Origin of the sequence: Pseudoxanthomonas sp. (genome assembly GCF_002863005.1) — a bacterium.
Classification (GTDB): Bacteria; Pseudomonadota; Gammaproteobacteria; order Xanthomonadales; family Xanthomonadaceae; genus Pseudoxanthomonas_A.
In genome coordinates, this window is record NZ_PKDG01000015.1 from 173,015 (window position 1) to 288,357 (window position 115,343).

97 protein-coding genes, 1 tRNA gene, 2 pseudogenes and 1 riboswitch (2 of these 101 running past the window's edge) are annotated in these 115,343 nt (G+C 67.7%); of the genes and pseudogenes, 64 read left to right on the forward strand and 36 right to left on the reverse strand.

Annotated elements, in window-relative coordinates; all coding sequences use genetic code 11:
- A protein-coding gene (locus CYU89_RS05760; RefSeq protein WP_296279285.1) for a TetR/AcrR family transcriptional regulator crosses the window boundary here: on the reverse strand, positions 1–464 show its 5' portion. The gene continues 208 nt to the left of window position 1, outside the view; 464 of the gene's 672 nt are visible here — the first part of the coding sequence; it begins with the start codon at positions 462–464; its stop codon lies off the left edge, out of view.
- A gap of 78 nt (positions 465–542) precedes the next feature.
- On the opposite strand from CYU89_RS05760, the gene CYU89_RS05765 reads away from it, so the two are divergent.
- From CYU89_RS05765 to CYU89_RS05775, 3 genes are all read left to right on the forward strand, one after another.
- Complete coding sequence (locus CYU89_RS05765; RefSeq protein WP_296279286.1) at positions 543–1,682, forward strand: efflux RND transporter periplasmic adaptor subunit; 1,140 nt, start codon at positions 543–545, stop codon at positions 1,680–1,682.
- A 4-nt stretch (positions 1,683–1,686) separates the two neighbouring features.
- Positions 1,687–4,857, forward strand: coding sequence for an efflux RND transporter permease subunit (locus CYU89_RS05770; protein WP_296279288.1), 3,171 nt, complete (start codon positions 1,687–1,689; stop codon positions 4,855–4,857).
- Positions 4,858–4,943: 86 nt separating this feature from the next.
- Positions 4,944–7,910, forward strand: coding sequence for a ligand-binding sensor domain-containing diguanylate cyclase (locus CYU89_RS05775; RefSeq protein WP_296279290.1), 2,967 nt, complete (start codon positions 4,944–4,946; stop codon positions 7,908–7,910).
- On the opposite strand, the gene CYU89_RS05780 is transcribed toward CYU89_RS05775, so the two are convergent.
- The 9 genes from CYU89_RS05780 to ilvC form a co-directional block, all read right to left on the reverse strand.
- Positions 7,911–8,243, reverse strand: a complete 333-nt coding sequence (locus CYU89_RS05780) for a hypothetical protein (RefSeq protein WP_296279291.1) — start codon at positions 8,241–8,243, stop codon at positions 7,911–7,913.
- 71 nt (positions 8,244–8,314) lie between these two features.
- Positions 8,315–9,403: a 3-isopropylmalate dehydrogenase gene (gene leuB / locus CYU89_RS05785; protein ID WP_296279292.1), complete on the reverse strand. Its 1,089-nt coding sequence runs from the start codon at positions 9,401–9,403 to the stop codon at positions 8,315–8,317.
- On the reverse strand, positions 9,393–9,974 hold the full coding sequence (gene leuD / locus CYU89_RS05790; RefSeq protein ID WP_296279294.1) for a 3-isopropylmalate dehydratase small subunit: 582 nt from the start codon (positions 9,972–9,974) through the stop codon (positions 9,393–9,395). The genes leuB and leuD overlap by 11 nt, the downstream gene beginning before the upstream one ends.
- Positions 9,974–11,395 carry a 3-isopropylmalate dehydratase large subunit gene (gene leuC, locus CYU89_RS05795; RefSeq protein ID WP_296279295.1) on the reverse strand — a complete coding sequence of 474 codons (1,422 nt, stop codon included), beginning with the start codon at positions 11,393–11,395 and terminating at the stop codon, positions 9,974–9,976. The genes leuD and leuC overlap by 1 nt, the downstream gene beginning before the upstream one ends.
- 46 nt (positions 11,396–11,441) lie before the next feature.
- On the reverse strand, positions 11,442–12,992 hold the full coding sequence (locus tag CYU89_RS05800) for a 2-isopropylmalate synthase (protein WP_296279298.1): 1,551 nt from the start codon (positions 12,990–12,992) through the stop codon (positions 11,442–11,444).
- Complete coding sequence (locus CYU89_RS05805; RefSeq protein WP_296279300.1) at positions 12,989–14,122, reverse strand: threonine dehydratase; 1,134 nt, start codon at positions 14,120–14,122, stop codon at positions 12,989–12,991. The genes CYU89_RS05800 and CYU89_RS05805 overlap by 4 nt, the downstream gene beginning before the upstream one ends.
- 72 nt (positions 14,123–14,194) lie before the next feature.
- Positions 14,195–14,467 carry an ACT domain-containing protein gene (locus tag CYU89_RS05810; RefSeq protein WP_185895073.1) on the reverse strand — a complete coding sequence of 91 codons (273 nt, stop codon included), beginning with the start codon at positions 14,465–14,467 and terminating at the stop codon, positions 14,195–14,197.
- On the reverse strand, positions 14,451–16,199 hold the full coding sequence (gene ilvG, locus CYU89_RS05815; RefSeq protein ID WP_296279306.1) for an acetolactate synthase 2 catalytic subunit: 1,749 nt from the start codon (positions 16,197–16,199) through the stop codon (positions 14,451–14,453). Before ilvG ends, CYU89_RS05810 begins: the two co-directional genes overlap by 17 nt.
- On the reverse strand, positions 16,196–17,203 hold the full coding sequence (gene ilvC, locus CYU89_RS05820) for a ketol-acid reductoisomerase (protein ID WP_296279308.1): 1,008 nt from the start codon (positions 17,201–17,203) through the stop codon (positions 16,196–16,198). The genes ilvG and ilvC overlap by 4 nt, the downstream gene beginning before the upstream one ends.
- Before the next feature lie 366 nt (positions 17,204–17,569).
- Between ilvC and ilvD the strand changes: the two genes are divergently transcribed.
- On the forward strand, positions 17,570–19,411 hold the full coding sequence (ilvD, locus tag CYU89_RS05825) for a dihydroxy-acid dehydratase (protein WP_296279309.1): 1,842 nt from the start codon (positions 17,570–17,572) through the stop codon (positions 19,409–19,411).
- Between the two features lie 7 nt (positions 19,412–19,418).
- Positions 19,419–20,270, forward strand: a complete 852-nt coding sequence (locus tag CYU89_RS05830; protein WP_296279311.1) for a PhnD/SsuA/transferrin family substrate-binding protein — start codon at positions 19,419–19,421, stop codon at positions 20,268–20,270.
- Between the two features lie 25 nt (positions 20,271–20,295).
- On the opposite strand, the gene CYU89_RS05835 is transcribed toward CYU89_RS05830, so the two are convergent.
- On the reverse strand, positions 20,296–22,242 hold the full coding sequence (locus CYU89_RS05835) for a S9 family peptidase (protein WP_296279312.1): 1,947 nt from the start codon (positions 22,240–22,242) through the stop codon (positions 20,296–20,298).
- A 103-nt stretch (positions 22,243–22,345) separates the two neighbouring features.
- Positions 22,346–22,446: riboswitch (TPP riboswitch) on the forward strand.
- A gap of 126 nt (positions 22,447–22,572) precedes the next feature.
- On the opposite strand from CYU89_RS05835, the gene thiC reads away from it, so the two are divergent.
- The 4 genes from thiC (at position 22,573) to CYU89_RS05855 (ending at position 26,024) form a co-directional block, all read left to right on the forward strand.
- Positions 22,573–24,459 carry a phosphomethylpyrimidine synthase ThiC gene (thiC, locus tag CYU89_RS05840; RefSeq protein WP_296279314.1) on the forward strand — a complete coding sequence of 629 codons (1,887 nt, stop codon included), beginning with the start codon at positions 22,573–22,575 and terminating at the stop codon, positions 24,457–24,459.
- A gap of 95 nt (positions 24,460–24,554) precedes the next feature.
- Positions 24,555–25,157, forward strand: a complete 603-nt coding sequence (locus CYU89_RS05845; protein ID WP_296279316.1) for a DUF4136 domain-containing protein — start codon at positions 24,555–24,557, stop codon at positions 25,155–25,157.
- Positions 25,154–25,321: a hypothetical protein gene (locus tag CYU89_RS05850; RefSeq protein WP_296279317.1), complete on the forward strand. Its 168-nt coding sequence runs from the start codon at positions 25,154–25,156 to the stop codon at positions 25,319–25,321. Before CYU89_RS05845 ends, CYU89_RS05850 begins: the two co-directional genes overlap by 4 nt.
- A 10-nt stretch (positions 25,322–25,331) precedes the next feature.
- On the forward strand, positions 25,332–26,024 hold the full coding sequence (locus CYU89_RS05855; protein ID WP_296279318.1) for an ion channel: 693 nt from the start codon (positions 25,332–25,334) through the stop codon (positions 26,022–26,024).
- A gap of 96 nt (positions 26,025–26,120) precedes the next feature.
- On the opposite strand, the gene ppa is transcribed toward CYU89_RS05855, so the two are convergent.
- Positions 26,121–26,675 carry an inorganic diphosphatase gene (ppa, locus tag CYU89_RS05860; protein ID WP_093295280.1) on the reverse strand — a complete coding sequence of 185 codons (555 nt, stop codon included), beginning with the start codon at positions 26,673–26,675 and terminating at the stop codon, positions 26,121–26,123.
- A 156-nt stretch (positions 26,676–26,831) separates the two neighbouring features.
- On the opposite strand from ppa, the gene CYU89_RS05865 reads away from it, so the two are divergent.
- The 3 genes from CYU89_RS05865 (at position 26,832) to CYU89_RS05875 (ending at position 28,735) form a co-directional block, all read left to right on the forward strand.
- A complete protein-coding gene (locus CYU89_RS05865) occupies positions 26,832–27,617 on the forward strand; it encodes a lytic transglycosylase domain-containing protein (protein WP_296279325.1) in 786 nt (261 codons plus the stop codon).
- A 115-nt stretch (positions 27,618–27,732) separates the two neighbouring features.
- Positions 27,733–28,239 (forward strand): hypothetical protein, encoded by a 507-nt coding sequence (locus CYU89_RS05870; protein ID WP_296279327.1) that lies wholly within the window; start codon positions 27,733–27,735, stop codon positions 28,237–28,239.
- 49 nt (positions 28,240–28,288) lie between these two features.
- Positions 28,289–28,735 (forward strand): DUF4920 domain-containing protein, encoded by a 447-nt coding sequence (locus tag CYU89_RS05875; protein ID WP_296279328.1) that lies wholly within the window; start codon positions 28,289–28,291, stop codon positions 28,733–28,735.
- Positions 28,736–28,743: 8 nt separating this feature from the next.
- Here CYU89_RS05875 and CYU89_RS05880 read toward each other — a convergent pair whose 3' ends face one another.
- Positions 28,744–29,379: an NAD-dependent dehydratase gene (locus CYU89_RS05880; protein WP_296279330.1), complete on the reverse strand. Its 636-nt coding sequence runs from the start codon at positions 29,377–29,379 to the stop codon at positions 28,744–28,746.
- A 151-nt stretch (positions 29,380–29,530) separates the two neighbouring features.
- On the opposite strand from CYU89_RS05880, the gene CYU89_RS05885 reads away from it, so the two are divergent.
- From CYU89_RS05885 to CYU89_RS05910, 6 genes and pseudogenes are all read left to right on the forward strand, one after another.
- Positions 29,531–29,926, forward strand: coding sequence for a hypothetical protein (locus tag CYU89_RS05885; protein ID WP_296279332.1), 396 nt, complete (start codon positions 29,531–29,533; stop codon positions 29,924–29,926).
- A gap of 204 nt (positions 29,927–30,130) precedes the next feature.
- Positions 30,131–30,502: an EF-hand domain-containing protein gene (locus tag CYU89_RS05890; RefSeq protein WP_296279333.1), complete on the forward strand. Its 372-nt coding sequence runs from the start codon at positions 30,131–30,133 to the stop codon at positions 30,500–30,502.
- A 229-nt stretch (positions 30,503–30,731) separates the two neighbouring features.
- Positions 30,732–30,890 (forward strand): annotated as a pseudogene (locus CYU89_RS05895) (calcium-binding protein); the annotation flags it as partial.
- A gap of 69 nt (positions 30,891–30,959) precedes the next feature.
- Positions 30,960–31,253 (forward strand): hypothetical protein, encoded by a 294-nt coding sequence (locus tag CYU89_RS05900; RefSeq protein ID WP_296279335.1) that lies wholly within the window; start codon positions 30,960–30,962, stop codon positions 31,251–31,253.
- 128 nt (positions 31,254–31,381) lie between these two features.
- Positions 31,382–32,104: an HAD family hydrolase gene (locus CYU89_RS05905; protein WP_296279336.1), complete on the forward strand. Its 723-nt coding sequence runs from the start codon at positions 31,382–31,384 to the stop codon at positions 32,102–32,104.
- 44 nt (positions 32,105–32,148) lie between these two features.
- Positions 32,149–32,619, forward strand: coding sequence for a hypothetical protein (locus tag CYU89_RS05910; RefSeq protein WP_296279337.1), 471 nt, complete (start codon positions 32,149–32,151; stop codon positions 32,617–32,619).
- 58 nt (positions 32,620–32,677) lie between these two features.
- Here CYU89_RS05910 and CYU89_RS05915 read toward each other — a convergent pair whose 3' ends face one another.
- The 10 genes and pseudogenes from CYU89_RS05915 to CYU89_RS05960 all read right to left on the reverse strand — a co-directional run bounded on the left by CYU89_RS05915 (position 32,678) and on the right by CYU89_RS05960 (position 43,379).
- Positions 32,678–33,787, reverse strand: a complete 1,110-nt coding sequence (locus CYU89_RS05915) for a cupin domain-containing protein (protein WP_296279820.1) — start codon at positions 33,785–33,787, stop codon at positions 32,678–32,680.
- A gap of 234 nt (positions 33,788–34,021) precedes the next feature.
- A complete protein-coding gene (kduD, locus tag CYU89_RS05920) occupies positions 34,022–34,780 on the reverse strand; it encodes a 2-dehydro-3-deoxy-D-gluconate 5-dehydrogenase KduD (RefSeq protein ID WP_296279338.1) in 759 nt (252 codons plus the stop codon).
- A 116-nt stretch (positions 34,781–34,896) separates the two neighbouring features.
- Entirely contained in the window at positions 34,897–35,745 is an 849-nt protein-coding gene (kduI, locus tag CYU89_RS05925) for a 5-dehydro-4-deoxy-D-glucuronate isomerase (RefSeq protein WP_296279339.1), read from the reverse strand.
- A gap of 129 nt (positions 35,746–35,874) precedes the next feature.
- Positions 35,875–36,930, reverse strand: a complete 1,056-nt coding sequence (locus tag CYU89_RS05930) for a LacI family DNA-binding transcriptional regulator (RefSeq protein ID WP_296279341.1) — start codon at positions 36,928–36,930, stop codon at positions 35,875–35,877.
- Between the two features lie 50 nt (positions 36,931–36,980).
- Positions 36,981–38,486, reverse strand: a pseudogene (locus CYU89_RS05935) (family 43 glycosylhydrolase); the annotation flags it as partial.
- Between the two features lie 95 nt (positions 38,487–38,581).
- A complete protein-coding gene (pelA, locus tag CYU89_RS05940) occupies positions 38,582–39,718 on the reverse strand; it encodes a pectate lyase (protein ID WP_296279342.1) in 1,137 nt (378 codons plus the stop codon).
- Positions 39,715–40,998, reverse strand: a complete 1,284-nt coding sequence (locus tag CYU89_RS05945; RefSeq protein ID WP_296279343.1) for a TRAP transporter large permease — start codon at positions 40,996–40,998, stop codon at positions 39,715–39,717. Before CYU89_RS05945 ends, pelA begins: the two co-directional genes overlap by 4 nt.
- A gap of 3 nt (positions 40,999–41,001) precedes the next feature.
- Positions 41,002–41,520 carry a TRAP transporter small permease gene (locus tag CYU89_RS05950; protein WP_296279344.1) on the reverse strand — a complete coding sequence of 173 codons (519 nt, stop codon included), beginning with the start codon at positions 41,518–41,520 and terminating at the stop codon, positions 41,002–41,004.
- A 9-nt stretch (positions 41,521–41,529) separates the two neighbouring features.
- Positions 41,530–42,525, reverse strand: a complete 996-nt coding sequence (locus CYU89_RS05955) for a TRAP transporter substrate-binding protein (protein WP_296279345.1) — start codon at positions 42,523–42,525, stop codon at positions 41,530–41,532.
- A complete protein-coding gene (locus tag CYU89_RS05960; RefSeq protein ID WP_296279346.1) occupies positions 42,522–43,379 on the reverse strand; it encodes a 2-keto-4-pentenoate hydratase in 858 nt (285 codons plus the stop codon). The genes CYU89_RS05955 and CYU89_RS05960 overlap by 4 nt, the downstream gene beginning before the upstream one ends.
- Positions 43,380–43,531: 152 nt before the next feature.
- Between CYU89_RS05960 and CYU89_RS05965 the strand changes: the two genes are divergently transcribed.
- Positions 43,532–44,881 (forward strand): hypothetical protein, encoded by a 1,350-nt coding sequence (locus CYU89_RS05965; RefSeq protein ID WP_296279347.1) that lies wholly within the window; start codon positions 43,532–43,534, stop codon positions 44,879–44,881.
- Between the two features lie 224 nt (positions 44,882–45,105).
- Here the strand turns inward: CYU89_RS05965 and CYU89_RS05970 are convergent, their stop codons facing one another.
- On the reverse strand, positions 45,106–48,024 hold the full coding sequence (locus tag CYU89_RS05970) for a TonB-dependent receptor (RefSeq protein WP_296279348.1): 2,919 nt from the start codon (positions 48,022–48,024) through the stop codon (positions 45,106–45,108).
- A gap of 305 nt (positions 48,025–48,329) precedes the next feature.
- A complete protein-coding gene (locus CYU89_RS05975) occupies positions 48,330–51,107 on the reverse strand; it encodes a TonB-dependent receptor (protein ID WP_296279349.1) in 2,778 nt (925 codons plus the stop codon).
- A 239-nt stretch (positions 51,108–51,346) separates the two neighbouring features.
- Here CYU89_RS05975 and CYU89_RS05980 point away from each other — a divergent pair, with 239 nt between their 5' ends.
- The 17 genes from CYU89_RS05980 (at position 51,347) to CYU89_RS06060 (ending at position 76,383) form a co-directional block, all read left to right on the forward strand.
- Positions 51,347–52,363 carry a sugar kinase gene (locus CYU89_RS05980; protein ID WP_296279351.1) on the forward strand — a complete coding sequence of 339 codons (1,017 nt, stop codon included), beginning with the start codon at positions 51,347–51,349 and terminating at the stop codon, positions 52,361–52,363.
- 133 nt (positions 52,364–52,496) lie between these two features.
- The gene (locus tag CYU89_RS05985) at positions 52,497–53,345 is read left to right on the forward strand and encodes a CoA ester lyase (protein WP_296279353.1); all 849 of its coding nucleotides are present in this window, start codon (positions 52,497–52,499) and stop codon (positions 53,343–53,345) included.
- Positions 53,342–55,789, forward strand: a complete 2,448-nt coding sequence (locus CYU89_RS05990; protein WP_296279354.1) for a sodium:solute symporter — start codon at positions 53,342–53,344, stop codon at positions 55,787–55,789. The genes CYU89_RS05985 and CYU89_RS05990 overlap by 4 nt, the downstream gene beginning before the upstream one ends.
- A 71-nt stretch (positions 55,790–55,860) precedes the next feature.
- Positions 55,861–56,736, forward strand: a complete 876-nt coding sequence (locus CYU89_RS05995; RefSeq protein ID WP_296279356.1) for a LysR family transcriptional regulator — start codon at positions 55,861–55,863, stop codon at positions 56,734–56,736.
- Positions 56,737–56,965: 229 nt separating this feature from the next.
- The gene (locus CYU89_RS06000) at positions 56,966–59,197 is read left to right on the forward strand and encodes a TonB-dependent receptor (RefSeq protein WP_296279357.1); all 2,232 of its coding nucleotides are present in this window, start codon (positions 56,966–56,968) and stop codon (positions 59,195–59,197) included.
- Between the two features lie 89 nt (positions 59,198–59,286).
- Positions 59,287–60,495, forward strand: coding sequence for a serine hydrolase domain-containing protein (locus tag CYU89_RS06005; RefSeq protein WP_296279359.1), 1,209 nt, complete (start codon positions 59,287–59,289; stop codon positions 60,493–60,495).
- A complete protein-coding gene (locus tag CYU89_RS06010) occupies positions 60,492–61,442 on the forward strand; it encodes a ribokinase (protein ID WP_296279361.1) in 951 nt (316 codons plus the stop codon). Before CYU89_RS06005 ends, CYU89_RS06010 begins: the two co-directional genes overlap by 4 nt.
- Positions 61,443–61,469: 27 nt before the next feature.
- A complete protein-coding gene (locus tag CYU89_RS06015; protein WP_296279363.1) occupies positions 61,470–63,656 on the forward strand; it encodes an SUMF1/EgtB/PvdO family nonheme iron enzyme in 2,187 nt (728 codons plus the stop codon).
- Positions 63,653–65,497: a beta-L-arabinofuranosidase domain-containing protein gene (locus tag CYU89_RS06020; RefSeq protein ID WP_296279365.1), complete on the forward strand. Its 1,845-nt coding sequence runs from the start codon at positions 63,653–63,655 to the stop codon at positions 65,495–65,497. Before CYU89_RS06015 ends, CYU89_RS06020 begins: the two co-directional genes overlap by 4 nt.
- A 121-nt stretch (positions 65,498–65,618) precedes the next feature.
- A complete protein-coding gene (locus CYU89_RS06025) occupies positions 65,619–66,806 on the forward strand; it encodes a CoA transferase (RefSeq protein ID WP_296279367.1) in 1,188 nt (395 codons plus the stop codon).
- 120 nt (positions 66,807–66,926) lie between these two features.
- Entirely contained in the window at positions 66,927–67,649 is a 723-nt protein-coding gene (locus CYU89_RS06030; RefSeq protein ID WP_296279368.1) for a TorF family putative porin, read from the forward strand.
- 120 nt (positions 67,650–67,769) lie between these two features.
- Positions 67,770–69,479: a potassium-transporting ATPase subunit KdpA gene (gene kdpA, locus CYU89_RS06035; protein WP_296279370.1), complete on the forward strand. Its 1,710-nt coding sequence runs from the start codon at positions 67,770–67,772 to the stop codon at positions 69,477–69,479.
- Positions 69,480–69,489: 10 nt separating this feature from the next.
- Complete coding sequence (gene kdpB / locus CYU89_RS06040; RefSeq protein ID WP_296279372.1) at positions 69,490–71,550, forward strand: potassium-transporting ATPase subunit KdpB; 2,061 nt, start codon at positions 69,490–69,492, stop codon at positions 71,548–71,550.
- A gap of 9 nt (positions 71,551–71,559) precedes the next feature.
- Positions 71,560–72,162 carry a potassium-transporting ATPase subunit KdpC gene (kdpC, locus tag CYU89_RS06045; RefSeq protein ID WP_296279373.1) on the forward strand — a complete coding sequence of 201 codons (603 nt, stop codon included), beginning with the start codon at positions 71,560–71,562 and terminating at the stop codon, positions 72,160–72,162.
- A 5-nt stretch (positions 72,163–72,167) separates the two neighbouring features.
- Positions 72,168–72,323, forward strand: coding sequence for a hypothetical protein (locus CYU89_RS06050; protein ID WP_296279375.1), 156 nt, complete (start codon positions 72,168–72,170; stop codon positions 72,321–72,323).
- Positions 72,324–73,018: 695 nt separating this feature from the next.
- Entirely contained in the window at positions 73,019–75,664 is a 2,646-nt protein-coding gene (locus CYU89_RS06055; protein WP_296279377.1) for a sensor histidine kinase KdpD, read from the forward strand.
- Positions 75,661–76,383, forward strand: coding sequence for a response regulator transcription factor (locus CYU89_RS06060; RefSeq protein ID WP_296279379.1), 723 nt, complete (start codon positions 75,661–75,663; stop codon positions 76,381–76,383). Before CYU89_RS06055 ends, CYU89_RS06060 begins: the two co-directional genes overlap by 4 nt.
- 31 nt (positions 76,384–76,414) lie before the next feature.
- Here the strand turns inward: CYU89_RS06060 and CYU89_RS06065 are convergent, their stop codons facing one another.
- Positions 76,415–78,010 (reverse strand): VCBS repeat-containing protein, encoded by a 1,596-nt coding sequence (locus CYU89_RS06065; protein WP_296279381.1) that lies wholly within the window; start codon positions 78,008–78,010, stop codon positions 76,415–76,417.
- A 209-nt stretch (positions 78,011–78,219) separates the two neighbouring features.
- On the opposite strand from CYU89_RS06065, the gene dusA reads away from it, so the two are divergent.
- From dusA to CYU89_RS06090, 5 genes are all read left to right on the forward strand, one after another.
- The gene (gene dusA, locus CYU89_RS06070) at positions 78,220–79,212 is read left to right on the forward strand and encodes a tRNA dihydrouridine(20/20a) synthase DusA (protein WP_296279382.1); all 993 of its coding nucleotides are present in this window, start codon (positions 78,220–78,222) and stop codon (positions 79,210–79,212) included.
- A gap of 2 nt (positions 79,213–79,214) precedes the next feature.
- Complete coding sequence (locus tag CYU89_RS06075) at positions 79,215–80,138, forward strand: arginine deiminase-related protein (protein ID WP_296279383.1); 924 nt, start codon at positions 79,215–79,217, stop codon at positions 80,136–80,138.
- A gap of 147 nt (positions 80,139–80,285) precedes the next feature.
- The gene (locus CYU89_RS06080) at positions 80,286–80,696 is read left to right on the forward strand and encodes a hypothetical protein (RefSeq protein ID WP_296279384.1); all 411 of its coding nucleotides are present in this window, start codon (positions 80,286–80,288) and stop codon (positions 80,694–80,696) included.
- A gap of 75 nt (positions 80,697–80,771) precedes the next feature.
- Positions 80,772–81,458 carry a response regulator transcription factor gene (locus CYU89_RS06085; protein WP_055937106.1) on the forward strand — a complete coding sequence of 229 codons (687 nt, stop codon included), beginning with the start codon at positions 80,772–80,774 and terminating at the stop codon, positions 81,456–81,458.
- Between the two features lie 28 nt (positions 81,459–81,486).
- Positions 81,487–82,941, forward strand: a complete 1,455-nt coding sequence (locus CYU89_RS06090) for a sensor histidine kinase (RefSeq protein ID WP_296279389.1) — start codon at positions 81,487–81,489, stop codon at positions 82,939–82,941.
- Between the two features lies 1 nt (position 82,942).
- On the opposite strand, the gene CYU89_RS06095 is transcribed toward CYU89_RS06090, so the two are convergent.
- The gene (locus CYU89_RS06095) at positions 82,943–83,662 is read right to left on the reverse strand and encodes a M90 family metallopeptidase (RefSeq protein ID WP_296279824.1); all 720 of its coding nucleotides are present in this window, start codon (positions 83,660–83,662) and stop codon (positions 82,943–82,945) included.
- A gap of 60 nt (positions 83,663–83,722) precedes the next feature.
- Positions 83,723–84,043 carry a hypothetical protein gene (locus tag CYU89_RS06100; protein ID WP_296279391.1) on the reverse strand — a complete coding sequence of 107 codons (321 nt, stop codon included), beginning with the start codon at positions 84,041–84,043 and terminating at the stop codon, positions 83,723–83,725.
- 192 nt (positions 84,044–84,235) lie between these two features.
- On the opposite strand from CYU89_RS06100, the gene CYU89_RS06105 reads away from it, so the two are divergent.
- From CYU89_RS06105 to CYU89_RS06150, 10 genes are all read left to right on the forward strand, one after another.
- Entirely contained in the window at positions 84,236–86,050 is a 1,815-nt protein-coding gene (locus tag CYU89_RS06105; RefSeq protein WP_296279392.1) for a DegV family protein, read from the forward strand.
- 32 nt (positions 86,051–86,082) lie between these two features.
- The gene (gene plsY / locus CYU89_RS06110) at positions 86,083–86,709 is read left to right on the forward strand and encodes a glycerol-3-phosphate 1-O-acyltransferase PlsY (RefSeq protein ID WP_296279393.1); all 627 of its coding nucleotides are present in this window, start codon (positions 86,083–86,085) and stop codon (positions 86,707–86,709) included.
- The gene (gene birA, locus CYU89_RS06115) at positions 86,706–87,668 is read left to right on the forward strand and encodes a bifunctional biotin--[acetyl-CoA-carboxylase] ligase/biotin operon repressor BirA (protein WP_296279396.1); all 963 of its coding nucleotides are present in this window, start codon (positions 86,706–86,708) and stop codon (positions 87,666–87,668) included. Before plsY ends, birA begins: the two co-directional genes overlap by 4 nt.
- Complete coding sequence (locus CYU89_RS06120; protein WP_296279398.1) at positions 87,665–88,402, forward strand: type III pantothenate kinase; 738 nt, start codon at positions 87,665–87,667, stop codon at positions 88,400–88,402. The genes birA and CYU89_RS06120 overlap by 4 nt, the downstream gene beginning before the upstream one ends.
- 19 nt (positions 88,403–88,421) lie before the next feature.
- The gene (locus tag CYU89_RS06125) at positions 88,422–89,078 is read left to right on the forward strand and encodes an SPOR domain-containing protein (protein WP_296279399.1); all 657 of its coding nucleotides are present in this window, start codon (positions 88,422–88,424) and stop codon (positions 89,076–89,078) included.
- Between the two features lie 12 nt (positions 89,079–89,090).
- A tRNA-Thr gene (locus CYU89_RS06130) sits at positions 89,091–89,166 on the forward strand.
- Between the two features lie 97 nt (positions 89,167–89,263).
- A complete protein-coding gene (gene rocF, locus CYU89_RS06135) occupies positions 89,264–90,187 on the forward strand; it encodes an arginase (RefSeq protein ID WP_296279401.1) in 924 nt (307 codons plus the stop codon).
- Positions 90,188–90,334: 147 nt separating this feature from the next.
- Positions 90,335–90,487 carry an entericidin A/B family lipoprotein gene (locus tag CYU89_RS06140; RefSeq protein ID WP_055937078.1) on the forward strand — a complete coding sequence of 51 codons (153 nt, stop codon included), beginning with the start codon at positions 90,335–90,337 and terminating at the stop codon, positions 90,485–90,487.
- 202 nt (positions 90,488–90,689) lie between these two features.
- Positions 90,690–90,824, forward strand: coding sequence for an entericidin A/B family lipoprotein (locus tag CYU89_RS06145; protein WP_055937075.1), 135 nt, complete (start codon positions 90,690–90,692; stop codon positions 90,822–90,824).
- A 214-nt stretch (positions 90,825–91,038) separates the two neighbouring features.
- Positions 91,039–91,260 carry a CsbD family protein gene (locus CYU89_RS06150; RefSeq protein WP_296279403.1) on the forward strand — a complete coding sequence of 74 codons (222 nt, stop codon included), beginning with the start codon at positions 91,039–91,041 and terminating at the stop codon, positions 91,258–91,260.
- A 63-nt stretch (positions 91,261–91,323) separates the two neighbouring features.
- On the opposite strand, the gene CYU89_RS06155 is transcribed toward CYU89_RS06150, so the two are convergent.
- Complete coding sequence (locus tag CYU89_RS06155; protein WP_296279405.1) at positions 91,324–92,127, reverse strand: hypothetical protein; 804 nt, start codon at positions 92,125–92,127, stop codon at positions 91,324–91,326.
- Between the two features lie 191 nt (positions 92,128–92,318).
- On the opposite strand from CYU89_RS06155, the gene CYU89_RS06160 reads away from it, so the two are divergent.
- The 5 genes from CYU89_RS06160 (at position 92,319) to CYU89_RS06180 (ending at position 97,289) form a co-directional block, all read left to right on the forward strand.
- On the forward strand, positions 92,319–93,614 hold the full coding sequence (locus tag CYU89_RS06160) for a tryptophan--tRNA ligase (RefSeq protein ID WP_296279407.1): 1,296 nt from the start codon (positions 92,319–92,321) through the stop codon (positions 93,612–93,614).
- Between the two features lie 3 nt (positions 93,615–93,617).
- Positions 93,618–93,917 carry a hypothetical protein gene (locus CYU89_RS06165; RefSeq protein WP_093488059.1) on the forward strand — a complete coding sequence of 100 codons (300 nt, stop codon included), beginning with the start codon at positions 93,618–93,620 and terminating at the stop codon, positions 93,915–93,917.
- Positions 93,918–94,011: 94 nt separating this feature from the next.
- On the forward strand, positions 94,012–94,941 hold the full coding sequence (locus tag CYU89_RS06170) for an MBL fold metallo-hydrolase (protein ID WP_296279409.1): 930 nt from the start codon (positions 94,012–94,014) through the stop codon (positions 94,939–94,941).
- Between the two features lie 194 nt (positions 94,942–95,135).
- Positions 95,136–96,782, forward strand: a complete 1,647-nt coding sequence (locus CYU89_RS06175) for a M28 family metallopeptidase (RefSeq protein ID WP_296279411.1) — start codon at positions 95,136–95,138, stop codon at positions 96,780–96,782.
- A 72-nt stretch (positions 96,783–96,854) separates the two neighbouring features.
- Positions 96,855–97,289 (forward strand): BLUF domain-containing protein, encoded by a 435-nt coding sequence (locus CYU89_RS06180; RefSeq protein ID WP_296279413.1) that lies wholly within the window; start codon positions 96,855–96,857, stop codon positions 97,287–97,289.
- Between the two features lie 7 nt (positions 97,290–97,296).
- Here CYU89_RS06180 and CYU89_RS06185 read toward each other — a convergent pair whose 3' ends face one another.
- From CYU89_RS06185 to CYU89_RS06205, 5 genes are all read right to left on the reverse strand, one after another.
- The gene (locus CYU89_RS06185) at positions 97,297–97,683 is read right to left on the reverse strand and encodes a VOC family protein (protein WP_296279414.1); all 387 of its coding nucleotides are present in this window, start codon (positions 97,681–97,683) and stop codon (positions 97,297–97,299) included.
- Positions 97,684–97,818: 135 nt separating this feature from the next.
- Positions 97,819–99,192 (reverse strand): dihydrolipoamide acetyltransferase family protein, encoded by a 1,374-nt coding sequence (locus CYU89_RS06190; RefSeq protein ID WP_296279416.1) that lies wholly within the window; start codon positions 99,190–99,192, stop codon positions 97,819–97,821.
- Positions 99,193–99,233: 41 nt separating this feature from the next.
- On the reverse strand, positions 99,234–100,277 hold the full coding sequence (locus CYU89_RS06195; protein WP_296279826.1) for an alpha-ketoacid dehydrogenase subunit beta: 1,044 nt from the start codon (positions 100,275–100,277) through the stop codon (positions 99,234–99,236).
- 8 nt (positions 100,278–100,285) lie between these two features.
- Complete coding sequence (pdhA, locus tag CYU89_RS06200) at positions 100,286–101,371, reverse strand: pyruvate dehydrogenase (acetyl-transferring) E1 component subunit alpha (protein WP_296279418.1); 1,086 nt, start codon at positions 101,369–101,371, stop codon at positions 100,286–100,288.
- 274 nt (positions 101,372–101,645) lie between these two features.
- Positions 101,646–104,891, reverse strand: coding sequence for a lamin tail domain-containing protein (locus CYU89_RS06205; RefSeq protein ID WP_296279419.1), 3,246 nt, complete (start codon positions 104,889–104,891; stop codon positions 101,646–101,648).
- A gap of 211 nt (positions 104,892–105,102) precedes the next feature.
- Here CYU89_RS06205 and CYU89_RS06210 point away from each other — a divergent pair, with 211 nt between their 5' ends.
- Together CYU89_RS06210 and CYU89_RS06215 are read left to right on the forward strand one after the other, a co-directional pair.
- Entirely contained in the window at positions 105,103–105,963 is an 861-nt protein-coding gene (locus CYU89_RS06210; protein WP_296279421.1) for a tryptophan 2,3-dioxygenase family protein, read from the forward strand.
- A gap of 196 nt (positions 105,964–106,159) precedes the next feature.
- Positions 106,160–107,656 carry an oligopeptide:H+ symporter gene (locus CYU89_RS06215; protein ID WP_296279423.1) on the forward strand — a complete coding sequence of 499 codons (1,497 nt, stop codon included), beginning with the start codon at positions 106,160–106,162 and terminating at the stop codon, positions 107,654–107,656.
- A gap of 185 nt (positions 107,657–107,841) precedes the next feature.
- Here CYU89_RS06215 and CYU89_RS06220 read toward each other — a convergent pair whose 3' ends face one another.
- Complete coding sequence (locus tag CYU89_RS06220; RefSeq protein WP_296279425.1) at positions 107,842–108,318, reverse strand: MarR family transcriptional regulator; 477 nt, start codon at positions 108,316–108,318, stop codon at positions 107,842–107,844.
- A gap of 77 nt (positions 108,319–108,395) precedes the next feature.
- Here CYU89_RS06220 and hppD point away from each other — a divergent pair, with 77 nt between their 5' ends.
- The 3 genes from hppD (at position 108,396) to hmgA (ending at position 111,270) form a co-directional block, all read left to right on the forward strand.
- Complete coding sequence (hppD, locus tag CYU89_RS06225; protein ID WP_296279426.1) at positions 108,396–109,493, forward strand: 4-hydroxyphenylpyruvate dioxygenase; 1,098 nt, start codon at positions 108,396–108,398, stop codon at positions 109,491–109,493.
- Between the two features lie 63 nt (positions 109,494–109,556).
- Positions 109,557–109,955: a DUF559 domain-containing protein gene (locus CYU89_RS06230; protein WP_296279428.1), complete on the forward strand. Its 399-nt coding sequence runs from the start codon at positions 109,557–109,559 to the stop codon at positions 109,953–109,955.
- A 10-nt stretch (positions 109,956–109,965) separates the two neighbouring features.
- The gene (hmgA, locus tag CYU89_RS06235; RefSeq protein WP_296279430.1) at positions 109,966–111,270 is read left to right on the forward strand and encodes a homogentisate 1,2-dioxygenase; all 1,305 of its coding nucleotides are present in this window, start codon (positions 109,966–109,968) and stop codon (positions 111,268–111,270) included.
- Positions 111,271–111,277: 7 nt separating this feature from the next.
- Here the strand turns inward: hmgA and CYU89_RS06240 are convergent, their stop codons facing one another.
- Positions 111,278–111,808, reverse strand: a complete 531-nt coding sequence (locus CYU89_RS06240; RefSeq protein ID WP_296279432.1) for a hypothetical protein — start codon at positions 111,806–111,808, stop codon at positions 111,278–111,280.
- Between the two features lie 126 nt (positions 111,809–111,934).
- On the opposite strand from CYU89_RS06240, the gene CYU89_RS06245 reads away from it, so the two are divergent.
- The 3 genes from CYU89_RS06245 to CYU89_RS06255 form a co-directional block, all read left to right on the forward strand.
- Positions 111,935–112,555 carry a lectin gene (locus CYU89_RS06245; protein ID WP_296279433.1) on the forward strand — a complete coding sequence of 207 codons (621 nt, stop codon included), beginning with the start codon at positions 111,935–111,937 and terminating at the stop codon, positions 112,553–112,555.
- 90 nt (positions 112,556–112,645) lie between these two features.
- Positions 112,646–113,596: a sodium:calcium antiporter gene (locus CYU89_RS06250; protein ID WP_296279435.1), complete on the forward strand. Its 951-nt coding sequence runs from the start codon at positions 112,646–112,648 to the stop codon at positions 113,594–113,596.
- 93 nt (positions 113,597–113,689) lie between these two features.
- Positions 113,690–115,343: the 5' portion of a monovalent cation/H+ antiporter subunit A gene (locus CYU89_RS06255; RefSeq protein WP_296279436.1), read on the forward strand. The gene runs 1,178 nt beyond the window's last position; only the first 1,654 of its 2,832 coding nucleotides appear in the window; it begins with the start codon at positions 113,690–113,692; its stop codon lies off the right edge, out of view.

Sequence of the window (115,343 nt, forward strand, 5' to 3'; positions counted from 1 at the left end):
AACGCCTCGTGCGTGCGCTGCGGGCCGGCTTCCCAGAACGTCTTCTTGAGTTTGTCGTCGATGTTGCCGGGGACCATCATCATGCGATGCGTGCTGATGGCCTCCTCGCTGGTGATCAGCGCGAAGAAGGCTTGCGCGATGGCCTTCAGCTGGTCGCGCAGGCTGCCGGTCAGTTCGATCTCGAACAGGGCATCCGGCAGCATCTCCTCGCACTTGGCCTGGACCGCGGCAGCGAACAACGCGTCCTTGTCGCCGAAGTGGCTGTACACGGTGAGCTTGGAGACGCCCGCTTCGGCGGCGATCTGGTCCATGCTCACGCCGTTGAATCCCTCGCGCGCGAACAACTGCTTGGCCGCCTCCAGGATGGCGGCGCGCTTGCCGAGGTCCTTCGGCCGGCCGGGGCCGCTCGCGGCGGGCTTGACGGGGGGCTTGGCGCGGCGGGATGCGGGGCGTGGACTGACCATGACGTAATACTAGACTACCCGGTTCGATATTTATACTATACCGCCAAGTCCACTAATTGAAATCGCAACGGAGCGGTCATGCGCCAGACGCGCTGGAACGGAGTGTTCGGAATCCTCCTGCTGGGCTTGGCTGCCTGCAGCGCGGAACAGCCCGCGGAAACACCGCGGCCGGCGTTGGTGGTGCAGCCCGGCGGCGGTGCCGATGCCGCATTGTCGGCGTATGCCGGCGAGGTGCGCGCCCGCGAGGAGAGTCCGCTGTCGTTCCGCGTCGGCGGCAACCTGGTCCGCCGCAACGTGGACGCCGGTGCACGCGTGCAGAAGGGCGAAGTGCTGGCGGTACTGGATGCGGGCGATTTCGCCTTGCAGGCGCAGGCGGCACAGGCGCAACTGGCCGCTGCCGAAGCCGACCTGGTCCGCGCCCGTGGCGATCGCGACCGCTACGCCAAGCTGGTCGGCGACAAGTTGATCAGCCAGTCCGCCTACGATGCGCAGGTGGCCGCCTGGAAAGCCGCCGAGGGCCAGGCGCGTGCGGCGCGTGCGCAAATGGACGTGATGCGCAACCAGGAAGGCTATTCGCAACTGCGCGCGCCGCGCGATGGCGTGATCGCCAGCCGCCAGGCGGAAGCGGGCCAGGTCGTGGCCGCGGGCCAGACGGTCTTCACGCTCGCAGCCGATGGGGGGCGCGAAGTCGCCATCGGACTGCCGGAGAACCGCATCCGTGCCTTCAGCGTCGGGCAGCCTGTGATGATCGAACTCTGGAATGCGCCTGGCCAGCGCCTGCCCGGTACCATCCGCGAAATCGCGCCGGCCGCCGACGCGCAGACACGGACGTACGCGGCGCGCGTGAGCCTGGTCGGCGATGCGCAGCAGCAGGTCGAACTGGGCCAGAGCGCCCGAGTCTATGTGCAGGAGAACGGCACGAAGGCGGCACTGAAACTGCCGCTGTCGGCCATCCAGCGCGGCGACGACGGCGCGACCACGGTGTGGGTGGTCGATCCCGCCAGCGGCAAGGTGCAGGCACGCCCGGTGCAGCTCGGACCCTATGGAGACGTTTCCGTGCCCGTGCTGGGGGGCGTGAAGGCGAGCGACTGGGTCGTCGCCGCGGGTGGCCACCTGCTGCGCGAGGGCCAGGTCGTCACTCCGGTGGACCGAAGCAACCGGCCGCTGAAGCCCGTTGGCGCCGGTGGCGCGGCGGCGATCGCCACGCGTTCGGAGTAACGGCATGCGCCGCTTCAATCTCTCCGAGTGGGCGCTGACCAACCGCAGCCTGGTGCTGTTCACCATGATCCTGCTCGGCATCATCGGTGCGTGGTCGTACAAGCACCTGGGGCAATCGGAGGATCCGCCGTTCACGTTCAAGGCGATGGTGGTGCGCACCGTATGGCCGGGCGCGACGGCCGAAGAGGTTTCGCAGCAGGTCACCGAGCGCATCGAGAAGGCGCTGATGACCACCGGCAACTACGAATACATCCGTTCGTATTCGCGGCCGGGCGAATCGCAGGTGATCTTCGCTGCGCGCGACAGCCTGAAGTCGCGCGACATGCCGCAACTCTGGTACCAGGTCCGCAAGAAGGTCGGCGACATCCGCGCCACGCTGCCCAGCGGCGTCATCGGCCCCTTCTTCAACGACGAGTTCGGCGACACCTTCGGCAACATCTATGCGTTGACCGGCGAAGGTTTCGACTACGCGGTGATGAAGGATTACGCCGACCGCATCCAGCTGGAGCTGCAGCGGGTGGACGATGTCGGCAAGGTCGAACTGGTGGGCCTGCAGGACGAGAAGATCTGGATCGAGCTGTCGAACACCAAGCTGGCCACGCTGGGCATACCGCTCAACGCGGTGCAGCAGGCGCTGGAAGAACAGAACGCGGTGACGCCGGCGGGGTTCTTCGAGACGCCGACCGATCGGGTGCAACTGCGCATCAGCGGCGAGTTCACGTCGGTCGACGAGATCCGCGAATTCCCGATCCGCGCCGGCGGACGTACCGTCAAGCTGGGCGACATCGCCGAGATCAAGCGCGGCTTCGCCGACCCGGCCGCGCCACGCATGCGTTTCATGGGGCAGCCGGGCATCGGCATCGCGGTGGCGATGAAGGACGGCGGCGACATCCTGACGCTGGGCGAAACGCTCGAGGCCGAGTTCCAGCGCCTGCAGAAGACCCTGCCGCTGGGCATGGAACTGCGCAAGGTGTCCGACCAGCCGGCGGCCGTGGAAGCCTCGGTGGGCGAGTTCGTCCGCGTGCTGGCGGAAGCGGTGATCATCGTGCTGCTGGTCAGCTTCTTCTCGCTGGGCATGCGCACGGGGCTGGTGGTGGCGGTTTCGATCCCGCTGGTGCTGGCGATGACGTTCGCGGTGATGCACTACTTCGGCATCGGTCTGCACAAGATTTCGCTCGGTGCGCTCGTGCTCGCGCTGGGCCTGCTGGTCGACGACGCGATCATCGCGGTCGAGATGATGGCCATCAAGATGGAGCAGGGCTTCGACCGGCTGAAGGCGGCCAGCTTCGCCTACGAATCGACCGCCTTCCCCATGCTCACCGGCACGCTGGTCACGGCGGCCGGCTTCCTGCCCATCGCGACGGCCGCATCCAGCACCGGCGAGTACACGCGTTCGCTGTTCCAGGTGGTGACGATCGCCCTGGTCGTTTCGTGGATCGCTGCGGTGCTCTTCATTCCTTACCTGGGCGACAAGATGCTGCCCGACCTGGGCAACCCGCAGCCGCCGAAAGCAGGCTCGCCTGCGGCACGCTGGCATGCGTTCCGCGCGCGGCTGGCGGATCGCTGGCCGCAGTATGCCGGCATGCTCGCACCCAAGGCGCACGATGCGCACGACCACAATCCGTACCACACGCCGTTCTACCAGCGCTTCCGCGGCTGGCTGGCGTTCTGCCTGCGCCATCGGTGGCTGGTGATCGGTGTGACCGCGGCCGCGTTCGTCGCGTCCATCGCGCTGTTCCGCTTCGTGCCGCAGCAGTTCTTCCCCGACTCGGTGCGTCCCGAACTGATGGTGGACCTGGAGCTGGCCGAAGGCAGCTCGCTGAAGTCCACCGATGCCCAGGCGCGCAAGCTCGAGAAGCTGCTCGCCACGCGGGAAGGCGTGATCAACTACGTGGCCTACATCGGCACCGGTTCGCCCCGCTTCTACCTGCCGCTGGACCAGCAGCTGCCGCAGGCGCATTTCTCGCAGTTCGTGGTGCTGACGCAGGACACCCGGGCGCGCGAGTCGACCCGTCGCTGGCTGGTCGACGACGTCGCGCCGCAATTCCCCGAACTGCAGTTCCGCGTGACCCGCCTCGAGAACGGCCCCCCGGTCGGATATCCGATCCAGTTCCGCGTGTCCGGCGAGCATGTCGATCGCGTGCAGGCGATCGCGCGGCAGATGGCGGAGAAGGTGCGCGCCAATCCGCACGTCTCCAACGTCAACCTGGACTGGAGCGAGCCGAGCAAGATCGTGCGGCTGCAGATCGACCAGGATCGCGCGCGCGCCCTGGGCGTCAGTACGGCGCAGGTGTCGCACTTCCTGTCCGGATCGCTGTCGGGCCTGAGCGTCAGTACCTATCGCGAAGGCAACGAGCTGGTCGAGATCCTGTTGCGGGGTCCCGAGGAAGAGCGTACGCGGCTCGACCTGCTGGGCAGCCTGGCGGTACCGACGAGCAGCGGCGGCAGCGTGCCGTTGTCGCAGATCGCCAATCTCGAATACGCGTTCGAGGACGGCATCATCTGGCACCGCGACCGCCTGCCCACGGTGACCGTGCGCGCCGACCTCAACAGCGACGATGTGACGGCACCGACGGTGGTGGCGCAGATTTCGCCGACGCTGGATGGCATCCGCTCCGCGCTTCCGCAGGGTTACCTGCTGGAAACCGGCGGCACCGTCGAGGATTCGGCGCGCGGGCAGAAGTCCATCGCGGCCGGCATGCCGCTGTTCCTGCTCGCCGTGACCACGTTGCTGATGCTGCAGCTGCGCAGCTTCTCGCGCATGGCGCTCGTGCTGCTGACGGCGCCGCTGGGCCTGATCGGCGTGACGCTGGCGCTGCTGGTGTTCCGCGTGCCGTTCGGTTTCGTGGCGATGCTGGGCACGATTGCGCTGGCCGGCATGATCATGCGCAACTCGGTGATCCTGGTGGACCAGATCGACCAGGACATCCAGGCCGGCCACGACCGCTGGCACGCGATCATCGACGCCACCGTGCGCCGGTTCAGGCCGATCGTGCTGACCGCGCTGGCGGCGGTGCTGGCGATGATCCCGCTGTCGCGCAGCGCCTTCTTCGGGCCGATGGCGGTGGCCATCATGGGCGGCCTGACCGTGGCCACCGTGCTGACGCTGTTCTTCCTGCCGGCGCTGTATGCGGCCTGGTTCAAGGTGCGGCCGGAAGAGGGCGCCGCGCGCTGAGCGACTCGGCGCGGCGGGGGTTCAAGAACCCCCCCGCCGCAGCCGATACTGTGGAGGTCGAAGCCCCTCCGGACCCTGTGCCCGCCGTGCGCCGCCTGCTGATCCAAGGCCTGTGTCTGCTGGTCCTGCTCGTCGGCGCCCCCGCGTGGGCGCTGGACCCTGCGCGCAAGGTCGACGAGTACACGATCGCGCGCTGGACCATGGAGGACGGGCTGCCGCATAACCTGATACACGCCATCCACCAGGATGCCGACGGGTACGTGTGGACCGGGACATGGGAGGGCGCGGCGCGCTTCGACGGCCGCCGCTTTACCGCTTACGACGCAGGCACGGTCGAGGGGCTGGAAATCGAGGGCGTGCGCGCGATCACGCCGCACCCGCAGGGGGGCATGGTGCTGAGCCTGGGCCGCGTGGGGCCGGGTGTACTGCGCTTCCACCAGGGGCGCTGGCAGCGACTGCCGGGCCGCGCAGGCACGCTGGCGGATGTTTCCGTGCTGCGCTACGGACCGGACGGTGCCCTGTGGATCGGGACCGACCATGCCCTGTTCCGCATGGAGGCGGACGGCCGCCTGCTGGAAATCGAGAGCGATCACGCGCGTCTCGCCAACGAGCGGGTGCTGACGATCCTGCCGTTGCAGGACGGGCGGGCGCTGGTGGGCAACCGCCACGGCCTGTTCCGGATCGACCAGGGAAAAGCCAGCGAATGGGGCAGCGGTGTCGGCCTGCCGGAAACATCGGTGCTGGCGGTGCAACCGTCGCGCTGGGGCGGGCTGCTGGTCGGCGGCAGCGCAGGCGTCTGGCGGCTGGAGCACGGCCGGGCCCGGCAGATCACCGGCGAACGCGTCGAAGCCATGCTGGAGGACCGCAACGGCAACCTGTGGGTCTCCACCCTCGACGGCCTGCGTCGCTACGCGCAGGGGCGCTATGAAACCCTGGGCGAGCGCGAGGGCCTGATGGGTCGGCTGGCGCCCGCCCTGTTCGAGGACCGCGATGGCCTGTTGTGGGTGGGCACCACCAACGGGCTGTACCGCATCTCCGACGGGCCGGTGTTCGGACTGGGCCGCAGCAGCGGCCTGCGCGACATCTACGTGCGCGCGATCATCGAGCGGCCCGGGCAGGGCGTGTGGATCGGCCATCCGATGGGTGTGGACGCCTGGCAGGCGGGGCGGAGCCGCGCCGTGCCGCTCGCCTTTGATGGCAAGTCCGATCCATCCGTGCTGTCGCTGGCCAATGCGCGCGACGGCGGACTGTGGATCGGGACCTACGACCAGGGCGTGATCCATCTGCCCGCCGCCGGCGAAGGCGCGCAGGGTTCACCCTGGCGCCTGGACGAAGCGGATGGCCTGCCGTCCAACCATGTGCGCGCACTGCTCGAACGTGCGGACGGCTCCTTGTGGATCGGCAGCAACGAAGGCGTGACCGTCTATCGCGAGGGCCGCATCGTGCGCCATTACGACGCCGACGACGGACTGCCCGACGGCAACGTCTACGTGCTCTACGAAACCGCGCAGGGCGTGCTGTGGATCGGCACCAGCAACGGCATGGCGATGATGCAGCGCGATGGCACGCTGCGCCGCTGGACGCCGATGTCCGATTTCCCGGCCGTCGCCGCATTCGACTTCCTCGCCGACCCCGACGGCAGCCTGTGGGTCGCCACCGACCGCGGCCTGCTGCACTGGCGCGACGGCACGTTCATGCAGTTCGACCATCGCCAGGGACTGCCGAACAATCGCCTGTTCCGGCTGCTGGAGGACGACAACGGGGATTTCTGGGTATCGAGCAATCGTGGCGTCTTCCGCATCTCGCGCCCGGCGCTGACGGCCGTGGAGAACCGCCACCTGACGCGCCTGCCGGTGGAAGCGTTCACCCATGCGGACGGACTGCCGAGCAGCCAGGCCAACGGTGCCTCCGCGCCGGCGGGCTGGCCGATGCGCGACGGCAAGCTGTGGTTCGCGACGGCGAACGGCGTTGGCGTGATCGATCCGGACGACGCCCGTCGCCAACGCAGCCAGGGCGTCACGCTGGTCATCGAGTCGGTGGAAGCCGACGGCCGCGTGCTGCCCTTGCAGGCGCGCTACGCCCTGGCGGCGGACACGCGCCGCGTGGTGATCCGCTTCACCGGGCTGAACCAGCGCGCTCCCGAGCGCCTCCGCTATCGCTATCGGATGGTCGGCTTCGACCGTGGCTGGATCGAGACCGACAACGGCGTCGCGCACGATGCGGTGTACACCAACCTGCCCGCGGGCAGACTGCGCTTCGAAGTACAGGTGATGAACGCGCCCGCGGACTGGAGCAGGCCGGAAGGCCTGGTGATGCGCACGGCGGACCTGGACAAGGCGGCGCCGTGGTGGCTGCAGACATGGGCGATGGTCGCCTATGTCGTGCTGGCCGGTGTGCTGGGCTGGGGCGTCCTGCTGCTGGCGATGCGGGGCCAGCGGCATCGCCAGCATCGCCTGCAGGTACAGATCGATGCGCGCACCTCGGAGCTGAGCGACAAGAACGCGCAGCTCGAACAGGCCGGCGAGGCGAATGCGCGGTTGCTGGAGCAGTTGGCCTACCAGGCCCGCCACGATCCCCTGACCCGGCTTGCCAATCGTCGTGCCGGCGACGCGTTCCTCGCCGAGGCACTCGACACCAGCCGCCGCGAAGGGCGGCCGCTGTCCGTCGCCTTGCTGGACATCGACCACTTCAAGACCGTCAACGACCGTTACGGCCATGCATTCGGCGATGACGTCCTGTCTCAGGTCGCGGCGCTGGCAGGGCAGGCGATCGGCGATCACGACGACGTGCTGATCGCACGGTGGGGCGGGGAAGAGTTCCTGGTCTGCCAGCAGTTGCCCTGGTCGACTGCGCGTGCGCGCCTGGACGCCCTGCGCGAAGGCATCGCCCAGGCCGGCATCGACACGCCCGACGGCGGCACGTTGCGATGCACGGTGAGCATCGGCGTCGCGGAACTGGAGGCCGGGCAGGACCTGCGCGACCTGCTACGGGTCGCCGACGAGCGCCTCTACCGCGCGAAACAGCAGGGGCGCAATCGCCTGGTGTCGGGCTGATCAGCGACCGACGAACCGCAGCCCGCCCGCTTCGCCTTCGCCGACGGTTTCAGGATCGGTCACCAGCGCATTCTCGAAGCCGCCGCCGCTGCCGCTGTAGAGCAGGTAGACCGGCTTCTCGTTGCGCAGCAGGTCGATCGCATTCTGGAAATCGTCCAGGTGATAGTGCAGCTGCGGCTGCGTTCCGTTCAGCCCGTCCTGGGGCAACGCGGCACCGTTGGCATGGAACACCAACTGGCCGATGTATGCGCCGCCGGCCATCAGGCCGATGCGGCGGCGGAAGGTGTTGGCGGAATAGATGACGTGGTACTTCTCGATCTGAGTCGTGGGCATCGTGCCTGTCCTGTGCGTGCATCCCCTGCCTGTCCTTCAACGCAGGGGATGCCGCCCTCAGGCCAAGCGCCTCAGTCGCGCAGTTCGGCCACGTAGCACTGCGCCTGCATCTGTTCGAGCACGGCCTGCGCCGCCACCTGCGTGGACACGCCGCGGCCGCCGGTAGCCAGGTCGTTGGTGAACACCTGCGCGTTGAGCGCGCCATCCACGGACCGTTCGATGCAGTCCGCTTCCTCATGCAGGCCCAGCGAGTGGCGCAGCAGCAGCGCGCAGCTCAGGATGGTGGCGTAGGGATTGGCGATGCCCTTGCCCGCGATGTCCGGCGCGGAGCCATGGATCGGTTCGTACAGGCCGACCTTGCCGTCGCCCAGCGACGCCGAGGGCAGCAGGCCGAGCGAACCGGCCAGCATCGAGGCTTCGTCGGTCAGGATGTCGCCGAACATGTTCTCGGTGACGATGACGTCGTACTCGCGTGGCTTGGCGAGCAGGTGCATGGCCATCGAGTCCACCAGCTGGTGTTCCAGCTTCACGTCGGGGAATTCCTCGTGGCCGATGCGCGTGGCGACGTCGCGCCACAGACGCGAGGTCTCCAGCACATTGGCCTTGTCGACCGAGACCAGGTAACCACGCCGTTGCCGGGCCAGCTTGAATGCGCTGCGCACCACGCGCTCGATCTCGGTGACCGAATAGCTGCACAGGTCGCTGGCGCCGCGCGCATCGCGGGTCTTCTCGCCGAAGTAGATGCCGCCGGTCAACTCGCGCACCACCACGATGTCCACGCCGGTGAGCAGGTGCGGCTTGATCGGGGAGGCGTTCAGTGCGGCCGGGTGCGGGCGGACCGGACGCAGGTTGGCGAACAGGCCCAGCCCCTTGCGCAGTGCCAGCAGTCCCTGCTCCGGGCGGACCTTGGCGTTCGGGTCCGACCACTTCGGGCCGCCCACGGCGCCGAGCAGCACCGCGTTCGCCTGCTGGCAGCCCTGCAGCGTCGCCTGCGGCAATGGTTCGCCGTGCCTGTCGATGGCGATGCCACCGATGTCGTACTCGTGGAAGTCGAAGGTATGGCCGTGGCGGCGCGCGAGCGCGCGCAGCACGGTGACGGCGGCGGCGGTGACTTCCGGACCGATGCCGTCACCGGGAAGGAGGGCGATGTCAGCGTGCATGGCGGGTGGCCTCGTAGCGTTCGATGTCGGTGTGGCGGGCCAGCAGGTAGCCCAGTTCGTCGACGCCCTGCAGCAGGCAGGTCTGCGCGAAGGCATCGAGCGGGAAGGAAAAGACGTCACCCTGCGGCGTGCGGAGTTCCTTCGCGGCGACATCGACGACGAGTTCGTCGTCGGGGCGCTGCATCAGGGCCTGCACGACCTCTTCCGGCAACACGACCGGCACCAGACCGTTCTTCAGGCTGTTGTTGCGGAAGATGTCGGCGATCTCGCTGCTGACGATCGCGCGCAGGCCCAGGTCGGTCAGCGCCCAGGGCGCGTGCTCGCGCGAGGAACCGCAGCCGAAGTTGCGGCCGGCCAGCAGGATCTCCCGCCCGGCGTTCGCGGACTGGTTGAAGGGAAACGACGGGTTCGGCGAGCCATCGGCCTGCCAGCGCCAGTCGTTGAAGGCGTTCTTGCCCAGGCCGGCACGGTCGGTCGTCGACAGGAAGCGCGCGGGGATGATCTGGTCGGTGTCGATGTTGGTCTGCGCCAGCACCACGCTCTGCGAGCGGATTTCGCGGAAGCCGGCCATCACGCCACCGCCTTCTGGTGGTCGAACAGATCGCGTGGATCGCTGACCCGTCCGTTCACCGCCGCCCACGCTGCGGTCAGCGGCGATGCCAGCAACGTGCGCGCGCCCGGACCCTGGCGACCTTCGAAGTTGCGGTTGCTGGTGCTGACGGCCAACTGGCCCGGCGCCACCAGGTCGCCATTCATGGCGATGCACATCGAGCAGCCGGGCTCGCGCCACTCGGCTCCGGCGTCGCGGACCACCTGGTCGATGCCCTCGGCTTCGGCTTCGCGCTTGACGATTTCCGAGCCCGGCACGACCAGCATGCGCACGCCGGCCGCCACCTTGCGACCACGCAGCACCTGCGCCACGTCGCGCATGTCGCGCAGGCGTCCGTTGGTGCAGGAACCGACGAACACCACGTCCACCGGCGTGCCTTCCAGCGCATGGCCGGCACTCAGCTGCATGTAGTCCAGGCCCTTCTTCGCGGCGGCGTCGGCAGGTTCGGGAATCGGCACATCGATCCCGATCGCGGTGCCCGGATGCGTACCCCAGGTCAGGGTCGGCCGGATGTCGGCGGCATCGATGCGGACCTCGGCATCGAACGTGGCGCCGTCTTCGCTGCGCAGCGTCTTCCAGTACGCGACCGCGTCGTCGAACGCCTCGCCCTTCGGTCCGCGAGGCGTGCGCGCGACCCAGTCGAACGTGGTCTGGTCCGGCGCCACCATGCCGGCACGCGCTCCGGCCTCGATCGACATGTTGCACAGGGTCATGCGCTGCTCCATGTCCAGCGCCTCGATGGCGCTGCCGCGGAACTCGATGACATGGCCGGTGCCGCCGTTGACGCCGATCACGCCGATCACGTGCAGGACGATGTCCTTGGCGCCGACGCCGGGCGCGAGGGCACCGTCGACGGTGATGGCCATCGTTTTCGGCTTGCGCTGCAGCAGGCACTGGGTGGCCAGCACGTGGCCGACTTCACTGGTGCCGATGCCGAACGCCAGCGCGCCGAACGCGCCATGCGTGCTGGTGTGGCTGTCGCCGCAGACGATGGTCATACCCGGCAGGGTGAAGCCCTGCTCAGGGGCGATGACATGGACGATGCCGCGGTTCGGCGACGCCATGTCGAACAGTTCGATGCCGTGCTCGGCGCAGTTGCGCGCCAGCGTTTCCACCTGCGTTTCGGCCGCCTTGGTGTAGTACGGCAGCTTGCCATCGGCACCGGCGGGCAGGGTGGGCGTAGAGTGGTCCATCGTCGCCTTCGTGCGATCCGGGCGGCGCGGCGACAGGCCACGTGCCTTGAGCTCCGTGAAGGCTTGTGGCGACGTGACCTCGTGGATCAGGTGCAGGTCGATGTAGAGCACGGCGGGAGCGGCGTCGGTCTCGGGGACGACGACGTGGGCTTCCCACAGTTTGTCGAACAAGGTGCGTGGCGCGGTCATGCGGGTTCCGGTGGTGCGTTGGACGGGGTGAAAATAGGCTGGCGCCTCAGGCGGCCGCTGCTTCTTGCTTCTCGGCGCGGCGCTGACGCAGCAGCCGGTTGGCGACATCCAGCCAGGCCAACGCGCTGGCCTCGATGATGTCCTTGCTGGTGCCGGTGCCTTCGTACTCCTCGCCGTCGCAGCGCACCGACAGGCTGGCTTCGCCGCGCGCATCGGCACCGATGCCCACGCTGTGCACCTGGTAGCTCTCCAACTGCAGTTGCACGCCGGTGGCGGCGGCCAGTGCGCTGAACAGCGCATCGACCGGGCCATTGCCCTGTGCGGTTTCCGAAATGCGGTTGCCGTCCGGATCCGACAGTTCGACCAGCGCGTTGGCGCGGCTCCCGACGTCGCTGATCGTCATCGACGACAGCCGGTAACCATCGCTGACCGGTGCGTCCTGCATCAGCGCCTGCAGGTCGGCGTCGCCGATCACGCGCTGCTTCTCGCACAGGGTCTTGAACTGCTCGAACACCAGCTTCAGCTCGTCCTCTTCCAGCCAGTAGCCCAGCGCACGCAGGCGCTGTTCGACCGCCGCGCGCCCGCTGTGGCGGCCCAGCACCATCTGCGACGACGGCCAGCCCACATCCTGAGGCTGCATGATCTCGTAGGTGCCGCGGTGGCGCAGCATGCCGTGCTGGTGGATGCCGGATTCGTGCGCGAACGCGTTGGCGCCGACGATGGCCTTGTTGCGCTGGACGGGCATGCCGACCAGGCGCGACAGCAGTTGCGAGGTCGGCACGATGCGGCGGGTGTCGATGCGCGTATCCAGGGTGTAGAACGCGCTGCGGACCTTCAGCGCCATCACCAGTTCCTCGATCGCGCAGTTGCCCGCACGCTCGCCGATGCCGTTGATCGATCCTTCCACCTGGCGCGCACCGCCTTCGATGGCGGCCAGCGAGTTCGCGACCGCCAGGCCCAGGTCGTTGTGGCAGTGGGCGCTGAACACCACCTTGTCGGCGCCGGGTACCTCGGCGATCGCGCGCTCGAACATGCGGCGGATCTCCTCCGGCGTGGTGAAGCCGACCGTGTCCGGCAGGTTGATGGTGGTCGCGCCGGCGGAAATCGCAGCGGCGATCGCTTCGTGCAGGAAGTCCTCCTCGGTGCGGGTCGCGTCTTCGGCGGAGAACTCGATGTCGTCGACATGGCCGCGCGCCATGCGCACATGCTTGTCGATGGATTCCAGTACCTGGTCGCGGCTCATCCGCAGCTTGTGCTCGCGGTGCAGTGGGCTGGTGGACAGGAACAGGTGCAGGCGCGGCTTCGCGCCCGACGCCAGCGTGCGCAGCGAGGTCTCGATGTCGCCCGGCAGGCAACGGGAGAGCACCGCCAGCGTAGTCTCGCGCAGCTCGCGTGCGATCAACGCATGCGCTTCGCGGTCGGACTGCGAGCTGGCGGGAAAGCCGGTCTCGATGATGTCCACGCCCAGGTCGGCCAGGCCGCGGGCCATCACCACTTTCTGCTGCGGCGTCATGCTGCAACCCGGGGATTGCTCGCCGTCGCGCAGCGTGGTGTCGAAAATTCGGATCTGTGCGGGGGTGGGAATGGTCGTGTTCACCAGATGGATTCCTCGTGTACTTCTGTTTCCGTGGCGGCGACCGCGATGCGGCGCGTGCCTGTCTTGATGGGGAGTCTGGCCGCGGCGCGGGCGGGCGCGCGGGGGCTGGGAAGCGAGGGCTCGCCCTCGGCGTTGCGCCGGCGCGGCTTGCGCGGAGGACGCGGTCGCACGTCGGACAGCAGCTGCGCCAGCACGGTCGCGTCGATATTGCCACCCGAAACCACCGCGCACTTGCGCTTGCCGGCGACGCGACGACCGGCGGCCAAGGCCAGCGCGCCGGCGCCCTCGGCGATCAGGTGCTCTTCCAGCGCCAAGCGCACCAGCGTCTCGCGCAGTTCGGCTTCGCGCACGGTCACCACGTCGTCCAGCAACTGCGTGCACAGGCGACGGGTGATGAAGCCGGGCACCTTCACCCGCACGCCATCGGCCAGCGAGGCGACCGGATCCTTCGGTGCGGTGTCGCCCTTCATCGCGCGGATCATCGAATCCACGCCCTCGACCTGCGCGCCGACCACGCGCACGCCCTGCGACTTCAGCGCCAGGGCGACGCCCGATGCCAGTCCACCACCGCCGATCGGCACGATGACGACATCCGGGCTGTAGGGTGCGATCTCGATGCCGACCGTGCCCTGGCCGGCGATCACGTCGGGGTCGTCGAAGGCGGACAGGAAGCGGTAGCCATTCTGCTCGGCCAGTTCCTTCGCAAAGGCGAAGGCTTCGTCATAGCTGTCGCCATGCTGGCGCACGGTGGCACCCCAGTGGGCGACGCCGGCGATCTTGGTCTGCGGCGCGCCGTGCGGCATCACCGTGATCGCCTGCACGCCCAGCCGGTACGCCGCCCAGGCCAGCCCTTGCGCGTGGTTGCCTGCGGAGGCGGCGATCACCGGCCTTCGGTCGCCACGCTCGCGGGCGGCCAGCAAGGCGTTCAACGCACCACGGACCTTGTAGGAGCCGGTGCGCTGCAGGTTCTCCAGCTTCAGCATCACGCCGAAACGTTCCGCATGATGCAGCGGGGTGGGAGGCAGGTAACGCCGCAGCCGCGCCTGCGCCGCCAGCACATCGGCCACGGTGACGACGACGTCGCCTACGTCCGGTTCGCTGCTGGCGGGGGCGCGGCCGGCATCAGGCATCGCGGCACGCGAACGGCTGATGTCGAAGAAGACGCCTCCGGACCACGGCGCCTGCGTTGGCGGGCGTGGCGTTCAAGCAGCGCGCTCCTGGCGGCGATGGTCGCGGCTCAGTTCCTGCACGGCACTGAAGGACAGTTCCTCCACGTCGTAGATCTTCAACAGCTGCTGGCGCAGGGTCTCCGGTGCGCGGGTGCTGTCGATCACCAGCGCCAGCGCCCAGTAGCCCTCGCCGTCGTGGGTGGCGTGCACCGCATGGGGCGGAAAGCCGCGGCGCTCGATCATGCCCAGCACGCGCACCAGGGCGCCCTCGGCAGGTTTGAGCTTCAGTTCAAGCCGGTAACGCATTCTTCTTCTCCGGTCCGTCGGCCGCGATGGCAGTCTCGGCGGCGACCTTGGCGGGATTGGCGTCCAGCATCGAGCTGTTGGCGTGGTTCGGCGGCACCAGCGGCCACACGTTGGCCTTGATGTCGATGGTGACGTGCAGCAGCGCCGGACCCGGCGCGGCCAGCAGGTTGGCCAGCGCGCCTTCGACCTCGTCGCGCAGGCTGATGTGGTGCGCCGGAATGCCGAACACGCGGGCCAGCGCGGCGAAGTCCGGGTTGTCGGACAGGTCGATCTCGCTGTAGCGCTCGGCGAAGAACAGTTCCTGCCATTGCCGCACCATGCCCAGCGCGCTGTTGTCGATCAGCACGATCTTCACCGGCAGCTTGCAGCGGGCGATGGTCGCCAGCTCCTGCACGTTCATCATGAAGCCGCCATCGCCATTGACCAGGATGACGGAGCGGTCCGGACAGGCGAACTGCGCGCCCATCGCCGCCGGCAGGCCGAAGCCCATCGTGCCCAGTGCGCCGCTGGTCAGGTGGTTGCGCGGGTGGGTGAACTTGCAGTGCTGCGCCACCCACATCTGGTGCTGGCCGACGTCGCACGCGATGATCGCGTCCGCCGGCGCCACTTCGCTCAACCGCTTCAGCAGGCCGGGCGCATAGATGTCGGTGCCGGGCGCGTCATAGCGGAAGCCGAACCGTTCGCGATTGCCCAGGCAGTGCCTGCGCCATTCATCGCAGGTGCTGCGCGCGGCCGTCAGCGCCTTCAGGCTGGTGGCGACATCGCCGGGCACCGCGATGTCGGCGGTCCGCAGCTTGCCGATCTCGTAGGCGTCGGCATCCACGTGCAGCACGCGGGCGAACGGGGCGAACTCGGCCAGCTTGCCGGTGGCCCGGTCGTCGAAGCGCGCACCCACCACGATCAGCAGGTCGCACTCCTGGGTGGCCATGTTGGCCGCGCGCGTCCCGTGCATGCCCAGCATGCCCAGGTAGTGCGGATGGTTCGCGGGCAGGGCGCCCAGGCCGCGCAGGGTCAGCACGGTGGGAATCTTCGTGGCGTCGACGAACTGGCGGAACGCCTCCACCGCATCCGCGATGCCGATCCCGCCACCGCCGTAGATCAGCGGTTTCTCGGCACCGGCGATGGCGGCCAGCGCATCGGCCAGCTTCGCGTCGTCCGGCGCCGGCAGCGGATCGACGCTGGCCGGCACGTGGTCGGGCAGGTGCGAGGCGTCGGACATCTGCACGTCCTTGGGCAGATCGATCAACACCGGGCCGGGACGCCCTTCGCGCGCGATGCGGAAGGCTTCGCGCACCATCTCCGGCAGGTCGTCCACGCGCCGGGCGACAAAGCTGTGCTTCACGATCGGCAGGGTCAGGCCGAACACGTCCAGTTCCTGGAACGCGTCGGTGCCCATCAGCGTGGTCGCGACCTGGCCGGTCAGGCAGACCATCGGCACAGAGTCCAGCATCGCATCGGCGATGCCGGTCACCAGGTTGGATGCGCCGGGGCCGGAGGTGGCCACGCACACGCCGACCTTGCCGCTGGCGCGCGCATAGCCATTCGCCGCCAGCGCCGCGCCCTGCTCATGGCGCACCAGGATGTGCTTGAGGTTGGAATCCACCAGCGCGTCGTAGAACGGCATGATGGTGCCGCCCGGATAGCCGAACAGCGTGTCCACGCCCTCGGCTTCCAGGGCGTGGGCCAGCCAGCGGGCGCCATTGCGTGGGGCAGTGGCCGCGGCGGCGTTCATGCGGCGGCCTGCTCGTCTGTATCGGGTTGGCTGGCATTGGCCTGCAGCCACACCATCTTCGCGCGCAGTTCCTTGCCGACCTTCTCGATCGGATGATCCTTGTCGGCCTGCTGGAATTTCTTGTAGTTCGGCAGCCCGGCGTCGTACTCGGCCTGCCAGTTGCGGGTGAAGGTGCCGTTCTGGATGTCGGTCAGCACGTCCTTCATGCGCGCCTTCACCGAAGCGTCGATGACGCGCGGGCCACTGACGAAATCGCCGTACTGCGCGGTTTCGGAGATGAATTCCAGCATGCGGGTGATGCCGCCTTCGTAGAACAGGTCGACGATCAGCTTCAGCTCGTGCAGCACTTCGTAGTAGGCGATTTCCGGCTGGTAGCCGGCTTCCACCAGCGTCTCGAAGCCGGCCTGCACCAGCGACGAGGCGCCGCCGCACAGCACGGCCTGTTCGCCGAACAGGTCGGTCTCGGTCTCTTCCTTGAAGGTGGTCTTGATGATGTTGGCGCGCGCGCCGCCCAGGCCGCCGGCGTAGGCCAGCGCGAACTGCTCGGCCTGGCCGCTCTTGTCCTGGTACACGGCGTAGATGCACGGCACGCCGCGACCGATCTCGTATTCGCGGCGCACCAGCGCGCCAGGACCCTTCGGCGCGACCAGCACCACGTCCAGGTCGGCGCGCGGTTCGATCATGCCGAAGTGCACGTTGAGGCCGTGCGCGAACAGCAGCACCGCGCCCTGCTTCATGTTCGGCGCCAGCACGTCAGCGTAGAGCTTCTTCTGCACCATGTCCGGCGTCAGCACCGCGACCAGGTCGGCGTCCTTCACCGCATCGGCCACCGCCTTCACCGCGAAGCCGTCGGCCTGCGCCTTGGCCTCCGTCGGGCCGCCCGGACGCAGGCCGACGGTGACGTCGAAGCCGGAATCGCGCAGGTTCAGCGCATGCGCGCGGCCCTGGCTGCCGTAGCCGACGACAGTGATCTTGGGTTGCGGGAGAGCATTGGCGGTGGTCATGGAGCGTGGTTCCTGGAGAGTTGAGGTAAGGACAGGCGCTTAAACAAAAAACCCCGCACTTCTCAGTGCGGGGTTTTGCGAATCTGGCGTTGCTTGCTGCTTACACGCCGGTTCGTCCCGCAGTTGTGGGCGAGGTAATAAGGACGAGTACGAGGAGCGAGCCCGCAACGGGTGCGGTGATGTCGATCATCGTGGGCGTGTGGCGTTGCAACATGCGGCAAGAGAAACATGCCGCTCCAAACCGTGTCAAGCGCTTTTCCGTCGTTTGCGACGATCGGATGATTTCAATCGAGATGGTTGCAACTGAAACCGTGGAAAGCCAGCAGAATCAAGGCTTCCCACGTCATCGCCGCACCGCTGGTTTTCATGCCCGAGTACCGTTCCAAGACCTCCACCCACGGCCGCAACATGGCCGGCGCCCGCGCGCTGTGGCGCGCCACCGGCATGCGGGACGAGGACTTCCACAAACCCATCGTGGCCATCGCCAACTCGTTCACGCAGTTCGTGCCCGGACACGTGCACCTCAAGGATCTTGGTCAGCTGGTCGCCCGCGAGATCGAGCGTGTCGGCGGCGTGGCGAAGGAGTTCGACACCATCGCCGTCGACGACGGCATCGCGATGGGCCACGACGGCATGCTGTACTCGCTGCCGTCGCGCGAAGTGATCGCCGACTCGGTCGAGTACATGGTCAACGCGCACTGCGCCGATGCGCTGGTATGCATCTCCAACTGCGACAAGATCACCCCGGGCATGTTGATGGCCGCGCTTCGGTTGAACATCCCGACAGTGTTCGTGTCCGGTGGCCCGATGGAAGCCGGCAAGACACGCCTGGCCGACCACAAGCTCGACCTCGTCGATGCGATGGTGATGGCGGCCGACCCGAACGTGTCCGACGAGGAGGTCGCTGCCGTCGAGCGCAGCGCCTGTCCGACCTGCGGGTCGTGCAGCGGCATGTTCACCGCCAACTCGATGAACTGCCTGACCGAGGCGCTCGGCCTGTCGCTGCCGGGCAACGGCACCGTGGTGGCCACGCATGCGGACCGCGAGCAGCTGTTCAAGCGTGCCGGCGTCACCGCCGTGGAGTTGTGCCATCGCTGGTACGGTGGCGAGGACGCGACCGCGTTGCCGCGCGGCATCGCCACGTTCGAGGCGTTCGAGAATGCGATGACGCTGGACATCGCGATGGGCGGTTCCACCAACACCATCCTGCACCTGCTTGCCGCGGCGCAGGAGGGCGAAGTCCCGTTCGACATGCGCGACATCGATCGCCTGTCGCGGCGCGTGCCGCAGCTGTGCAAGGTGGCGCCGAACACGCAGAAATACCACATCGAGGACGTGCACCGAGCCGGCGGCATCATGGCGATCCTCGGCGAACTGGCGCGCGGTGGATTGCTGCATGTCGACGTTCCTACCGTGCACGCGAAGACGCTGGGCGAGGCGATCGCGAAGTGGGACGTCACGACCAACGACGATGACGCCGTCACGGCCTTCTACAAGGCGGGTCCGGCCGGCATTCCCACCCAGGTCGCCTTCAGCCAGGCCACGCGCTGGCCTTCACTGGACATCGACCGTGCCGAAGGCTGCATCCGCAGTGTCGAGCATGCGTTCTCGCAGGAGGGCGGCCTGGCCGTGCTCTACGGCAACATCGCCCGCGATGGCTGCGTAGTGAAGACCGCGGGCGTGGACGAGTCCATCCATGTCTTCGAAGGCACGGCGCGCGTGTTCGAAAGCCAGGATGCGGCGGTGGCCGGCATCCTCGGCGACGAGGTGACGGCGGGCGACGTGGTCGTCATCCGCTACGAAGGCCCCAAGGGCGGGCCCGGCATGCAGGAAATGCTGTACCCGACCAGCTACCTGAAATCGAAGGGACTCGGGAAACAGTGCGCACTGCTGACCGATGGCCGCTTCTCGGGCGGCACCTCCGGTCTGTCGATCGGTCATGCATCGCCGGAAGCCGCCGCGGGCGGCTCAATCGGCCTGGTGCGCGATGGCGACCGCATCCGCATCGATATCCCTCAGCGCTCGATCGCCTTGCTGGTCTCGGACGAGGAACTCGCCGCACGCCGCGCGGCCCAGGATGCGAGGGGCTGGAAGCCCGCGCAGCCGCGTGCGCGCAAGGTCAGCACCGCGTTGAAAGCGTACGCCCTGCTCGCGACCAGCGCCGACAAGGGCGCGGTACGCGACAAGCAACTGCTGGATGGGGTCTGATAGCGGGATGCCCCACGTCTTCCTGTTCGTCGTCCTGTCGCTGCTGTCGGTCCTGCCCGCGTGGGCGCAGGAGACGCCGCCGCGGCCCTGGGTGATTGCGACCTACGCGTATCCGCAACGCGACCGGGCGGCGGCCATCCAGCCGTTGGCCGACTACTTGGGGTTACGCGCGCGGCATCCGGTGCAGGTGCGCCTGTTCGATTCGCCGACTGCGCTCGTCGATGCACTGCGGCGTGGTGAGGTCGACGTGGCCGTCCCCAACCTGCATGGGTACCTGCAGGCGCGGCGCGCTAGCGAAACGCTGACGACCCTGCCCGTGCCGCAGGTGCCGGCGCTGCAGGCGGACCGCTACCGCGCCGTGCTGATCGCTCGGCAGGGACTCGAAGCGCCGGGCGAACTGGAGCGGCAGGCGAAGACTCTGCGACTGATACTCGTCGGCCGCGATTCGGCCTCCGGTGGTTTCGTGCCGGTGCGCGAACTGCGCCGCCGCGGTCTGGAGCCTGCAAAAGCCTTCGGTCATCTTGCCTACGCCGGTTCCCATGCGGCCGCCTTGGAGGCCGTGGCGACGGGAGGGGCAGACGTCGCTGGACTCGCAGCCGATGTCTACGACGCCGACCGGCCAGCCGGTGTGGTCGAGCTGTGGCGATCGCAGCCCATTCCGCCCGGCCCGCTGCTGTGCCGCCCCGCGGCCGACGTGCCGTGCCAGCAGTTCGCGGCGTGGTTGCTCGAGGCCCACGAGGCCGCCCCGGCAGTGATGGCCGCGCTGCGGGCGGGGTGGCCGGAGTTCGGCGATGCGCAGCGATTCACGGTGCCGGATCGGCAGCCCACTGATGGATTGGAACTGCTGAGCCAACCCTAGGTACGGCTCGCGAGCCTTCCACGAATCATGGTGCGGCCGCTCCGATGTGCTGCGCCAGGAATGCCTCGAGTTTTTGATAGAAGGCGATGTTGTTGTCGTCGCTGTAGAAGCCGTGCCCTTCCTTGGGCACCGCCATCCACTGCGGGGCATTGCCGGCCTTCTCCAAGGCTGCCTTCATGGCCTTGGCTTGTGCGAACGGCGTGCGTTCGTCGAGTTCGCCATGGGCCAGCAGCACCGGCATGCGGATCTGCGAGGCGAGCGTGATGGGGGAATGGGTGCGCAAAAGCTCCGGATCGGATCCGATCACGCGATCGAGGTAATTGCGGCCCCACCGGGTATCCCCGATATCGCCCTTGCTCAGCACCATCTTCAGGTCGTATGCGCCCGAAGCGCCGGCCGCGCACTTGAAGAGTTCCGGCGCCTTGGCCGCCGTCATCATGGCCGAGTACGCGCCAAAGCTGGCGCCGTAGACGCAGATGCGCGAGGCGTCCGCGAACCCCTGGCCTATCGCCCAGCGCACGCCGTCGAGCAGGTCGTCCTGCATGCGCGTTCCCCAGTGCCGGTAACCTGCGTGTTCGAAGCGGTAGCCCCTCCCCCCGGAGCCGCGGAAGTTCACCTGCAGGACCAGGTAACCGCGGCTGGCCAGAAATTGTGCGTCGGTGTCGAACGTCCATCCGTCGCTGACGCCGTGCGGTCCTCCATGCGGCAGCAGCACCATGGGCAGACCCCGAGGATCCTCGACACCCGCCGGCAGGGTCAGGAATCCCGCCAACTCCAGGCCATCGCTGGCCTTGAAGCGGATCGCGCGACGCTCGCCCATCTGTTCGGCCTGCAAGCCCTCGCGGCTCAGCAGCAGCGAGGTGACGCGGCGCTCGCCACGTTCGAAGAGGTACCAGACCCCCGGATTACGATCGCTGTAGACGTAGGCGAGCGTCTTGTCGCCGTCGCTGCTGTGGTTGATGTAGCTCACCAACTGACCCGGAAAGCTCCCGGCCAATGCCTGGTGGAACTGCGCTTCCAGGGAGTCCGGATTCAGGTAGACGGTGCGCGGTGTCCCGGCGCCAATGACGGCGGCAAAGGGCTGGAACGGCGGGGGTGTCCATTCGATATCCAGGATGCTGGCGAACGCATCCCGGGCCAACACCTGTCGATTCCCACCATCGAGGTCGGCCTTGACCAGCATCGTCGGACCGCCGTCCGCGCTGAGCAACGCGTAGGCTTGTCGGCCATCCGGCGTGAGGCTGATCGGCACGAACTCACCTCCCATGCGCTCAGGAGGGACGGGCTGCCAGTTCTGGCCCTGCGCATCGGCGAGATAGAGCAGGTAGTTGTCGTGGTCGTCCGTGCCGTGCGCGTAGCGAGGGACACCGTGGTCGTCGAGGGTGAAGGACAGATCGCGGACCGGGATGTCGGCGACCCTGCGTGCGGTCCCCTTCTCGGTATCGACGTCGTACAGCTGCGAGCGTCGCGTACTCATAGAGAGTCTGCGCAGATAGAAGCGGCCGTTGGGCTGAGCCGGCAGGCCTTCGATGGCGCCGAAGCCAGGTTCCAGGCCGGTGAGGCGCAGGCTGCGCTGGTAGCCGAAGATGTAGTCCTGGTTCTTGCCGTCCGCGTCGGTGGCGATGATCTCGCCGGTGGGAAGCGGCGCTTCGCGGCTGCCGTACTTGCGACCCTTGGCAATGATCAGTCGGCGCTCGCTGACCCAGCGCACCTGGGTGGGCAGTTCGAACCGCGGCAAGTTCAGCGTCGCTGTCAGACTGAAGTCCGAGAGCCGGTAGATGCGCAACGCATACCGGCCCTCACCCAGTTCCGCCGAGACGGCCAGATGCTTGCCATCCGGTGACAGTTGGGGCGAGTGCATCGCGTTGCTGGTGGCGAACGCTGCGACGGGTACCCGCGTCTCAGTGGCGGCCGTCGTTGCGGTGCACAGCCACGCCCACGCCGCCAACGCGGCCAGTCCGCCCCTGATCATTGCCACTCCGTGTAGGCACGTTCCCCTTACGGCAGCGTAACCGCGGGCTCCGCCGTCGCCAAGTGCGGTGGCATGACAGCGCGCGGAAATACGGGTTTAATAGCCAGAGAAGCGGGGGTATCGCCGGCCTGGCCGGTGATTGAGACAGACCCTTCGAACCTGATCCGGTTGAGACCGGCGTAGGGAAGCTTCGCAGGCTGCGCCGCGTTGCCGTGTCGCCCTTCGTGGGCTCGCCATCCGTCCGCCGCCGCGCCGCCGCTTCGTCCCGTGATGCGAATCCCTCGCAAGAGCCCGCACATCCACGTGCGGGGATTCAAAAGGACGATGCCGATGAACGCCATTCCCAAGCCCGCCGCCGACCTGCTCCAGCAGACCGGGCAACTTTCCGAATCCGTTACCCGTCCCATTCCCGGGTCCCGGAAGATCTTCGTCGCGGGCTCGCGGCCGGACCTGCAGGTCCCCATGCGGGAGATCGCGCTGACGCAGACGCCGACCATTTTCGGCGGCGAGGACAATCCGCCGGTCACCGTCTACGACACCTCGGGTCCGTACACCGATCCGGCCGCGACCATCGATCTGGCGGCGGGACTGCCTGCGCTGCGTGCGAAGTGGATCGAGGAGCGCGGCGATACCGAGCAGCTGCCGGCGCTCAGCTCGGAGTTCGGCCGCTCGCGCGAAACCAACGCCAAGCTCGACGGCGTGCGCTTCCCAGGGCGCATCCTGCCGCGCCGTGCCAAGGCAGGCGCCAACGTCAGCCAGATGCATTACGCCCGCCGCGGCATCGTCACGCCCGAGATGGAGTACGTCGCCATCCGCGAGAACCAGCGGCTGGACGCGGTGCGCGACGCGATGCTGCTGAAGCAGCATCCCGGCGAGTCCTTCGGCGCCAGCATCCAGACGTTCATCACGCCCGAATTCGTCCGCGACGAGATCGCGCGCGGACGCGCGATCCTGCCGAACAACATCAACCATCCGGAAAGCGAGCCGATGATCATCGGCCGCAACTTCCTGACCAAGATCAACGCCAACATCGGCAACTCCGCGGTGTCCTCTGGCATCGCCGAGGAAGTGGAGAAGCTGGTGTGGTCGATCCGCTGGGGCGGCGACACGGTGATGGACCTGTCCACCGGCAAGCACATCCACGAGACGCGCGAGTGGATCATCCGCAACTCGCCGGTGCCGATCGGCACGGTACCGATCTACCAGGCGCTGGAGAAGGTCGACGGCCGTGCCGAAGCCCTGACCTGGGAGATCTTCCGCGACACGCTGATCGAGCAGGCCGAGCAGGGCGTGGACTACTTCACCATCCACGCCGGCGTGCTGCTGCGCCACGTCCCGCTGACCGCCAAGCGCGTGACCGGCATCGTCTCGCGCGGTGGCTCGATCATGGCCAAGTGGTGCCTGGCGCACCACAAGGAAAATTTCCTCCACACGCACTTCGAAGACATCTGCGAGATCATGAAGGCCTACGACGTGGCCTTCTCGCTGGGTGACGGCCTGCGCCCCGGCTGCATCGCCGACGCCAACGACGCCGCGCAGTTCGGCGAGCTGGAAGCACTGGGTGAGCTGACCAAGATCGCGTGGAAGCACGACGTGCAGTGCATGATCGAAGGCCCCGGCCACGTGCCGATGCAGCTGATCAAGGAGAACATGGACAAGCAGCTGCGCGAGTGCGGCGAGGCGCCGTTCTACACGCTGGGCCCGCTGACCACCGACATCGCGCCGGGCTACGACCACATCACCAGCGCGATCGGCGCGGCGATGATCGGCTGGTACGGCACGGCGATGCTCTGCTACGTCACGCCGAAGGAGCACCTGGGCCTGCCGAATCGCGAAGACGTGCGCGACGGCATCATGGCCTACAAGATTGCCGCGCATGCGGCCGATCTGGCCAAGGGCCATCCGGGTGCGCAGGTGCGCGACAACGCCTTGAGCAAGGCCCGATTCGAGTTCCGCTGGGAAGACCAGTTCCACCTGGGCCTGGATCCGGAGAAGGCGAAGGAGTTCCACGACGAAACCCTGCCCAAGGATGCGCACAAGCTGGCGCACTTCTGCTCGATGTGCGGACCGCACTTCTGCAGCATGAAGATCACCCAGGACGTGCGCGACTATGCGGCCGAGCATGGCGTGGAGGAGCAGGCGGCGCTGGAAGCCGGCATGGCGGAGAAGTCGGCGGAATTCCTGGCGCAGGGCGCCCAGGTGTATCGTCAGGGCTGAGCCGGCAGCGCAGGGTGCATCCGCACCCGGGCCGAACGCGTAGTGTTCACGGGACGCCCGCCATCATGGCGGCGTCCCCCGCCAGGAGAACGATCATGATCCGATTCGCCCGCCATGCCGGCCGCTGGATGATCGCCGCCGGCGTCCTGTTGCTCGCCGCGTGCGCCACGGGCCCGCGGATCACCAGCGAGGTCGATCCGTCCGCCAACTTCGGCCAGTACCGCACCTTTGCCTTCTATTCGCCGCTGGCGATCGAGAGCCAGGGCTACGCCACGCTGACCAGCGGGCGCACCAAGGATGCCGCCCGCGCCCAGATGGAAGCGCGCGGCTACGTGTACGACGAAACCTCGCCCGACCTGTGGGTGAACCTCAACGCCTACATGCAGGAAAAGACCGGCGTGGTCAGCACGCCGGAAGTCGACTACGACTATTACTACAGCTACCGCGCGCGTCGTTACGTGGCGGTGCCGTACTGGCGCGACCGCACCGATGTCTACAAGTACACCGAAGGCACCTTGAACGTCGATCTGGTGGACGCGAAGCAGAACCGACTGGTCTGGACCGGCGTGGCCGTCGGACGCGTCGGGCGCACCAAGCCGGAAGAGCGCGGCGCGAAGATCGACGCCGCCATCACGGAAATATTCCTCCGCTATCCCTATCGCGCCGGGTCCGGCGCGCCGGCGGCGGTGTCGAAGTGAAAGCGGGTGGCAGCGGCATCGCCAAGGCCGGCATCGGCTTCGGCACGGCCCTGGCGATCACCATTTCCTGGAGCGCGAACAAGTCGCTGCTTTGGGCCATCGTCCACGGCCTGCTGTCGTGGATCTACGTGATCTACTACGCGCTGGTCCATCACTTCAAATGAGGCACGCGGCGTGACGACCCCCTGGAGCTGGCTGCGCTGGCTGGTACGCGCGCGTCGTCATCCGTGCGCGTTCCTGCTGATCGTCCAGCTGGCCGGCATCCTGCTGTACCCGGTGATGGAAGACACCCAGGCGGGCCGGGCTCTGTTCGGTGCATTCGGCATCCTGGTGCTCGCTTTGGCGCTGTGGGTGGTCAATCGCAGTGCGGCGGTCAACTGGTTGGCCTGGTCGCTGGCGGTACCTGCGGTGTTGCTGTCGGTCTCGTCCGCGTTGCTCGACCAGCCATCGCTCGGCATCTATGCGCACCTTCTGGAAAGCGCACTGTACTTCTACACGGCCGGCAGTCTGATCGCGTACATGCTGCAGGACCACTCGGTCACCAGCGACGAGCTTTTCGCCGCCGGCGCCACGTTCACGCTGCTGGCGTGGGCCTTCGCGTTCGCCTTCTCGGTCTGCCAGCAGTGGTACCCGGGCAGCTTCACCGCCGCCGTCGATCCCACCTCGGCGCGCAGCTGGATGGAACTGCTGTTCCTGAGCTTCAGCCTGCTTTCCGGGGTCGGCCTGAGCGACGTGGTGCCGATCCTGCCGCAGGCCCGCGCGCTGGTGATGCTGGAGCAATTCGCGGGGGTGATGTACATCGCCGTGGTGGTGTCGCGGCTCATCGGGCTGACCATCCTGAAGGCGCCCGCACGCAGGGCAGAGTGAACCGCCCTACGTTCGCGACGCTACACTCCCTGAACGAAGAAGGCCGCCCCGGGGGCGGCCTTCCAGTTCTCATGCGCGGATCCGTTCGCGCGGCGCTCAGAACTTGTGCTTCTCGTCTTCCGGCTGGGCGGCCTGGCGGGCGATGGCGTCGACCAGCACGGCCTTGGCTTCGGCGGCGTTGCCCCAGCCGTCCAGCTTGACCCACTTGCCTTTCTCCAGATCCTTGTAGTGCTCGAAGAAGTGGCCGATGCGCTCCAGCCAGTGCGGACTGACCTGGTCGATGTCGCTGATGTGGCTGTAGCCGGCGAACACCTTGTCCACCGGCACGGCCAGCAGCTTCTCGTCGCTGCCGGCTTCGTCGCTCATGCGCAGCACGCCAACCGGGCGGCAGCGGATCACCGAGCCGGGGATCAGCGGCAGCGGCAGCACGACCAGCACGTCGGCCGGATCGCCGTCGCCGCACAGGGTGTGCGGGACGTAGCCGTAGTTGCAGGGGTAGCGCATGGGAGTGGAGAGGATGCGGTCGACGAAGATGGCGCCGCTGGCCTTGTCCACCTCGTACTTCACCGGCTCGGCGTCCTTCGGGATCTCGATGATGACGTTGATTTCGTCCGGCGGGTTCTTGCCGGCGGTGACCAGATCCAGGCCCATTGCGTGCTCCGAAGGGGGTGCGGTGAGTGAGGGCCGGCATTTTACGCGCTTGGCTGCTGCGGCGCAGCAGGGAGGGCGCCGGGTCTGGCCGACCATCGGCGTCACGTGCGTGATTCAGGCTGTCCTTCAGCTTCCCGGCCCTAGAATCCGCCGCCCATGCCCTTCCTGCGCTCCTCCGCCGGCGTACTGCTGACGGTACTGGCCCTGGCCAGTGCCGGCGCCGAGGCGCGCACGGTGTATCGCTGCGTGCAGGGCGGGACGGTCAGCCTGGCCACGGCGCCGGAGCCCGGCTCGAAGTGCACGGCCAAGGAAATCGACGACAATGCCGTCAGCACGCCGAACCTGTGGGGCTCGATGGGTGTGTTCAGCGGCACGCTGTACGAGCGCGACCAGGACGGCCAGAAGGTCTATTCCACCCGCAACCTGCCGGGCTCCACGCCGTACCTGAAGTTCACCGTGCAGACGCCGCCCGGCGAGCCCGCGCACCCGGGACTGGGCAAGGTGGGCAAGCCCCGGCTGGACCGCTACCCGTCCGAGTTCAAGGCCGCCGCGCGGCAGACCGGCGTCGATGATGCGTGGCTGCGCGCGGTGGCCCACGCCGAAAGCGACTTCGATGCGAAGGCGCTCTCGCCGAAGGGTGCCATGGGGGTGATGCAGCTGATGCCGGAGGTGGCGAAGGAATACGGTGTCGCCGATCCGTATTCCTCCGCGGAATCGATCAATGCCGGCGCGCGACACCTGCGCGCGCTGATGCGCCGCTACAAGGGCGACCTGACGCTGGTGGCCGCTGCCTACAACGCGGGTATCGGTACGGTCTCGCGGTACGGAGGCGTCCCGCCGTATGCGGAGACGCAGGAGTACGTGTCCAAGGTGACCGCCCTGTACGAACTGTACCTGCGCGCGCTGGGCCGCAAAGCGGCGCCGGAGCGTCCGGCGCTGTAGCGCGCCCGTCGTGCGGAGATTCGGTCTCCGCCGCTGGATCTTCACCCGATGTGCGCGCGCACGCGCCTAGCGTGTCGCCCGGGCCCGGTCGTTCCGCGCCGGGCAGGAGAACGCCATGAAGCATCGTCGCGTATTCAGTGCACCGTCCGTTGCGGTGGCCGAAGCGGCCCTTCGCCGCGCCGTCGACGCCGGCATCCATCCTGACCACGCTGCGCTCGTGGGTCGCTCCGACATCGAAGTCCAGCACGTGCCCGACCGCGAGAAGGAAGCCGCGCCCATCGATTTCAAGGCGGCCGCCCTGCGAGGACTGGTGGGAGGCGGCGTGCTCGGCCTGCTGCTGGGGGGCGCGGCCATGCTCGTCCCCGCCGTCGGTATCCACCCTGCCGGCGTGGCCGTGTGCGTGGTGATCGGCGGCTGTGTCGGCATGTGGGCCGCCTCGCTTGCCGGATCGGCGGTGCCCAGCGAAGTCCGTCGCGACTACGAGGCGCAGATCGACGCGGGCCAGATACTGCTGGTGATCGACGACCCCGACGAGGCGACGCTGGACCGCGCTGCCGCCGCTGTCCTGGCCATCGCCGGCCTGCATCCCCTGCAGGTGCTGCCGCACGGCCTGCTGCAGTAGCGTGCGGCCACGACGTATCATCGCGTCGACACGGGCGGAGGACAGGCACATGCGTCGTTGGGCGATCGCGGGACTGTGGATGGTGGCAGGCACGGCCATGGCGTCGGGTGTTCCGCAGTGGGAAAAGTTCGGTGCCGACCTCCCCGCCGGCCCGGTCGTGCCGCTCGCCGCTGCCCTGGCCGACCCCGGTTCGCATGCCGGGCAGGCCAAGGTGTTCAGTGGGCGCGTGGTCGACGTCTGCCAGAAGAAGGGGTGCTGGGTGATGCTGGAAGACGAAGGGCAGGGCGCGCGCGTGCTGCTGGGCGACCACGACTTCTATGTACCGAAGGATGTCCGCGGCCAGGCGCAGGTGCATGGCGTACTGTCCCGAGTGGAATTGTCGCCCGATGCGCAGGGGCATACCGCGCAGGAAACGTCCGGGGCCGCGGTACCGGCCGTGGAGTACCGCATCCTCGCCGATGGCGTGCAGGTGCTGGCCGATGATCCCGGCGCCTGACGGCGGCGTCAGGCGAGGAGTTCCTCGGAACGAATGACCCGGGTGCCCGGCGACGCTTCCAGCGCCGCGCCCAGCAAGGCGTCGGCGACGCGGCTGGCGGGCACGACGCGGTAACGGGCCGGCAGCACGCCATCCAGCGCGCCCATGACGCGCAGCGCCAGGCGCTCACCGCCGCGATGCTGCCTGCGCTCGCCACCCAGCAAGCCGGGGCGTAGCAGTGTCAGCGAGGTGAAACCGATACCGGCGAGCGCCTCTTCCACCTCGCCCTTGGTGCGCGAATAGAAAATGCGCGAACGCGCGTCCGCGCCCATCGCCGATACCAAGGCGAATGCCATGGCCCCTTGGGCATGCGCACGGCGTGCGATCGCCAGCGGATAGTCGTGGTCCACCCGCCGGAATGCCTCCTGCGAACCGGCATCGCGAATCGTCGTGCCCAGCGCGCATGCCACTGCGTCCACGCGCCACCAGTCCGCATCGGCGGGCAGTGCGTCGAAGTCCACGACCGGGTTCACCAGTTTCGGATGCGGAGGGAGCGGTCGGCGCGTCGGCGCGACGACCTGCTCCACGCGAGCCGAGGCCAGTGCACGCTGCAGCGCGGCCTCACCGACGAGGCCGGTCGCCCCGGCCAGCAAGATGCGTGTCATGGAGATACCCGGCAGTTGGAAAGCCGCCATCTTGCCAGCCGTGCACTGGCGATGCCCGGGCTTCGGTTACGCTTCTCCGGCGGGCGCTGCCCGCTTATCGGGAATCCTCCATGCGTGCCGTCGTACTGCCTGCCATCCCCGGTCGCCCCGGATGAACCTGCCGCTCCACTACGGCGTCCTGGGCGCAGTCGAAGCGGGGGCGATCGCGCTGCTCATCGGCGTGCTGTGCTTCCTGTTCTGGAATGCGCTCTGTGCCCGCCTGCGCGGGTCGATGGGTCATGCGATCGGCTGGTCGTGCCTGTCGGCCGTGGTGATCGGCGCAGGCGTGGACGTCTGGAACATGTTCTACCTCGGCATCGCGCGGCTCGAGTCGCCGCTGTATGCGCGCATTGCGCTGCAGGGCATCCACGATCCCGACGGGCTCGGCACGCGCGTGGTACTGGAAATCGCGGGTGCGCTGACGGGTGTCGTGCTGGGTTGGCATTGGTTCAGCAAGAAAATCGAAAGCGCGAGCGCGCAGGCTGCCGACGAAAAAACGGATGCGTAACGCCAAACAGGGTGCCGCATCACGGATTGGATGCCGCCCTGACATCGCGCTCACGTGTGCCTAACACCGGTTTAGTCGAAGCCGCCGCCGGCGTGGTTAAGCACGCGTGCACGTTCATTTCGCGACGCAAATTTCGTTCAGAACAACGGCGGCAAGGTGGGGCCGTGCGCAATCGGACGCACTCCCACAGAACGGAGCACTGACATGACGAATAACAACCGCAAGCCGCTGATCGCCCTGGTCGCCCTGAGCGCCGCGCTGGCCATGCCGCTGGCATTCGCGCAGGAAAAGACCGACGACGCCGCACAGGCGCAGCAGACCGAGCAGAGCGCAGAGCAGGCCGCGGGTTCGGCGACCACCCCGACCCAGAGCACCGAGGCGGGCGCCACGCAGGCCAAGCAGGGTTGGGCTGACGTCGACACCAATGGCGACGGCAACATCAGCAAGGAAGAAGCTGGCGCGAATCCGGGCCTGAGTCAGGTGTTCGACCAGGCCGACGCCAACACGGACGGCTCGCTGACCGCCGATGAGTACAAGGCGTTCGTGAGCAAGAACTACGGCGACCAGCAGAAGTAAGTCATCGCAACAGCCGGGTAATGCCGCGCAGCGCACCGGCGCAACCTCATCGAGGGGCGGCCTTCGGGCCGTCCTTCGCTTTTCCGGAGCCACGCTCCGCAAGGAGGAAAGCATGAAATCGACTGCAGGCGTCGCCGGAGTGGCGATGGCGTTGACACTGCTGTTGTCGGCCGCCGCGTCGGTGCACGCACAGGACGCGTCGGACCGTGCCGACAAGACCCCGACGCAGGCTGCTTCGACCCCTGCGCCCGCACCCCGACCCTTCGACGAACTCGACCAGAATGCCGACGGCGCCATCAGCAAGGACGAGGCTGCGGTCGATCCACCGCTCGCCCAGGCCTTCGGCACCCTCGACAAGGATGCGGATGGCCGTTTGAGCCCCGACGAATACGCGATACATGTCCAAGGCACGCCCTGAGGTACCCCTCTCCCAGAACCACCGCATGGAGGAAACGCCATGAAACTGAATTCCCCGCGACGATTGACCCTGGGTCTCGGCTTGGCACTGGCCAGCGCCGGCCTGATGACCGCCTGTGGTCCCAAACCGGAAGACACGCCGCCACCCAGTGCTCCCGAGCCTGTGGAAACGGCGCCGCCGACGGACAACATGACGCCGCCCGCGCCGGCGCCGACCGACCCCGCTACTCCGCCGACCGATCCGACCCTGCCGCCCCCCGCCAATCCGAACGCGCCGGAAACCACCCCGCCGCCGGCCGATGGCACTGCTCCGCCCGCGACGTCCGGCGGCTGAGTGCGGCATCCGCCAGTACTTCATCGATGACACGACGGCCGCCTCCTGCAGGCGGCCGTTTTCATGGGCTTACGCGGCGCGACTGCTATCCTTCGCGGCCTTCGTGGAAGGTGAAGGACGGGCAGACGATGGCACGCATCCGCTGGGTCGGTTTCGATGGTGACGACACGCTGTGGAGGAGCGAGGACTACTACCGGCAGGCCGAAGCCGATTTCGAAGCGATCCTCGGACATTACGTCGACCTGGCCGATGCCGGCATGCACCGGCAATTGCTGGAGGTCGAGCGCCGCAACCTGAAGATTTTCGGCTACGGCGTAAAGGGCATGACGCTGTCGATGCTGGAGACCGCCATCCAGGTCACAGGAGAACGCATCAGCGCGCGCGACCTGCATCGCGTCATCGAGATCGGACGCGCCACGCTGCAGCATCCCGTGGACCTCTTGCCGGGCATCCGCGACGCGGTCGAGCGGATCGCGGCCGACCACGAGATCGTCCTGATCACCAAGGGCGACCTGTTCCACCAGGAAGCCAAGATCGCGCAGTCGGGCCTGGCCGACCTGTTCCACCGCATCGAGGTGGTCTCGGAGAAGGACGAAGCGACCTACGCGCGCGTCCTCCGCGAACTCGATGTCATGCCGTCCGGCTTCGCGATGGTCGGCAATTCGCTGCGATCGGACATCGAACCGGTCCTGGGCCTCGGGGGGTGGGGCATCCACATGCCCTACCACGTCACCTGGGCGCTGGAGGCCGAGCATGGGGTCGCTGCGGACGCGCCGCGCCTGCACGTGGTGGAGGATGCCAGCGGGCTGGCGGCGGCCGTGGCCCGGATCGAAGCGACGCCGGAGGCATGATCCGGCGGGTGGCCAGCCGTAGGGTGGGGCACAATGGTGTGGTGATGAAACGCATGCTGCTGACCCCGGTTCTGCTGTGCTCGCTCGCATGGGCATCCGTCGCGCCGACGGTCGCGCAGGATGCGGCGCCCGACGCTTACACGCCTGCCAGTGGCGATGCGTCGGTCGACCGTCACCTGGCAGACATCAACGAGTACGCCAGCCGCTATCCGGCAGCGTTCGCGGACGAGATGGCGCGCTACTACGCTGTCCCGCGCGCCTATGTCGAAGCGATGCAACAACAGCCCGATTGGACAGCCGGGGACATCTTCATGGCCTGCGCGCTGGCGCAGATCGTGGGGCAACCCTGTCGTGCCGTCGTGCGCGAGTGGTCGCGCGACCATGAAGGCGGCTGGAAGGCCGTCGCGGCCCGCCTGCAGGCAGAACCCGGCAGCGCGCCGTATCGCCGGTTGCGCAGCGCCCTGGATGCGACCTACCGCCGCTGGGATCGTCCGGCGCCCGCGAGCGAGAAGTGAGTGGAGAGAAGTGAGGCGTGAGCGGGAGCCCGCCTTTACCCACGCCTCATTTCTCTCCTCACTCCTGCTTCTTCCCGTACATGATCAGAAGCACCAGGTCTTCCCCGCCGTCCTGGCGGATCGCGTGGGTGCTGCCAGGTCGGGTCAGCATCGCGTCGCCGGCCTCCACCGCCCGCGCGACGCCATCCAGCTCGTACACGCCGCGCCCGCTGAGCACGTAATAGATCTCGTCCTTGTGGTGCTGGTGCAGGCCGATGCCGGCACCCTTGTGCAGCACGCGCCTGCGGAACTCGAAGCCAAGCGCGGGCGCGTCGCGGAAGAAGGGATACGCCGTGGTGGTGCCCGCGCCGCCGTGCGGTCCCGGCTGCTCCACGGCGATGTCGCGCGCGTGCACGATGAGCGACGGGTTCGGCTGCGCCTTGCGGTCGGCCAGCGCGGTCGCGGGCGCGCCGCAGTCCGTATCGCGGGTCACGTGCGCAACGAGCGCGGGATCGACCTGCTTCCAGCCTCCCACCACCAGGCACGCCACCATCACTGCGCCGCGCTGCTGGAAGTGGGTGTCGTCCTGCTGGTCCTGCGCCGGCACGTGCATGAAGTAGGCCTTGCTCGCTTCGTCGCCGGCCGCTCGAAGCCAATCCATGCTCAGGGTGGTCAGGTCGATGAGGCCGATGCGCTCCCGCTGCGCCAGGTCGCGCACGGCCTGTGCGTACAGGCCATGCGTATCGAGCAGTTGGCCGCGATCGAATTTCCTGCGCGCCACCGGCGTCACCAGGATGGGCGTGGCGCCTTTCGCACGCGCGAGGTCGACGTAGCGCATCAGCCACTCCGGGAACGCGCGCTGCGGCTCGTTGTAGCGGGTGGGGTCTTCGATCTTCTCGTCGTTGTGGCCGAACTGGATCAGCAGCACGTCTCCCTTGCGCACGTCCTTCGCCATGCCGTCGAACCAGCCTTCGGCGATGAAGCTGCGCGCGCTGCGCCCGCTCTGCGCATGGTTGCGCACGACGAATGCCTTCGGGTCGAGGAAGCCCTGCAACTGCTGTCCCCACCCCTCGCGCGGCGCGCGTTCCGGGCCATAGGCGCTGGCCGTGGAGTCGCCTGCGATGAAGACCTGGCGTGGGCGCTGCGCCTGCGCGCTGGCCTGCGCAGCGCAGGCACAGAGCGCGATCATCAGAAAATAGCGAATCATTGCCAGTCTCCGGTATTCGCCAACACGTGTGCAGAAGCCCGTGTAGGAGCGACGTAAGTCGCGACCGCGAAGCCGGAAGACGCTCCGGCAAGGATCGAAGCCGCTCAAGGCGAAGGCGCCCTCCGCCTTTTCCGTATCAATCCGCGTCCACTGCTCTCCTGGTTCTGCGGTCGCGACTTACGTCGCTCCTACAGAGAGGCACAGCAACTGCGCGCGTTAGCGCGCCAGCCAACCGCCATCGACGGGGATGACCGCGCCGTTGACGTAGTCCGATGCACGCGAGGACAGGAACACCGCCGTGCCCCCCAGGTCGGAGGGTTCGCCCCAACGCCCGGCCGGGATGCGGTCGAGGATCGCCTTGTTGCGGTCTTCGTCCGCACGCAGCTGCGCGGTGTTGTCGGTCGCCATGTAGCCCGGCGCGATGGCGTTGATGTTGATGCCCTTGGCGCCCCACTCGTTGGCGAGCAGGCGTGTGATGCCGGCGATGCCCGACTTGCTGGCCGTGTACGACGGCACTCGGATGCCGCCCTGGAACGACAGCATCGAGGCGATGTTGATGATCTTGCCGCTGCCCTGTGCGATGAAGTGGCGACCGGCGGCCTGCGACATGAAGAACGCGGACTTGATGTTGACGTTCATCACATCGTCCCAGTCCTTCTCGCTGAAGTCCACCGCGTCGGCGCGGCGGATCAGGCCAGCGTTGTTGACGAGGATATCGAGGCCGCCGAGGCCCTCGACGGTTTCCCTCACCAGGCGTTCCACCGGATCGATGCTGATCAGGTTCGCCTCCAGGTTGAGGAAACGACGGCCCAGGGCGCGCACCTTCTCGCCGGTCTCGGCGGCTTCGACGATGCCGGCAGCGGCGATGTCGGCACCGGCTTCGGCCAATGCCACGGCGATGCCCTGGCCCAGGCCGGTGTTGGCGCCGGTGACCAGCGCGATCTTGCCTTCGAGACTGAACGGATTGCTTGCCATCGTGGATTCCCTCGGTGTGGTGCGCTTCTGGTTGAGCGGAGCTTGCTCCGCTGCGCTTGATGCATCGGCTTCGGATGGTGGTTCAGCCGAGCAAGCTCGGCTCTACGGCACGCCCGTCACTTCAGCTGGCAGATGTCCAGCACGTGCATGTCGGTGTAGTCCAGGTTCTCGCCGCCCATCGCCCAGATGAAGGCGTAGTTGCTGGTGCCCGAGCCCATGTGGATCGACCACGGCGGCGAGACCACGGCTTCGTCGTTCTGCACGACGATGTGGCGCTGCGCGTCCGGTTCGCCCATGAAGTGGTAGACGCGGTCGTTGTCGGCCAGGTCGAAGTAGAAATAGACCTCGCTGCGGCGGTCGTGCAGGTGCGGCGGCATGGTGTTCCACACGCTGCCGGTCTTCAGCACGGTCAGGCCCAGCAGCAGCTGCGACGACTGGCAGGTCGCCGGCACGATGAACTGGTAGATCGTGCGCTCGTTGCTCGTCTCCAGCGCTCCGCGCTCGAGCGCGACGGCATCCTCGATCGAGAGCTGCTTGGTCTCGAAGCGCGCGTGCGCCGGCGTCGAGGTCAGGTAGAACTTGGCGGGATTCGACGCGTCGTCGGATTCGAATGCCACGTCGGTGCTGCCCATGGCCACGTACAGGCCATCCTTCGGGCCCAGCGCGTAGGTCGTGCCGTCGACGGTGACCTTGCCGGCGCCGCCCCCAACGTTGATGACGCCCAGCTCGCGGCGCTCAAGGAACGGCTTGCCGGCCGCCGACGCGGGCTCGGTCTGGCGCGGCAGGTCGACCTTCTGCGACACCGGTGCGGCGCCACCGATCACGAAGCGCTCGTTGTGCGAGTAGTTCAGCTGCACCGTGTCGGCGACGAACAGGTTGCCGATCAGGTAGCGGTCGCGCAGCTGATCGTTGCTCGCGCCGTCCATCATGTCCGGGTGGGTGGCGTGGTAGGTCTTGCAGAACATGGGCGGAACTCCGTGGATGCGGACGCGTTTGGAACAGGGCGTCGGGTAGGTCGTGGGCCGATTCTACGGACTTTGGTAACCGGTGTCATTTTGCGGTGCGGCAGGGGTGTCGCAGCCGCACCGGGCAGATTATTCGGGGGGCTGGGACGAGTCCCGGATGATCAGGTGCGGGCGGATGCTGGCGGCGGCGAGCACGGGCGTGCCTTCCGGCTGGATCAGCATGGCGGCCGCGGTGCGGCCGGTGTCCCGGGTGTTGCGGCGCACCGACGTCAGCGAGGGCCACAGACGCGAGGCCAGCGGGCTGTCGTCGAAGCCGACCACCGACAGCTGGCGCGGGATGCTGATGCCGGCGCGCATGGCGACCTTGTACACGCCGGCCGCCATTTCGTCGTTGCCGGTGAAGATGGCGGTGGGCCGGTTCTTGCCGGACAGCAGCTTTTCGGCCGCGACCACGCCGGATTCGAATGTGTAGCCCGCCTCGATGATGCGCGACTTCGGCAGATCCAGGCCGCGCTTCGCGAGCGCCTGCACGAAGCCATCCGTGCGTTCGATCGAGGAGCGATAGGCACTTGGGCCGGTGATCAGCGCGATGTCGGTATGGCCCAGCGACAACAGGTACTCGGCGGCTTCGGCGGCGCCGTCGCGGTCATGGGTGACCACCATGCGCGACGGCTCGTCCATCGAGACCGAGGCGATGCGCGAATAGCGGCAGCCGATTTCCGCCAGCATGTCGGCCAGCGCCTGGTCTTCGGACGCGCGCGGCACCAGCATCACGCCGTGCAGCTTCTGCTGCTGCACGAAACGGCGCACGCCGTCGATGTAGCCGGGGCTGCGGCTGTCGCAGGGATGCACGACAAGCTCGAAGCCCGAATCTCGCAAGGCGTCCAGCGCGCCGTACTGCATGTTCACGATGTACTGCGCCGTCGGATTGTCGTAGACCATGCCGATCAGGAACGAGCGCCGGAACGCCAGCCCGCGTGCCATCGGATCCGGCGAGTAGCCGACCTCGCGCATCAGCGCTTCGACCTTTTCGCGCGTGTCCTTACGCACCAGCGGCGAGTGGTTGATGATCCGCGACACGGTTTTCTTGGAGACGCCGGACAGACGCGCGATGTCGTTGATGGTGGCGGCCTTGCCACCGGTGGGCAGGGCGGCGGGGCTTTCGGGCTTCTTGCGCGCGGGCATGGGGCGGTGCGGGTCCGGTCGTCGGTCGAGGGGATTCTAGCGGCTGGGGGTCAGTCCAGCGCGCGATAGCGGAAATTACGGAAATGCACCTTGCCCTGGCCAGCGGCGTACAGCGATGGCTTTAGGGCGAGGAAGCCCCCGGCCACGTTGTGGTGGTAGCCGGAGACCTCCATCTGCACGGGGTACTTGGTCCAAGTCTTGCCGTTCGTGCTGGTATGGAGGGTGAGGACATGGCGGTTGTGGGTGACCCGTAGCCAGAGCTTGCCGCCCTTGGTGCTCGGGGCCAGCTTGCCGGGGCGCTCCAACCCGTAACGGTGCATCACGAACTGTTCCCCGTTGCTGCCCACGCCGGCGTACAGGCGGTCGTTGTAGAACAGCACCGCGCCACCCTGCGCGCCGGGCTCGACGTCCATCTCGACCTCGAACTGGTAGGCAAGGTCGCCTGCGATGATGCCCAGCGGTGAGCTGTCGCGCGGCGCGGTACCCTTGCCCTCCAGCGTCATCACGCCATCGCCGAAAGTGAGTCGACGGGACTCGTCCGGCGCCGGGTCGTAGAAGGCCCACTGCGGGCCGAGCTTGCCGCTGCGGAAGTCGTCCGACAGCGCCATCCCGTGCGGTGACAGCGCCTGGCCCGCGGGTTTGCGCAGCGGCTGGCTCAAGTCGCCGCCCTTGGCGACGAACCAGCCGTCCTCCGTCCACTCGATCGGATCGAGCAGTGCCTGCCGGCCCAGCGTCCAGAAGTCGTGTTCGTAACCGTGGTAGATCATCCACCACTGGCCTGCGGCATCCTCGACCAGCGTCGCATGGCCGCGCGACCACCAGTACTGGTCGCGCGAGGTCGTGCGCACCACGGGGTTGTTGGGGGCGTTCACCCACGGGCCGTGGATCGAGCGCGAACGCGCGACGATCACCATGTGGCCGGTGGGCGGCCCCGCCGTTCCGCCGACGGCCGTGACCATGTAGTACCAGCCGTTGCGGAAGGTGATCTTCGGGCCTTCCTGCGCATAGCCTTCGACATCCCAGGATTCGGGATACCGCCAACCGTCGTAGACATGCTTCACCGCGCTGACGGTGCTCAGACCATCATCGGCCAACTGCACATAGTCGCCGCCGCTGAGGAACAGGTAGCGCTTGCCGTCTTCGCCCACCGCGTGGCCGGGGTCGATATGGCCAGGCAGGCCGATGTCGATCGGTTCGCTCCACGGCCCGCGGATGTCGTCGGCCCACACGACGAAGTTGCTGCGCCGGGGTGACTCGGTACCGCCCACGCGCGCGGGAAAGTAGATGTAGTAGCGGCCCTGGTGCTTGACCAGGTCCGGCGCCCAGATCGAGCCGACGTTCTTCGTGATCGCATGGCCGATGGGCTGCCAGTTGATCAGGTCGCGCGAATGCCACACCGGCAGGCCCGGATACGCCGTGAACGACGACAGGGTGAGGTAGTAGTCGTCGCCGTCCTTGAGCACCGAGGGATCGGGTCGATCGCCCGCCAGCACCGGATTGAGGAACGTGCCATCGCCGAGGTCGGCCTGGCGCTGATGCTCGATACCGCGCTTCCAGGCGGGAGGTGTGGTGTCCGCGGCCATTGCCTCGAAGGCGAAACAAAAGGACAGCGCGACGGCGATGAGCCTGATCAACGGCATGCGGAGCTTCCTCAGGGCGTCGCCGGGTGCGACGCCTTCCATTGCGGGTATTCCTTCGACAGCAGACGCTTCGGCCAGCTGCCGTACCACTCGTAACCGGTGCGCCGCTCGCGCGGGATGTCCTCGTAGCGCGCGACGCGTTGGCTGTCACGTGTCGCGAGGACGGCGCTGTTGTCCTTCACGTCGTAGAAGCGTGCCCACAGGCCGGAAGCCGTCTGATCGGCCACCAGCCGGCGGTCCTTCGTACTGCTGTGGTACTGGAACTGCTCGGCGGGCGCCTCGAATGTCTCGATGCGCCACCCCGTGATTTCCACCCGGCGCAGCCACGCGACCGCACCGTCGACCGCCTTCACCACGTCGGGCGACGGGTCGGGAATCGACATCAGGTAGCGCACCACGCCGACGGTTTCCTGCCCGGTGATCGAAGGCAGTTCGAACTTGCGTCCCTGCGCGGGCGCCAGCGTCTGCGCGTCGTACTGGCCCGCCCAGCCCGCAAGGGTGTCGCCCTGCCTGATCTGCAGCCGGAGCAGGCAGGCGTCGCCCGCGTCGACGGCGGACTGGACGCGGGCGCGCAGCGCGGCATCGACGAAGGCGTAGCGGCGCGTGTCCGACACCACCTTGCGTAGCGTGCCGAGCACACCGGCGGTGACGTCGTCGGCGATGGTGATGTGGGGGTGGTAGGACTGCGTGGCCGGCACCGTATGCGGCCAGCCCCCGCACGAGGGGATCTGTTGCGCCAGGGTGAACTGCAAGCCCTTCAGGCTGCCGTCGCGATACCGCATGTCGCCGGTGATCGCGTACGCCGTGGCGAGGTAGTCCACCTGCGTGTAGATGTTGCGGTTATCGAAACTGCCGCCGGACTTGCGGGCTTCGGCATCGAAACGCGCTTTCTCGGCATCGTCCAGGATCCTCGCCGGATCCTGGTTTTCGATCCAGCCGCCGTCCACGCGCTGGTAGCGCAGGATGTTGTCGGCGATCTTCGCAACGTCCTCCGGCAGATAGCGCGGGTACGCATCGCCATGCACGTTGCGCCAGTGATGGATGGCGTCCTCGAAGCCGGCGAGCGAAGGCGCGTCATCCGACGGCGTGGCCATCGCGGACGAGGATGCGATCAGCAACGCGATGGCCAGGGCACGCACCGCGATCATCCCTTCAACACCCGCGGCAACCACAGCGAGAGGTCGGGGAACAGCGCCACCACCAGCAGCACCGCCAAGCCGGCCAGCCAGAACGGCCAGATCGTGCGCATGCTCTGCGCGATGGTGATCTTGCCGATGGCCGTACCGATGAACAGCACGGATCCCACCGGCGGCGTCACCAGGCCGATGCCGCCCGTCAGCACCAGCACCAGTCCGAAGTGGATCGGATCGATGCCGTACGCGCGTGCGACGGGCAGGAAGATCGGCGTGCAGATGAGGATCATGGGAGCCAGGTCCATGAACGTGCCCAGCACCAGCAGCACCAGCACGATCAGCAGCAACACGGTGTACTTGCTGTGTGCGATCGACTGCAGCGCATCGACCGCAGCGGCCGGGACCTGCAGATAGGCGAGCAGCCAGCCGAAGACGGCGGCCGTCGCGATCACGAACAGGATCACGCCGGTGGTGCGTGCCGCATGCGTCACCGTGGCGAAGAATTCCTTCATCGACAGCTGGCGGTACAGCACGCTGGTCACGAGCAGTGCGTAGACGACCGCGATCGCGGCGCTCTCCACCGCCGTGAAAATGCCGGCGCGGATGCCGAAAAAGATCAGTCCCACCAGGCCGAGACCGGGCAGCGCGGCCACCAGCCGCAGCATCACTGCGCGCATGCCGGGGAAGGGCTCGGTGCCATAGCCGCGCCTGCAGGCGACCGCCCAGCCGGTGAACATCAGCACGACCGTCATCAGCAATGCCGGCACGATGCCCGCGGCGAACAGGTCGGCGATCGACAGGCCACCGCCCGCGGCCGCCGAGAACAGGATGAGGTTGTGCGACGGCGGCACCAGCAGCGCTACCAAGGCAGCGGTGATGCTGACGTTGACGGCGAAATCGCGGTCATAGCCCCGCTTGACCATCTGCGGAATCATCGTGCCGCCGACGGCCGATACGTCGGCAATCGCCGAGCCGGATACGCCGCCGAAGAACAGCGACGACAGGATGCTGACCTGGCCAAGGCCACCACGCAGACGTCCCACCAGTGAGGCGGCCAGGCTGATGAGGCGTTCGGAAATGCCGCCGCGAAGCATGATCTCGCCGGCGAAGATGAAAAGCGGAATGGCGATCAGCGATGCGGAGCCCGTGCCCGACGAGATCTGCTGCACCAGCACGATGCTGGGCAGGTCGAGGTAGAGCAGGGTGGCCAGCGACGCAGCGGCCAGCGCGTACGCGACCGGCACGCCGATCAGCAGCAGGATCGCGAAGAGGGAAAACAGCAGGGTGATCGCCATCGGTCAGCGGGCCTCGTCGGTCAGCGGCGCACGCAGCACCAGGAACAGGCGGTACAGGGCGAACACCACCATCAACGTCCCGCCGACCGACAGCGGCAGGTAGCCGATGCTCTGCGGCATCGGCGCGCCGGCGATGCGGATGTCCAGGCCGTCGAACAGCAGCACCGCGCCCCAGTACGCCATCACGCCACCAATGGCCGCGATCACCAGGGGCGAAATGGCATGCAGCACCTTCTTCAGGCGCGGACCGACCGCATCGGCCAACAGGAAGAAACCGAAATGTCGCTGGGTGTGCACGCCAGCCGCGGCTCCCAGGCTCATGGCGGTGGTCAGCAGCAGCACGGTGACCGGTTCGGTCCAGCTGGGCGAATCGTTGATGACGTAACGCGCGATGACCTGCCAGCCTTGCACGACCACCAGCCCCAGCAGGGCGGCGACGGCGATGGCGATGGCGGCATCGGACAGCAGGTCCATGCCGCGCTGTACCGGAGTGGCGGGAAGGAGCGTGGTTTCTTCTGACATGGTCGATCCTCAGGCCAGGTCGCGGATGCGGCGGTAGAGCGTGTCGATCGCCGGATCCCTGCGGTATTCGGAGAGCAGGGGCTGCGATGCCCGTGCGAAAGCGGACAGGTCCGCGTCGTTGCGCTCGACCCCGGCCGCGAAGACGGCGCCGCGCGCTTCCGCTTCCGATGCGTCCCAAAGCGTGCGCATCACGCCGACGGACTGGCGCGCGGTGTCGATCAGGAGGTCGCGGTCGCGCCGCTGGAGGCTGTCCAGCGTCCGCTGCGAGACCAGCAGCACGTCGGGCGCGTACGAGTGGTTGGTCTGCGACCAGTAGCGCGCGGCTTCGAAATGCCGGCTGGAGTGGAAGCTGCGGATGTTGTTTTCCGCGCCGTCGATCATGCGCGTCTCCAGCCCCGAGAACACTTCGCCCAGCGACAGCGGAGTGGGATTGGCGCCGAACAGGCGCAGCATGCGGATGAAGATGTCGGACACCGGCACGCGGATCTTCAGGCCATGCAGGTCGGCCGGCGCGCGGATGGCATGTTGGGTGTTGTAGAAGCACCGCGCGCCCGAATCGTAGATCGCCAGGCCAACCAGGCCGCGCCGTGCGAAACCGTCCAGCACCGCCTGGCCCACGCCCTCGTCCATCGCCCGCCGCATGTGCGGGACCGAATCGAAGACGTACGGCAGGCAGAGCGCCTGGGTCAACGGGAAGGCATTGTTCAGCGCGCCGGCATACACGCGCGTCATGTCGATGGCGCCGAACCGCGCCATGTCGATGGCTTCGGATTCGCGGCCCAGCTGGCCTGAGTGGTACTGGCGCAGGGTCACCCGGCCACCGGTCTCCCTCGCGAGGGTCTCGCCGATCCAGCGCACGGCCTGGACGGTGGGATAGTCCTTCACGTGCACGTCGGTAGCGGTGAGCACGCGCCGTCCCTCGTCGGCGAATGCCCGGCCGCCTGCCATCGGCAGCGCGGCCGCCACGCCCAGGCCGGCGCCCAGGAAACGACGACGGTTCATCATGCGCGCCAGTCTCCCTCGTCCTTCGCGGTCGCAGCCGTGGCCACGCCGTCGATGCTGCCATGACCGTCGAACGCGATGCACGCCCGCTGGCCCGGCAGGATGTCGTGGATGCCGGTGGCGTTGCCGGTGGCGATCAGGTCGCCGGCTTTCAGCGGGCGGCCGCGGCGCGCCGAACGCGAGAGCGCGAACGCGAAGGCGGCACGCAGCCCGCCGGGCAGCGTGGTCGCGCCTCCCTGTCCGACCTGCCGGCCGTCGATCGAGGTGGTGCACGCCAGCGAGGCATCGCTGCGATGGGCCCAGTCCGGGATCTCGACGCCCATCACCAGGCCATTGTTGTTGCCGAAGTCGGACACGACGACACGCGGACCCAGCTGATTGATCGTCGCCAGCGGACTGCTGGCGACTTCCATGCCGGTGAACAGCGTCGATGGCACGGCGGCGGTCTCTTCAGGCGTCCAGTCGAGCTTGCCGGCTGGCGCATCCGCGTCCAGTCGCAGCACGTATTCGGCTTCCACCGCGCCGAAGCCGCCCTCGAACACTTCGAAGACCGATTGACTACCGGTGGTCATCTGCAGCTGCTTTGCGAAGATCGGCCCCAGCAGGCGCTCGTCGCCGGACGCATCGCGGCGCTCGGGCGCGATGAATCCGACCTTCCATCCGACCACCCGGTCCGGCCATTGCGCGATCGCCAGATCCTGTACGCGGTAGGCGGTAACGAGGTCGTCGGGGATATCGCCGGGAAAGCCCGGCAAAGCCCTGCCCTGGCGGCGCGCGCCGACGAAACTGTCCGCGATGGCGGCCAGTGCGGGCGCCGCGGCGCGCGCGTCGGCGAGGGCATTCTGGTCGTTGCTCAAGTGGGTTCTCCCCGCTGCGTTTTGTTGCACTGCCGAGTGACAGTGCAGGTTGATGGCCTGTATATGGTAAACCGGTGTCATTGACAATGTGCACTGCCGCAAAAACCCATCCCGATGCCACGATGCGTCGATCCACTCCTGGGAGGGAGCCAATGCTTCATATCCGTTTCCCCGCGCGGGCCCGCGGACTGACCTGCGGTCTGGCCGCGATGCTGATGCTGCTGGCCGCGCCACCGCTGCTGGCGGCCGACGCCACGAGCGTCGCCTTTCCCGGCGCACAGGGCGCGGCGGCACACACGCCGGGAGGGCGCGGTGGCAGGATCGTCCGGGTCACCACGCTGGCCGCGGACGGCCCCGGCTCGTTCAAGGAAGCGGTGACCGGGAAGGGGCCGCGCATCGTGGTGTTCGAGGTCGGCGGCGTGATCGATCTCGGCATGAAGGAACTGCGCATCGACGAGCCGTTCCTGACCATTGCCGGCCAGACCGCGCCGCACCCCGGCGTGACCCTCATCAAGGGTGGCCTGACCATCGCCGCCCATGACGTGGTGATCCGCCATCTGCGCATCCGGCCGGGCGACGGCGGCAAGCCGAAGCGTTCCGGCGACATCGACGCCATCACCACGGTGCGTGGGGCGCACGACGTGATCGTCGACCATTGTTCGCTGACCTGGGCCACGGACGAGAACCTCAGCGCTTCCAGCACCCGCTTCCACGGCGAGAACGAGGCGGAGTGGATGGCCAATGCGTCGCGCCGCATCACCTACAGCAACAACATCATCGGTGAGGGACTCGCACACGCCACCCATCCGAAGGGCGAGCACTCGAAGGGGTCGCTGATCCACGACCACGTGAACGACGTGCTGATCGTCGGCAACCTGTACGCGCACAACTACGAACGCAGCCCGCTGTTCAAGGGCGGTGCGCGCGGCCAGGTGATCAACAACCTCATCTACAACCCGGGCCAGCGAGCGATCCACTACAACCTGATCGCCGAAGAATGGCTGGGTCATCCGTACTCGAAGGGCGAGATGGTGGTGCGCGGCAACGTCATGCGCGCCGGCAGGTCGACCGAACCGCTGGCCTTCCTGATGATCGGCGGTTCCGGCGACCTCGACCTGTATGCGCAGGACAACCTCATCGTCGACCGCGTGGGCAACACGAGCATCCAGGAGACCGGCAGCTATACCACCGCGCCGGTCAAGCTCAACCGCCTGAAGAGCACACCGGCGCTGCCGTTCGGCGTCGCGCTGCTGCCATCCGCCAAGGTGCAGGATGCGGTGATCGAAACGGTGGGCGCCACGCCCTGGAACCGCGACCTGATCGACCGTCGCATCGTGGCCGATGTCATCGAGGGGCGCGGCGAGATCATCGACAGCCAAGAGCAGGTGGGCGGCTATCCCCAGTACAAGGAAGCGCGCAAGCCCTTCGTCGAGAGCGAATGGAATCTCGACACGATGGAGCCGGTGTCCGGCCGTTATCCACGCGGAGAGCCGCTGCGCTGAGGCGCACGCTGCCGGCGCAGGCCGGCAACGTTCGGACAGGCCCGCCCATCGGCGGGCCTTCTGCTTTCCGGCTGCCATGCATGGCGGGCGTGAGGTCAAGAGAGGATCGTCGGCGGATGCGCGGCCGCGGCACCGGTCCGCTCGCGCGTTCCCGCATGAGCGAGCCCGTGGCGGGGCTGCTGGACCGTGCAGCGGACGTCCTGCGGGACGCCCGCCGCCGGGGCTCAGAAGTTGAACCGTGCGCCCACGTAGTACTGCCGGCCCGTATGGTGGTAGACCGAGGCGCGATCGCCCACCGAATCCACGTACTGGTCGTTGAACTCGTCCGTCAGGTTGAGCCCTTCGAAGGTGAGCGTGAACTGCTTGTTCCACTTGTACGACATCGACACGTCCACGCTGCGCGCGCTGCGCTTGCCTTCCACGTCGTTGTTGTTCTGGCCCGGCACGCGCTGCAGGTAGTCGTCCCGGAACGAGGTCGACACGCGGGCACTGAACGTGTCGTTGTCGTAGTACAGCGTCGCGTTGTACGAATCGGGCGACAGGTTGACCAGGTCGTTGGCGATGTAGGTCACCGGGAACGATCCGGGCACCGCGTAGTCGATGTCCGATTCGACGTGCGTATAGTTGAGTAGCACGCCGAAGTGACGGAAGCCGCCCGGCAGGAAGGTGAACGGCTGCTGGTAGTTCAGTTCGAAGCCTTTCAACGGACCGCCAGGCGTGTTGATCGGCGTGCGCACGTCGAACTGGACGTCCCAGAACGTCGAGGGCACCCATTCCAGCGGCAGGCCGGTATCGCGATAGGCGATGTTCTCACGCAGCTCCTGGATGTAGGTCTCGATGTCCTTGTAGAACAGCGCCAGCGAAAGCACCGAGTCTTCGGCGAAGTACCATTCCGCGCTGAAGTCGTAGGTCTTGGCGCGGAACGGGTCCAGGTACGGATTGCCCACGCGGATGTTCGGCGTGCCGGTCGTGGTGACGCCGGCGCCGGGCGACAGGTTGCCCAGTTGCGGACGCGCCATCACCTTGGCGGCGCCGAAACGCAGCACGAGCTCGTCGGTGACGTCCCAGGCGACGTTGAACGAGGGCAGCCAGTCCTTGTAGTCGTTGCTGACGGTGACCGGGCTACCGCCGCCGACCGACGTATAGCCGCTGGCATCGATGTCCGTGGTGGCATAGCGAAGACCGGCGTTGCCGCGCAGCGGACGCCCGGCAAGATCGGTGTTGAAGTCCAGTTGCAGGTAGCTGCCCCAATCCTCCTCGCCGATGCTGCGGTTGTTGCCGCGCGCGTTGCCGTTGGTGATGCTGCTGAGGGTGAAGTCGCCGCCGGGCAGGCCGGTGTTGCAGTTGCAGTAGATGTCGAACAGGCTGGCGATCGCGCCGAGATCCGGAATGAGCCACGCGCTCGGCCCGCGGCCGTCGAGTCCGCGGCCGAAGCCGGTGACCAGGGTGGACAGGTCCGCCAGGGTGGTGCCGGCCGGCAGTGCGGGCACCGACGTCTCGCTCGCGCGGCGGAACTCCCAAGTGTCCATCTGGAACTTCTTGTACGACACGCCGCCCCGCAGCGTGAAGGTCTCGTTGATCGCGAAATCCAGGTCCAGCTTGCCGGTGTCGAAGGTGTTGTCGACCCCCTGCGGCCGGATGCGGATTTCCGAGCCGGTGGTATTGGCGGCGGGGCTGCTGATCCAGCGCCAGGCCGACGGGCTGGTCACGTCCAGGCTGCCGTACGTGATCACCGGCAGGCGGCTGTTGCCCCGGTAGTCCCAGCTGTAGCCATCGAGGTTCTGGATGTCGAAGGTCACCGTGGTCTGCACGGGATTCCGGAACTCGGACGTCGAGGTGCCGACCATCGCATTCAGCGTCAGCCGGTCGGTGACGTCCTGTTCCAGGCTCAGGCTGTACTGGCTGAATTCGGTGGAGAGCTCATCGAACCGCGACTCTGACCGGACGTCGACATTGTCGAACACGCCATAGACCAGGTTGCCGCGATCATCGACCTCGGCCTGCAGCACGTGCGTTTCGTACTTGCCGCCCTGCGAGTTCGAGCGGCTGAAGGAGATCGTTTCCAGGAAATCCTCCTGGCGCGTGGCATCCAGCTTCGAGTACAGCGCGTCGAAGCTCAGCAGGGTACGGTCGCTGGGCTTGAACTGCAGCGCGGCCGTGACGCCGAGACGTTCCTGCTCGTGCGTCAGCCGACCATACCGGGGCAGGCGCGGATGGAAGGTAGTGGTCGCCGAGGCCAGGCGGTATGCATCGTTGTTGGCCTGTGTATTGGCCGGGCGTGGATTGCCGGTGGAGCAATTCAGGGCCGTGGTACCGCGCCCGCTGTTGTTGGTGTTGTTCTGCGGAGCGTAGCCGACCGGGCTGCAGAAGCCGTTGGACGAGGCACCGTTGTCCCAGCGTACCGCGCTGTAGCCTTCCTCCAACAGGTTGCGCTCGCTGTACGCGGCGGAGAGCAGCGCGCCGAACCTACCGTCGGCCCACGTGTTGCTGATCAGCGCGGAGAAGCGCGGATCCCACCGTTTCGACAGGTCGTTGTAGCCCATCTGGGTGGTCACGGTACTGGTGAAACCGTCGTAGTCGAACGGACGCGCGCCGCGCAGGTCGACGGTGGCGCCGAGCGAGCCTTCGTCCACCTGCGCCGACTGCGTCTTGCGTACCGTCAGTTTGCTGAAGAGCTCCGATGCGAACACATTGAAGTCGAAGCCGCGGCCGCGGTTGGCGCCACCCGAGCTGTCGGTGCCGCCGGTGGTCGCCAGCGCCTCCAGTCCGTTGATGCGCACGCGGGTGAAATCCTGGCCCAGGCCGCGCACGGTGATCGAGCGGCCTTCACCGGCGTCGCGGTCGATCGCCACGCCGGGAATGCGCTGCAGCGCTTCGGCGAGGTTGAGATCCGGGAACTTGCCGATGTCTTCGGCGACCACGGCGTCGATCTGTTCGGCGCTGTAGCGCTTTTCCTCCAGCGCCTTCTCCAGGCTGGCGCGGAACGTGCCCACCACCTCGATGCGGTCGAGTTCGGTAGGGGCAGGCGCGGCCGTGGCCGACGTGTCCTGCGACTGCGCGAAGGCAGGCGCGTGCAGGGCGACGGCGATCGCGAACGCGAGTGCGGTAACCGGTGTCTTCCGGCGATTCTGATAGTGATTCATGACATCCCCCTCCCAAGGGCGGCCCGTGGCGTATCGATAGGTCGCCGGGCTGCGGCGACGTGGAATTCCCCAATCATTCCAGTGCGGCGCATGCAGAATGACACCGCTGGTCAAGGACGCTATCAGAGAGTGCGCCGCAACAACAAGTAGTTGATTCGAATGGGAAAATGTCCCGAGACAATGGTGTCGTCAACGGGCGGCCCCCTCATCGGAAGCGCCCGGTCACGGACACAAAAAAGCCCGGCCGGGAGAGGCGGCCGGGCTTCAGGTGCACCCCGTGGGGGAGGTGCGGGACCGTCAATGCATCAGAACTTGTATCGCAGGCCCAGCAGGTACTGGCGGCCGGTTTCGCTGTAGTCCAGCGGGAGCTGGCCACCCGAGTTCGCCACCCACGACTCCTGCGGTTCGTCGGTCAGGTTGATGCCTTCCAGGCTCAGTTCCAGCTTGTCGTTGATCTTCCAGCGCACGGACGCGTCGACCGTGGTGGTGCCGGTCTGCCCGTGCACGTCGAAGCCGGCTTCGGTGGCCGGGACCTGCAGCAGGAAGTCGTCGCGATTGGTCGCCGAGACACGACCGGAGAAGCGTTCGCCTTCGTAGTAGAGCGTCGCGTTCCACGCGTGCTTGGACAGGCCGGTCAGATCGGTCTTGAACGAGTTGGCACCGGTCGACGTCAGGTACTGGATCTGCGAATCGACGTAGGTGTAGTTCAACTGCACGCCGAGATTGCCGAACTTGCCCGGCAGGAAAGTGAAGGGCTGCGTGTAGTTGGCTTCGAAACCGGTCAGTTCGCCGCCCGGGGTGTTGAGCGGAACACTGAAGACGAAGTCGTCGTTGACACCGGCGCCGGTGCCGTCCAACAGGCTGGCGGGCAGGCCGCTCGACGAGTACGGCTGCACGACGCGCGTGGTCTGGATGAAACTCTCGATGTCCTTGTAGAACAGCCCCAGGCCCAGCATCGCGCCTTCGTTGAAATACCACTCGAAACCGAGATCGACCGTCTTGGCGCGGATGGGATCCAGGTTCGGATTGCCGCCGCTGACGGTGCGCGCACCGCCGCTGACGTTGACGGTCACGCCCGGCGTCAGGCTGCCCAGGCCGGGACGCGTCATCACCTTGGCGGCACCCAGCCGGATCAGGAAGTCAGGCGTGATCTCGGCCACCAGGTTCATCGACGGCAGGGTGTCGCTGTATTCGCGGGACACCGTCGTGGCGACCGGCGTGCCGCTGGCCGTCGCGATGCCCGTGGAAGACTGCTTCGTACGCACGTAACGCACGCCGACGTTGCCGGACACCGGAATCGCGCCAAGATCGGCGGAGAATTCGCCCATCAGGTAGACACCACGATCTTTCTCCTCGACGCTGCGCGTGTTCACCGCGCGCTCGTTGAGGGTGAACGGACCGGTATTGCTGTAGATGTCGTAGAAGTCGGCGATGCCCTGGTAGTCGGGGATCACCCACGTGCCCGGCGATCCGCTCACGCCGCTCAGGCTGGCCTGTTCGGTCAGGTCGGCCGGCACGATGCGGGTGCCGTCGGTGAACATCGGCACGCCGGTCAGTGCTTCCGTCGAACGACGCAGTTCGCGCGTGGAGAAGCTGTAGTCCTTGGCCTGCACGCCGCCCTTCAGGCGGAAGCCCGCGCTGATGTTCCAGTTGAAATCCAGCTGGGCGACGTCGAAATCGTTCTCGACGTACTGCGGACGGATGCGGATCTCGGCCAGGGTCCAGCCGTTGGGGTCGGTCGGGCTGATGCCGTAGTCGATCACCGGCTTGTACGGATTGCCACGATAGTCGTAGCTGTAATTGTCGACGTTCAACTTGTCCATGATGACCGTCGTCTGGATCGGATTCTCGTGTTCCGATTTCGACGTGCCCAGCTTCCCGGAGATCTTGAAGTTGTCCGTGAACTCGTGCTCGCCTTCCAGTCCCAGCTGCGTGAAGACCGTGTTCCACTCGTCGTGGCGGCTCTCGGAGCGGATGTCCACGTCGTCGAACAGGCCGTAGACCAGTGCGCCGTTCTCGATCGCGCCTTCGCGCACGATGGTCTGCGGCTTGCCGCCCTGCGAGGCGCCGCGGCTGAACGAGATGGCTTCGATGTATTTCTCGTCGCGCACCGCATCGATCTTCGAATACAGCGCATCGAAGGCGAACTGGGTGCGGTCGGTCGGCTTGAACTGCAGCGATGCCGTCACGCCGGTGCGCTTCTGGTCGTGCTCCATCAGCGTGTAGCGGGGAAAGCGCGGATGGTAGGTGTTGGCGGCAAGGGCCGGCGTGTAGGGCGAGGCGGGATTGAAGCCGTTGTTGCTGGTGCCGCCGGCCCAGCGTCCGCTGCCGCTGCCCTCCTCCAGTGCCTGCCGCTCGGAGTAGGCGACCGACAGCAGTGCGCCGAACTTGCCGTCGGCCCAGGTATTGGCGATCAGGCCCGCCAGGCGCGGGTCGGTCGTGCTGCCCATGTCGGCATAGCTGGCCTGGCCGCTGGCGACCAGGGTGAACCCGTCGTAGTCGAACGGGCGCGCGGTGCGCAGGTCGACGGTGGCGCCGAGCGAGCCTTCTTCCACATCCGCCTGTGCGGTCTTGCGCACGATCAGCTGCGAAAACAGGTCGGAGGCGAACACGTTGAAGTCGAAACCGCGTCCGCGGTTGGAGCCGCCGTTCTGGTCGGTGGAACCGACCGTGGTCAATGCCTCCATGCCGTTGATGCGCACGCGGGTGAAGTCGGGGCCCAGGCCGCGTACCGAGATGTTGCGGCCCTCGCCGGCATCGCGGGTGATGACCACGCCGGGGATGCGCTGCAGCGATTCGGCCAGGTTGAGATCCGGGAACTTGCCGATGTCCTCGGCGACGATGGCATCGACCACGCCGGCTTCGCCGCGCTTGATGTCGAGGGCTTTCTCGACGCTGGCGCGATACCCGGTGACGCTGACGGTGTCGAGGGTGTCGACGCTCTCGGCAGGCGCGGACTGACCGGAGTCGGCCGATTGCGCGGTCTCCTGGGCATGCGCCGCCGCACTCATCTGCAGCGCCAGGCCGATCGAGACGGCAAGCAAGGTAACCGGTGTCTTCCGGTTCTGGTGACTAACTGGCATGTTCTCCCCTCCTCAAGGGACCATGGCCGCGTGGAGCGACTGTTTTGATGGCAAAAACTGCGGTTTATTCCCTTACGAATCCTGCCAGCTGGTAAAATGACACCGCTGGTCAAAAACAACGCTAACAGAGTGTGCGCTGCAACAACAACTGCCGTCTCCACGCGTTTTTCCTTGTCCCGTGGACAAGTCGCGGATGACAGGCGAGGCTGGTGCGCCACCATCACGGGAGGAGTGGGGTCATGGGCAAGATCGTCTGTTTCGGGGAGCTGTTGCTGCGACTGGGCGCGCCTGGCCGCCAGGCATTGCTGCAGTCGCCGGTGCTCGACGTGCACATCGGTGGCGCAGAGGCGAACGTCGCGGTCTCGCTTGCGCGCTTCGGCCACGAGGCGCGCATGGTCGGCCTGGTCGCGGACAACGCACTGGGTGAGGCCGCGCTGGGCGAGCTGCGCCGGCACCGCGTCGACACGCGCGCCGTGCAGCAGGTCGCAGGACGCATGGGCCTGTATTTCCTGACGACGGGTGCGATCCAGCGACCGAGCGAAGTGCTCTACGACCGCGCCGATTCGGCCTTCGCGCGCGCAGGTGGCGGCACGCACGACTGGCCTGCGCTGCTGTCGGGTGCGGACTGGCTGCATGTCTCCGGCGTCACGCCTGCGCTTGGCCAGCAGGCGGCGGACGGCGTCCGCGTGGCGATCGACGCCGCGCGCGCCGCGGGTGTGAACGTGTCGTTCGACGGCAACTTCCGGCCCAAGCTCTGGGACGCGTGGGGGGGCGATGCACCGACGATCCTGCGCGGCCTGATGTCCGGGGCCGACATCCTGTTCGCCAGTCATCGCGACCTGGAGGTCATCCTCGGCCTGGACTTCCCGCAGGCGACGCCGCAGGAGCGCTTCGCGGCCGGAGCCGCTGCGGCCTTCAAGGCGTTCCCGCACCTCCGGCAGATGGCGGCGACGATCCGCGTGCAACGCAGCGTGGACCATCACGCGCTGTCCGGCATCACGGCCCTGCGCGACGGCAGCCTGCTGACGACGCCGTCCTACGAAGTGACTCCCATCGTGGATCGCATCGGCACCGGCGATGCGTTCGCGGCCGGCGTCCTGCACGGCGGCCTTGCCGGCATGGCGCCCGCCGACGCATTGCACTTCGGCGTGGCGGCGGCATGCCTGAAGCACTCGCTGCCGGGCGATTTCAATCTCGTCGCCGCGAACGACGTACAGGCATTCCTCGGCGAGAACAGCCTGGACGTCAAACGCTGAGCGCGTCCGGCCGCAAGGGAATGTTGCGTTGCCGCATTCCCGGACGCAGCAAAAACTATCGTTTGAAGATGCTGGCGCGGGCTTTGCCGGTGGCGCGATTCCAGCAGACTGCGCGCCATGATGAGCGCCGTCCATGCGTAGCAAACTGTTCGTGCCCGGCAGTCGCCCGATGCTGTTCGCCAAGGCGTTGGCCGGCGACGCAGACCTCCTGTCCTTCGACCTCGAGGATGCCGTCGCGGGCGAAGACAAGGCGGCGGCGCGCACGCAGGTCGCTGCCTTCCTGCAGCCGGCACCGCACCGTGCCGCGCGCAAGCAGGTGGTCGTACGCGTGAACGCCTGGAGTTCGTCGGCGTGGGAGGACGACCTGCGCGCGATCCTGCCGCTGGACATCGACCTGCTCAACCTGCCGAAGATCGAGTCGGTGGAACAGCTCCGCCAAGCGATCAGCGAAGTCGAGTCGGTCGAAGCGCGCCTCGGCGTCCGCAGGGCCGTCGGGCTGCTGGTGAACATCGAAACCCCCCGCGCGCTGCGCCATGCGGTCAAGATCGCGCAGGCCCATCCGCGCGTCCGCGGCCTGCAACTGGGGCTTGGCGATCTGTTCGAGCCCTACGGCATCCGCCGCAGCGACCTTCGCAACGTGCACGCCGCGCAGTACGCCCTGCGCATGGCCGCGGCGGAAGCGGGCGCGTTCGCTTACGACGCCGCGTTCCCTGGCCTGGAAGACGAAGCCGGCTTCCGCGCCGAAGCCGACGCGGCGCGCGCACTCGGATTCGCGGGCAAGAGTTGCGTGCATCCGCGCCAGGTGGCGTGGGCCAACGCGGCGTTCGCGCCGTCCGTCGAGGAAGTCGACGCGGCGCGTCGCACGGTTGCCGCCGCAGAGGGGAGTGCGGGTGTCTACGCGGTGGACGGCCGCATGGTGGATGCCCCGTTCCTCGCGCGCGCGCGCGCCGTCCTCGCCGCTGCCGAACGGGAGCGCGCATGACGGTCGTTTCGCGGGTCCGCGGCCGTTTCGGTCTGGCGTCGCTACACAGGTATCTGGCGATGGTGGGCATTGCCGTGCTGGTCGCATGCGGCGTGTTGCCGGGCCATGCACGCGGCGAGAGCCTCACGCGTCTTTCCGAGGGGTCGCTTCCCGTACCGCCCGCGAGTGCGCGTGCCCTGCACAGCGCCGGTGACGACCTGCTGGCCTTCGGCGACACCGCTGCGTGGCGGTGGGAGAAGACCGGAGCACGCTGGCAGGTGATCGGACTGAAGGCGCCGGCCCCGGTCGATCATTGGCGGAATGCGGCGCCGGGGCGTCTCTACCTGCTTCAATCGGACATCACCGGCTCGCGGATCGCCGGGATCGCAACAGCGAACCTCGTGCGCGGACAGCTGTCCGTGCAGCCATTGCCGGCGTTCCCGCAACCCCTCGAGCAGGTCCAGCTTGCGGCGGATTCCGCGAATGTCTATGCGGCCGGTCGCGACGACGCGGGCACGGCGCGCGTATGGCGGCGCGCGGTCGATGCCTCGGCCGCCACCGCGTGGCAGGCGCTGCCTGCGCTTCCGTCGGGCGCGCCCCTCAACTCGCTTGTCGCGCAACGCGGCGAACTGATCGCCACCACGCGCGGCGCAGGCGAGGATGCCCAGTGGCGCTGGTCGTCCGAAAACGGCTGGCAATCATTGCCGCCCGTTCCCGGTGCGCTTGCCGGCGAAGGCACGGCGCGCGCGCTCGGACAGGCCCACGTGCTGTATCTGCTCAAGCCATTCGCCGGTTCCACCGCCTCGCGGCTCGCGACCTTCCATACCATCACCCGCGCCTGGACCGACATTCCCGGGTCCACGGCCGCGCTCTCGCCCCGTGTCACGGCCTGGGGCGACGGACTGGTCGGCTGGGACGCCGGCGCCAGCGCGCTGCGGACGACCTCGATCACCGGCGGCACCTACCTGCTCAAGTGGCTGGACTGGCTGGTCATCGTCGTGTATCTCGCAGCGATGGTCGGCATCGGCCTGTACTTCTACCTGCAGGAGAAACGCGCATCCACGGCGGATTTCTTCGTCGGCGGCCGCAGCATCCCGTTCTGGGCGGCCGGCGTCAGCCTGTACGCCACCAACACCAGTTCCATCAGTTTCATCGCGATTCCGGCGAAGGCGTTCGAAACGAACTGGCAGTACCTGACCAACAACCTGATCGCGGTCGTCGGCCTGATGTTCGTCGCCATCTGGATCGTGCCGCTGCTGCGCCGCCTCGACCTGATGTCCGTGTTCTCCTACCTGGAGAAGCGTTTCCATCCCGCCATCCGGATGCTCGCCAGCGCCCTGTGCATCGCGATGCAGATCGGCAGCCGCATGAGCGTGATCCTGTTCCTGCCCGCGCTCGCGATCGCCACGATCACCGGCCTGGACGTGGTGTGGAGCATCCTCATCATGGGCGTGTTCACCATCATCTACACCACGCTGGGCGGCATGAAGGCGGTCATCTGGACCGACTTCGTGCAGGTGTTCGTGATGTTCGGCGGCGCGATCTTCGCCATCGGATTCATCATCTACCACCTCAACGGCGGCGTGCCCGAGTTCCTCCAGGTGGCGATGGCGGAGAACAAGACGCAGCTGTTCGATTTCAGTTTCGACCTCACCAAGGCGACCGTCTGGGGCTTCATCTTCCTGGTGGTGTTCGACGTGGTGCTGACGTTCCCGAAAGACCAGGTGCTGATGCAGCGCGTGCTGTCCACGAAGTCCGACAAGGAGGCGGGGCGTTCGATATGGACGTTCGCCGCCATCATGATTCCCGGCGGCTTCTTCTTCTATGCGATCGGCACGGCGCTGTACGTGTACTACCAGTCCCATCCCGAGCGCATGAATCCGCTGCTGCCCATCGACGCGACATTCCCGCTGTTCATCGCGGCAGAACTGCCGATGGGCGTCACCGGCCTGATCATCGCCGGCATCTTCGCCGCCGCCATGTCCACGCTGTCCAGCATCATCAACAGCGTCTCGACGCTGGCCTCCGTGGATTTCTACGAGAAGCTGGCGAAGAACCCGACTCCGAAGAAGAGCGTGCTGTTCGCGGAGATCATGGGCGTGCTGGTGGGCCTGGTGGGCATCGGCATAGCGCTGGTGCTCTCGCGCTACGACATCCACTCCCTGTTCGACGTCTCGATCGAACTGGCAGGTCTGCTCGGGGGTGGCTTCGCCGGGGCGTACACGCTGGGGATGTTCACGCGGCGCGCCAACGCACAGGGCGTTGCCATCGGCATCGCCGGGGCCATCGTGCTGACCCTGCTTATCTGGTCGATGGATCTCGTGCATCCGTACTTCTACCTGGGCATCTCGATCCTGCTGTGCATCGTCATCGGCTACGCGGCCAGCTGGCTGTTCCCGCCACCGGCGCAATCGCTGCAGGGCCTGACGATCCACCGGCAGGATGCCGTGAACACGGCCGGCTGAGCGCATGGGCCATAGGTCCCATCGTCGGCGCGCCACGCCTCGTGTAGCCTGACGGCAGCAGGGGGAGGCGCGTGGATACCCAGTTCCTGAACACGTTCGTGGTGGTCGCCGACCGCGGCTCGATGGCGGCCGCGGCGCGCGTGCTGAACATCACCCCCGCCGCGGTGGCGCAGCAGATCCGCACGCTCGAGCGGGAACTGGGCGCGCCTTTGATCGCGCGCGCGGGGCGCACCGTCAGCCTGACCGAAGAGGGCGCGCGCATCCTGCAGCGGGCACGCGACCTGCTCCGCGACGTATCGGACATGCGCAGTGTGGCCAACGACAGCGACGTGTCGGGCGAACTGCGCCTGGGCGCGTGCCCGACCGCGCTGGCCGGCATGCTGCCCGACATCCTGGCGCGCATGGTCGATGCATTCCCGCAGATCAACGTCTACATCCGGCCGGCGTACTCGGCCGAGCTCTATCGCGCGGTGGAGGCGGGCGAACTGGACGCGGCGCTGGTGCTGCAGGCGCCGTACAGCCTGCCCAAAACCTGCGACTGGCAGCTGCTGCGCGAAGAGCCGCTGGTGATGATCGCGCCGGCGCGGATGGCGGGACGCGACCCGCACGACCTGCTGCGCAGCGAACCGCTGATCCGCTACGACCGCAACCAGTGGGGCGGGCGCGTGGCGGACGAGTACCTGCATGCCGCCGGGATCGTGCCGCGCGAGCGGTTCGAACTGAACGGGCTCAACGCCATTGCGGTGATGGTGGACCGCGGCCTGGGCGTGTCGCTGGTACCCGACTGGGCACGTCCGTGGCCGGAGGGGCTGGACCTGGTGCGCATTCCGCTGCCGCTGCCCAGCGAGCCACGCCGGATCGGCATGGTGTGGTCGCGCTCCTCGGTGCGCATCCGCCTGGTCACCGTACTGCTGCAGGAGAGTCGTGCCGCCACCGGCCATGCCTGAGCCGCGATGTTGCAGTGCACGCTACAAAAACTAGCCTGTGAACATATCGGCGGACGATTCTTCCGTGACCGGTGTCGCCTTACGCTGCGGCCATCGTCGGGTTCACGCGTCTGGGAGGAACGCGGGGCACGCCGGCCGCCAACGCGGTCTTCGCACACACATCTCTAGTCCGGAACGTGCCGCCCGCTGCGCGACCGTGCCGTCCACCGAAGCATTCCGAGAGCACACCATGAAACAGGTACCCGCCGCGTTCGGCGTTTTCCTGCTGGCCGCCGCCGTCAGCGCCAGCGTCAAGGCCCAACAGAACACTCCGCTGCCGCCGCAGGACGCGACGACCGAAGAACGGGCGAAGGATGCCGTCGACCTGGATCAGGTGATCGTGACCGGCGTGCGTGCGCCGAAGTCGATCGACCGCATCCCCGGTGCGGTGTCGCTGGTGTCCAAGGAAGAGGTCAAGCACACGCTTGCGCTGACCGAAGACGCGACGGCGGTGCTGGCACGCACGGTGCCCGGCTATGCGGAATCGTCCCAGGCCATGAGCAATACCGGTGAAACCCTGCGCGGCCGCATCGCGCTGCGCCTATTCGATGGCGTGCCGCAAGGCTCGCCGTTGCGCGAGGGTGGCCGCAACGCGACGTTCACCGACATGGGCATCGTGGACCGCATCGAGGTCATCAACGGTCCGTCGGCGTCGGAGGGCATCGGTGCCGCGGGTGGCATCATCAACTACATCTCCACCGTGCCGACCAAGGAAGGCAGCGAATTCCGCTTCCTGTCGCGCTATTCCACCCAGTTCAAGGACGACAGCGCCGGCTGGAAACTCGGCCTGAACTATGCGTTCAAGCAGGAGAACCGCGACCTGGTGGTGGGCGTGTCGCGCATCGATCGCGGCATGGCGTACGACGCGGATGGTCGTCGTGTCGGCATGAACACGAGCGGCTCGGTATCGGACTCGGTGGCCCGCAACCTGTTCCTGAAGGGTGGCATCAACTTCGGTGAAGACGGCGTGCAGCGGCTGCAGCTGAGTTACAGCAATTTCAAGATCGAGGGCAACGGCGACTACATCCAGGTCGAGGGCTGCCGCCCCGGCACCTGCCCCAATCCGGTGACCAACACGTCCGAGCGCGGGCAGATCTTCGGCAGCAAGGCGGAGTTCAACGACTTCGAGCAGTTGAATGCGCTGTACACGCACGGAGACTTCCTTGGCGGCAATCTGGTGCTGAATGCGTACTGGGCTGACCAGGCCATGCGTTATCTCCCGGAGAACGGAGACGATCGCCAGTTGGTGTGGCCGCTGCCGGTGGGCGCGGAGCGCATCTTCGACCAGTCGGAAATCACCAGCAAGAAGTGGGGTCTCCGTCCGTCGTGGACCCGCTCGTCGCTGTTCGGCGTCGATGGCCTGGAACTCCGCACCGGTGTCGACTATGTCTACGACGAGGCGCAGCAGCGCCTCGCATTGACCAACCGCCTGTGGGTGCCGCCCATGGAATACACCAGCGTGGCGCCCTACGTCCAGCTCAGCTACGACATCGGCCCGGTGACCGTGAGCGGTGGCTTCCGTCGCGAGGACGGTGAGCTGCACGTCGACAGCTACACGACTACGCCCTTCCGCAACAGCGTGTTCGTCGAGGGCGGCGGCGTGGAGTACACCGAGAACCTGGTGAACTTCGGCGCCATCTGGCGTATCGCCGGCGGCTGGTCGGTGTTCGCCTCGTACGGCGAAGGCTTCAGTCTGCCCAACATCGGCATCCCGCTCCGCAACATCAACGTGCCGGGCCAGTCGGTGGACCGGATCCGCGACCTGCAGGCGATCGTCGTCGACAACCGCGAGTACGGTTTCAACTGGCGTGGCGACCGCGGTTCGCTCGGCGGTTCGTACTACGACTCGCGCTCCCCGTTCGGCACCTCGCTGGCGGTCGACCCGGCGACCAACGACTACGTGCTCAACCGCGCCCCGACCCGCATCAAGGGCGTCGAACTGAGCGGCGAATGGCGCTTCAATCCGCAGTGGAAGGTCAACGGTCTTTACTCGCGTATCCGGGGCGAGACCGCGTTCTGGAATGCCGACCTGCTGGGTCGCTATCCCGCAGGCGGGCTCAACAAGCCGATCGGTGTCTCGGACATCAATCCGGACAAGATCGGCGCGTCGGTCAACTGGCGTTTCAACGAACAGGGTGACGTCACCCTCAACGCCACGAAGCTGCTGGATCGCGACCTTACGGGTTCCGATACGCGTGCGTTCGACGGACAGACCTACTCGTTCCAGGAACACACGCAGGGTTACACGCTGTTCGATCTCAGCGCCAACTACAATTTCGAGAACTATGGTCGCGTGACGCTGGGCATCGAGAACCTGACCAACAAGCAGTACGTGCTCAGCTGGTCGCAGGTGGACTTCTTCAAGAACTATTTCGCCGGTCGCGGTCGCATGTACTCCGTTACCTACGAGTACACGTTCTGATCCACCATCCGCGGATGCCGGTCTTGTCCCTCGCCGCATCCACCCGCGCCGCCCCCTCTCCTGGGCGGCGCGGGCTCTGGATGGTCCTCATGCTCTCGCTCGCCGCCTGCGCGACGGCCGCTCCGCCGCCGCTGCCCCGTGCGCCCATGGATGCGCTGCTTACCCGCGACACCGGCGATGCCGGATACCTGGGCGCCGTCGCCGTGGTCGCCGATCACGGCACGGTGGTCTACCGAGGTGCGTTTGGCCATGCCGACCTGCAAGGCCTGCAACCGCTGCGCGATGACGCGATCTTCCGTATCTATTCCATGACCAAGCCCGTCACCTCGGTGGCGGCATTGATGCTGGTCGAACAGGGCAGGCTGCACCTCGATGCCCCGGTGGCGACCTATCTGCCCGAATTCGCGGGTCTGCAGCGGGTCGCGGGCGGCAGCGTGGAGGCGCCCGCGCTCGTGCCGGTGCAGCGCCCGCTGACCGTGCGGCACCTGCTCACGCACACCGCCGGTTTTGCCACGGGCGGTGACGACATCCGCGTGGCATCCGCCCTGCTGCAGGCGCAGGCGCCGGAAGAAGCCACGGACCTCGCCGGCTATGCCGACCGCGTCGCACGCGCGCCGCTCGCCACCGAGCCGGGCACGCGTTTCCGCTACGACGGCGTCAACACCGAAGTGCTGGCGCGTGTGATCGAAGTCGCCAGCGGTCAATCGTTCGAGACCTTCCTGCGAACGCGCATCTTCGTGCCGCTCGCCCTGCACGACACCGGCTTCGAAGTGCCTGCGGCGCAGCGTGGTCGCATCATGGCGCTGACCACGCGCAATGCCGAAGGCCAGCGCGTGTTGGCCGACACACCGTCTGCGCGCAAACCCGGCGTCCGCCTGCGCCCCTACACGAGCGGTGCCGGTGGCCTCTATTCCACCGCCGCCGACTACCTGCGCTTCGCGCGGATGCTGGCCGACGGCGGCACGCTCGAGGGCGTGCGCCTGCTACGCGAAGACACCGTGGCGATGATGATGTCCGACCAGCTCGCCGGCTTCGATCCTCCGGTGCCCGCACCCGAGCCGGGTGAAGGCTTCGGCCTGGGCGGGTATGTCGTCACCGATCCGGCGATCAGTACGCGTCCCGGATCGCGCGGACAGTTCGGCTGGTCCGGCGCCGCTTCCACGTACTTCACCATCGACCGCGAGCGCGGGCTGGTGATCCTGCTGCTGTCGCAGCACCTGCCCACCGACGGGGCGCCTCCGTTGCCCAAGCTGGCCACGCCGTTCTATCGCGCGGTCTATTCGGCGGTGTCGCCATGAGTCGCGGTCATGGCGGCGTGCTGGTGGCGGGATCGGCCAATCTCGATTTCGTCGTGCGTGCGGCGCATGTGCCGGCGCCGGGCGAGACCGTATTGGGTCGTGAGTTCGCGACGTTTCCGGGCGGCAAGGGCGCCAACCAGGCCGTCGCCAGTGCGCGTGCCGGCGGTGTGCCGACCCGCATGCTGCTCGCGCTCGGTGACGATCCGTACGCGGTGGTGCTCGAAGCCGCCCTTGCCGACGCCGACGTGTCCACGCACATCGTGCGCGTGCCGGATACCGCCAGCGGCACCGCCTTCATCTGCCTGTCCGACGACGCGGAGAACGCGATCACCGTCGCGCCGGGCGCCAACGCGGGATTGAGGCCGCACCATCTTCCTTCGCTGCGCGGCATCAGCCATCTGCTCCTGCAGCTGGAAACACCGCTGGACAGCGTGGCCAGCTACGCCCGGCTTGCCCGCGAGGCCGGCGTTCGGGTGGTGTTGAATGCCGCACCCGCCACCCCGTTGCCCGCGGGCCTGCTCGACAGCGTCGACGTACTGGTCGTCAACGAAGGCGAACTGGCCACGCTGGCCGGCGAAGGTTCCGTGGCCGCGCAGGCGGCGCGCCTGCCGGTGCCCTGCGTGATCGTGACCCTTGGCGCCCGCGGTTGTTTCGCGCGGCGCGGCGGTGAAATCTTCCTGCAACCCGCGTTCCCGATCGACGCCGTGGATACGACCGCGGCCGGCGATACGTTCTGCGGCGCATTGGCCGCCCGCTTGGCCGAGCATGCCGGGCTGGCGGACGCGCTACGCTTCGCCAGCGCGGCCTCCGCGCTCGCCTGCACCCGGCTGGGCGCGCAGACCAGCATCCCGGCGCGCCCGGAAGTCGAAGCCTGGCTCGCCGGGCATGTCGACGCACCCTCGCAGCAGGCCGCCCTGGCGGCTTACTGCGGCCTTCCCCGCGACTGATCCATCGTCCCGATCCAAGATCTCCCCATGAGCACGCCCACGTCCCCCGATTCCCATGATGCCGCTGGTCACGACGACACGTACGTGGTGAAGACCGAATACAAGTTTTCCCACGTCACCACGCAGCGCTACCTGCCCACGCCGGGCAAGGCGCCGGGCTGGCCGTTCGCCGACATCGGCCAGTGGAAGATCGATGCCAACGCCTCGGCCGACGACTGGGTCGCCGAGCTGAAGGACTGGCGGCACGAGCACCTCACGCGCATCGGTTACGACGACGCCAACTACCGCCGGCCGGAACTGCAATGGGCGCAGCGCAACTTCGTGCATGCGCAGGTGATGGTCGAGGACCGCTACCTCTACGATCCCGTCGCCGGCCGCTACACCGTCGACCGCTACCTCGATGATCTGGAAGCGCGCTTCGGCGGCCTGGACAGCGTGCTGCTGTGGTGCGTGTATCCCAACATCGGCGTGGACGACCGCAACCAGTTCGACCTGGCGCGCAGCCTGCCGGGCGGGCTGGAGGCGCTGCGCGGCGCGGTCGACGATTTCCACCGCCGCGGTGTGCGCGTGTTCCTCACCACGATGCCGTGGGACAACGGTACCCGCGACGAAGGCGCGCCGGACTGGCAGGCCATTGCACAGATCGTCAAGGCGGTCGGTGCGGACGGCATCAACGGCGACACCTACAACGGCGTGCCGCGCGCGTTCTTCGATGCCTGCGATGCGCTCGGCCATCCGGTGGTCGTGCAGCCGGAATCCACGATCAGCGCCGAAGAACACCTGATCTGGAACGTGCAGAGCTGGGGCAAGAAGGCGCCGAACGAAGTCGTGCCGCCGGTGGCGAAGTTCAAGTGGCTGGAACCGCGCCACATGATCAACTACGAGAACCGCTGGGGCCGCGACCGCAACCACGACCTGCAGTACATCTTCTTCAATGGCGTGGGTTACAACGCGTGGGAGAACGTGTGGGGACTGTGGAACCAGCTGACCCCGCGCGATGCCGCCTCGCTGCGCCGCATCGCCACGATCTACCGCCGCTTCGCGCCGTTGCTGGTCAGCCTGGACTGGCGCCCATACGAGCGCACGCTGCAGGCCGGCATCTTCGCCAGCCGCTTCCCGGGCGAAGGCCGCACGCTGTGGACGCTGGTCAACCGCCACGAGTACACGATCGCCGGTGAGCAACTTGCCGTGCCGCATGTCGACGGCACGCGCTATGTAGACCTGTGGAATGGCACGGTACTGCAGCCGCGCATCATCGACGGCCACGCGATCCTGGAGACGACCCTGGAAGGCCGTGGCTTCGGCGCGCTGCTGGCGTTGCGGGCGGGCGTGGAGGAAGAAGGCCTGAATGCCTTCCTGGCGCAGATGGCGGAGCACGCGGCGACGCTGCTGGCGTCTTTGTCCGCACGATGGACCGCACTGCCGCAGACCTTGCAGCCGATCGCCGCGACCACGCCGCAGGCCACGGCACCGGACGGCATGGTGACGATCCCCGCCGGAGAGTTCCTGTTCGCCGTGCAGGGTATCGAGATCGAAGGGCAGGTGTGGGAGGGCGTGGACGTGCAGTTCCCGTGGGAACCGACCGCGCGCCGCCACCATCGCCAGCGCATGCAGGTCGCGGCGTTCCACATCGATCGGCACCTGGTGACGAACGAACATTTCAAGGCCTTCATCGATGCCACCGGCTATGCGCCACGCGATGCGCTGAATTTCCTCCGCGACTGGCGCGATGGCGCACCGCAGGCGGGCTGGGAGAACAAGCCGGTCACCTGGGTGTCGCTGGAAGATGCGCGTGCCTATGCCGCATGGGCGGGCAAGCGCCTGCCGCACGGCTGGGAATGGCAGTACGCCGCACAGGGCACGGACGGTCGCCTGTATCCGTGGGGCGATGCCTGGCGAGACGATGCCGCGCCGCCGGTGTTCCGCGGCCGCGTGCTGCCCCCGCCCGCCGACGTGGGTGCCTGTCCTGCGGGCGCCAGTCCGTTCGGCGTGATGGACCTGGTCGGCCATGTCTGGCAGTGGACGGATGAATTCCACGACGAGCACACGCGCGCGGCCATCGTGCGCGGCGGCAGCGATTACGAGCCGCGCACGTCGCACTGGTACTTCCCCCAGGCCAAGCGGCTGGACCAGCACGGCAAGCTGCTGCTGATGGCGCCGGGCAAGGACCGATCCGGCCGCATCGGTTTCCGTTGCGTGGCGGATGCGGCATGACGACGGCCGCTTTCCCTGCGTCCTCGTCGATCGTGCTTGGCGGCCTCCTCGGCGCAGCCCTCGAGGCCAACCTGCGCGGCCGCCTCTCGCACTTCATCACCGCGCCGGACAGCCCCGCCATCGCGCTGTTCTCGCCCGAGCACCGCGCGCGCAACACCGAGGGCGACTGGTACGGCGAACACGCCGGCAAATGGCTGTCGGCCGCCGCCCGCGCTTACGGGCGCAGCGGCGATGCGACGCTGGGCGCGCACCTGCGCGCGGTCGCCGACTACCTGCTCTCCGTGCAGGAAGCCGACGGCTACCTGGGTACCTACGCGGAAGAGCGCCGCTTCATCCATCCGCAGCCGCCGAAGCCGCCCAGCTGGGACGGCGCGCCCGCGCTGCGCACCTGGGACATCTGGGTGCACGCCTACCTGATCCTCGGCCTGGTCGAGACGGCGCGCGCCCTGCAGGACCCGCGCTATACGCAAGCCGCCGCGCGCATCGCCGACCTGTGCGCGCAGGCGCTGGCGTCCGGCATCGACATCACCACGCTGGGCAACCACCACGGCATGTCGGCCACGGTGCTGATGGATGCCGCGCTGGAGTTGCATGCCGAAACCGCGGAGCCGCGCTTCCTCGCGCTCGCCCAGCGCGTGCTGGAGCAGGCGAACGCGCATCCGGCGCTGCGCCTGCTGCCGGCGCTCGAGGCCGGCGCCGATGCGTCCGAGATCGCCACCGGCAAGGCCTACCAGCTGCTCTGGAACCTGGTCGCGCTGGTGAAGCTGTGCCGCGCCACCGGTGACGCCGCCCTGCGCGACACGCTGGAGCGCATCTGGCAGAACATCCGCGAGCACCACCTGACCCTGGGCGGCGGGCCATGGGGCGGCGTCGCCCATCGCTCGCGGGAAGTGTTCAACGCACGCGGCAGCTTCAGCCCGAATGCCTACGTGGAAACCTGCTCGCTGCTGTCGTGGATCCAGTTCAACCGCGAGCTGCTGCAGCTCACCGGCGAAGCGCGCTTCGCCGAAGAGATCGAGCGCACCGCGTACAACGACCTGCTCGGCGCGCAGGCGCCGGATGGCGAGGACTGGTGTTACTACTCGTTCCCGAACGGGCGGCGCGTGCACACCACCTACTGGCGCTGCTGCAAGTCCAGCGGCGCGATGGCGGTGGAGGAACTGCCGTCACTGGCGTATGCCGTCGAGGGCGACACCGTCCGCGTGCAGCTCTACGGGCCCGGCGAAGCGCGCCTGGCGCACCCACAGGCCGGGACGGTGGTGCTGCGCCAGCACACCGCGTATCCGTTCGATGGTGAGGTGTCGTTGGACGTCCATCCCCAGCGCGACGCGACGTTCGACCTGCAGTTGCGCATTCCATCCTGGGCCGAGGGCGCCACGGTGTCGGTCAATGGCGAGCCCGTGGAGGCCGCGGTCGTCCCCGGCGCTTTCCTCGTCCTGCGCCGCCTGTGGCGTTCCGACGACCACGTGCAACTGGCCTTCCCGCTGCGGCCGACCCTGCACCGGCAGGTGCTGCGCAACGTGCAGGAATCGCGCGCGCCGGACGGCTCGGCAGTCCACCAGCAGGTGCTGGACCTGCATTACGTCGGGCTCACGCGCGGCCCGCTGGCCTACGCCACCGACCTGATCGACGGCTTCAAGACGGAGGAGACCGTCCGTCTGCCCGACGGCCCGCAGGACGACTGGCTGCAGGTGCTGCCGGTGACCGACGGCGAGGAGGGCGAGGCCATTTCGCTGCAGCCCGCGAGCCGGCCGCCGCTGCTGTTCTGGCCGTACTACCGCGCCGGTGGGCGGCACGACGGCGCCTGGCGCCTGACCTGGCTGGCGCTGCCGCCGCCATGACCGCCTGCGCGCTCGCAAGAATTTGTGGCAGCAGAAGCTACGGTCGCTGGCTGTATCGCGCCCGCGCCGTGGCACAGACTGGCCATCGCCGTTGCGGCGGCGGCTGAAGGAGCCCTCTTCCATGGACAATCCGTCTCCCTTCCGTTCGCGCCTGCGCACGGGCCCCGCCGGTCCGCTGAGCGGAGTGAAGGTGCTCGACCTCAGCGCCTACATCGCCGGCCCTTACGGCTGCACGCTGCTGGCCGACCAGGGCGCCGACGTGATCAAGGTCGAGCCGCCCGATGGCGACAACCTGCGCCAGTACCCATCCACCCTGGAGCGCGAGAGCCGCGCCTTCCTCGGCGTGAATCGCAGCAAGCAGGGCATCGCGCTCGATCTCAAGCAGCCGGCCGACCACGCCGCGCTGCTGCGCCTGGTACGCGAGGCCGATGTGCTGGTGCACAACTTCCGTCCCAGCGTGCCGAAGCGGCTGGGCATCGATTTCGACAGCCTGACGGTGATCAACCCGCGGCTGATCTACTGCGCGGTGACCGGCTACGGCGAGACCGGCCCGATGAAGGACAAGGCCGGTTACGACCAGGTGCTGCAGACCATGACCGGCATGTGCACGCTGCAGGGCAAGCGCGGCGGTGCGCCGGAAATCATCTACGGCTCGGTGGTGGACTACTACGCGGCGGCGCTGCTCGCTGCCGGCGTGTCGTCGGCGCTGTACGAACGCGAACGCAGCGGGCGCGGGCAGTTCGTCGGCGTGTCGCTGTTGCGCAGCGCGCTGACCATGCAGTCAGCCCGGATGATCTGGGCAGAAGGCGAAGCGCTCGACATCGGCCGCGACATGCGCTCCGGCGGCGTCACCGGCATCCACCCGGCGCGCGAGGGCTATCTGTATCTCTCCGCCAATACGCCGCGCTTCTGGAAGGCGCTGTGCCGCCTGACCGGCCTGGACGCCTTGGCCGACGATCCGCGCTACGACAGCGTGCGCAAGCGCGCCGCGCAGGCCGCCGAGATCGTCCCGCAACTGCACGACGCGCTGCAGGCGCGCACCGCGACGGAGTGGGAAGCGCACTTCGGCGACGAGGTGCCCTGTGCCGCGGCGCGACGCGTCGAGGACATGTTCGAGCATCCGCAGGTGCTGGCCGAAGACATGGTGGCGGAGATCGCGCATCCCGTTGTCGGCAGCTACCGTGGCGTCACCCGGCCCATCGCGTTCGGGCGCACGCCGGGTCCGGCGCCGTTTGCCGCGCCCGTGTTCGACCAGGATGCGGAGCACGTGCTCGGCACGCCGTCACCGCAGGCACGCAACGCGGGCTGAGGCAGGGCGCGCGGCTTTACGCCGAATTTACGGCGGTGCGCGGGAAGCGCATGGCGGCTTTACGCGGGGCAGGACCAGACTTTCGCGGTCGGCGGAACGTCTTCCGCCTGGATCGCATTCATGTCTTTCATCTCCTCCGCTTCGCGCCGGCGCATGCCTGCGTTCGTCGTTTCCTCCGTCGCCGCCGGCCTGCTGCTGGCCATGGCGTCCGCCGCGCAGGCCGCCACCTTCAACGGCTCCGGTGCGCTCACCACCGATTACGTCTGGCGCGGCACCACCCAGACGCAGGGCGACCCGGCCGTGCAGGCCGGCTTCAAGGCTACGGCCGACAGCGGCCTGTATGGCGCGGTGTGGGGCTCGAACGTCGAGTTCGCACCGGAAACGAAGGCCAGCAGTGAAATCGACGTCACCCTCGGCTGGGGCGGCACCCTGTCCGACGACTGGGCGCTCGACCTCAACCTGACCCACTACCGCTATCCGTCCACCACCGTCGACCTCAACTGGACCGAGGCCATCGGTACGCTGACCTGGAAGCAGAACTACTGGGCGCAGCTGGGCTACTCCCCCGAAGCGCTCGCGACGGATGAAGCCGGCGCCTACGCACAGCTCGGCGCCAGGTTCCCCCTGAGCGAACAGGTGCGCCTGGAAGCCGCCGCCGGTTATTACTGGCTGGACGACGCCTACGACGACAGCTACGCGCATGCGCAGCTCGGTGCGGTGTGGGCGTTCAAGGCGCCGTTCGAACTGCGCGTCACCGCGCACGCCACCGACAGCAGTGCCAAGACCCTGTTCCCGGGCCTGGCCGGCTCGCGCGTGGAAGCGGCGCTGCAAGCGTCGTTCTGACGGCGACCGTGCTCGCGTCCTTCCTCTGCATGTTGCTGGCGCTGACGGGCTTGCTCGCCGGCGCCGGTCTTCTGTTCCTGCTGATCACGCGGCGCGAACGCGCGCCGATGGATGACTCCCATGACTGAATTCCTCCTTGTGTTCGCGCTCGCGATCGCGCTGGGCTGGCCGCTCGGCCGCTACCTCGCCGCGGTGATGCGCGGTGCCCCGATGCGGGGCGACCGGCTGTTCGGCCTGGTCGAACGCCCCCTCTACGCACTGCTCGGCGTCGACCCTTCGCGCGGCATGGGCTGGAAGGGCTATGCCAAGGCCTTCCTGCTCAGCAACCTGGTGCTGGGCGTGATCGTGTGGCTCGTCCTGATGACCCAGGCCTGGCTGCCACTCAATCCCAACGGCATCCCCAACATGCGTTGGGACCTGGCGCTGCACACGATGGTGTCGTTCCTCACCAACACCAACCAGCAGCACTACTCCGGCCAGGCGCAGCTGTCGTACCTGGCGCATGCCAGCGCGATCGTCGGCCTGCAGGTGATCACGCCGATGATGGGGCTGGCCCTGGTCGCGGCCACCTTGCGCGGCCTGTTCGGCGGGCGTGGGAAGAGCGCTGCAACGACGGACACCACCACGAACGGTGAAGCCGATGTCGGCAACTACTGGGCCGATGTCATCCGTCCGACCGTGCGCTTCCTGCTGCCGCTGTGCCTGGTGTGGTCGCTGGCGCTGACCAGCCAGGGCGTGCCGGCCACGTGGGACGGCGGTCCGGTTGCCACCCCGATCGACGCGAGCGCGGAGATGCCCGAGCAGAAGATTCCCTTGGGCCCGGTCTCGCCGATGGTCGCGGTGAAGCAGCTCGGCACCAACGGCGGCGGTTGGTATGGCCCCAACAGCGCCGTGTCGCTGGAGAACCCCACCCCGTTCTCCAACCTGCTGGAGACGCTGGCCCTCATCCTGATCCCGGTCAGCATCGCCTTCATGGTGAGCGGCTTCACCGGCCGCAGGAAATTCACCGCGCTCGTGTTCGGCACCATGCTGACCATGTCGGTGATCTCGACCGGTGCGGCCGTGTGGTCGGAGAGCTATTCCGCCACATCGAGCGACATCGCGCTGATGGAAGGCAAGGAAGTGCGCTTCGGTGCCGCACCGTCCGCGTTGTGGAGCGCACTGACCACGCAGACCTCGAACGGCTCGGTCAACGCGATGCACGACTCGTTGGCGCCGCTGACCGGCCTGGTGACGATCAGCAACATGCTGGTGAACAGTATCTGGGGCGGCATCGGCTGCGGCCTGCAGCAGTTCCTCGTCTACCTGCTGCTCAGCGTGTTCCTCGCCGGCCTGATGACCGGCCGCACACCCGAGCTGTTCGGTCGCAAGATCGAAGCGCATGAAGTGAAGCTGTTGGCCGCGCTGGTATTGCTGCAACCGCTGGCGCTGCTGGCCTTCACCGCGATCACGCTGGCCGTGCCGTCCATCACCGGCAATTCCAATCCGGAGTTCCACGGCATCAGCCAAGTGTTCTACGAGTATGTCTCGGCGTTCGCCAACAACGGTTCCGGCTTCGAGGGCCTGGGCGATGCGACGTACTGGTGGAACCTCAGCGCGTCGCTGATGCTGGCGCTCGGCCGTTACCCCGCGCTGATCATCCCGCTGGCCATCGCCGGTTCGCTGGCGCGCAAGCGCGCCACGCCCGAAGGCCCCGGCACCCTCCAGGTGGAAACCCCGACCTTCGCGCTCACCCTGATCGCTGTGGTCGCCATCCTGACCCTGCTGCAGTTCATGCCCGTGCTGGTCCTCGGCCCGATCGCCGACCACCTGGCCCTGAGCGCGCTCTGAGAACACCGACATGACTCCTTCCTCCTCACGCTCCGCCGGCCGTGCGCCGGCCCTGCTCGACAGCGCGGGCTTCCGTGCTGCCGTCATCGGCTCCTTCACCAAGCTGGCCCCGCAGCACGCCTTCAAGAACCCGGTCATGGCCGTGGTCTGGCTGGGCACGCTGCTGACCGCCGGGCTGACACTCGCCGGCACCACGGCGCCCGGCATCGGCTGGTCGGTCACCGCGTTGCTGTTCGTCACCGTGCTGTTCGCCAACTTCGCCGAAGCCGTCGCCGAAGCGCGCGGCCGCGGCCAGGCGGCGTCGCTGCGGCGCGCCCGCAAGGATCTCGTCGCACGCCGCATCGACACGCCGCTGGGCGGTGCCGAGCGGCGCATCCCCGCGGCCGACCTGAGGCCCGGTGACTACGTCATCGTGTCCGCCGGCGAACAGATCCCGGCCGACGGCGAGATCGTCAAGGGCCTGGCCACGATCAACGAGTCCGCCGTCACCGGCGAATCCGCCCCGGTGCTGCGCGAAGCCGGCACCGACCGCAGCGGCGTGATCGGCGGCACCAAGGTGCTCTCCGACGAGATCGTGGTGAAGATCACCGCCGAGCCCGGCCACAGTTTCCTGGACCGCATGATCTCGCTGGTCGAAGGCGCCAACCGGCAGAAGACGCCGAACGAGATCGCGCTGGGCCTGCTGCTGCTGACGATGACGCTGACGTTCCTGATCGTCGTGGTCACGCTGCCCTTCATCGCGGGCTTCGTGGGTGCGAAGCTCGATCCGCTGCTGCTGGTCGCGCTGCTGGTCTGTCTGATTCCCACCACCATCGGCGGCCTGCTGCCGGCCATCGGCATTGCCGGCATGAACCGCGCGCTGGCGGCCAACGTGCTGGCCAAGTCGGGCAAGGCGGTGGAAGTGGCCGGCGACGTCGACGTGCTGCTGCTCGACAAGACCGGCACCATCACCCACGGCGACCGCCAGGCCACGCTGTTCCATCCGCTGGCCGGCATCGACCGCGAGCAGCTGCGCGACGCCGCCATGCTGTCCTCGCTGGCCGATCCCACGCCGGAAGGCAAGTCGATCGTGAAGCTGGCGCGCGAGCAGGGCGCTACCCCGGCCGATCCCGAGCGTGCGCAGTTCATCGCCTTCACCGCGCAGACCCGCATGTCCGGCGTGGATCTTCCTGACGATGGCCGCGGCCACGTCCGTGTCATCCGCAAGGGTGCGATGGACGCGATCCTGAAGCATGTGCAGGCGCTGGGCGGCAGCGCGCCTGCCGAACTCACCGCGCGCGTCGAGCAGGTCGCCCGCAATGGCGCCACGCCGCTGGTCGTCAGCGACGGCAACCACGTGCTCGGCGTGGTGGAACTCTCCGACGTGGTCAAGCACGGCATCAAGGAGAAGTTCGCCCATATGCGTGCCATGGGCATCCGCACGGTGATGATCACCGGCGACAACCCGTTGACCGCCGCCGCCATCGCCGCCGAAGCCGGCGTGGACGACTACATCGCCGAGGCGCGCCCCGAAGACAAGCTGGCGCGCATCCGCCAGGAACAGGCCGGTGGCCGCCTGGTCGCGATGGTCGGCGACGGCACCAACGACGCGCCGGCGCTGGCGCAGGCCGACGTGGGCCTGGCGATGAATTCCGGCACGCAGGCGGCGAAGGAGGCGGGCAACATGGTCGATCTCGACTCCGACCCGGCCAAGTTGCTGGAGGTCGTCGAAGTCGGCAAGCAACAGCTGATCACGCGCGGCGCGCTGACCACGTTCTCGCTGGCCAACGACGTGTCGAAGTACTTCGCGATCCTGCCGGCGCTGTTCGCCGCGGCGATCCCTTCCATGGGGGCGCTCAACGTGATGCAGCTGTCCAGCCCGACCAACGCGGTGATCGCGGCGCTGATCTTCAACGCCATCATCATCCCGCTGCTGATCCCGCTGGCCCTGCGCGGCGTGCGCTTCCGCCCGGCCGGCGCCACCGCGCTGCTGCGCCGGAACATGCTGGTCTACGGCGTCGGCGGCGTGCTGTTGCCGTTCGCCGCCATCAAGCTCATCGACCTGTTGCTGGCCGCCGTCACCGGTGCCTGAGGATTTCCCATGAATACTCCTTCCGCTTCTTCCGTCGCCGCCGCGCCCGTATGGCGCCCGGCCCTCGTGCTGGCCGGCGTGGCGTTGCTCGGCTTCGGCCTGCTGTACTCGCTGGCAGGTGCCGGCCTGGGTTCGTTGTTGTTCCCGCACCAGGCCGGCGGCAGCCTGATCGAACGCGACGGCAAGGTGATCGGCTCGTCGCTGGTCGCCCAGCCGTTCACCGACGATCGCTATTTCCAGTCGCGCCCTTCCGCCGCGAAGTACGACGTGATGGCGCTGGCCGGCAGCAACCAGGCGCGCACCAACCCCGACCTGCGTGCGCGCCTTGACGAGGCCCGCACCGCTATCGCCACGCGCGAAGGCGTAGCGCCCGACGCGGTGCCCAGCGATCTGGTCACCCAGTCCGGCGGCGGCATCGATCCGCACCTGTCGCCGGCCGCCATCCAGCTCCAGATCGCCCGTGTCGCCAGCGTACGCGGCCTGCCGGTCAGCGAGGTCGAGCGCCTGGTCGCCGCGCATACCGAGGCCCCGCAATTCGGCCTGCTGGGCGCTGCGCGCGTCAACGTGCTGGAACTCAACCTCGCCCTCGATGGCGTGCGAAAGCCGGAGTAATCCCCATGGATCACGACCTATGTCCCAAAGGTCTGGCGGGCCACCAGCGACGCGTCGGCGCCCGGCGACGAGCGCTGGTGCTCCGTGCCGCGCTGTTCGCGGCCGCGGCCGGCTACGCCTTGGTCATCGTGGCGCTGGCGCGCAATGTAGCCGCGGGATGATCTTCGTCCTTCGCAGCTCTTGCGGGCAGCAGGGGAATCATCACGCGACGCGGTACGGTTGTTTCCCTCTCCCCGCCTGCGGGGAGAGGGTGCCGAAGGCGGGTGAGGGGCGACGGCGCCGCGGGGCTGTGTCGTCGCGTGATGCATCGAGCGGTGTGATGCCCTGTCGTCGTGCGCGGAGGGATTCGGTGGTCCGAGAACGCACTGGCTTCGTTCGCCCCGCATCCGCCCTCCGGGCACCTTCTCCCCGCGCGCGGGGAGAAGGGAGAGGCCTGTGGTGATCGATCACCTCTGTGCGGTACTTGTCGTCCTGCGACTGAACCAGAAAGGTGCGCTGTCAGAGCGCGTCGCCTCGTTCACGAGGTTCGGAAGCTGGCGCACAAGGGAAATTTTCTTCAATGCACAAAGTTCCAAGGTGAGACGACGAGGAAAATTCGTTCGCGCGAGAGGCTCGAAGCTGTCATGACGAGGCGAACTTCATCGACGTCGAACCGCGAAGGGTCGGAGGGTCGAGGCTTTTGGGTGAGACGACGAGGGGACTGGCGATGCCATCGAACCAAACAGGTGCGCCGGCAGGGAGATCTTCTTCGCGCGCAAGGCGGTTCTGCCTCGCCATCGAGGAAATTTTCTTCGACGACGCCCTCCCCAACGCCGACACCCTCTCGACGTGACACGACAACAGGCAGAATAGTGCGATGACCGACGCCCGCCACCGCCAGGCCGATGCCCTGATCGACCACCTGCAGCGTGAGCAGGGTGGGCGGCTGACGATCTTCCTGGGCGCCGCGCCCGGGGTCGGCAAGACCTACACCATGCTGTCGCGGGCGCGCGAGCTGCGTCGCCAGGGCCGCGACGTGGTGGTGGGGATCGTGGAGACGCACGGGCGCGGCGAGACCGCCGCGCTGACCGAAGGCTTGGACATCCTGCCGCGCAAGCGCGTGGCCTACCAAGGTCGTTGGCTGGAGGAGATGGACCTGGACGCGCTGCTGGCGCGTCGCCCGCAGATCGCGCTGGTGGACGAACTCGCCCACCGCAACGCGCCGGGCAGCCGCCACGAGCGCCGCTGGCAGGACGTGATCGAACTGCTCGATGCCGGCATCGACGTCCACACCACGATCAACATCCAGCACCTGGAGAGCCTCAATGATGTCGTCCACCGGATCACCGGCGTGCGCGTCAGCGAAACCGTGCCGGACGCCGTGTTCGACCGGCTGCGCGACATCGTGCTGGTGGACCTGCCGCCGCGCGAACTGATCGAACGCCTGCACCAGGGCAAGGTGTACCTGCCGGAACAGGCGTCGCAGGCGTTGCAGGCCTTCTTCTCGCCCTCCAACCTGATCGCATTGCGCGAACTGGCCATGCAGACGGCGGCCGACCGCGTCGACGCCGACCTGCGCGAAGACCAGGCTGCGCGTGGCCTGCCCGGCATGCCGCTTCGCCGTCGCGTGCTGGTGGCGATCGACGGGCGGGGTCAGTCCGAGTACCTGGTGCGTGCCGCGCGCCGCATCGCCGAACGGCGCGATGCACCGTGGAGCGTGGTGACCGTGCAGGTGTCGAACACGGTGGACGACGCGCAGCAGCGCGAGATCGACCAGGCCTTCGCGCTGGCACGCCGGTTGGGTGCGGACACCGAGGTGCTGCGCGGTGCGCGCATTCCCGATGCGCTGCTCGATCATGCGACCCAGAGCGGAGCCTCCACGCTGGTGCTGGGGCGTACGCGCGAACGGCCGTTCGCGCGCATGATCAACCGCACGCTGACCCAGCAGATCCTGCAGCGCGGCGCGCACTACGAGCTGGTCATCATCAGCACGCCGGAAGCGCGCGCGCGTTCGCGCCGTGGCAGTGCCGGTCCGAACGGCTGGCTGCCCCGGGAGGAGCTGGGCTTCGCGGCGACGGCCTCGGTCCTGTCAGTGGGCGTCGCCTGGCTGGCCGAGCGCTGGGTCGGGCTGGAAGATCTGTCGATGGTCTTCATCGTGGCGGTGGTGCTGGTGGCCGCGCGCACGCGCATGACCGCCGCCGTGGTGGCCGCGCTGCTGAGCTTCCTGGCCTACAACTTCTTCTTCATCGAGCCGCGCTTCACCTTCAACATCGGCGCGCGCCAAGGTGTGGCCACGGTGTTCCTGTTCCTGGTGGCGGCCCTCGTTGCAGGACGCCTGGCCTCGCGCCTGCGCATGCAGGTGGTCGCGCTGCGTGCGGCCAATGCGCAGGCCACGGCATTGCAGGCCCTGGGCCGCGACCTGGCCGGCGCCGCCGACCTGGGCCAGGTGCTGGTCGCCGGCCGCAAGGCGTTGGAGCGCGCACTCGGCGCCGATGCCTGGCTGCGCGTGCAGGGGCGCGAAGAGCCCGTCGACGCCACGCTGAGCGAGATCGACCGTGCCGCCAGCGACTGGGCGCAGCAGCACGGACAACCGACCGGACGCCATACCGACACGCTGGCGGGCGCGGCGCGCTGGTTCCTGCCGCTGCGCGGCGACCGCGGCAGCCTCGGGGTGGTGGGGCTGCGTTTCGAGGACGCCGCCCGCCTGCTGCCGGAGCAGCGGCGGCTGGCGGAAGCGATGACGGAAGACATCGCGCAGGCGGTGGTGCGCACGCGGCTGGTGACGGAGCTGGAAGACGCGCGCGTCAGTGGCGAGACTGAACGCCTGCGGTCGGCGCTGCTGTCGTCGGTGTCGCACGACCTGCGCTCGCCGCTGGCCTCGATGATCGGTTCGGCCAGCAGCTTGGCCAGCTACTGGAGTGCGATCAGCGAAGGCGATCGACGCAGCCTGCTCGACACCATCCAGCAGGAAGGCGAGCGGCTGGACCGCTACATCCAGAACCTGCTCGACATGACGCGGCTGGGCCATAGCGGATTGACGCTCAACCGCGACTGGATCGGCGTGGACGAACTGCTCGGCTCGGCGGTCTCGCGCCTGCAGCGTTACCAGCCGGACGTGCGCGTGCAGACCATGATCGCCGCGGACGTGCCGACGATCTGGGTGCATCCGGCCCTGATCGAGCAGGCTGTATTCAACGTGCTGGAGAACGCCGCGAAGTTCTCGCCGCCGGGCGAACCGGTGCAGGTCGACGCGAAGTTGATCGACGGTGCCTTGCGCATCGACGTGCGCGACCGGGGACCCGGTATTCCGGAAGACGAGCGCGCGCGCATCTTCGACATGTTCTACAGCGTGGAGCGCGGCGACCGTGGCCGCCACGGCACCGGTCTGGGACTGGCGATCTGCCAGGGCATGGTGGGCGCGCACGGCGGCAGCGTGCAGGCGCTGCCCGGGCCGGATGGCCGCGGCACGGTGATCCGGATTACCCTGCCGCTGCTCACTCCCGCACCACAGGCACCGGCTTGACCTACACCGCGCCACCCCCCGCGTCCGCACCGCCGGCCCGCATCCTGGTGATCGACGACGAGCCGCAGATCCGGCGGTTCCTCGACATCAGCCTGCGCGCGCAGGGCTATGTGGTGGCGCTGGTCGAGAGCGGACATGCCGGACTGGCCGAGCTGGCGGCGCAGGGTGCCGACCTGGTGGTGCTGGACATCGGCCTGCCCGATCTGGACGGCCACGAGGTACTGCGCGAACTGCGGCAATGGTCGCAGGTGCCGGTCATCATGCTGACCGTGCGCGACGGCGAAGCGGAGAAAGTCGCCGCGCTCGATGGCGGCGCGAACGACTACGTCACCAAACCGTTCGGCGTGCAGGAGCTGATGGCGCGTATCCGCGGCCTGCTGCGCACGCGCATCGCCGCCAGCGATGCGGCCATGCCGCTGTTCGACGACGGCCACCTGCACGTCGACCTCGGTCGCCGCGAAGTGACGCTGGACGGCGAACCCGTGGTGCTGAGTCGCAAGGAATTCGCCCTGCTCGCCCTGCTGCTGCAACACCCCGGCCGCGTGGTCACCCAACCGCAACTGCTGCGCGAACTCTGGGGCCCCACCCACCAGGAGGACACGCATTACCTGCGCATTCTCGTCGGCAAGCTGCGGCAGAAGCTGGGTGATGACGCGACAGCGCCAAGGTATATCGCGACGGAGCCTGGGGTGGGGTTGCGGTTTGTTGCTGCGACCTGAGGTACTCGTTGCAGGTGATGCGGGTATGAAACTAAGGATCTAGAATCGGTATGGAGTTCTGGTTCGGCGGCATGGATGCAGGCGTAGCAGGAACACGGCGCGCATTGCGTCCAAGGCGTGGGTCAGCGTCTCCTGCCGTGCCCCCGTCGGCGTTGGCGTCGGCACTGTGGCTGGGGAGGGTGAGTGGAGATGCCGATCGCGCAGCGCTAGAAGCCGAATCCTCTATGGCTCTCGGCTGAGAGCAGCAGGCGACAACACGAGGAGGTGCGCATCCCTGGCCGTACAGCAGCACGGGGGATTGAGTCCACCGTGAGATCACCAAATCACCACACCCGTCATGGTTGATGTCGCCAGTCGCGAAGTAGTTGTGCCGACCCAAGAACTGGTATGCGTCAACGATAGTTTCAGGTGTGAGTAACGTATCCGTTTGCAGGTAGTAACCGATGTAGCCCCACCCGCTGTGTGCGATAGCCAGATCGGTCCTGCCGTCACGGTTGAGGTCGGTCGCGATGAGCGAATTACCACTGGCACCACTTTGCCTTGGAATTTCCATGCTCGATGCGAAATTGCCCTGCGAATCCTGGATATAGAGGTGCATGCTTGCGCCAGTTCTGGCTTCATCCAGGACCAAATCGTTGCGTCCGTCCGCGTTGAAGTCGCCGACAGCGAGTGACGCCGTTTGATTGGCGTCGATCGGGCGATGGAGCACCACAGGGGGGGCATACCCCCCTGTTGCAAGTGCGGGGTAAATCCGGAACTCCTGCAGCGGACTGTTGAATATCGTGGCGAGGATAAGGTCGTCCAAGCCATCCCCCGTGACATCGCCTGTCGTTCGGACGGCAGAGGAAGGTAGCGGCAGTGTCGACGTGCCGGCGATGCCACCGAGTCCGTCTCCGTGAACGACAGTGGCCGACGTGTTGCTCGTGTCGACCAGAATGTCGAGGTAACCGTCGCGGTCGACGTCCGTCACGACAAGGTTGTAGGGGTCGCCGACAACGACCGTGCTCGACGCAAAGGTGCCATCGGCGTTTGAGCGCAGCACCATGACGCCATTGGCGGTGTCGGTGATGATGTCGCCGACACCATCGCCGTCGAGGTCTGCAATCAGGAGCTGGTAGGCGAGATTGACGCCGGATTCCGCGATCTTGACGGCCGCCTCTAGCTGGCCATCGCTGCGCTGGTAGGCGGTGTAGATCTCCATGCGACTGTCGGCCATGTTGGGCGCATAGCGAAGGGACAGGAACACAAGATCGTCCCGTCCATCACCGGAAACATCGCCTACGGCGATGGCACGCGCTTGGGTGGATGCGGGATCCGTCATGAATGCCGGTGCCGACAGCGAGTAAGAAGGGCGGGTCAGCGACATCGGGGGCATCGACGCGAAGGGAATGCTCGCAGGCCCGTGAGGACCTGCATTCGAACGACCTGCCGGAACGCTGATCCAAGGGCCTGAGGGGCGGTAAACAAAGGTAGAGGGAATGACGGCCTCTTCCTGTTCATCCGCGCTGGCATCGGACAGCGCCCTTGCCGGAGTGTTGGCCCACAGGCCGAAGGGCCAATGTGCGACGTCGGCTAGACCGTTCGAAATCCAGAGCGCGCCAGCGCAAGCGCTGCTGGCCACCAGCATCAATATCGCTCCCGACCGCTTGTGCACATCCATCCCCTTGGCTGCCGGGAAGGAGTATATCGGCGGATATCGGACGAAGGGATCAGTCTCTCCGGTTCGAGGCCGTTTCAAGAGCGGCCTCCCGGCCCGATGTCCGCTCCTGGGTGCGAGAATGCAGGACTGCTCAGGGCAGCGGGATTCCGGGGGGTGGTCACGGGTAAAATGCCGATATGCACTCCATCCACCACGACAAACTCCGCCTCTCCGTCGCCCCGATGATGGACTGGACGGACACGCACTGCCGCGTGTTCCACCGGCTTTTGGCGCCGAACGCGCGCCTGTACACCGAGATGGTGCATGCGCAGGCGGTGATCCATGGCGACCGCGATCGCCTGCTGGGGTTCGATGCAGGTGAGCATCCCGTGGCGGTGCAGCTGGGCGGCAGCGAGCCGGCGCACCTGGCGCAGGCCGCGCGCATCGCGCAGGAATGGGGCTACGACGAAGTGAACCTCAACGTCGGCTGCCCGTCCGACCGCGTGCAGGCGGGGCGGTTCGGTGCCTGCCTGATGAGGGAACCCGCGCTGGTGGCCGAGTGCGTGGCGGCGATGATCGAGGCCGTGAGCATTCCGGTGACGGTGAAGTGCCGTCTCGGTGTGGACGAGCAGGAAGACTACGACCTCTTCCTCGCCTTCATCGATACGGTCGCGGCCACCGGTTGCAACACGTTCTTCGTGCATGCGCGCAAGGCGTGGCTGCAAGGGCTGTCGCCCAAGGAGAACCGCGAGATACCGCCGCTGCGTTACGACTGGGCGTACCGGCTCAAGCGCGAGCGGCCGGCGCTGACGGTGGCGATCAACGGCGGCATCACCACGACCGCGCAGGTGCACGAGCACCTGCAGCACAGCGATGGCGTGATGATCGGCCGCGCCGCGTATCACGAGCCCTATGTTCTGCATGAAATGCAGGCGGCCTTGTTCGGTGGCGACATCGCGCCCCGCGCGGACCTGCTGCGCGCATGGCGTCCGTATGTCGAAGCGCAGCTGGCGAAGGGCGTGGCGCTGAAGCACCTGACGCGTCACGTGCTGGGGTTGTTCCATGCGCAGCAGGGTGGGCGCGCGTTCCGGCAGATCCTCAGCGAAGGCGCGCACAAGCCCGGTGCGGACTGGTCGCTGGTGGAGCAGGCGCTGGCGGCGACCGTGCGCGAACTGCGGCCGGCGGCCTGAGCATGATCACGCGCGACGTCGCCGAGTTCGTCGCGCATGCGCGCACGCTGGCGCCGGACGTCGGGCCCGCCACGGCGCGTGCCGCGTTCCTCGTGTCGCCGGATGGATTCATGCGCGCCGAGCAGTCCGCGCAGGACAACCGGTACATGGCGGGCGCCGAGGCCTTCGACGCGGATGCCGCGCTGCACGAGCATCACGCGCTGCATCGCGCGTTGGCGCAGGACGTGCCCGTGATCTGCTTCCCCGGCGACGATGCGACACCGGATGCGGTGTTTCCCAACAACGTGTTCGCCACCGCGCGCGTCGGCGGGGAACCGAGGCTGATCGTCGGCCGCATGCGCCACGAAGTCCGCCGGCGCGAGGCGGAACGCGCGGACATCCGTCGCTTCTTCCGCGACGCCCTGGGTTATGCCGAGATCGATCTGTCCACCCAACCGCATCCCTGCGAACTGACGGGCGCGCTGGTCATCGACCGCGCGCGCGGGATCGGGTTCTGCGGGTTGTCCGAACGCTGCGACGAAACAGGGGCGGCGAGGATGCACGAGGCGTTCGGACTGCGTGCCACCTTGACGTTCGACCTGGCTCCCGGCGAGTACCACACCAACGTGGTGTTGGCGGTGCTGGCCGGCCGGGTCGCGCTGGTGCACCAAGAGGGGTTGGTGTCCCCTGGGCTGGTGGCCGCACTGGACGCGCTGTATCCCGATCAGGTGGTCGAATTGGATGCGGCGGAGCAGGCGGCCTTCGCCGGCAATGCCATCTCGCTGACCGAGGGCAGGGTCTGGATGAGCCGGCGTGCATATGCAGCCCTCCGTCCCTCCTCGCTGGCGCGTCTGGCCGCCGCGGGACTGGCGGTGCATAGCGTGGCGCTGGACGCGATAGAAGCAGGCGGCGGTTCGCTAAGGTGTTGTGTTGCCGAGGTTTTCTGACGATTCAGCTGGCTGAATGCGGGGCGTTGCCCTGTGGATAAATTCAGAACCGATTCACTGCCGCGGACCAAGACTGCGCTTCCATTCTCCAGAGGCGGTTTCGGGTTTCGTTCAGTTTCGCGACCCCACTTCCGTTACGATTCCGTTATGCGTTTTCGTGCCCCGACCCTCGCCGCCCTTGCCCTGGCGGTCCTCGCCGCCCTCGCCGGCACCCATGCGGTGCAGGCGCAGGACGAGCGTGGCCGCAACGACGGTCCACCGCCCCGCGAGCGCGGCTTTCCGCGCAGCGATGACCGGGGCCACCGCAATTCCATGTCCGATTCGGTGCGCCGCGTGCGCAGTGAATCGGGCAATCAGGTGTTGAGCGTGGAGCGCATGCAGTACGACGGCCGCGATGTCACGCGCGTCAAGTACATCGACGAGCGTGGTCGCGTGCGCACGGAAACCCAGGACGACCGAGGGGCGTCGCGCCGCGACGCAGACTCTCCCGTTCGTCCGCGTCGCGACCTTGCGCCGCCTCCGCAGCCTGCACGCGGCGATAACCCCCCGCGCCCGTAGTCTTACGTAGAATCCAGGCTCAACAGAGCACGTCCCGCGCGGCCCGCTGCCGCGCCGCATTCCCAAGGAGAGTCCATGCGTATCCTGCTGGTCGAAGACGAAGCCCCCCTGCGTGAAACCCTTGCCGCGCGCCTCAAGCGCGAAGGCTTCGCGGTGGACGCGGCCCAGGACGGCGAAGAGGGCCTCTACATGGGCCGCGAAGTGCCGTTCGACGTGGGCATCATCGATCTCGGCCTGCCCAAGATGTCGGGCATGGAGCTGATCAAGGCGCTGCGCGATGAAGGCAAGAAATTCCCCGTGCTGATCCTGACGGCGCGTTCCAGCTGGCAGGACAAGGTGGAAGGCCTGAAGCAGGGTGCCGACGACTATCTGGTCAAGCCGTTCCATGTGGAAGAACTGCTGGCGCGCGTCAACGCGTTGTTGCGCCGGGCGGCGGGCTGGAGCAAGCCGACGCTGGAGTGCGGACCGGTCGCGCTCGACCTCGCTGCGCAGACGGTCAGCGTCAACGGCAGCAATGTCGACCTGACCAGCTACGAGTACAAGGTGCTCGAATACCTGATGATGCATGCCGGCGAGCTGGTCTCGAAGGCCGACCTGACCGAGCACATCTACCAGCAGGACTTCGATCGCGACTCGAACGTGCTGGAAGTGTTCATCGGCCGCCTGCGCAAGAAGCTGGATCCCGATGGCGAGCTGAAGCCGATCGAGACCGTGCGCGGCCGCGGCTATCGTTTCGCGATCCCGCGCAGCGGCGAAGGCTGATGTCCCGCGCCGGCATCGCCTGCACTTGATGCCTGCGCCACCGTCCGGCGCCGCGCCTTCCGCCCCCGTCGGCCGTGACCGGTTCGACGGGTGGCGTCCGCGATCGTTGCGCGCGCGCCAGCTGCTGGCCGCCAGCCTCGCGCTGGTCGCGTTCCTTGCCCTGGCGGGCTACGCGCTGGACCGTGCGTTCGTCGACACCGCCGAGAACAACCTCCGCCAACGCCTGAAGAGCTATGCGCTCTACTACACCGACAAGGTGGAGTTCGGGCGCAACGGCACGTTGATTCCTCCCTACAACACGCCTGACCCGCGCTTCGACATGCCCGACAGCGGCATGTACGCGCAGGTGGTGCTGCAGGGAGTGCCGCCGTGGGGATCGAATTCGACCCTCGGTCCGGAGTTGCCCGCCCCGCGCATGCTGGGCGCGCTCGAGGAGTCGTTCGAAGGGCCGTTGCCGATCCGCCGCGCCGATGGCAGCGACAGCGAGGCTTACCGGTATGGCGTGGGCTATGCATGGCCGGCGACGCACCAGCACGCCGAGATCCCGTACAGCATCTACATCTTCGAGGATGCGCAGGCGCTGAGCGCGCAGATCCGCGTATTCCGGGGTTCGCTGTGGGTGTACCTCGGCGGTGCCGGCGTGATCCTGCTGTTGCTGCAGATGCTGGTGTTGCGATGGAGCCTGCGCCCGCTGCGGCGGGTGATCTTCGAACTCAGCCGCGTGCAGCGCGGCGAGCTGTCGGGCATGACCGAGAGCCATCCCCGCGAGCTCGAGCCGCTGACCGACAGCATCAATGCCTTCATCGAAAGCGAGCGCGAGAACCTGGAGCGCCAGCGCAATACGCTGGCCGACCTGGCGCACAGCCTGAAGACGCCCATCGCGGTGCTGCGGACGCAGCTGGACAGCGGGGGCGGCGATCCGCAGGCCTTGCGCGAGGAGCTCGATGTGCAGCTCAAGCGCATGAACAACCTGGTCTCGTACCAGCTGGCGCGCGCTGCGTCGAGCGGACACAAGCTCTTCTCGGCCGCGGTACCCATCGAGCCGCATGCCGAGGAAATCGTGCGTGGCCTCGAGAAGGTGTATGCGGCGAAGGGCGTGATCTGCGAATTCGAAATCGATCCGCGCGCCCGTTTCCACGGCGAGACCGGCGACCTGCAGGAGCTGATGGGCAACCTGCTCGAGAACGCGTTCAAGTGGGCGCGTTCGCGCGTGCTGCTGACGGTGATGGTGGGCGCGACGGCGCCGCAGCGTCGCCCCGGTGTGTTCATCGCCGTCGATGACGATGGCCCCGGCATCGCCGAGGACGACGTGGCGAAAGTCCTGCAACGCGGCGTGCGCGGCGACGAGCGCGTGCAGGGCCACGGCATTGGCCTGTCGATCGTGCAGGACCTGATCCGCGACTACCGCGGCGAGCTGCAGGTACGGCGCTCGGAAGAGCTGGGCGGTGCGCGCTTCGAAGTGCGCCTGCCGCCCGGACTCTGACTCATTCCGCGTCGGGCGCCATCGGCGAAGGGCCGTAGAAGCGTTGCAGGTGCGCCGCCACGTCCGGCATGGCCTCGGCCAGTACGCGCGGCGCGGAGAAGTGGTATTCCGTGACGACCGCGAAGAATTCTTCCGGCGCCTCGGCGGCGTAGGGATCGAGGGTGGTGTCGCGGCCCAGGTCGACCTGCATGCAGAAGTCGTCGTACGCGCGCTGGAAGTCGCGTGCCCAGCGGCCGCGCCACGCATCCGGAAGCGGCGGGGTGCCGTCGAGTTCGCCATCCAGCACGTCCAGCTTGTGCGCCATTTCGTGCACGGCCACGCAGAAACCGGCGTCTGGTTCGGCCAGGTCGGCCTGCACATCGGCCCACGACAGGATCAGCGGCCCATGGTCCCAGGCTTCGCCCGCGAGGTCGTCTTCCCACTCGTGCAGCACGCCGGCGGCGTCGGTGTGCGTGCGCTGCACGCGGAAGGCGTCGGGGTAGACGATCAGCTGCGACCATCCGCGCAGGCCGGCTTCGCCGAACTCGAGCAGCGGAAGGCAGCACAGCGCGGCCAGTTGCGCCCGCTGCGCGTCGTCCAGGCGCAGTCCTGCCAAGGGCGTGATGGTCTTTCGATGCAGGAACAGTGCGGTCAAGGCGCGCAGCCGCTCCGCACGTACCTCATCCAGCGCGGACACCCATGGCGTGCCGGTGAGGACGGACCGCCACAGGTTGTCTTCAATCGTCGGGGGCGCGGGCCGCAGGCGGCGCAACAGTCCGATCACGGGGTACCGACGTCCGCCTCAGCGGAACATGCCCGGCAGGAAGCTGTGCCACTTGGACCCGCGGTTGCGCGGCAGCGGGGTGTCGTCGTCGTCGCCACCGCCCCGCGTGGTGACGGGCGCCAGGGTTGCCGGCACGCCGTACTTGGTACGGGCGGCATTCGCGCGAGCGCGCCGGGGGTCCGAGGCAACCGGCACGGCATCGACCTGCCGTTCCGCAACCGCGCGGTCGGCGATCTCCGGACACGTGTCGACGTTGCCGTTGGCGAGGCCACGCCCGTTCTGGGCGAACGCCACGGCCGAAGCAGCCAGGAGCAGCAGGGCAAGGCTGGCGCGAAGCATCGGGGAGACTCCTGTCAGTCGGGTACAGCGGCCAGAGAACGCCGCCGACTATAGCCGGATTGGCGCCGGAGGGCATGGATCCTCGAGCGCTTTGCGACGAAACCGCGCCCCGCGGCGACAGACCGAGGAAAACCCGGCATGGGCTGCTGCGACGCAACAGGGCGGCGCCCACGCTTGCGGCAGACTCTTGCCATGTCCGCGCCCCACGACCGTCCCCTGACCGCCCCCGCCCTGCGCCTGGCGCTGATCGCCGGGGCCCGTCGGGTCATTGCGGCTCGGGATGGATTGAACCGCATCAACGTGTTCCCGGTCGCCGATGGCGATACCGGCAACAATCTCGCCTCTACGCTCGGCAGCGTGCTGCACGGCGCGCTCAGCCAGCCCAGCCAGCATGCCGGCGATTTGCTCAGCCGTGTCGGCAATGACGCGATCGACGGTGCGCGCGGCAATTCCGGCGCCATCCTGGCGCAGTTCCTCCATGGGGTGGCCGAGCACGTGCATGCATTGCCCGAACTGGACGCGCGTTCGCTGGCGGCCGCGGTGCGCCGCGGTGCGCAGAGCGCCCGGCAGGCGCTGGCCCAGCCGGTCGAGGGCACCATCCTCAGCGTCATCAGCGCCTTCGCCGACGAACTCGACGCGGCGGCGGACAGCGCGCAGCCCGACACGCGCAGCGGGTTCACGCGTGCGCTCATGCGCGCACGGCATGCGCTTGCCGACACGCCGCGCCAGATGGCGCTGCTGCAGAAGGCCGGCGTGGTCGATGCCGGCGCGCAGGGCTTCGTCGACCTGCTGGAGGGCATCGCCGAGTTCGTCGAAGGGGGGCCGCGCGCCGTGCGCGTGCGCGCCGGTGCGCCGGTCGCGGCGAACGACGCCGCCGCCCCCCTGGACCATGACCACGAGATCGACCCGGATCGCCGCTGGTGCACCGAATGCCTGCTGCTCGGCGAGGGCCTGGACCGCGAGCGCCTGCGCGCGGCGCTGGAGGCGATGGGCGCCGATTCCATCGTCATCGCGGGCGGTACCGCGCGCCTGCGCGTGCACGCGCATGCCGGATCGCCGCAGGCCTTGTTCGATGCCTGCGCGCAGCAAGGGCGCGTGGAAGGCATGAAGGCCGACGACATGATCCGGCAGCAGGCGGTCGCCGCTGCGCCGCAACCGCTCGTGGTGGTCACCGACAGTGCCGCCGACCTGCCGGACGACATCGCCGAGCGTTACGCGATCGGCGTGGTGCCGGCCCGGGTGGATCTGGACGGCCGCGATTACCTCGACAAGGTGGGGCTGTCGACGGCCGAGTTCTATCGGCGCATGGCGGCGTCGCGCCAGTTGCCGCGCACGAGCCAGCCCCCGCCGGGGGATTTCCGCCGCCACTTCGAACTGGCGCTCGCACATCATGCGCGCGTGCTGTACGTGGGCCTGTCGCGGGCGTTGTCGGGCACGCTGCAGTCAGGCGAGCATGCGGCGGCCCGCGACCCCGGCAGGCGCGTGCGCGTCTTCGATACGGTCAACGCGGCCTGCGGCCAGGCCCTGCTGGTCTGGCGCGCCGCCGAGCTGGCCGCGCTGGGGCATGACGAGGCGGAGGTGCTGGCCGAACTCGCGCGCCTGCGTCCGCAGACCCGCATGTGGGCCATCGCACCCGACATCTCCCACGCGGTGCGTGGGGGCCGCATTCCCCGCTGGGCGGCGCCGATCGCACGGCTCAGTGCGCTGACGCCGATGGCGAAGATGAGCGTCGACGGCCGCATGGTCGTCGCCGGGCTCCTGCTGACCCGCGATCGCGCACCCGAAGCGTTCGCACGGCGCGTTGCGCGACAACTGCCGGCGGGACAGCGCTGGCGCCTGATCGTCGGACACTGCGATGCGCGGCCCGAGGGCGAGCGCCTGCTGGCCGCACTGCGTGCGCGCGTGTCGATCAGCGAATACCGGTTGGTGGAAACCGGGGCGGCGATCGGTGCACACGCCGGACAGGGCGCGCTGATCGTGGCGGTGCAGCCGGCCGACGATGCCTGAACCTGTGCGGGGGCGTGGCCCATAATGGCGCCATGCTGATCGCCTCCCTGCTGTTGCTGTCCGCCTATCTGGTCGGGTCCGTATCGGGCAGTCTGGTGCTGGGCCGCCTGCGCGGCGTGGACATCCGCACGCAGGGCAGCGGCAACGCCGGCGGCACCAATGCCTTCCGTACCCAGGGCGCGAAGTTCGCGCTGGGCGTGGTGCTGGTCGACATCGGGAAGGGCGCGCTGGCGGCATGGCTCGCGCTGGCCTTCGCGCCGGAGGACGGATCCGTGCCGCCGCGCGTGCTGGGCTTCATGGCGGCATTCGTGGCGGCGCTGGGCCATGTCTGGCCGGTGTGGCACGGCTTCCGCGGTGGCAAGGGGGTAGGCACGCTGTTGGGCGGCATGGCCGTGATGTGGCCGATGGCGCTGCTGCCCCTGTTCGCGGTTTGGGTGGTCGTGCTGGTGGCGACGGGCTACGTCGGCCTGGCGTCGATCGTCGCCACCGCTTGCCTGGTGCCGCTGTCGTGGTGGCTGCTGGTCGATCGCGCTGCACAGGTGTTCGCGATGGCCGCCGCGCTGCTGGTGCTGTTCACCCATCGGGTGAACGTCCGGCGCTTGCGCGATGGCACGGAATCGCGCTTCGAGCGCGTCCGTATCTGGCGCCGTCGCGCGTGAGCGGCGAACGCGAACTGCTGCAGCGCCTGATCGACGGCCCTGCGACAGGCGACGCGCTCGCGCGCGATACCGGGTTGACGCGTGCGGCGATGTGGAAGCGCATCGAAGCCTTGCGCGCAGGGGGAGTGCGCATCGACGCGCAGGCGGGGCGTGGCTATGCGCTGGCCGACGCGGTCGAGCTGCTGGATGCCCACCTGATCCGCGCGCGCATGCAGGATGCCGCCGCGTTGTCGTCGCTCGATGTGGCATGGGCCTTGGATTCCACCAACAGCGAGCTGCTGCGGCGCCCGGCACCGGAGCGCGGCGTCGAGGTTTTGTTGGCCGAACAGCAGACCGGGGGCCGCGGACGACGTGGCCGCCAGTGGGCATCGCCGATCGCGTCGAACCTCTACCTGTCGCTCTCGCGCCAGTTCTCGGGCGGGCTCGCCCGCCTGGCAGGCCTGAGCCTGGTGGTCGGCGTGGCCGTCGCGGAGGCGCTGCGGCAGGCCGGGTACGCCGCGGTAGGGGTGAAATGGCCCAACGACCTGCTGGCGCACGACCGGAAGCTGGGTGGCATCCTGGTGGAAGGGGGGGGCGAGCACGGCGGACCGGTACGTGCGGTGATCGGCATGGGCGTGAACGTGCGCATGCCGGCGCCGGTCGGTGCCACCATCGACCAGGCATGGACGGACTTGGCGAGCCTTGCCGAGGGCGCGCCATCGCGCAACACACTGGCGGCCCGACTGCTGGACGCCCTGCTGCCCGCGCTCGACCAGTTCGACCGTGATGGGCTTTCGCCCTTTCGCGCGCGCTACGCCGCGCTGGATGCACTGGCAGGACGTGCCGTCACCGTGCATGGATCGCAGGGCGACGAGCAGGGCGTGGCCGACGGCATCGGCGACGATGGCGCGTTGCGGGTCAGGATGGGCGAAGCGGTGAAGTACGTGCATGCGGGCGAGGTCAGCGTGAGGGCGATATGACGCAGTGGCTGTTCGATCTCGGAAATTCGCGGCTGAAATGCGCGCAACTGCACGACGACGGGAGCGTGGGGGACGTGCGGGCGATGGCGTATGAGGAAGGCCTGGCGGACGCGCTCGCGGCTACCGTGGGGCATGACGGAACGTCGGCCGTCCTCGCCAGCGTGGCGTCGCCGGTGCGCACGGCGATGGTCGTCGACTGGTTGACGACACGCTTCCAGACCGTATCCATCGCACGCACGCAGGCTGCATTGGCGGGCGTCCGTATCGCATATCCCGACCCTGCCCGGATGGGCGTGGACCGCTTCCTGGCCCTGCTCGGGGCGCGCCGGCGAGGTGCTGTCCCGTGGCTGGTCGTGGGGGTGGGCACGGCGATCACCGTGGACCTGCTCGATGGCCGCGGGCAACACCGGGGTGGGCGCATCGCGCCGTCGCCGCGCCTGATGCGCGATGCGCTGCAGGCCGCGGCCGCGCAACTGCCGGCATGCGGCGGCGACTATGTGGAGTTCGCCACGGAGACGGCCGATGCCTTGGCGTCCGGCTGCGAGGGCGCCGCGTTGGGGCTGATCGAGCGCAGCCTGCAGCAGGCGCATGCACTGCTGGGAGAACGGCCCGCCCTGCTGCTGCATGGCGGGGGTGCCCCCGGGCTGGCGTCGCAGTTGGATGCGCCGGCCGTGGCACCGGCACTCGTGCTCGAAGGGCTGGCGGTGTGGGCACGTCTCGGTGCGGCCGCTTGAGCGCGGATAGAATCGCATCATGCTGATCCGCGCCCTGATCGTCTTGTTGGTCGTCCTGAATCTGGGAGCCGCCGCGTGGTGGCTGAGCCGCCCCGCGCCGTTGCCCGAACCGGAGCCGGTGCTTCCCGCAGGCGTCGCCCGCCTGCAATTGGTGGATGAAACGGGACCGGCGGCGCTTCCGTCATACCCCACGGCCGCACCTTCGGCCACGCCGACCGCCTGCGTCAGCCTGGGGCCCTACACGAGCCAGGCTGCCGCGACGCAGGCACAAGCCACGGCCGCCCGCCACCTGGTGCGCCCGCGCGTGCGTGAGGTTCCCGGCATGAGCGCCAGCGGCTATCAGGTGGTGATCCCGCCCGCAGCATCGCTGGAAGACGCACAGGCGGAAGCGGCGAAGATCGGTGCTGCCGGCTTCGACGACTTCCTCGTCGTGCGGCAGGGTGACCAGGCCAATGGCATCGCCCTGGGACGCTACCGCAGCCGCGACGCGGCGGAGCGTCGACTCGCCCAGCTGCAGGCAGCGGGCTTCGCCGCGCAACTGCAACCGGTCGGTCGCGCCGGTCCCGGCCTCTGGTGGGTGGATGCCGGCATCGTCGAGGGTACCGACCCCGCCGCACTCGCGCGCCTTGCCGGCAGCGGCGAGCCGCAGCCGCTCGAATGCACCGCGCTGCGCTAGAATTGCGCCCGCGCCGCTTTAGCTCAGCTGGTAGAGCAACCGCCTTGTAAGCGGTAGGTCATCCGTTCGATTCGGATAAGCGGCACCACGCTTCCCCGCCTCGCCGTCGCGCCACGTGCTGCGATGCCACAGGCCCGTCATCGCCGAACGCATAGACTGTGCGCCTGTTTTCGCAGGACGTACCCATGAGTCGAGTCTTCCCCCCCGTCTCCCTGATCGGCGTTCCCACCGACGTCGGCGCCGGCCATCGCGGCGCCCGCATGGGCCCGGATGCACTGCGCATCGCCGGCCTGGGCGAGGCACTGGCAGCGCGTGGCGTGGACGTCGTCGATACCGGCAACGTACAGGGGCCCGCCAATCCCTGGACCGGTCCGGTCAGCGGCTACCGTCACCTCGACGAAGTGGTGGCATGGAACCGGGCGGTGATGGATGCCACCGCGGCGGAACTGGCGCGCAACCGTCTCCCGATCATGCTGGGGGGTGACCACTGCCTGGCGATGGGGTCCATCACGGCCGTCGCGCGCCACTGTCGCCAAAGAGGCAAGAAGCTGCGCGTGCTGTGGCTGGATGCGCATTCGGATTTCAACACCAGCGACGTCACGCCGTCGGGCAACATCCACGGCATGCCGGTGGCGTGCCTGTGCGGCATCGGCCCCGATGCGCTGACGAAACTGGGTGGAGAGTCGCCGGCCATCACCCCGGCGATGGTCCGGCAGATCGGGATCCGCTCGGTCGATCCGGAGGAGAAGCGGCTCATCAAGGACCACCAGGTCGATGTGTACGACATGCGCTACATCGACGAGGTCGGCATGAAGCGGACCATGGAGACGGCGCTGGAGGGGCTGGATGCCGATACCCACCTGCACGTGAGCTTCGACGTGGATTTCCTGGACCCCAGCATCGCGCCCGGCGTGGGCACCACGGTGCCCGGCGGGCCCAACTACCGCGAGGCGCAGCTGGTGATGGAGATGATCGCGGACACGCGGCTGATGGGTTCGCTGGACATCGTCGAACTGAATCCCGTGCTGGATCGCCGCAACCGCACTGCCAAGCTGACGGTGGACCTGGTGGAAAGCCTGTTCGGCAAATCCACCCTGATGCGCGACTAGGTCTGCCGGGACGAGGAAACTGCGCCTGAACGCGCCAGCAGGGGCTTCACGCGGCCTATACGCCACGACGACGAAGGTGCACGCACACGCCGCTGCGGTGTGGGACGCACCCGCATCGGCACCCCTTTTCCACCCAGGAGATGACACATGAAGCGTGCAATGATGCTGCTGCTGACGGCGATGTTCTCGATGGCGGTCCTGTCGGGCTGCAACACCATGGCCGGTGCCGGCAAGGACGTGCAGAAGGTCGGCGAGAAGGTCGAGGACAAGGCCCAGGACTGCAAGGACGGCAAGTGCTGATGCATGCGGGTTGATGCGACCGCTCCTCGCGGAAGCGTTACAGGAAGGGGCCGGGCGACCGGCCCCTTTTGCTTGTCCGCCCGCGGCGCATGGTCAGCCTGCAGCCAGCGTGGTTGAATGACACTGCGGTCGTGGGGAGGCCGGGTCCCGCACCCCGGTTCGGCTTGCCCCGGCCCGTGAATACTGTCCACAGGAGTCGCCTATGAAGCGTGTCGCCGCGTTGCTGATGTTGTCCCTGTTCTCCATCGCCGTGCTGTCCGGCTGCAACACCGTCAAGGGGTTCGGCAAGGACGTGCAGAAGGTGGGCGAAAAGGTCGAGGATTCCTCCGGCAAGTAAGCGCCGGCTTCCTCACGCGTCATCAGGACGGGCCGCCATGCGGCCCGTCTTTTTTGCCTCGCCGGGTGTTCATCGCCGCGAAGGCGCCGTCATTCGACTGAACGAGCCCGCGTTTCCTAATGCCGCGTTGACGCGCGTTTGATCGGACGGGAACGCCTGCCTTGCGATGCTGTCCCCGCGGCGCCCCCTGCCGCTCACTCAATGAGGCAACACCATGAATCAGGACATCATCGCCGGCAACTGGAAGCAGCTGAAAGGCAAGATCCAGGCGAAGTGGGGCGATCTGACCGATGACGATTTCAAGGTCGCGGAAGGCAACGCGGAGTATCTCGAGGGCAGGCTGCAGGAGCGTTACGGTTACGATCGCGACCGCGCCCGCACCGAGGTCGCGGACTTCCAGCGCACGCTGCGTTCCGACAGCAGCTTCAAGCACTGAGCCATCCGCGTTTCGCGGACGCCGGAACAAGACGGGCCGCCCCAGGGCGGCCCGTCTTTTTTGTCAGCGGCGAGGAGGGTCGGCGACGAATCCACCCGGGAAGGCACGTGGCGCATCGTCGCGCCAGATCGGGCCTTGGCGGTGGCGCGGCAGGATGCCCATCGCGACCAGTCGACGATGCTCGTCGTAGCGCAGTTCACTCACCTGTTCGGGCTGGCGGGTTGCGCGCTCGAAGCCGGTACGTGAGGTCGGGGCCCATTCCCGGCCGCCATGGCCGGTGCCGATGCTTTGCTGGCGCGAGTATTCGTCGGCAACGATGCTGCGCGATGATCCGGCAGGCGCCGCCGCTTCGGCTTCCGCCTGCTTGCTCATCGTCCCGCGGGCGATCGGCGGCGGTTCGTACTGCGGGTAGCGGTAGGCGGGCGCTTCGCGGAATGCCGCCACGCCGATGACACCGACGTTGCGTGGACGCCCGGTACGCGCGGCGTAGCTGTCGCCCAGATCGGTGAACACGAACTGCGCCACGTCGTCCATCGACTTCCGCCAGCCGTTGATCTCGGTGGTCTGCCATGGTTCCAGTACATAGCCGGCTTGTGAGGGGTTCGCTGTCTGGCCGGTGACGGCGTTGATGCCGTCCACCGACAGCACGACCAGCACGCGCTCGCCGGTGGTGTTGGCCAGCCGCACGCTGTAGCGATGACCAGGCATGCCGGCGACCCAGAGGTCACCGCGATGCGGGTACCGTGCCAGCCATTCGCCGGTGTCGCGGTCGACCACGCTGACGTCCACCAATGGGCGGGCATGGGACGGGGCGCACGCGGCGAGCAACGCCAGCGTGGCCAGGGAAGCAAGGAAGCGATGCAGCATGTCCGTTCTCCAGGTGGGGACGATGCGGGGAACGGATCGTCGGCGGCAGTGGGGTTGCCTGGAACGGCGATGCCTGCCCCGGTTAAGCCGCCAGTGGGCCGCGCCTGCGACGCCGTGTCGCAGGCCGGCCACCGGCATCGCCCGCCCCCAGCCGGTAAACTGGCCGCTTTCCCGCATTCCCCGCTTCGCACATGACCACCCGCGTCCTTACCGGCATCACCACCTCGGGCACGCCGCACCTGGGCAACTACGTCGGCGCCGTGCGCCCCGCCGTGGCCGCCAGCCGTGCCTCGGACACGGAGAGCTTCTACTTCCTGGCCGACCTGCACAGCCTGATCAAGGCCCAGGACCCGGGGCGCACCCAGCGCTCCACGCTGGAGATCGCGGCGACCTGGCTGGCCTGCGGCCTGGAACCGGACAAGGTCTGGTTCTACCGCCAGAGCGATGTGCCGGAGATCACCGAGCTCACGTGGTTCCTGACCTGCGTGGCGGGCAAGGGCATCCTCAACCGCGCGCATGCGTACAAGGCCGCGGTGGACAAGAACAACGCCGACGGTGAAGACCCGGATGCGGGCGTCAGCGCGGGCCTCTTCATGTACCCGGTGCTGATGGCGGCAGACATCCTGATCTTCAACGCGCACCAGGTGCCGGTGGGTCGCGACCAGATCCAGCACATCGAGATGGCGCGCGATTTCGGCCAGCGCTTCAACCACGTCTACGGCAAGGAGTACTTCACCCTGCCGGAGGCGCTGATCGACGACAACGTCGCCACGCTGCCCGGCCTGGACGGGCGCAAGATGAGCAAGAGCTACAACAACACCATCCCGCTGTTCGCGCCGCGCGAGGAGCTCAGGAAACTGGTGTTATCCATCCTGACCGACTCGCGCGGACCCGGCGAGCCGAAGGACACCGAAGGTTCGGCGCTGTTCCAGCTGTACCAAGCCTTCGGTAGCGCAGAAGAGACCCGCGCGTTCGCCCAGAAGTTCGCCGACGGCATCAGCTGGGGCGATGCCAAGCAGCAGCTGTTCGAACGCATCGATGCGGAAATCGCACCGCTGCGCGCGAAGTACGAAGCGCTGATGGCCAAGCCGGCCGACATCGAAGCCATCCTGCGCGACGGCGCCCGCCGCCTGCGCGAACGCTATGCCAAGCCGCTGCTGGCCGAGCTGCGCCATGCGGTGGGCCTGCGTGATCTGTCCCAGCAGCCGGTGGTCGAGGCGAAGGCCACGGCATCGAAGGCCGCGCTGCCGGCGTTCAAGCAGTACCGCGATACCGATGGCCGCTTCTACTTCAAGCTCACGGACGCCGAGGGCAACGTGCTGGTGCAGAGCAACGGCTTCGATTCGCCGAAGGACGCCGGCAAGCTGATCGGTGTGCTCAAGCAGGCCGAGCAGGCGGACGCGATGGAGACGCCGGAGATCGTGCTGCAGGTCCCCGCCGGTGATGTGCTCGCGGCGTTGGCCGCGCTGCGCGCCGCGGAGGCCTGAGCCATGCCGTACCTGGCGGTCATCCTGTTCCTGCCGTGGTTCCTGTTGCTGGGATCGTTGTATTGGCTGTTCCCGCGCCAGCCGCGCAACGCGCGCCGCAAGGGCTTCGATCTCGCGGCGCTCGCGGTGGCCTTCGTGCTCAGCTTCATCGGCATGCAGTGGGGGTACGCGCTGGGTGCGTCCGATGTGGGCACCGGCGCGATCTGGAAGCAGGTGCTGGCGACGCTCGTCGCCTACGGCGCTTTCCTGTTCGTGCTGACGTTGGCGGTGCCGCTGCGCGGCTGGTGGTTGTCGCGCGGTTGACCTGCGCGTGGATGGCGTGTTCCACCAAAGGCGGGTCGTGCTGCCGCAGATCGCGGACTAGAATCGGGCCATACGTCCCCACACAGGCCCGCGGATGAGCCTCCACGGCATCCATACCATCGACACCGCGTTCCAGCGCGATCACTTCGACGCCGCCTACCTGATCGTCGAGGAAGGTCGCGGTGCGTTCATCGATTGCGGCACCAATCACTCCGTGCCGCTGTTGTTGGCGGCGGCGCAGCGCGCCGGCCTCGCCGCTGCCGACATCGAGCTGCTGATCGTCACCCACGTGCACCTCGACCATGCCGGTGGCGCTGGCCTGCTGATGCAGCACTTGCCGAACGCGACGCTGGTCGCACACCCGCGTGCGGCGCCGCACCTCATCGACCCAGGGAAACTCATCGCTGGGACGACCGCGGTGTATGGCGAAGAAGAGATGCAGCGCAGCTACGGCGCCATCCAGCCGGTGCCGGAGGCGCGCGTTCACATCGTCGAGGATGGCGAGACGGTGCTGTTGGCCGGCCGCGTGCTGGAATGCATCGATACGCCGGGGCATGCGCGCCACCACCACTGCATCTGGGATGCGCGCAGCCGCAGCTGGTTCACCGGCGACACGTTCGGGCTTTCGTATCGCGAACTGGACGGACCACACGGCGCCTTCATCCTGCCGACCACCACGCCCGTGCAATTCGAGCCCGAGGCGCTGAAGGCCAGCATCGCGCGCATGGTCGAGCGCGCGCCGGAGGCCATGTACCTCACCCACTACGGGCCCGTGTCCGACGTACCGCGCCTGGCGCAGTCGCTGTACGAACAGATCGATGCGATGGTGGCCATCGCCGACGCCTGCGACGGGCGTGCGGATCGTCATCGCTGCATCGCCGCCGCATTGTCGGCGCTGTACCTCGAGCGCGCCCATGCACAGCAGGTGCCGCTGGCGGACGAGGACGTGCTGCGCCTGCTCGCCACGGACGTCGAACTCAATGCGCAGGGTCTGGGCGTGTGGCTGGATCGTGGGCGGCCGTGACGGTGTGTTGCCTCCGGTAGGAGCGACGTGAGTCGCGACCGGATGCCATCATTGATGAGATGCCTGATTGTGCGAGGTGCAGTCGCGCCTTTGAGAAAGAACCGGAACTCCCGATTCATGCGGTCGCGACTCACGTCGCTCCTACACCAGCCGCATCGCATAGACTCCCGGTGTCCTCACGCCAGGTCATTTCCATGAAGTCTTCGCTCCCGCTGCTGCTGGTGTCCCTGTGCGCGATGCCGGTACTCGCCGCCGACATCCCCGGCGGCGGCATCAATGCCGACAACCTGTCGCGGCATGTGCGCGTGCTTGCGTCGGACGAGTTCGAGGGCCGTGCACCGGCGAGGCGCGGTGAAGAGAAGACCGTCGCCTATATCGTCGACGAATTGAAGAGGGCGGGCGTCCGCCCCGGCGGCGAGCAAGGCACCTGGACCCAGGACGTGCCGCTGGTGCGTGCGCAGGTGGAGGGCACGGTGACGGCATCCCTGCGCATCGGCGGCAAGACGCAGGTGCTCGCCAATGGCAATGACGTTGTTCTGCAGAGCCTGAGGCCGGTTGACCGTGTGTCGCTCGTCGACGCGCCGCTGGTGTTCGTCGGCTACGGCATCACCGCGCCTGAGCGCAGCTGGAACGATTACAAGGGCGCCGACCTGACAGGCAAGGTCGCGGTGGTGCTGGTCAACGATCCGGACTTCGAAACCGCGTCGCCCGGTGCATTCGACGGCCGCGCGGTGACGTACTACGGCCGATGGACCTACAAATACGAGGAACTGGCGCGACAGGGTGCCGCAGGGGTGCTGATCGTCCACGAGACGGCACCGGCCGCGTATGGCTGGGCGACCGTGCGCGCGTCGGGCGTGTCTCCGGTGTTCGACATCCCGCGCGCGGACGCCGCGACCTACCACACGCCGCTGCGCGGCTGGATGCAGCGCGACCTGGCGGTGTCGCTGTTCCAGCGTGCCGGACTGGACTTCGAGATGGAGAAACGCCGTGCGCAGACGGCCGCCTTCGCTCCCGTGGCGCTGGGCGATGCGACCTTGTCGGCCACGTTCGCCGTCAAGCGTGACCAGGTGGTAACGCGCAACGTCATCGGACGCTTGCCGGGTGCGACCCGACCGGACGAAACGGTCATCTATTCCGCGCATTGGGACGCCTTCGGCATCGGCGAGCCGGACACGACAGGCGATGCGATCCGTCATGGAGCGGTCGACAATGCCACCGGTGTCGCGGCGGTGATCGAACTGGCGCGCGTGTTCGCCGCCGGTCCACGCCCGCAGCGGACCCTGTTGTTCATGGCGCTGACCGCGGAGGAGAAAGGTCTGCAGGGCGCGAGCTATTACGCCGCCAACCCGGTGGCGCCGCTGGAGAAGACGGCGGCGGTGCTCAACATCGAAATGCTCAGCCCCGATGGCCCGAATCGCGATATCGCTTCGTGGGGCAAGGGCCGTGTGTCGCTGGAAGGCGACCTGAAACGCGTGGCGGAAGCGCAGGGACGCAACTATTCGGAGGATCCCAACCTGGAGGCGGGCTTCTTCTATCGCGCGGACCACTTCGCCTTTGCGCGCGCCGGCGTTCCCGCGATCACCGTGGGTGCGGGACTGGATCGCGTGGAGGGCGGCGTCGCAGGCGGCCGGGCGCTGCGCGATGCCTATTTCGCCCGTTGCTACCACCAGCCCTGCGATGCGTGGACACCGTCGTGGGATGCAGGCGGTCAGGCACGGGATGTGGCGCTGCTCTACACCCTCGGCCGCGAGATCGCGGACAGCGATGCCTGGCCCCGCTGGCTGAACGGTTCAGAATTCGAAGCGATCCGCGCGCGCAGCGAGACTGAACGCGAATAGCGGCGCACGCGCACGGCGTTCATGTGATTCGCTGCGCTATGCTGCGTGTCCTTTCCCAATACCGGAACGCACGTGGCCCCTCTTCATGCCCTGGTCTATCAGAGCCAGGCCACGCGCCCGCTGGATGCGGCCGATCTCGACCAGCTGCTGCTGGATGCGCGCGTGGCGAATGAACTCGCCGAGGTGACCGGTGCGCTCCTGTACGGTGGGCAGCGCTTCGTGCAGTACCTGGAAGGCGCACGTGCCGACGTGGAGCAGATCTACGCCCGCATCGCGCGCGCCAGCCAGCATCAGCGGCTGGAGATCCTGGAGCAGGGCAGGGTGGAAAAACGCCAGTTCCAGCGTTGGCATATGGGTTTCGCCACCGCACCGCAGACGCTGGTGCAGCAGCTCAGCCAGTCGCAGTGGCGTCGCGAGATTCCGTGGCTGGAAGACGAGTCCGCCGACTCTGCGGGCCTGACGCGCCTGCTTGCCTTCTGGAAAGACGAAGCCAGGCTGACGCGCTGAAGGCGCCTCAGGGCCAGCGGTTGGGTCTGCCGCGCGGGCTGCCTTCGTCCATCGGCACCACGCAGAAGCGATGGCCGGTGGGCGCTTCCATCACCCACCAGCGGTTGCGTACGTGCTGGATGCGCCTGGCGCCGAGCGCTTCCAGCCGCGCGACTTCGGCCTCGATATCGTCGGTCTCGATGTCGAGGTGCACGCGCGCGTCATGCTTCACCTTCTGCACTTCGATATGCAGGCCACCCGGGCCGGGCTCGAACTTGTCGTAGATGCCCAGGCCGCCGTCGTCGGGATCGGTGACCTTCAACCCCAGGGCGGCGCTCCAGAAGGCGGAGGCGGCGGGCAGGTCGTCGACCTGGCTGTCAATGATGAAACCGGCGAGACGGCTGCGGTGGCTCATGGCGACTCCTGCGGTGGGATCACGGCGGCATCCTGCCACGCTTCGCGGTCGCGCGTTGTCCTCTCACCACAGCGCTTGCCCACTGGAGGATTGAGCGACGAAACCCTGCGTCGCTCATCCCTTGCGACGGCCGCTTTACTGGGGCAGGGCCAGGTCGTCGATCAATGCCTTGAGGAAGCGCGCCGCTTCGCCGCCCGTGCAGGCGCGATGGTCGAACGTCACCGACAGCGGGATCACCTTGTGCGATTCGAAGCCGCCCATCACCGGCGTGACCTGGTGGCGCGCGCGACCGGCGGCGACGATGGCCACGCAGGGCGGCACCACCACCGGGGTGGCGTAGCGGCCGGCGAACATGCCGAAGTTGCTCAGCGAGATCGTGTAGCCGGTCAGCTCAGACGGCGGGATGCTGCGGTCTTCCACCTGCGCGCGCAGGCGGTTGATGCTCTCGCGCACGCCGCCGGCCTCCAGCAGGTCCGCATTGCGCAGCGCGGGGACGAACAGGCCGTCATCGGTATCCACGGCGATGCCGATGTCGACATGCGGGTGCAGCGTGCGGGTGAGCTTCTCGCCATCGAACCAGGCGTTCATCGCCGGCACCGTCTTGCAGGCGCGCACGATGGCGCGGACGAGGCGGCCGGTCATGTCGTTGCCGGGCGTCCAGTCATGCACGTCGGCGTCGTCGCTGAGCGTGGTCGGCACGACCTTGGCATGCGCATCGGCCATCACGCGCGCCATGTTCCGGCGCACGCCCTTGAGTTGTTCCGGCTGTCCGCTGACCGACACGCCCGGTGGCTGCGTGCGCATCGGCTTGCCGCTGGCGGACAGCGCAGTGCGCTGCGGGGTCGCGACGGGTGCCGGTGCGGCAGCGGGAGCAACGTTGCGCATGGCGGCAGGTGCGGGCGCCGTCGCGCCGTGCGCGGTACCGTCGGTCGCGGCCTGCTTCACGTCCTGCATCGTCACCGCGCCATCGGCACCGGTGGCGCGGACGCGCGACAGATCGACGCCGAGCTTCTTTGCCATCGCGCGTACGGCGGGCATGGCCTTGACGCCGCCCACGGCGATCGCCTGCTCGGCGTGCACGGCGTTGGACGATTGCATGGCACCGACCACGGTGCCGGCGTCGGTCTCCGTGGGAGCGACGTCAGTCGCGACGACAGGGGATCCGGTTGCAGGGGTCGCGACTGACGTCGCTCCCACAGAAGCGGATTTCGGCGGGCCGTGGTGATGGCCGGTGTCCTGGCCCTCCGCACGCTGCGGCAGGCTGGCATCGGGCTCGAACACGGCCAGCATGCTGCCGGTGATGACGACGTCGCCCGCCGCGCCGGCGAGCTTCACCACCCTGCCGGACACCGGGGAGGGCACTTCGACCACGGCCTTCGCGGTCTCCATCGACACCAGCGGTTCGTCCAGCCGGATCACGTCGCCTTCCTTGACGAACCATTCGACGATGGTGGCGTCCGGGAGGCCTTCGCCCAGGTCGGGCAGGTGGAACGTCTTGCTCTCGCTCATTCGGAGGTCTCTTCGTAGTCGTTTCTTGGGCCGACGCGCGGTCAGCCGTTCGCCATCGCACGCTTCGCCGCCGCGACGATCTTGTCGACGCTGGGCAGGTACTTCATTTCCAGGCGGAACAGCGGGATGTGGGTGTCGTAGCCGGTGACGCGTTCGACCGGGGCCAGCAGGTCGTACATCGAGTGTTCGGCCAGGCGCGCGGCGATCTCGGCGCCGAAGCCCGCGGTGCGCGGGGCCTCGTGCACGATCACGCAGCGGCCGGTCTTGGCCACCGATTCGGCGATGGTGTCGAAGTCGAGCGGACGCAGCGTGGCCACGTCGATGACTTCGGCGCTGATGCCTTCGCCGGCCAGCTTGTCGGCGGCTTCCAGCGCTTCCTTCACCTGCGCGCCCCAGGTCACCAGGGTCACGTCGGTACCGTCGCGCAGTACGTAGCACACGTCCAGTGGCAGCGCTTCGCCGTCGTCGGCGACCACTTCCTTGTACTGGCGGTAGATGCGCTTGGGCTCCATGTAGATGACCGGGTCCGGATCGCGGATCGCGGCCAGCAGCAGGCCGTAGGCGCGTTGCGGCGAGGACGGCATCACCACGCGCAGGCCCGGCACGTTGGTGAAGATCGCTTCGTTGGCTTCGCTGTGGTGCTCCGGCGCGCGGATGCCGCCGCCCCACGGCACGCGCAGCACCATCGGGCAGTGCAGGCGGCCGCGCGTGCGGGTGCGCAGGCGGGCGGCGTGGCAGATGATGTGGTCGACCATCGGGTAGACGAAGCCGTCGAACTGCGCTTCGGCCACGGGCTTCATGCCTTGCGCCGCCAGGCCGACGGTCAGGCCGGCGATGGTGGTTTCGTCCAGCGGCGTGTCGAGCACGCGCTCCGGGCCGAACTTCTGCTGCAGGCCGGCGGTGGCGCGGAACACGCCGCCGTTCACGCCCACGTCCTCGCCCAGCACCAGCACGGATTCGTCGTGCGCTATCTCCCATGCCAGCGCCTGGGTGATGGCTTCGATCAGGGTGATCGCGGTCGGGGTCGCCGCGGCGTCCTGCTTCGGGACTGACGTCGCTCCCACAGTCTTGTTCTCGGGCTTCATCACGGTGCTCATGGGCGGCCCTCCGCGGCGATCGCGGCGGCGCGTTGCTGCAGCAGTTCCGGTGGGGGATCGGCGTACAGGTAGTCGAACATCGCCTCGACCGGCTGCACTGGTGTGTTGAGGTAGCTGTTGACCTCTTCGTCCACGCGCACGCCGCACTCTTCCTTCCATGCGGCCTCGTCGGCTTCGCTCCACGCGCCCTGCGCGGTCAGCCAGGTGCGCAGGCGCGTCATCGGTTCGCGTTCCCAGCCGGCTTTCACTTCGGCGTCATCGCGATAGCGTCGTGCGTCGTCGGCGGTGGTGTGGTCGGACAGGCGGTAGGTGACGAATTCGATCACGGTGCCGCCCTGGCCCTTGCGGGCGCGCTCGCTGGCGCGGCGCATGCCCTCGAGCACGGCGATCAGGTCGTTGCCGTCCACCTGCAGGCAGTGCAGGCCGCCGGCCAGGCCTTTCTGCGCCAGCGTCTGCGCGCCGGTCTGCGCGCTGCGCGGCACCGAGATCGCCCAGCCGTTGTTGATCACGCCGAGCACCAGCGGCAGCTCATAGGCGCCTGCGGAATTCAGCGCGGCGTAGAAGTCGGTCTTCGACGAACCGCCATCGCCGCAGGTCGCCACCGCGATGTGCGGTTGCTTGCGCAGCTTGAAAGACAGCGCCGCGCCGGCGGCGTGCAGGCACTGGGTGGAGATCGGCACGCAGAACGGGAAATCGATGCGCGCATCGCTGTCGCGGTCGAAGTCGCTGCCGCGCTCGTCGCCGCCCCAGTACATCAGTACGTCGCGCGGCTTCACGCCGCGCATGAACATGGTGCCGTACTCGCGGTAACTGGGGGCGTAGACGTCGCCGGTGCGCATCGAGGCGCCGATGCCCACATGGGTGGCCTCGTGGCCGAGGCAGCTGGCGTAGGTGCCCAGCTTGCCGGTGCGCTGCAAGGCGATCGCCTTGGTGTCGAACGTGCGCACGAACAGCATCTGCTTGAACAGCTCGCGCAGGCGGGCGACATCGCGCCCGGCCTCGGGCAGGTCGTTGCGCACCAGGGTGCCGTCGGGGCCCAGGTACTGGAGGTATTCGATCTCGAAGCTTGCGGCGGTGGTCATCTGGACGGTGTTCTCGTCAGCCGGCGGAATTGGTTTCAAATGTAATTTTAGGAGCGATGGGGCTGGCGGCCGTCGTGCAATGCAGCAAGACGGGGGTGCATGGCAGGTGGCTGCGCGGAGAAACCGGTGCGGAAACAGGCGCTTGCCCGGGTGTCGTTCGGTGTCAGCCTGCCTGCAGCCGGCGTGGGCCGGACGTGATCCGCGTCGCGGGCTGCGCAAACGACAAGGGGCGCGGTCGCCCGCGCCCCTGTGGACCCCACGATGGCGGGAAAGTTCAGCGGATGCGCTGGACCAGCCGGTCGTGGTTGTTGGCGGGGTTCGGGTCCGTCGTCGTGCTGCTGACGGTGGCGTCGAACTCCAGTTCCGTACCGCGCTTCGGCTTGCCCGGCACCACCAGGGCGAAGGCCAGCGTCTGCACGCCGCGCGGCATGGCGCCACGACGGGTGCAGTCGGCGGCGGCGCCGTCGGTGGTGTCCTGCACGCGCGTGCAGCTCCAGCCGCTGGGGGCGGCGACGGCGGCGTAGCGGGCATCGACGTTGCTGGTCAATCGCACGGTGACCTGCTCGGCCGCATCGGGGCCGGCGTTGCGCACCGGCACCAGCAGCGTGGCGATGGTGCCGCGACGCAGCGGCAGGGCGGCGCCGAGCAGCTGCACCGACAGGTCGGCGCGGGTCTGCGGCAGCGCGGCCACGGCCACCGACACGGCGGCGGTGTTGTCGCCGTTGGTCGGGTCGAGCACGGTCGAATTGGCCGACACGCCCAGGCCGAGCGTGGCACCCGCTGCGCTGGCGGGGACGACGGCGTCGAGGGCAAAGGTCGCTTCGTCACCGACCGCCAGCGCCGGCACGGTGCAGGCCACGCGGGTGGTGCCCGCGGAGACTTCCGGTGCCGCGCAGCTCCAGCCGGCCGGCAGCGTGGCCAGCGACGGCGACAGTTCGGCCGAGAACACGAAGGCGAAGGCCGCCGGCGATGCCGCGCCGGGACCGGCGTTGCGCACCGTGGCGGTGTAGCGGACGGTCTCGCCCACGTTGGCGGTGGTGCGGTCTGCGCCGACGGTGGCCGACAGGTCGGCGCGGGCGAAGGACGGCACGCGGATGCTCAGGCGCACCGGGTCGTGGTCGGACGAACGCAGGGCCAGCGTGGCATCGCCGAAGTTGTCCACGCCGAAGTCCGCGTTGATGCGCGCATGGTCCACGCGCAGGCCGACGTCCATCACCAGGGCTTCGTTGACCAGAACGTGGTCCAGCGTCTGCGCATTGCCCTCGAACGAATACGAGTAACGCTGCGCAGGATCGGCGATCAGCTGGGAGCCGTCCACGAGCGGCACGCTCAACGGGCTGGGCATGTACGTCAGCACCTGGTCTTCCGCCGCGGCTTCGCCCTTGATGATGCCCATCACGTCGACATAGCCGTCGTTGAACTCGAACGCGTTGAAGTCGCCGACCAGCACGATCTTCTCGTCCGGGTTCGCCTGCTGCATCTCCTGCACCAGCTGGGCCAGGTAGACCGCCTGGGCGCCGCGCTTCACCCGCACGCGTTCGCCGCCGGTCGCCCAGCCGCTGCTGCCGGGCAGGGTGTCGTTGATGTCGTTGAGCGAGCGCAGGTGGTTGACGACGACCGTCAGTGGGTAGCTCGACGTGCCGTCCTGGTGAACGCGGGCGCGCAGGCGCAGCGGCGGACGGTCGTTGAGCAGGCTGGTGGTGCCGTTCGGGTTGGCGATGGTGGTCTCCTTGCCGAACTGCGCGACGTCCAGCACTTCCACGCGGGCGATGCCGTCCGCGGTCAGGCGCGAACTGACCAGGAAGCCGACGTTGATGCCGCCCACGTCGTTGCCCGGCTGCAGGTACGGCACGTAGCCCGGGCGCGTGGCGCAGGTCGCGTCGATGCGCTCGGACAGCAGCTGCAGAACGCGCAGGTTCTCCACTTCCACCGCACCCAGGATATCCGGGGTCTTCAGGTAGTCGCAGATCGCCAGCGCCGCCTTGGCCAGGCGCTTGTCCAGCGCTTCCGGCGTCAGTGTCACCGCACCGTTGCTGTCGTTGACCTCGTCGAACAGTCGCAGCAGGTTGAAGCTGCCGACGGTGACCTCATCGTAGGCGGCATCGTTGACGGCTTCCGGCGCCATGCCGCCGGTGACCGTCGGCGGCGTGGCCACGTCGGGCAGCAGCGCCCACGTGCCGGCGAAGTAGTCGAGCACGCCGAGCAGGCCGGCGACGTCGGCGCCGGTGTCGGCCGAGAGCGGCGACGCGCCGACCTGGCCGCGGCTGCGCACCATCAGGCGTTCCTGATTGGTGTCGAAGCGCGGCGGGTTCTTGCCGGCCGGCAGGGTGATGGCATCCATCACGGCGATGCCGGGCTCACGGAACGGACGCGCCACGCCGGGCAGCGCCACGTGGAAAACGCCGTCGCTGAAGGACAGTGCATCGTTCTCGTCGATGCTGCCGCCGGAGGGGGCGATCACGACCGACTGCGCCACGCTGACGCGCATGCCTTCAAGGCGTTCCAGCGTGCCGGGCAGGGCGTCCGGACCCAGCTCGGCGGCGGTCAGCTCGATCGCGGCGGGCAGGGCGACGCCGGTTTCCAGTACCTCGAGCGTCGGGGTGACGATCTCGGTGATGGCCAGCTGGTGCGGATTGGACGACGGGGTGAATTCCTCGACCGTACCGGTCACGCGCACGCGGTTGCCGACGGCGGCGGTGGCGGGCGGCGCGCTGCTGGTGAACACGAACACGGCTTCGGACGTGGCCGGGTCGCCGTCGTCGTTGGCGGCCTGCAGGAAGAAGCCGTTGTTGAACTTGATCGCCGTGACGATGCCTTCGGTCACCACGCGCTTGCCGTTGTGCGGCGACAGCAGGCCGTTGCCCTGGATCTGCGCGATGGTCAGCGCCAGCGGCGGATCGGGTGGTTCCGGCGGCTCGGCGCCGCTGTTGCGCGGATTCGGCGCACCGACCGCGAAGTCGGCGCCGTTGTTGTTGGTGTCGATGCTGCCGTCGCCGCCACGCAGCGCCGCGGTGGTGTTGCTGAGCGTGCCGGTCGGCGCGCTGCCTTCGAAGCAGTTGGCCGCACTGCCGAAGCCGACGAAGTCGACCACGTTCGCATCGGCCGTCGGGCAGGCGCCCGTCAGCGCCATGGTGCTGCGGCTCAGCGCGACCTTGCCGGCGGTGCCGCTCATCGCAATGGTGCCCACCGCGTCAGGCGCGGGCAGGTCCACCGTGCCGCCGGCGCCCTGCGCCTGCTGGACCAGGTAGAAGCCGCCGGCCGGGATGGTGCCCGTCAGGTTGGTGCGCCCGCTCCAGGTGGTACCTGCGGAGGAGGTGTACTGCACGCTCCAGCCGGTCAGGTCGACCGCAGTGGGGCCGTTGTTGCGCAGCTCGATGAAGTCGTTCTTCAGCGTGGCACCGCTGTTGCCGCCGCCGCCGTAGACCTGGCTGATGACCACCTGTGCCTGTACCGACGAAGCGGCGAACAGCAAGGCGAAAGACGCGAGCACGGCCGCGACGCGGCCCCGTGGCATTTCCATGTAACGGGTTCTCCCTCAGTGGATTGGACGCCGACCCCCGCGGGAGCGATGCCGCCCCCGGCCGACGCAATGTAGCCCAAGCCTGTGGTACGCGCATTGCATGGGCGTGACACGGGCGCCGGTTTCCCGTCGCATCGCCCGGGCCGTCGACCGGCATCGGTTACGCTGGCGTCCCCGCCGCCGCTTGGGTGGTGCACCGGTTGAACGACGGATGGCCGTAGAGAAGAACGAACGCCCGCTGGAAGCAGGCATCCACACCGACCTGTCCGGCCGGATGAGCTACGGCGGCTACCTGCAGCTGGACCGCCTGTTGTCTGCACAGCACCCGGTGTCGGACCCGCCGCACCACGACGAGATGCTGTTCATTGTCCAGCACCAGGTCTCGGAGCTGTGGATGAAGCTGATGATCCACGAGCTGCAGGCGGCGATCGGCTTCCTCCAGCGCGACCAGGTCTGGCAGGCCCGCAAGGTGATGGCGCGCGCCAAGCAGGTGCTGCGCCAGCTGACCGAGCAGTGGTCGGTGCTGGAAACGCTGACCCCGTCCGAGTACATGGGCTTCCGCGACCTGCTGGGCCCGTCGTCGGGTTTCCAGTCGCTGCAGTACCGCACCATCGAATTCCTGCTCGGCAACAAGAATGCGGCGATGCTGAAGGTGTTCGCCCATGACCCGGAGGGCCATGCCGGGCTGGAGGCCGTGCTCGACGCCCCCAGCCTCTACGACGAATTCCTGATGTACCTCGCCCGCTGGGGCCACGGGATCCCCCCGCAGCACCTGCTGCGCGACTGGCGCCAGTCGCACGCCGCCGACGCCGCGCTGCTGCCGGTGTTCGAAGCGATCTATGAGGACACAGACCGCTACTGGCGCGAGTACTCGCTGTGCGAGGACCTGGTGGATCTGGAAAGCCAGTTCCAGTTGTGGCGCTTCCGCCACATGCGCACGGTGATGCGCATCATCGGCTTCAAGCGCGGCACCGGCGGCTCGAGCGGCGTGGGCTTCCTGCGCCAGGCGCTGGAGCTGACGTTCTTCCCGGAACTGTTCGACGTGCGCACGTCGATCGGCCCCGATCGCTGATGGGAGAGCGGGGTGGGCCGGATAGAAATCCCTTGGAAATCAGTGGATTGACTCGCTGAACAGGCAAGGCGACTGCTACACCACCGGCGTTTCAGCGATTTGACGAGGGCCCGCCGGGTCGGTGATCCTCGCCCGTCCCCTGCGCTCGTTGCAGGGGAAACCGAAATCCTGAACCACTTTTCTAGGGGGAGCCCGCATGAGCGGAGCCGTCGATACGCAACCGGGGCACGTTCCCGACTACGCCCAGGTCATGGGCCATCCGCGTCCGTTGTGGATGCTCTTCATGACCGAGTTCTGGGAACGCTTCGCGTTCTACGGCATCCGTTGGGCACTGGTGCTCTACATCGTGGCCCAGTTCCACGGAGGGAGTGGCACGGGTGAGGCACCCGCCAACCAGATTTACGGTGCATATCTGGCGCTGGTCTACGCCGCGGCGATCTTCGGCGGTTACGTAGCGGATCGCGTGATCGGCTATCAACGCTCGATCCTGGTGGGCGCGGTGATCATGGCGGCAGGTTTGTTCATGATCGCGGTGCCCAACGAGAACATTTTCCAATTGGGTCTGGCCACGATCATCGCGGGCAACGGCCTTTTCAAGCCGAACATCTCGACGATGGTCGGCAAGCTCTACACCACCGGCGACGAGCGCCGCGATTCGGGTTTTACCCTGTTCTACATGGGTATCAACCTGGGCGCCATGGTCTCGCCGCTGCTCACCGGCTGGCTGGCCGAGAAGGTATTCGGCGCTGAGGGTATGCCGGCCTACAAGGTGGTGTTCATCACCTCGGGTATCGGCATGCTGGTGAGCCTGGTGTGGTTCTGGTTTGGTCGCAGCCAGTTGAAAGGGGTAGGTACGCCACCTGCCGGTGGCGAGGGCAAGGGCAGGGTGCTGTTGACGGCGATCGGTGCGGTGCTTGCGATCCCGGTCATCTACTTCCTGCTGCGCCTTGGCGCCAGCACGCTCCAATGGGTGCTGACCGCGATGTTCATCGGTCTGGGCATCCTGTTGCTGGTTGAGGGTATCCGCAACGGACCCAAGCAGCGCGACATGGTGATTGCGATGCTGATCATCTTCGCGTTCAACGTGCTGTTCTGGTGCTTCTTCGAACAGGCGGGCAGCTCTTTCAGCTTCCTGGCGGACAAGATCGTCAACCGCGATTTCGGCGGCTGGATCTTCCCGGTGGGCTGGTTCCAGTCGGTGAACTCGGTGGCCATCATCACGCTTGCGCCGATCATGGCCTGGCTGTGGGTGAAAATGGGGCGCGCGAATCCGTCGATTCCCCGCAAGTTCGGCCTAGGCCTGATCTTCAATGGCCTGGCATTCCTGCTGCTGATGTTTGCGCTGTCCACGTTGGTGGACGGCTTCGGCAAGATTCCCTTCTGGACGCTGTTCGCGGTGTACTGGATCCAGTCCATCGGTGAGCTGTGCCTGTCGCCGATCGGCCTGTCGATGGTGACCAAGCTGGCGCCGTTGCGCCTGGTCGGCTTCGGCATGGGTGGCTGGTTCCTGTCCACCGGCATCGGCAACAATCTTTCCGGCATCTTCGCCAGTCACGTCAGCGGCGAGAGTGGCATGAACGTGGAGTCCGCGTTGAGCGGCTACACGTTCGGCTTCTGGGCGCTGGTGATTCCGGGCGCGCTGCTGTTCCTGATCGCGCCGCTGATCCAGAAGCTGATGCACGGCGTGAAGTGACGCATCGGCGCGCACCCCGCGGGTGCGCCTTTGCCGATGTGTCATCCCTGCGCAAGCGGGGATCCATTGAAAACGGCGGCCATGGGCCGCCGTTTTTTTGTTCGTAGAGCGGAGCTTGCTCTGCTGCTGTCGGGTTCGCACGCATCGCGCAGCCAAGCAAGCTCGGCTCTACGGAAGCGGGCCGCTCAGCCCTCGATGCGCTTCACGCCCTCGCCGGCCAGCTTGTCGATCAACTGGTCGAGCATCGCGCGTTCCTCGTCGCTCAGCGGCTCCAGCATGCGCTGGTGGTACTCGATCACCATCGGCGCGACTTCGTCGTAGACCCGGAAGCCCTCGTCGGTCAGCGCCAGCACCGAGCGGCGCCGGTCGTCGCCGTGGATCTCGCGCTGGATCAGGGCCCGTTCCAGCAGGCGGGCGACCGCCCGGCTGACGGCGACCTTGTCCATGGCGGTACGGCTGGCGACCTCGCCGGCGGACAGGCCCGGGAAGCGGCCCAGGACGGCCATGACCCGCCATTCGGTGATGGCCAGGCCGAAACGGCGGTGGTATTCGCGGGAAATCGCGCTGCTGATCCGGTTGGACAGCACGCTCAACCGATAGGAGAACAGGCGGTCGAGGTCGAAATCGGCGTGGACGGGCGGGCTGTCGGGCGGCTGGCTCATTGTTGCGCTGCTACTTGTGGGTGGTTTCAGCTGAAACTATATTGGCGTGCATCCACGCAAGCCTAGCGAGACGCCCCATGAACGCACAACCCAACCTGGGCATGCAGCCCACGACGTTCGACAACCCGATGGGCATCGACGGCTTCGAATTCGTCGAGTTCGCCGCGCCCGCCGGGCAGGCTCACCACCTGCACGATTACTTCCGCAAGCTGGGCTTCGTGCAGGTCGCGCGCCACAGGACGCGCGCCATCAGCACCTATCGCCAGGGCGACTGCACCTTCCTGATCAACGAGGACCCCGATTCCTTCGCTGCCCGCTTCGCTGCCGAACACGGCCCCAGCGCGTGCGGCTTTGCGATCCGCGTGAAGAAACTGGCCGAATGGGCGCGCGTGCAGGCGCTCAAGAACGGCGCCGAGTCGTTCGACGCGGCGGACGAGCTGACCAAGGCCGTGGCCGCGCCGGTCATCAAGGGCATCGGCGACTGCATGCTCTATATCGTCGACCGCTATGACGACCAAGGCACCATCCACGACCCCGACTACGAATACCTGCCCGGCGTGGACCTGATGCCGAAGGGCTTCGGGCTGACCTTCATCGATCACCTGACCCACAACCTCTACCACGGCAACATGGCCAAGTGGGCGGACTATTACGAGCGGCTGTTCAACTTCCGCGAGATCCGCTACTTCGACATCAAGGGCGCAAAGACCGGCCTGTTGTCCAAGGCGATGACCGCGCCGGACGGCATGGTGCGCATCCCGCTCAACGAGTCCAGCGACCCGAAGAGCCAGATCAACGAGTACCTCGACGCCTACAAGGGCGAAGGCATCCAGCACATCGCCTGCTTCACCGACGACATCTACACCACGGTGGAGAAGATGCGCGAAGCGGGTGTCGAGTTCCTCGACACGCCGGATACCTATTTCGACGTGATCGACCAGCGCATCCCGAACCATGGAGAAGACGTGGCACGCCTGGCGCGCAACAAGATCCTGATCGATGCCGACGTCGAGACCAAGCAACGCAAGCTGCTGCAGATCTTCACCCAGAACGCGCTGGGCCCGATCTTCTTCGAGATCATCCAGCGCAAGGGCAACGAAGGCTTCGGCGAAGGCAACTTCCAGGCGCTGTTCGAGAGCATCGAGCGCGACCAGATGAAGCGCGGGGTGCTGTAGTCTCCCGCCTGAAGCCCCTCTCCCAGCGGGAGAGGGGTTGGGGTGAGGGGCAGGAGGACAAGGATGACGAACCACCGCAGGCCTCCGATGGCCACTCGCGCTTTGGAACAGGCGAGGGAGCTGCGGGCACGATCGACAGATGCGGAACGCAAACTGTGGTCGATCCTAAGAGGTGGTGGCATCGAGGGTTTGAAGTTCCGCAGACAGCATTCCATCCCGCCCTACACGGTCGATTTCTGTTGTGTATCGGTCAAGTTGGTGATTGAAGTGGATGGATCGCAGCACACGGAAACGTCCGATCACTCACGAACGCAGTTCCTGGAATCAAACGGTTTCACCGTCCTGCGGTTCTGGGACAACGATGTACTGATGCAGATCGAAGCGGTGGCCGAGGCGATCTGCAGGACCGTCTCACCATCGCCCCTCACCCCAACCCCTCTCCCGTCGGGAGAGGGGCTTTAAAGGCATCGAGATGAAAACGCTCCCCGATCGCGGATACATGACCGGCTTCGGCAACCACTTCGCCAGCGAAGCGATCCCCGGCGCGCTGCCGGAAGGCCGCAACTCGCCGCAGCGCGTGGCGCACGGCCTCTATGCTGAGCAGCTCAGTGGCACCGCGTTCACCGCGCCGCGCGCCGAAAACCGTCGCAGCTGGCTGTACCGCATCCGCCCGGCGGCGATGCACGGCACGTTCGCGCCGTACGCGCAGCATCGCCTGCACAGCGATTTCAGCGCGGGACCGGTGTCGCCGGACCAGATGCGCTGGTCGCCATTGCCGATGCCGGAAACTCCCACCGATTTCGTCGATGGCCTCTACACCATGGCCGGCAACGGCACGCCGGAAGCCCAGCACGGCGTGGGCATCCACCTGTACGCCGCCAACCGTTCGATGCAGGGGCGCTACTTCTACGATGCCGACGGCGAACTGCTGATCGTCCCGCAGCAGGGCAGCCTGCGCATCGCCACCGAGTTCGGCGTGATCGACGTCGAGCCGCAGCAGATCGCGGTGATTCCGCGCGGCGTGCGCTTCCTGGTCGAACTGCCTGACGGTGAGGCGCGCGGGTATGTCTGCGAGAACTTCGGCGCGCAGCTCCGCCTGCCGGACCTGGGGCCGATCGGCTCGAACGGGCTGGCGAATCCGCGCGACTTCGAAACGCCGGTCGCCGCCTACGAGGACGTCGAGGGCGAATTCGAACTGATCGCCAAGTTCCAGGGCCACCTGTGGCGCGCGGACATCGGCCATTCGCCGCTCGACGTGGTGGGCTGGCACGGCAACTACGCGCCCTACCGCTATGACCTGCGCCGCTTCAACACCATCGGCTCGATCAGCTACGACCATCCGGATCCATCGATCTTCCTGGTGCTCACCTCGCCGAGCGATACCCCTGGCGTGGGCAACATGGACTTCGTGATCTTCCCGCCGCGCTGGCTGGTGGCGCAGGACACGTTCCGTCCGCCGTGGTTCCATCGCAACATCGCCAGCGAGTTCATGGGCCTGATCCATGGCGTCTACGACGCGAAGGCCGAGGGTTTCGCGCCGGGCGGCGCTTCGCTGCACAACTGCATGACCGGTCACGGGCCGGATGCGGCGACGTTCGAGAAAGCGTCGGGCGCCGATCTGTCCAAGCCAGATGTCATCACCGGCACGATGGCTTTCATGTTCGAGACGCGTGCGGTGATCCGGCCAACGCGGCAGGCGGTGGACGCCGCACACCGCCAGCGCGACTACCAGGCGTGCTGGGCCGGCCTGCGCAAGCACTTCGCGCCGAAGGACTGAGCCGCGTTCACCGCAAGGCGTTTTCTTCCTGCGGGACCAGGCTCTCGTGCATGCGGGGCAGGGCCTCCGTGGGCAGTGCCTCGAAAAGGCGCTGCCGGATGCGTCCGGCGAGCGTAGCGGCCACGCGTCCCTCCAGGAAGCGGAAGGCATCGGCGAGCGCGTCGAGCATCGCCGCATCGTCCAGCCGCGCCTGCAAGCGGTCACGGTGATGGCGCGCGCCGTCGTCGCGTTGCAGTTCCAGCATGCCCGACAGGTAGACCTTGGCCGCCACCAGCGAACGCCGTGGTCCTGGAGTAGTGGCGGAAGCGACGACGGCGGCGGCAGGCGCGGTGACCTGCATGCGCGACCCGTCGACGAGATATCCGGCCTGTACCAGGCGCTGCACCAGCAGCGGTGCATCCTGTCCCAGCAACTGCACCAGCTCGGCGAGGTCGCGTCGACCGTTGCAGAGGATCAGCGTGCGTCGCTCGCGCATGCCCAGTGCACCCGTGTGGGCCTGCAGGATGTCACGGGCCAGATCGGTTTTCGACGGTCGCATGGCGAAAAGGAGCGGAAGGTCGCGCGCAGGCTATTCGCCGGCCATGAAGTGCGCATGACAACTGCACGTTCGCAGCGAATTAACGCGTGAACGCTACGATTCAGGTTTGTGCAATGGAGAGAGCCGATGAAGTCGATGCTGCCGATCGTGATGGTCGTCACCTTGTTGTCCGCGTGCCAGCGCGAAGAAGCCGGTACGCCGCCAGCCGAGCCGACGACCACGGCGACCAGCACACCGATGGCGGAAGCCCCGGCACCGACGCCCGCCGTGGACGACACCGCCGCGCCCGCCGGTCCGGTCACCCAGGCCAGTTTCCTCGGCTACGGCGACATGAAGCTGGGCAGCACGGTCGATGAGGCACGCGCGGCATGGGGCGGTGAACTCAATGGCGCGCCGATGGAGGGCACCACCTGCCACTACCTGTGGCCGAAGTGGATCACCCGCCCCGCCGACTTCGCTTTCATGATGGAAGAAGGCAAGTTCGTCCGCTACGACGTCGGCACCGACAAGGAAACCGCGCCGGGTGGCGGCAAGGTCGGGATGGGCATCGATGAATTGCAGAAGCTCTATGGCGGCGCGTTGAAGGCCTCGCCGCACAAGTACACGCAGGGTGGCCAGTACCTGGCGATGGACGCGGGCGACGTGGCACCGACCCGCCTGGTGTTCGAGGCCGACGCATCCGGCAAGGTCACCGCCTGGCGCGTGGGCCTGTCGCCGCAGGTCGACTACGTGGAAGGCTGTTCCTGAGCCATTCCGCCGCGCGGCGGTGCCCATGCTGGCTCCACCGTCGCGCGCAGGCATAGAATCGCCGCACACCACACGGGAAGGGGTCGTGCGATGACGGAAGCCTGGGGATATTTCGCGCTGGGACTGGTGCTGCTGGCGCTGGGCGGCGACTCGATCGTCAAGGGCGCATCCGGGCTGGCGCAGCGGATTGGCGCGTCCCCCTTCGTGGCAGGCCTGTTGCTGATCGCGTTCGGCACGTCGTTGCCGGAACTGGCGGTCAATGCGCGCGCGGCCTGGGTCGGGGCGCAGGAACTCGCTCTCGGCAATGCGGTAGGCAGCAACATCGTCAACCTGGGCCTGACGCTGGGCGTGGCGGCGCTCGCCGCGCCGGTGCTCGTGCGGTTGCGCGTGCTGTCCCCGTTGCTGGTCTTTCTGGCGCTGGCCTCGCTGGGGCTGATCGTGTTCGGCCTGGATGGCGTGGTCAGTCGCGTCGAAGGCGGCATGCTGTTGCTGGGTTTCGTCGCGGCGCTGGCGTTCCTGCTGGCGCGCGCGCCACGCGAAGCGCAGGCGGTGCGGACCGACGTCGAGGCGTTCGCCAGCACGCGCATCGTGCTCTGGTTGAACCTGCTGCGATTCGCGGTGGCGGCGGCCCTGCTGTACTTCGGTGCACGCTACGTGGTGCAGGCGGCGCCGGTGATCGGGGAGGGATGGGGGTTGTCGCCGCTGCTCACCGGCCTGCTGCCGGTCGCCATCGGCACGGCGCTGCCGGAGATCGCGGCCGCGGCCATGGCGGCGCGGCGTGGACAGGGCGACATGGTCGCCGGCCACGTCATCGGCTCCAGCCTGTTCAATCTGCTGGTGGTGGTAGGCGGCATGGCGGCATTCCGTCCGCTGGCGCTGCCGGAGTCCTTCGTGCGGCTGGAACTGCCGGCGGCCATCGCGTTCGTGCTGGTGCTGTATCCCATGCTGCGCGGCGACCTGCGTATCAGCCGCGTGGAAGGCGGCATCCTGCTCGCCGCCTTCGTCGGCTGGCTGATCCTGGAGATCGCATTGCTCGCCTGACCTGAACCGCGGGGTCAGGCTTATGTGAACGGGTTTGTTAAACTCGGGGCGATTGCTCGCGAATGACGCATTCCCTGCAACGCAAGGCGGTAGATGATTCCTTTCCTTGAAATCCTGCTGGCGCTGCCCTTCGTGCTCGCGCTGGTGGTGGCGCTGGCGCGCGGCCTGCCGCGCGGCGCTACCGCATGGCTGGCCGGGCTCGCACCGCTGCTGGGTCTGGTGCTGCTGGCGTGGATGACGCCGAGCGTGCTGCAAGGGTGGAACCTGCGCGCCGATCATGCGTGGATCCCGCAGATCGGTCTCGCGTTCACGCTGCGCCTGGACGGGTTGGCGTGGATGTTCGCCGGGTTGGTGCTGGCGATCGGTGCGCTGGTGGTGATGTACGCGCGCTACTACCTCAGCGAGAAGGACAGCGCGCCGCGCTTCTTCGCCAGCCTGCTGCTCTTCATGGGGTCGATGCTCGGCGTGGTATTGGCCGGCAACCTGCTGTTGCTGGTGGTGTTCTGGGAACTGACCAGCATCAGTTCGTTCCTCCTGATCGGCTTCTGGTCGCATCGCCAGGATGCGCGTGAAGGTGCGCGCATGGCGCTGGCGATCACGGGCGCGGGCGGACTGGCGTTGCTGGGCGGCGTGTTGCTGATCGGCCGCATCGTCGGCAGCTACGACCTGGATATCGTGCTGGCGTCGGGCGACCTGATCCGTGCGAGCACGCTGTATCCGTGGGCCCTGCTGCTGGTGCTGGCGGGCGTGTTCACCAAGAGCGCGCAGTTCCCGCTGCATTTCTGGCTGCCGCATGCGATGGCGGCGCCCACGCCGGTGTCGGCCTACCTGCATTCGGCGACGATGGTGAAGGCCGGCGTGTTCCTGCTTGCGCGCCTGCATCCTGCGCTTGCGGGCACCGACCTGTTCTTCTACGTGGTGACCAGCGTCGGCGCACTGACGCTGCTGGTTGGCGCCTGGTACGCCATCTTCCAGCACGACCTCAAGGGGTTGCTGGCGTATTCGACGATCTCCCACCTCGGCCTGATCACGCTGCTGTTCGGCATCTCCACGCCGATGGCCGTGGTGGCCGGCGTGTTCCACATCCTCAACCACGCCACGTTCAAGGCGTCGCTGTTCATGGCGGCGGGCATCATCGACCACGAGACGGGCACCCGCGACATGCGCAGGCTGGGGAACCTGCGGCGCTACCTGCCGTGGACCAGTGCGCTGGCGATCATCGCGTCGCTTGCGATGGCAGGCATTCCGCTGCTCAACGGGTTCCTGTCGAAGGAAATGTTCTTCGCCGAGGCGATCGATATCCCCGGGCACCGTGCGATGCGGAATGCGATCGCCGTCGCCGCGCTGCTGTACGGTATTTTCGGCGTGGCCTACAGCCTGCGCTTCGTCTACGAAACGTTCTTCGGCCAGGGACCGCGCGCCCTGGATGTCACGCCGCACGAGCCGCCGCGCTGGATGAAGATCCCGGTGGAGGTGCTCGTGGTGCTTTGCGTGGCGGTGGGCATGTTCCCAGCCTGGACGGTGGCGCCGGTGTTGCATGCCGGTGCCGGAGCGATCCTCGGCGAGGCCATGCCCGCCTACAGCCTGGCGGTCTGGCACGGCATCAACACGCCGCTGCTGATGAGCCTGGCGGGCATCGCGGTTGGCATCGCGCTGTACTTCGGGCTGCGCCGTCTGTTCGACCTGCATGCCATCGCACGGCAGTCGTTCGGACGCGTCGTGTTCCGCTGGAACATGGAGGCGCTCT

Coding starts and splice junctions, on each gene's coding strand:
- CYU89_RS05765 (WP_296279286.1), top strand. CDS start 543: ATGCGCCAGACGCGCTGGAACGGAGTGTTCGGAATCCTCCTGCTGGGC.
- CYU89_RS05770 (WP_296279288.1), top strand. CDS start 1,687: ATGCGCCGCTTCAATCTCTCCGAGTGGGCGCTGACCAACCGCAGCCTG.
- CYU89_RS05780 (WP_296279291.1), bottom strand. CDS start 8,243: ATGCCCACGACTCAGATCGAGAAGTACCACGTCATCTATTCCGCCAAC.
- leuB (WP_296279292.1), bottom strand. CDS start 9,403: ATGCACGCTGACATCGCCCTCCTTCCCGGTGACGGCATCGGTCCGGAA.
- leuD (WP_296279294.1), bottom strand. CDS start 9,974: ATGGCCGGCTTCCGCGAAATCCGCTCGCAGAGCGTGGTGCTGGCGCAG.
- leuC (WP_296279295.1), bottom strand. CDS start 11,395: ATGACCGCGCCACGCACCTTGTTCGACAAACTGTGGGAAGCCCACGTC.
- CYU89_RS05805 (WP_296279300.1), bottom strand. CDS start 14,122: ATGCCTGATGCCGGCCGCGCCCCCGCCAGCAGCGAACCGGACGTAGGC.
- CYU89_RS05810 (WP_185895073.1), bottom strand. CDS start 14,467: ATGCGTTACCGGCTTGAACTGAAGCTCAAACCTGCCGAGGGCGCCCTG.
- ilvG (WP_296279306.1), bottom strand. CDS start 16,199: ATGAACGCCGCCGCGGCCACTGCCCCACGCAATGGCGCCCGCTGGCTG.
- ilvC (WP_296279308.1), bottom strand. CDS start 17,203: ATGACCACCGCCAATGCTCTCCCGCAACCCAAGATCACTGTCGTCGGC.
- ilvD (WP_296279309.1), top strand. CDS start 17,570: ATGCCCGAGTACCGTTCCAAGACCTCCACCCACGGCCGCAACATGGCC.
- CYU89_RS05830 (WP_296279311.1), top strand. CDS start 19,419: ATGCCCCACGTCTTCCTGTTCGTCGTCCTGTCGCTGCTGTCGGTCCTG.
- CYU89_RS05835 (WP_296279312.1), bottom strand. CDS start 22,242: ATGATCAGGGGCGGACTGGCCGCGTTGGCGGCGTGGGCGTGGCTGTGC.
- thiC (WP_296279314.1), top strand. CDS start 22,573: ATGAACGCCATTCCCAAGCCCGCCGCCGACCTGCTCCAGCAGACCGGG.
- CYU89_RS05845 (WP_296279316.1), top strand. CDS start 24,555: ATGATCCGATTCGCCCGCCATGCCGGCCGCTGGATGATCGCCGCCGGC.
- ppa (WP_093295280.1), bottom strand. CDS start 26,675: ATGGGCCTGGATCTGGTCACCGCCGGCAAGAACCCGCCGGACGAAATC.
- CYU89_RS05865 (WP_296279325.1), top strand. CDS start 26,832: ATGCCCTTCCTGCGCTCCTCCGCCGGCGTACTGCTGACGGTACTGGCC.
- CYU89_RS05870 (WP_296279327.1), top strand. CDS start 27,733: ATGAAGCATCGTCGCGTATTCAGTGCACCGTCCGTTGCGGTGGCCGAA.
- CYU89_RS05875 (WP_296279328.1), top strand. CDS start 28,289: ATGCGTCGTTGGGCGATCGCGGGACTGTGGATGGTGGCAGGCACGGCC.
- CYU89_RS05880 (WP_296279330.1), bottom strand. CDS start 29,379: ATGACACGCATCTTGCTGGCCGGGGCGACCGGCCTCGTCGGTGAGGCC.
- CYU89_RS05885 (WP_296279332.1), top strand. CDS start 29,531: ATGAACCTGCCGCTCCACTACGGCGTCCTGGGCGCAGTCGAAGCGGGG.
- CYU89_RS05890 (WP_296279333.1), top strand. CDS start 30,131: ATGACGAATAACAACCGCAAGCCGCTGATCGCCCTGGTCGCCCTGAGC.
- CYU89_RS05900 (WP_296279335.1), top strand. CDS start 30,960: ATGAAACTGAATTCCCCGCGACGATTGACCCTGGGTCTCGGCTTGGCA.
- CYU89_RS05905 (WP_296279336.1), top strand. CDS start 31,382: ATGGCACGCATCCGCTGGGTCGGTTTCGATGGTGACGACACGCTGTGG.
- CYU89_RS05910 (WP_296279337.1), top strand. CDS start 32,149: ATGAAACGCATGCTGCTGACCCCGGTTCTGCTGTGCTCGCTCGCATGG.
- CYU89_RS05915 (WP_296279820.1), bottom strand. CDS start 33,787: ATGATCGCGCTCTGTGCCTGCGCTGCGCAGGCCAGCGCGCAGGCGCAG.
- kduD (WP_296279338.1), bottom strand. CDS start 34,780: ATGGCAAGCAATCCGTTCAGTCTCGAAGGCAAGATCGCGCTGGTCACC.
- kduI (WP_296279339.1), bottom strand. CDS start 35,745: ATGTTCTGCAAGACCTACCACGCCACCCACCCGGACATGATGGACGGC.
- CYU89_RS05930 (WP_296279341.1), bottom strand. CDS start 36,930: ATGCCCGCGCGCAAGAAGCCCGAAAGCCCCGCCGCCCTGCCCACCGGT.
- pelA (WP_296279342.1), bottom strand. CDS start 39,718: ATGATCGCGGTGCGTGCCCTGGCCATCGCGTTGCTGATCGCATCCTCG.
- CYU89_RS05945 (WP_296279343.1), bottom strand. CDS start 40,998: ATGGCGATCACCCTGCTGTTTTCCCTCTTCGCGATCCTGCTGCTGATC.
- CYU89_RS05950 (WP_296279344.1), bottom strand. CDS start 41,520: ATGTCAGAAGAAACCACGCTCCTTCCCGCCACTCCGGTACAGCGCGGC.
- CYU89_RS05955 (WP_296279345.1), bottom strand. CDS start 42,525: ATGATGAACCGTCGTCGTTTCCTGGGCGCCGGCCTGGGCGTGGCGGCC.
- CYU89_RS05965 (WP_296279347.1), top strand. CDS start 43,532: ATGCTTCATATCCGTTTCCCCGCGCGGGCCCGCGGACTGACCTGCGGT.
- CYU89_RS05970 (WP_296279348.1), bottom strand. CDS start 48,024: ATGAATCACTATCAGAATCGCCGGAAGACACCGGTTACCGCACTCGCG.
- CYU89_RS05975 (WP_296279349.1), bottom strand. CDS start 51,107: ATGCCAGTTAGTCACCAGAACCGGAAGACACCGGTTACCTTGCTTGCC.
- CYU89_RS05980 (WP_296279351.1), top strand. CDS start 51,347: ATGGGCAAGATCGTCTGTTTCGGGGAGCTGTTGCTGCGACTGGGCGCG.
- CYU89_RS05985 (WP_296279353.1), top strand. CDS start 52,497: ATGCGTAGCAAACTGTTCGTGCCCGGCAGTCGCCCGATGCTGTTCGCC.
- CYU89_RS05990 (WP_296279354.1), top strand. CDS start 53,342: ATGACGGTCGTTTCGCGGGTCCGCGGCCGTTTCGGTCTGGCGTCGCTA.
- CYU89_RS06000 (WP_296279357.1), top strand. CDS start 56,966: ATGAAACAGGTACCCGCCGCGTTCGGCGTTTTCCTGCTGGCCGCCGCC.
- CYU89_RS06005 (WP_296279359.1), top strand. CDS start 59,287: ATGCTCTCGCTCGCCGCCTGCGCGACGGCCGCTCCGCCGCCGCTGCCC.
- CYU89_RS06010 (WP_296279361.1), top strand. CDS start 60,492: ATGAGTCGCGGTCATGGCGGCGTGCTGGTGGCGGGATCGGCCAATCTC.
- CYU89_RS06015 (WP_296279363.1), top strand. CDS start 61,470: ATGAGCACGCCCACGTCCCCCGATTCCCATGATGCCGCTGGTCACGAC.
- CYU89_RS06020 (WP_296279365.1), top strand. CDS start 63,653: ATGACGACGGCCGCTTTCCCTGCGTCCTCGTCGATCGTGCTTGGCGGC.
- CYU89_RS06025 (WP_296279367.1), top strand. CDS start 65,619: ATGGACAATCCGTCTCCCTTCCGTTCGCGCCTGCGCACGGGCCCCGCC.
- CYU89_RS06030 (WP_296279368.1), top strand. CDS start 66,927: ATGTCTTTCATCTCCTCCGCTTCGCGCCGGCGCATGCCTGCGTTCGTC.
- kdpA (WP_296279370.1), top strand. CDS start 67,770: ATGACTGAATTCCTCCTTGTGTTCGCGCTCGCGATCGCGCTGGGCTGG.
- kdpB (WP_296279372.1), top strand. CDS start 69,490: ATGACTCCTTCCTCCTCACGCTCCGCCGGCCGTGCGCCGGCCCTGCTC.
- kdpC (WP_296279373.1), top strand. CDS start 71,560: ATGAATACTCCTTCCGCTTCTTCCGTCGCCGCCGCGCCCGTATGGCGC.
- CYU89_RS06050 (WP_296279375.1), top strand. CDS start 72,168: ATGGATCACGACCTATGTCCCAAAGGTCTGGCGGGCCACCAGCGACGC.
- CYU89_RS06055 (WP_296279377.1), top strand. CDS start 73,019: ATGACCGACGCCCGCCACCGCCAGGCCGATGCCCTGATCGACCACCTG.
- CYU89_RS06065 (WP_296279381.1), bottom strand. CDS start 78,010: ATGCTGGTGGCCAGCAGCGCTTGCGCTGGCGCGCTCTGGATTTCGAAC.
- dusA (WP_296279382.1), top strand. CDS start 78,220: ATGCACTCCATCCACCACGACAAACTCCGCCTCTCCGTCGCCCCGATG.
- CYU89_RS06075 (WP_296279383.1), top strand. CDS start 79,215: ATGATCACGCGCGACGTCGCCGAGTTCGTCGCGCATGCGCGCACGCTG.
- CYU89_RS06080 (WP_296279384.1), top strand. CDS start 80,286: ATGCGTTTTCGTGCCCCGACCCTCGCCGCCCTTGCCCTGGCGGTCCTC.
- CYU89_RS06085 (WP_055937106.1), top strand. CDS start 80,772: ATGCGTATCCTGCTGGTCGAAGACGAAGCCCCCCTGCGTGAAACCCTT.
- CYU89_RS06090 (WP_296279389.1), top strand. CDS start 81,487: ATGCCTGCGCCACCGTCCGGCGCCGCGCCTTCCGCCCCCGTCGGCCGT.
- CYU89_RS06100 (WP_296279391.1), bottom strand. CDS start 84,043: ATGCTTCGCGCCAGCCTTGCCCTGCTGCTCCTGGCTGCTTCGGCCGTG.
- CYU89_RS06105 (WP_296279392.1), top strand. CDS start 84,236: ATGTCCGCGCCCCACGACCGTCCCCTGACCGCCCCCGCCCTGCGCCTG.
- plsY (WP_296279393.1), top strand. CDS start 86,083: ATGCTGATCGCCTCCCTGCTGTTGCTGTCCGCCTATCTGGTCGGGTCC.
- CYU89_RS06120 (WP_296279398.1), top strand. CDS start 87,665: ATGACGCAGTGGCTGTTCGATCTCGGAAATTCGCGGCTGAAATGCGCG.
- CYU89_RS06125 (WP_296279399.1), top strand. CDS start 88,422: ATGCTGATCCGCGCCCTGATCGTCTTGTTGGTCGTCCTGAATCTGGGA.
- rocF (WP_296279401.1), top strand. CDS start 89,264: ATGAGTCGAGTCTTCCCCCCCGTCTCCCTGATCGGCGTTCCCACCGAC.
- CYU89_RS06140 (WP_055937078.1), top strand. CDS start 90,335: ATGAAGCGTGCAATGATGCTGCTGCTGACGGCGATGTTCTCGATGGCG.
- CYU89_RS06145 (WP_055937075.1), top strand. CDS start 90,690: ATGAAGCGTGTCGCCGCGTTGCTGATGTTGTCCCTGTTCTCCATCGCC.
- CYU89_RS06150 (WP_296279403.1), top strand. CDS start 91,039: ATGAATCAGGACATCATCGCCGGCAACTGGAAGCAGCTGAAAGGCAAG.
- CYU89_RS06155 (WP_296279405.1), bottom strand. CDS start 92,127: ATGCTGCATCGCTTCCTTGCTTCCCTGGCCACGCTGGCGTTGCTCGCC.
- CYU89_RS06160 (WP_296279407.1), top strand. CDS start 92,319: ATGACCACCCGCGTCCTTACCGGCATCACCACCTCGGGCACGCCGCAC.
- CYU89_RS06165 (WP_093488059.1), top strand. CDS start 93,618: ATGCCGTACCTGGCGGTCATCCTGTTCCTGCCGTGGTTCCTGTTGCTG.
- CYU89_RS06170 (WP_296279409.1), top strand. CDS start 94,012: ATGAGCCTCCACGGCATCCATACCATCGACACCGCGTTCCAGCGCGAT.
- CYU89_RS06175 (WP_296279411.1), top strand. CDS start 95,136: ATGAAGTCTTCGCTCCCGCTGCTGCTGGTGTCCCTGTGCGCGATGCCG.
- CYU89_RS06185 (WP_296279414.1), bottom strand. CDS start 97,683: ATGAGCCACCGCAGCCGTCTCGCCGGTTTCATCATTGACAGCCAGGTC.
- CYU89_RS06190 (WP_296279416.1), bottom strand. CDS start 99,192: ATGAGCGAGAGCAAGACGTTCCACCTGCCCGACCTGGGCGAAGGCCTC.
- CYU89_RS06195 (WP_296279826.1), bottom strand. CDS start 100,277: ATGAAGCCCGAGAACAAGACTGTGGGAGCGACGTCAGTCCCGAAGCAG.
- pdhA (WP_296279418.1), bottom strand. CDS start 101,371: ATGACCACCGCCGCAAGCTTCGAGATCGAATACCTCCAGTACCTGGGC.
- CYU89_RS06205 (WP_296279419.1), bottom strand. CDS start 104,891: ATGGAAATGCCACGGGGCCGCGTCGCGGCCGTGCTCGCGTCTTTCGCC.
- CYU89_RS06210 (WP_296279421.1), top strand. CDS start 105,103: ATGGCCGTAGAGAAGAACGAACGCCCGCTGGAAGCAGGCATCCACACC.
- CYU89_RS06215 (WP_296279423.1), top strand. CDS start 106,160: ATGAGCGGAGCCGTCGATACGCAACCGGGGCACGTTCCCGACTACGCC.
- CYU89_RS06220 (WP_296279425.1), bottom strand. CDS start 108,318: ATGAGCCAGCCGCCCGACAGCCCGCCCGTCCACGCCGATTTCGACCTC.
- hppD (WP_296279426.1), top strand. CDS start 108,396: ATGAACGCACAACCCAACCTGGGCATGCAGCCCACGACGTTCGACAAC.
- CYU89_RS06230 (WP_296279428.1), top strand. CDS start 109,557: ATGACGAACCACCGCAGGCCTCCGATGGCCACTCGCGCTTTGGAACAG.
- hmgA (WP_296279430.1), top strand. CDS start 109,966: ATGAAAACGCTCCCCGATCGCGGATACATGACCGGCTTCGGCAACCAC.
- CYU89_RS06240 (WP_296279432.1), bottom strand. CDS start 111,808: ATGCGACCGTCGAAAACCGATCTGGCCCGTGACATCCTGCAGGCCCAC.
- CYU89_RS06245 (WP_296279433.1), top strand. CDS start 111,935: ATGAAGTCGATGCTGCCGATCGTGATGGTCGTCACCTTGTTGTCCGCG.
- CYU89_RS06250 (WP_296279435.1), top strand. CDS start 112,646: ATGACGGAAGCCTGGGGATATTTCGCGCTGGGACTGGTGCTGCTGGCG.